94 protein-coding genes, 3 pseudogenes and 1 riboswitch (1 of these 98 running past the window's edge) are annotated in these 115,343 nt (G+C 71.9%); of the genes and pseudogenes, 66 read left to right on the top strand and 31 right to left on the bottom strand.

Features of this window, described 5'->3' with window-relative positions; translation table 11 throughout:
- On the bottom strand, positions 1-389 hold the 5' portion of the coding sequence (locus tag CUT44_RS19325; protein WP_100203149.1) for a response regulator transcription factor. Its footprint begins 304 nt before the window's first position; only the first 389 of its 693 coding nucleotides appear in the window; its start codon is at positions 387-389; its stop codon lies off the left edge, out of view.
- A gap of 289 nt (positions 390-678) precedes the next feature.
- Between CUT44_RS19325 and CUT44_RS19320 the strand changes: the two genes are divergently transcribed.
- Positions 679-1,155: a DUF6220 domain-containing protein gene (locus CUT44_RS19320; RefSeq protein ID WP_100203148.1), complete on the top strand. Its 477-nt coding sequence runs from the start codon at positions 679-681 to the stop codon at positions 1,153-1,155.
- Positions 1,152-3,134 carry a multicopper oxidase family protein gene (locus CUT44_RS19315; protein WP_100203147.1) on the top strand — a complete coding sequence of 661 codons (1,983 nt, stop codon included), beginning with the start codon at positions 1,152-1,154 and terminating at the stop codon, positions 3,132-3,134. The genes CUT44_RS19320 and CUT44_RS19315 overlap by 4 nt, the downstream gene beginning before the upstream one ends.
- A gap of 200 nt (positions 3,135-3,334) precedes the next feature.
- Here the strand turns inward: CUT44_RS19315 and CUT44_RS19310 are convergent, their stop codons facing one another.
- Together CUT44_RS19310 and CUT44_RS19305 are read right to left on the bottom strand one after the other, a co-directional pair.
- On the bottom strand, positions 3,335-3,733 hold the full coding sequence (locus tag CUT44_RS19310) for a DoxX family protein (protein ID WP_100203146.1): 399 nt from the start codon (positions 3,731-3,733) through the stop codon (positions 3,335-3,337).
- On the bottom strand, positions 3,730-5,736 hold the full coding sequence (locus CUT44_RS19305; protein ID WP_100203145.1) for an anthranilate synthase family protein: 2,007 nt from the start codon (positions 5,734-5,736) through the stop codon (positions 3,730-3,732). Before CUT44_RS19305 ends, CUT44_RS19310 begins: the two co-directional genes overlap by 4 nt.
- A 219-nt stretch (positions 5,737-5,955) precedes the next feature.
- On the opposite strand from CUT44_RS19305, the gene CUT44_RS19300 reads away from it, so the two are divergent.
- The 9 genes from CUT44_RS19300 to CUT44_RS19260 all read left to right on the top strand — a co-directional run bounded on the left by CUT44_RS19300 (position 5,956) and on the right by CUT44_RS19260 (position 14,761).
- Positions 5,956-7,245, top strand: coding sequence for an aspartate kinase (locus CUT44_RS19300; RefSeq protein WP_233221498.1), 1,290 nt, complete (start codon positions 5,956-5,958; stop codon positions 7,243-7,245).
- A 15-nt stretch (positions 7,246-7,260) separates the two neighbouring features.
- Positions 7,261-8,085, top strand: coding sequence for a 2-amino-3,7-dideoxy-D-threo-hept-6-ulosonate synthase (locus tag CUT44_RS19295; RefSeq protein WP_100203144.1), 825 nt, complete (start codon positions 7,261-7,263; stop codon positions 8,083-8,085).
- Positions 8,086-8,115: 30 nt separating this feature from the next.
- A complete protein-coding gene (locus CUT44_RS19290; protein ID WP_100203143.1) occupies positions 8,116-9,219 on the top strand; it encodes a 3-dehydroquinate synthase II in 1,104 nt (367 codons plus the stop codon).
- A gap of 26 nt (positions 9,220-9,245) precedes the next feature.
- Positions 9,246-10,016: an amidohydrolase family protein gene (locus CUT44_RS19285; protein ID WP_100203142.1), complete on the top strand. Its 771-nt coding sequence runs from the start codon at positions 9,246-9,248 to the stop codon at positions 10,014-10,016.
- Entirely contained in the window at positions 10,013-11,329 is a 1,317-nt protein-coding gene (locus CUT44_RS19280) for a phenylacetate--CoA ligase family protein (protein WP_100203141.1), read from the top strand. Before CUT44_RS19285 ends, CUT44_RS19280 begins: the two co-directional genes overlap by 4 nt.
- Before the next feature lie 10 nt (positions 11,330-11,339).
- Positions 11,340-12,527 (top strand): FAD-dependent monooxygenase, encoded by a 1,188-nt coding sequence (locus CUT44_RS19275; RefSeq protein ID WP_100203415.1) that lies wholly within the window; start codon positions 11,340-11,342, stop codon positions 12,525-12,527.
- A gap of 2 nt (positions 12,528-12,529) precedes the next feature.
- The gene (locus tag CUT44_RS19270; protein ID WP_100203140.1) at positions 12,530-13,315 is read left to right on the top strand and encodes a 2,3-dihydro-2,3-dihydroxybenzoate dehydrogenase; all 786 of its coding nucleotides are present in this window, start codon (positions 12,530-12,532) and stop codon (positions 13,313-13,315) included.
- Positions 13,316-13,345: 30 nt separating this feature from the next.
- Positions 13,346-13,984: an isochorismatase family protein gene (locus CUT44_RS19265; RefSeq protein ID WP_100203139.1), complete on the top strand. Its 639-nt coding sequence runs from the start codon at positions 13,346-13,348 to the stop codon at positions 13,982-13,984.
- A gap of 75 nt (positions 13,985-14,059) precedes the next feature.
- Complete coding sequence (locus CUT44_RS19260; protein ID WP_100203138.1) at positions 14,060-14,761, top strand: SDR family NAD(P)-dependent oxidoreductase; 702 nt, start codon at positions 14,060-14,062, stop codon at positions 14,759-14,761.
- Here the strand turns inward: CUT44_RS19260 and CUT44_RS19255 are convergent.
- Entirely contained in the window at positions 14,754-15,494 is a 741-nt protein-coding gene (locus tag CUT44_RS19255) for a DUF6081 family protein (RefSeq protein ID WP_100203414.1), read from the bottom strand. The genes CUT44_RS19260 and CUT44_RS19255 overlap by 8 nt on opposite strands.
- A 367-nt stretch (positions 15,495-15,861) precedes the next feature.
- Between CUT44_RS19255 and CUT44_RS19250 the strand changes: the two genes are divergently transcribed.
- The 3 genes from CUT44_RS19250 to CUT44_RS19240 all read left to right on the top strand — a co-directional run bounded on the left by CUT44_RS19250 (position 15,862) and on the right by CUT44_RS19240 (position 20,690).
- The gene (locus CUT44_RS19250) at positions 15,862-17,460 is read left to right on the top strand and encodes an FAD-dependent monooxygenase (protein ID WP_233221497.1); all 1,599 of its coding nucleotides are present in this window, start codon (positions 15,862-15,864) and stop codon (positions 17,458-17,460) included.
- Positions 17,461-17,815: 355 nt separating this feature from the next.
- Positions 17,816-19,042, top strand: a complete 1,227-nt coding sequence (locus CUT44_RS19245; protein WP_100203136.1) for a 3-deoxy-7-phosphoheptulonate synthase — start codon at positions 17,816-17,818, stop codon at positions 19,040-19,042.
- Between the two features lie 643 nt (positions 19,043-19,685).
- Entirely contained in the window at positions 19,686-20,690 is a 1,005-nt protein-coding gene (locus CUT44_RS19240; RefSeq protein WP_408646760.1) for a beta-ketoacyl-ACP synthase III, read from the top strand.
- A 30-nt stretch (positions 20,691-20,720) separates the two neighbouring features.
- Here CUT44_RS19240 and CUT44_RS19235 read toward each other — a convergent pair whose 3' ends face one another.
- From CUT44_RS19235 to gcvT, 6 genes are all read right to left on the bottom strand, one after another.
- On the bottom strand, positions 20,721-21,551 hold the full coding sequence (locus CUT44_RS19235; protein ID WP_408646759.1) for a response regulator transcription factor: 831 nt from the start codon (positions 21,549-21,551) through the stop codon (positions 20,721-20,723).
- A gap of 65 nt (positions 21,552-21,616) precedes the next feature.
- Positions 21,617-22,570, bottom strand: coding sequence for a ParB/RepB/Spo0J family partition protein (locus CUT44_RS19230; RefSeq protein WP_233221496.1), 954 nt, complete (start codon positions 22,568-22,570; stop codon positions 21,617-21,619).
- A 581-nt stretch (positions 22,571-23,151) separates the two neighbouring features.
- Positions 23,152-24,582 carry an L-serine ammonia-lyase gene (locus CUT44_RS19225; protein WP_100203133.1) on the bottom strand — a complete coding sequence of 477 codons (1,431 nt, stop codon included), beginning with the start codon at positions 24,580-24,582 and terminating at the stop codon, positions 23,152-23,154.
- Between the two features lie 178 nt (positions 24,583-24,760).
- Entirely contained in the window at positions 24,761-26,029 is a 1,269-nt protein-coding gene (locus CUT44_RS19220; protein WP_100203132.1) for a serine hydroxymethyltransferase, read from the bottom strand.
- Positions 26,030-26,072: 43 nt separating this feature from the next.
- Positions 26,073-26,450 (bottom strand): glycine cleavage system protein GcvH, encoded by a 378-nt coding sequence (gene gcvH / locus CUT44_RS19215; RefSeq protein ID WP_100203131.1) that lies wholly within the window; start codon positions 26,448-26,450, stop codon positions 26,073-26,075.
- Between the two features lie 93 nt (positions 26,451-26,543).
- Entirely contained in the window at positions 26,544-27,689 is a 1,146-nt protein-coding gene (gene gcvT, locus CUT44_RS19210) for a glycine cleavage system aminomethyltransferase GcvT (RefSeq protein WP_100203130.1), read from the bottom strand.
- Positions 27,690-27,925: 236 nt separating this feature from the next.
- Positions 27,926-28,037: riboswitch (glycine riboswitch) on the bottom strand.
- A gap of 192 nt (positions 28,038-28,229) precedes the next feature.
- Between gcvT and CUT44_RS19205 the strand changes: the two genes are divergently transcribed.
- The 13 genes from CUT44_RS19205 (at position 28,230) to CUT44_RS19145 (ending at position 43,649) form a co-directional block, all read left to right on the top strand.
- The gene (locus CUT44_RS19205) at positions 28,230-28,877 is read left to right on the top strand and encodes an AAA family ATPase (RefSeq protein ID WP_199185765.1); all 648 of its coding nucleotides are present in this window, start codon (positions 28,230-28,232) and stop codon (positions 28,875-28,877) included.
- 107 nt (positions 28,878-28,984) lie between these two features.
- Positions 28,985-29,764, top strand: a complete 780-nt coding sequence (locus CUT44_RS19200) for an enhanced serine sensitivity protein SseB (RefSeq protein ID WP_100203129.1) — start codon at positions 28,985-28,987, stop codon at positions 29,762-29,764.
- A 221-nt stretch (positions 29,765-29,985) separates the two neighbouring features.
- Positions 29,986-30,756 (top strand): enhanced serine sensitivity protein SseB C-terminal domain-containing protein, encoded by a 771-nt coding sequence (locus CUT44_RS19195; protein ID WP_100203128.1) that lies wholly within the window; start codon positions 29,986-29,988, stop codon positions 30,754-30,756.
- A gap of 304 nt (positions 30,757-31,060) precedes the next feature.
- Complete coding sequence (locus tag CUT44_RS19190; RefSeq protein WP_100203127.1) at positions 31,061-32,725, top strand: ABC transporter substrate-binding protein; 1,665 nt, start codon at positions 31,061-31,063, stop codon at positions 32,723-32,725.
- Positions 32,726-32,865: 140 nt separating this feature from the next.
- Positions 32,866-33,870, top strand: coding sequence for an ABC transporter permease (locus CUT44_RS19185; RefSeq protein WP_100203126.1), 1,005 nt, complete (start codon positions 32,866-32,868; stop codon positions 33,868-33,870).
- A complete protein-coding gene (locus CUT44_RS19180; RefSeq protein WP_100203125.1) occupies positions 33,870-34,823 on the top strand; it encodes an ABC transporter permease in 954 nt (317 codons plus the stop codon). Before CUT44_RS19185 ends, CUT44_RS19180 begins: the two co-directional genes overlap by 1 nt.
- Before the next feature lie 4 nt (positions 34,824-34,827).
- Positions 34,828-36,003 (top strand): ABC transporter ATP-binding protein, encoded by a 1,176-nt coding sequence (locus tag CUT44_RS19175; RefSeq protein WP_100203124.1) that lies wholly within the window; start codon positions 34,828-34,830, stop codon positions 36,001-36,003.
- Positions 36,000-37,067, top strand: a complete 1,068-nt coding sequence (locus tag CUT44_RS19170; protein ID WP_100203123.1) for an ABC transporter ATP-binding protein — start codon at positions 36,000-36,002, stop codon at positions 37,065-37,067. The genes CUT44_RS19175 and CUT44_RS19170 overlap by 4 nt, the downstream gene beginning before the upstream one ends.
- A 110-nt stretch (positions 37,068-37,177) precedes the next feature.
- Positions 37,178-37,846: a trimeric intracellular cation channel family protein gene (locus CUT44_RS19165; RefSeq protein WP_100203122.1), complete on the top strand. Its 669-nt coding sequence runs from the start codon at positions 37,178-37,180 to the stop codon at positions 37,844-37,846.
- Positions 37,847-37,903: 57 nt separating this feature from the next.
- Positions 37,904-38,737, top strand: a complete 834-nt coding sequence (locus tag CUT44_RS19160) for a thioesterase family protein (RefSeq protein ID WP_100203121.1) — start codon at positions 37,904-37,906, stop codon at positions 38,735-38,737.
- A gap of 587 nt (positions 38,738-39,324) precedes the next feature.
- Complete coding sequence (locus CUT44_RS19155; protein ID WP_100203120.1) at positions 39,325-39,813, top strand: Dps family protein; 489 nt, start codon at positions 39,325-39,327, stop codon at positions 39,811-39,813.
- Between the two features lie 174 nt (positions 39,814-39,987).
- Positions 39,988-41,157, top strand: coding sequence for a cysteine desulfurase family protein (locus CUT44_RS19150; protein ID WP_100203119.1), 1,170 nt, complete (start codon positions 39,988-39,990; stop codon positions 41,155-41,157).
- A gap of 191 nt (positions 41,158-41,348) precedes the next feature.
- On the top strand, positions 41,349-43,649 hold the full coding sequence (locus CUT44_RS19145) for an ATP-binding cassette domain-containing protein (protein WP_100203118.1): 2,301 nt from the start codon (positions 41,349-41,351) through the stop codon (positions 43,647-43,649).
- Between the two features lie 36 nt (positions 43,650-43,685).
- Here CUT44_RS19145 and CUT44_RS19140 read toward each other — a convergent pair whose 3' ends face one another.
- Positions 43,686-44,114, bottom strand: coding sequence for a hypothetical protein (locus CUT44_RS19140; RefSeq protein WP_146252263.1), 429 nt, complete (start codon positions 44,112-44,114; stop codon positions 43,686-43,688).
- A gap of 101 nt (positions 44,115-44,215) precedes the next feature.
- Positions 44,216-44,977, bottom strand: coding sequence for an N-acetylmuramoyl-L-alanine amidase (locus CUT44_RS19135; RefSeq protein WP_100203116.1), 762 nt, complete (start codon positions 44,975-44,977; stop codon positions 44,216-44,218).
- 125 nt (positions 44,978-45,102) lie between these two features.
- On the opposite strand from CUT44_RS19135, the gene mnmA reads away from it, so the two are divergent.
- On the top strand, positions 45,103-46,263 hold the full coding sequence (gene mnmA / locus CUT44_RS19130) for a tRNA 2-thiouridine(34) synthase MnmA (protein ID WP_100203115.1): 1,161 nt from the start codon (positions 45,103-45,105) through the stop codon (positions 46,261-46,263).
- A gap of 63 nt (positions 46,264-46,326) precedes the next feature.
- On the opposite strand, the gene CUT44_RS19125 is transcribed toward mnmA, so the two are convergent.
- From CUT44_RS19125 to CUT44_RS19115, 4 genes are read right to left on the bottom strand one after another with little or no spacing between them, the layout of a single operon-like run.
- Positions 46,327-46,524: a DUF397 domain-containing protein gene (locus CUT44_RS19125; protein ID WP_100203114.1), complete on the bottom strand. Its 198-nt coding sequence runs from the start codon at positions 46,522-46,524 to the stop codon at positions 46,327-46,329.
- 11 nt (positions 46,525-46,535) lie between these two features.
- Positions 46,536-46,685, bottom strand: coding sequence for a hypothetical protein (locus CUT44_RS33180; protein ID WP_158239635.1), 150 nt, complete (start codon positions 46,683-46,685; stop codon positions 46,536-46,538).
- A gap of 30 nt (positions 46,686-46,715) precedes the next feature.
- Positions 46,716-46,943 (bottom strand): DUF397 domain-containing protein, encoded by a 228-nt coding sequence (locus tag CUT44_RS19120; protein ID WP_100203411.1) that lies wholly within the window; start codon positions 46,941-46,943, stop codon positions 46,716-46,718.
- Between the two features lie 14 nt (positions 46,944-46,957).
- Positions 46,958-47,809: a helix-turn-helix domain-containing protein gene (locus CUT44_RS19115; RefSeq protein WP_100203113.1), complete on the bottom strand. Its 852-nt coding sequence runs from the start codon at positions 47,807-47,809 to the stop codon at positions 46,958-46,960.
- 337 nt (positions 47,810-48,146) lie between these two features.
- Between CUT44_RS19115 and CUT44_RS19110 the strand changes: the two genes are divergently transcribed.
- Complete coding sequence (locus CUT44_RS19110) at positions 48,147-48,635, top strand: ATP-binding protein (protein WP_100203112.1); 489 nt, start codon at positions 48,147-48,149, stop codon at positions 48,633-48,635.
- Between the two features lie 406 nt (positions 48,636-49,041).
- On the top strand, positions 49,042-50,316 hold the full coding sequence (locus CUT44_RS19105; protein WP_199185763.1) for an ATP-binding protein: 1,275 nt from the start codon (positions 49,042-49,044) through the stop codon (positions 50,314-50,316).
- A 118-nt stretch (positions 50,317-50,434) separates the two neighbouring features.
- Here CUT44_RS19105 and CUT44_RS19100 read toward each other — a convergent pair whose 3' ends face one another.
- On the bottom strand, positions 50,435-51,301 hold the full coding sequence (locus CUT44_RS19100; protein WP_100203111.1) for an SDR family oxidoreductase: 867 nt from the start codon (positions 51,299-51,301) through the stop codon (positions 50,435-50,437).
- A gap of 301 nt (positions 51,302-51,602) precedes the next feature.
- On the opposite strand from CUT44_RS19100, the pseudogene CUT44_RS34895 reads away from it, so the two are divergent.
- A pseudogene (locus CUT44_RS34895) lies at positions 51,603-51,916 on the top strand (hypothetical protein); the annotation flags it as partial.
- Positions 51,917-52,248: 332 nt separating this feature from the next.
- Here CUT44_RS34895 and CUT44_RS34105 read toward each other — a convergent pair.
- Both CUT44_RS34105 and CUT44_RS19075 read right to left on the bottom strand, forming a co-directional pair.
- Positions 52,249-52,834: pseudogene (locus CUT44_RS34105) on the bottom strand (IS3 family transposase); the annotation flags it as partial.
- A 106-nt stretch (positions 52,835-52,940) separates the two neighbouring features.
- A complete protein-coding gene (locus tag CUT44_RS19075) occupies positions 52,941-53,960 on the bottom strand; it encodes a hypothetical protein (protein WP_100203107.1) in 1,020 nt (339 codons plus the stop codon).
- A gap of 158 nt (positions 53,961-54,118) precedes the next feature.
- Here CUT44_RS19075 and CUT44_RS19070 point away from each other — a divergent pair, with 158 nt between their 5' ends.
- Positions 54,119-54,544, top strand: coding sequence for a hypothetical protein (locus tag CUT44_RS19070; protein ID WP_100203106.1), 426 nt, complete (start codon positions 54,119-54,121; stop codon positions 54,542-54,544).
- Between the two features lie 193 nt (positions 54,545-54,737).
- Here CUT44_RS19070 and CUT44_RS19065 read toward each other — a convergent pair whose 3' ends face one another.
- On the bottom strand, positions 54,738-55,001 hold the full coding sequence (locus CUT44_RS19065; RefSeq protein WP_100203105.1) for a hypothetical protein: 264 nt from the start codon (positions 54,999-55,001) through the stop codon (positions 54,738-54,740).
- 452 nt (positions 55,002-55,453) lie between these two features.
- Here CUT44_RS19065 and CUT44_RS19060 point away from each other — a divergent pair, with 452 nt between their 5' ends.
- The 5 genes and pseudogenes from CUT44_RS19060 to CUT44_RS35060 all read left to right on the top strand — a co-directional run.
- A complete protein-coding gene (locus CUT44_RS19060) occupies positions 55,454-60,064 on the top strand; it encodes an RHS repeat-associated core domain-containing protein (protein ID WP_233221495.1) in 4,611 nt (1,536 codons plus the stop codon).
- Positions 60,065-60,122: 58 nt separating this feature from the next.
- A complete protein-coding gene (locus CUT44_RS32820) occupies positions 60,123-60,674 on the top strand; it encodes a hypothetical protein (RefSeq protein WP_146252262.1) in 552 nt (183 codons plus the stop codon).
- Between the two features lie 840 nt (positions 60,675-61,514).
- A complete protein-coding gene (locus CUT44_RS32815) occupies positions 61,515-61,967 on the top strand; it encodes a hypothetical protein (protein WP_146252261.1) in 453 nt (150 codons plus the stop codon).
- Positions 61,968-62,792: 825 nt separating this feature from the next.
- A complete protein-coding gene (locus CUT44_RS19055) occupies positions 62,793-63,032 on the top strand; it encodes a hypothetical protein (protein ID WP_146252260.1) in 240 nt (79 codons plus the stop codon).
- A gap of 145 nt (positions 63,033-63,177) precedes the next feature.
- Positions 63,178-63,339, top strand: a pseudogene (locus CUT44_RS35060) (IS701 family transposase); the annotation flags it as partial.
- Positions 63,340-63,359: 20 nt separating this feature from the next.
- On the opposite strand, the gene CUT44_RS19050 reads toward CUT44_RS35060, so the two are convergent.
- Positions 63,360-64,124 carry an SDR family oxidoreductase gene (locus CUT44_RS19050; protein ID WP_100203102.1) on the bottom strand — a complete coding sequence of 255 codons (765 nt, stop codon included), beginning with the start codon at positions 64,122-64,124 and terminating at the stop codon, positions 63,360-63,362.
- A gap of 101 nt (positions 64,125-64,225) precedes the next feature.
- On the opposite strand from CUT44_RS19050, the gene CUT44_RS19045 reads away from it, so the two are divergent.
- On the top strand, positions 64,226-65,104 hold the full coding sequence (locus CUT44_RS19045; protein WP_199185761.1) for a helix-turn-helix transcriptional regulator: 879 nt from the start codon (positions 64,226-64,228) through the stop codon (positions 65,102-65,104).
- Between the two features lie 225 nt (positions 65,105-65,329).
- Here CUT44_RS19045 and CUT44_RS19040 read toward each other — a convergent pair whose 3' ends face one another.
- Positions 65,330-65,872: an MOSC domain-containing protein gene (locus tag CUT44_RS19040; RefSeq protein WP_100203101.1), complete on the bottom strand. Its 543-nt coding sequence runs from the start codon at positions 65,870-65,872 to the stop codon at positions 65,330-65,332.
- 227 nt (positions 65,873-66,099) lie between these two features.
- On the opposite strand from CUT44_RS19040, the gene CUT44_RS19035 reads away from it, so the two are divergent.
- A complete protein-coding gene (locus tag CUT44_RS19035; protein WP_100203100.1) occupies positions 66,100-67,236 on the top strand; it encodes an epoxide hydrolase family protein in 1,137 nt (378 codons plus the stop codon).
- A gap of 45 nt (positions 67,237-67,281) precedes the next feature.
- Here the strand turns inward: CUT44_RS19035 and CUT44_RS19030 are convergent, their stop codons facing one another.
- Together CUT44_RS19030 and CUT44_RS19025 are read right to left on the bottom strand one after the other, a co-directional pair.
- Positions 67,282-67,545: a hypothetical protein gene (locus CUT44_RS19030; protein WP_100203099.1), complete on the bottom strand. Its 264-nt coding sequence runs from the start codon at positions 67,543-67,545 to the stop codon at positions 67,282-67,284.
- 72 nt (positions 67,546-67,617) lie between these two features.
- Entirely contained in the window at positions 67,618-68,418 is an 801-nt protein-coding gene (locus tag CUT44_RS19025) for an SDR family NAD(P)-dependent oxidoreductase (protein ID WP_100203098.1), read from the bottom strand.
- A 248-nt stretch (positions 68,419-68,666) separates the two neighbouring features.
- On the opposite strand from CUT44_RS19025, the gene CUT44_RS19020 reads away from it, so the two are divergent.
- Positions 68,667-69,521 carry a class I SAM-dependent methyltransferase gene (locus tag CUT44_RS19020; RefSeq protein WP_100203097.1) on the top strand — a complete coding sequence of 285 codons (855 nt, stop codon included), beginning with the start codon at positions 68,667-68,669 and terminating at the stop codon, positions 69,519-69,521.
- Between the two features lie 19 nt (positions 69,522-69,540).
- On the opposite strand, the gene CUT44_RS19015 is transcribed toward CUT44_RS19020, so the two are convergent.
- Positions 69,541-71,445 carry an NAD-binding protein gene (locus CUT44_RS19015; RefSeq protein WP_100203408.1) on the bottom strand — a complete coding sequence of 635 codons (1,905 nt, stop codon included), beginning with the start codon at positions 71,443-71,445 and terminating at the stop codon, positions 69,541-69,543.
- A gap of 218 nt (positions 71,446-71,663) precedes the next feature.
- Here CUT44_RS19015 and CUT44_RS19010 point away from each other — a divergent pair, with 218 nt between their 5' ends.
- The 10 genes from CUT44_RS19010 (at position 71,664) to CUT44_RS18965 (ending at position 85,610) form a co-directional block, all read left to right on the top strand.
- Positions 71,664-72,353 (top strand): SDR family oxidoreductase, encoded by a 690-nt coding sequence (locus CUT44_RS19010; RefSeq protein WP_100203096.1) that lies wholly within the window; start codon positions 71,664-71,666, stop codon positions 72,351-72,353.
- Between the two features lie 44 nt (positions 72,354-72,397).
- The gene (locus tag CUT44_RS19005; protein WP_100203407.1) at positions 72,398-73,402 is read left to right on the top strand and encodes a methionine synthase; all 1,005 of its coding nucleotides are present in this window, start codon (positions 72,398-72,400) and stop codon (positions 73,400-73,402) included.
- A 15-nt stretch (positions 73,403-73,417) separates the two neighbouring features.
- Entirely contained in the window at positions 73,418-75,652 is a 2,235-nt protein-coding gene (ligA, locus tag CUT44_RS19000; RefSeq protein WP_100203095.1) for an NAD-dependent DNA ligase LigA, read from the top strand.
- A gap of 159 nt (positions 75,653-75,811) precedes the next feature.
- Complete coding sequence (locus tag CUT44_RS18995) at positions 75,812-78,004, top strand: putative bifunctional diguanylate cyclase/phosphodiesterase (protein ID WP_100203094.1); 2,193 nt, start codon at positions 75,812-75,814, stop codon at positions 78,002-78,004.
- Positions 78,005-78,291: 287 nt separating this feature from the next.
- Positions 78,292-78,588, top strand: coding sequence for an Asp-tRNA(Asn)/Glu-tRNA(Gln) amidotransferase subunit GatC (gatC, locus tag CUT44_RS18990; protein WP_100203093.1), 297 nt, complete (start codon positions 78,292-78,294; stop codon positions 78,586-78,588).
- A 3-nt stretch (positions 78,589-78,591) separates the two neighbouring features.
- Entirely contained in the window at positions 78,592-80,094 is a 1,503-nt protein-coding gene (gatA, locus tag CUT44_RS18985; protein WP_100203092.1) for an Asp-tRNA(Asn)/Glu-tRNA(Gln) amidotransferase subunit GatA, read from the top strand.
- Positions 80,091-80,333, top strand: a complete 243-nt coding sequence (locus CUT44_RS18980; RefSeq protein WP_100203091.1) for a hypothetical protein — start codon at positions 80,091-80,093, stop codon at positions 80,331-80,333. The genes gatA and CUT44_RS18980 overlap by 4 nt, the downstream gene beginning before the upstream one ends.
- Before the next feature lie 28 nt (positions 80,334-80,361).
- A complete protein-coding gene (gatB, locus tag CUT44_RS18975) occupies positions 80,362-81,870 on the top strand; it encodes an Asp-tRNA(Asn)/Glu-tRNA(Gln) amidotransferase subunit GatB (protein WP_100203090.1) in 1,509 nt (502 codons plus the stop codon).
- Between the two features lie 375 nt (positions 81,871-82,245).
- Positions 82,246-82,437, top strand: coding sequence for a hypothetical protein (locus CUT44_RS18970; protein WP_100203089.1), 192 nt, complete (start codon positions 82,246-82,248; stop codon positions 82,435-82,437).
- Positions 82,438-82,535: 98 nt separating this feature from the next.
- Positions 82,536-85,610 carry a helix-turn-helix transcriptional regulator gene (locus tag CUT44_RS18965; protein WP_100203406.1) on the top strand — a complete coding sequence of 1,025 codons (3,075 nt, stop codon included), beginning with the start codon at positions 82,536-82,538 and terminating at the stop codon, positions 85,608-85,610.
- A gap of 39 nt (positions 85,611-85,649) precedes the next feature.
- On the opposite strand, the gene CUT44_RS18960 is transcribed toward CUT44_RS18965, so the two are convergent.
- The 3 genes from CUT44_RS18960 to CUT44_RS18950 all read right to left on the bottom strand — a co-directional run bounded on the left by CUT44_RS18960 (position 85,650) and on the right by CUT44_RS18950 (position 88,298).
- The gene (locus CUT44_RS18960; protein WP_100203088.1) at positions 85,650-85,874 is read right to left on the bottom strand and encodes a DUF6191 domain-containing protein; all 225 of its coding nucleotides are present in this window, start codon (positions 85,872-85,874) and stop codon (positions 85,650-85,652) included.
- Positions 85,874-87,079, bottom strand: coding sequence for a PQQ-dependent sugar dehydrogenase (locus CUT44_RS18955; protein WP_100203087.1), 1,206 nt, complete (start codon positions 87,077-87,079; stop codon positions 85,874-85,876). Before CUT44_RS18955 ends, CUT44_RS18960 begins: the two co-directional genes overlap by 1 nt.
- Positions 87,080-87,299: 220 nt before the next feature.
- On the bottom strand, positions 87,300-88,298 hold the full coding sequence (locus CUT44_RS18950) for an aldo/keto reductase (protein ID WP_100203086.1): 999 nt from the start codon (positions 88,296-88,298) through the stop codon (positions 87,300-87,302).
- A 192-nt stretch (positions 88,299-88,490) separates the two neighbouring features.
- Between CUT44_RS18950 and CUT44_RS18945 the strand changes: the two genes are divergently transcribed.
- The 6 genes from CUT44_RS18945 to serA all read left to right on the top strand — a co-directional run bounded on the left by CUT44_RS18945 (position 88,491) and on the right by serA (position 98,406).
- Positions 88,491-89,441, top strand: coding sequence for a 2-hydroxyacid dehydrogenase (locus tag CUT44_RS18945; protein ID WP_100203085.1), 951 nt, complete (start codon positions 88,491-88,493; stop codon positions 89,439-89,441).
- A 390-nt stretch (positions 89,442-89,831) separates the two neighbouring features.
- The gene (locus CUT44_RS18940) at positions 89,832-92,750 is read left to right on the top strand and encodes a putative bifunctional diguanylate cyclase/phosphodiesterase (RefSeq protein ID WP_100203405.1); all 2,919 of its coding nucleotides are present in this window, start codon (positions 89,832-89,834) and stop codon (positions 92,748-92,750) included.
- Positions 92,751-93,034: 284 nt separating this feature from the next.
- Complete coding sequence (locus CUT44_RS18935; RefSeq protein WP_100203084.1) at positions 93,035-94,918, top strand: acetolactate synthase large subunit; 1,884 nt, start codon at positions 93,035-93,037, stop codon at positions 94,916-94,918.
- 32 nt (positions 94,919-94,950) lie between these two features.
- Complete coding sequence (ilvN, locus tag CUT44_RS18930; RefSeq protein ID WP_100203083.1) at positions 94,951-95,475, top strand: acetolactate synthase small subunit; 525 nt, start codon at positions 94,951-94,953, stop codon at positions 95,473-95,475.
- A gap of 129 nt (positions 95,476-95,604) precedes the next feature.
- Positions 95,605-96,603, top strand: coding sequence for a ketol-acid reductoisomerase (gene ilvC / locus CUT44_RS18925; protein ID WP_100203082.1), 999 nt, complete (start codon positions 95,605-95,607; stop codon positions 96,601-96,603).
- Positions 96,604-96,816: 213 nt separating this feature from the next.
- Positions 96,817-98,406, top strand: a complete 1,590-nt coding sequence (gene serA, locus CUT44_RS18920) for a phosphoglycerate dehydrogenase (RefSeq protein ID WP_100203081.1) — start codon at positions 96,817-96,819, stop codon at positions 98,404-98,406.
- A gap of 90 nt (positions 98,407-98,496) precedes the next feature.
- Here the strand turns inward: serA and CUT44_RS18915 are convergent, their stop codons facing one another.
- Complete coding sequence (locus tag CUT44_RS18915) at positions 98,497-99,831, bottom strand: PucR family transcriptional regulator (RefSeq protein ID WP_100203080.1); 1,335 nt, start codon at positions 99,829-99,831, stop codon at positions 98,497-98,499.
- A 218-nt stretch (positions 99,832-100,049) separates the two neighbouring features.
- Between CUT44_RS18915 and CUT44_RS18910 the strand changes: the two genes are divergently transcribed.
- Entirely contained in the window at positions 100,050-100,976 is a 927-nt protein-coding gene (locus CUT44_RS18910) for a proline dehydrogenase family protein (RefSeq protein WP_100203079.1), read from the top strand.
- Positions 100,977-101,027: 51 nt separating this feature from the next.
- Positions 101,028-102,659, top strand: coding sequence for an L-glutamate gamma-semialdehyde dehydrogenase (gene pruA / locus CUT44_RS18905; RefSeq protein ID WP_100203078.1), 1,632 nt, complete (start codon positions 101,028-101,030; stop codon positions 102,657-102,659).
- Positions 102,660-102,733: 74 nt separating this feature from the next.
- On the opposite strand, the gene CUT44_RS18900 is transcribed toward pruA, so the two are convergent.
- Complete coding sequence (locus CUT44_RS18900; RefSeq protein ID WP_100203077.1) at positions 102,734-103,417, bottom strand: Uma2 family endonuclease; 684 nt, start codon at positions 103,415-103,417, stop codon at positions 102,734-102,736.
- Between the two features lie 404 nt (positions 103,418-103,821).
- Between CUT44_RS18900 and CUT44_RS34565 the strand changes: the two genes are divergently transcribed.
- The 6 genes from CUT44_RS34565 to CUT44_RS18870 all read left to right on the top strand — a co-directional run bounded on the left by CUT44_RS34565 (position 103,822) and on the right by CUT44_RS18870 (position 110,585).
- Complete coding sequence (locus tag CUT44_RS34565; RefSeq protein ID WP_100203076.1) at positions 103,822-103,953, top strand: hypothetical protein; 132 nt, start codon at positions 103,822-103,824, stop codon at positions 103,951-103,953.
- Between the two features lie 96 nt (positions 103,954-104,049).
- A complete protein-coding gene (locus tag CUT44_RS18890; protein WP_100203075.1) occupies positions 104,050-105,087 on the top strand; it encodes a 3-isopropylmalate dehydrogenase in 1,038 nt (345 codons plus the stop codon).
- Positions 105,088-105,347: 260 nt separating this feature from the next.
- Positions 105,348-106,451 (top strand): branched-chain amino acid aminotransferase, encoded by a 1,104-nt coding sequence (locus CUT44_RS18885; protein ID WP_100203404.1) that lies wholly within the window; start codon positions 105,348-105,350, stop codon positions 106,449-106,451.
- Between the two features lie 378 nt (positions 106,452-106,829).
- Complete coding sequence (cimA, locus tag CUT44_RS18880; RefSeq protein ID WP_100203074.1) at positions 106,830-108,476, top strand: citramalate synthase; 1,647 nt, start codon at positions 106,830-106,832, stop codon at positions 108,474-108,476.
- 209 nt (positions 108,477-108,685) lie between these two features.
- On the top strand, positions 108,686-110,269 hold the full coding sequence (locus tag CUT44_RS18875) for an acyl-CoA carboxylase subunit beta (protein ID WP_100203073.1): 1,584 nt from the start codon (positions 108,686-108,688) through the stop codon (positions 110,267-110,269).
- 103 nt (positions 110,270-110,372) lie between these two features.
- Positions 110,373-110,585, top strand: coding sequence for an acyl-CoA carboxylase epsilon subunit (locus tag CUT44_RS18870; RefSeq protein ID WP_100203072.1), 213 nt, complete (start codon positions 110,373-110,375; stop codon positions 110,583-110,585).
- 76 nt (positions 110,586-110,661) lie between these two features.
- Here the strand turns inward: CUT44_RS18870 and CUT44_RS18865 are convergent, their stop codons facing one another.
- Complete coding sequence (locus tag CUT44_RS18865; RefSeq protein WP_100203403.1) at positions 110,662-110,853, bottom strand: hypothetical protein; 192 nt, start codon at positions 110,851-110,853, stop codon at positions 110,662-110,664.
- Between the two features lie 555 nt (positions 110,854-111,408).
- Between CUT44_RS18865 and CUT44_RS18860 the strand changes: the two genes are divergently transcribed.
- Both CUT44_RS18860 and CUT44_RS18855 read left to right on the top strand, forming a co-directional pair.
- Positions 111,409-114,924, top strand: a complete 3,516-nt coding sequence (locus CUT44_RS18860) for a sensor histidine kinase (RefSeq protein ID WP_100203071.1) — start codon at positions 111,409-111,411, stop codon at positions 114,922-114,924.
- 9 nt (positions 114,925-114,933) lie between these two features.
- A partial coding sequence (locus CUT44_RS18855) for a roadblock/LC7 domain-containing protein (RefSeq protein WP_100201590.1) occupies positions 114,934-115,343 on the top strand: 410 nt, incomplete at its 3' end.

Below are 115,343 nucleotides of genomic sequence, written 5' to 3'. Positions count from 1 at the left end.
CGGATGGCGTGGAGGAGTTCGGCCGGCCCCGCGTCCTTGAGCATGAAACCGCTGGCGCCGGCCTGCAGCGCCTCGAAGACGTACGCGTCGGTCTCGTAGGTGGTGAGGATCAGGACCCGGACATGCTGGAGCCCGCGCGTCCTGACGATCTGGCCGGTCGCCTGGATCCCGTCGAGCTTCGGCATCCGGATGTCCATGAGCACGACGTCGGGGCGGGTCGCACGGGCCCGCTCGACGGCCTCGACACCGTCGGTGGCCTCTCCCACCACCTCGATGTCGTCCTCGACGTCGATCAGTACCTTGAACCCGGATCGCACAAGGCGCTCGTCATCGGCGAGCAGGACTTTGATCGGAGCGTTGCCGGACGGGTACGCGGCTGCCGCGCTCATGGGCGCGCCGTTCCGGTCGGTGCCGGGGATCGCATGCTTGCCGGCGGCGCGGCTCTGCGTTGCATGTCCGGGATCATACTGCCGGCGCGGACGGCGCCGAATGCACGTCCGCCCGTGATCACCTACGGCGAAGAGCGCGACCGGGTGCCGATCGCGTACGCAGACCTGCGTACGCACAGCCGTCCGCCGTCGGAGGACGTCCCGGGCCGTCGGCGCGACGATCGCTTCCGTGAATCCGCCGACGGGACGAACACGTCCGTGACCACACCAACCCGAGGGGCGTTCTCCGATGCGTAGAACCATCGCCGGACTGGCGGCAGTGCTCATGCTCATGGTCGTAGTGCAGTTCTTCCTGGCCGGCAGCGGAGCGTTCGACACCGCCCCCAACGACGAGGCCTTCCGGCCGCACCGGACGCTGGGCTTCCTGACCGTCCTCCTCGCGCTCCTGACGACGCTGGTCACCGCGCTGGCCCGGATGCCCGGCCGGCTCGTCGGCATGGCCGGTCTGTTCACCGGGCTGGGGATCGCCCAGCCCGTGATCGCGACCGTCGCCGGGGCGTTCGGCGACACGGGGGGCACCACGACCGCGGGTCAGATCGTCTTCGGTCTGCACGCGGTCAACGGGCTGGTCATGATGGGCGTGGCCGGCCGGATCCTCCGCCGGGCGCGGGAACTGCCGAACTCCCCGGCACCCACCGCGCGGGCCGCCGATGACAGTGCCCGGACCTCCAAGCCCGCCTCGGGATCCGCCCAGCCGGCGTCATGACCACGGCCCGGCTGATTCTCCTGGACCATGCCGTCGCCCTGCTGAGCGTCGTGTCGTGGTTCGGGGCCGGCATCGCGGCGGCCGTCCGGCGACACCGGCTCGGGTTCGGACTGCTCATCGCGGCCGCCCTGGTCACGCTCACCCGGATCGCCACCGTGTCGGTCCTGGCCGGCCGGGGCCGGTGGTTCGTGACGGAGAAGGTGCTGCTGGGTCTTCCGCTGCTCGGCGTCGCCGGGGCGGCCGCGGTGCTCATCGCGGGACCCCGGCTGCGGACGGCGGGTGAGGCGGCCGGCGGACGCCTGCCGGTGAACTGCGTCGTCTCGCTGTTCACCGCCGCTTACGCGGCGGTGGCCGGCCTCGTGGTGACCTTCCTCGCCGGACACCCCCTCACCTGGTCGACCGCGCTGACAACGGTCTCGCTCGTGTCGGCCGGCGCCCTGCTGACCGCCCGTGTCGCGGCGCGGGAGGCAGACGACGAAGAGGGGCGCGGAGAGCCGGGCCGCCGTTCCGCTCCCACCCGCCGGCGATTCGTCGGCACCGCCGCCGGAGCCGCTGTCGTGGGTGCTGGGGGCACGGGCGTCGGCCTACTGTTCGAACCCGTCGGCTCCGAGGTGACCGGGGGCGGCGCGGCACGCTCCTCCGGCTCCCGTCCGGCACGCTCGGTGGCCGAGCTGCGCGGCTCCGGGAGTCCGTCTTCCGGCGGTACCACGCGCCGGCACGTGCTCACCGCGAAGACGGCCGCCGTACGGCTGGCGTCCGGACGCGAGATCGACGCGTGGACGTACAACGGCCGGGTGCCGGGCCCGGAGATCACCGCCACCGAGGGCGACGTGATCGAGGTGACCCTGCGCAACAGCGACATCGAGGACGGGGTCACACTGCACTGGCACGGCTACGACGTGCCGTGCGGTGAGGACGGTGTGCCGGGCGTGACACAGCGGCCGGTGGCACCCGGCGAGGAGTTCGTCTACCGGTTCCGCGCCGACCAAGTGGGCACCTACTGGTACCACACCCACGAGGCGTCGGACCCCGGCGTGCGCAAGGGCCTGTACGGGACGCTCGTGGTCGCACCGCGGGAAGGGCGGCGGCCGGACGAGGGCTCCGGCCGGCAGCAGGTGGACGCCACGCTGCCCGTGCACACCTTCGACGGCACCGTGGTCGTGGGTGACCAGGACGGGCGCACCGTACGGACCGCGGCACCCGGTACGGAGGTACGGCTGCGGCTGGTCAACACCGATTCGGGCGCGCACCGGCTCGCGCTGGCCGGGACCTCGTTCCGGGTCGCGGCCGTCGACGGCCGCGGTCTCCACCACCCCGAGCAGGTTCGTGACGTGAGCCTGCGGCTGCCCGCCGGCGGGCGCTACGACCTGGTGTTCGTCATGCCGGACGCGGACGTCGCGCTGGTGATCGACAACGACCGCGACACCGGGGTGTGGCTGCGCCCGGACGACGGCGCCGAACGCGGGCCGCGGATCGAGGACACCTCGCAATGGCCGGAGCTCGACCTCCTGCGGTACGGAACGCCCGCGCGCCCCCCGTTCGACCCGGACGCCGCCGACCGGCACTTCACCCTCGTCCTGGACCGTGCCGTCGCAATGGTCGACGGGCGGCCGGCCTACGCGCAGGCGGTCAACGGGCGGGGGCACCCGTCGGTCCCGGACCTGCTGGTCGCCGAGGGCGACATCGTCCGGTTCACGGTCGTCAACCGGAGCCTGGAGTCCCACCCCTGGCACCTGCACGGCCATCCCGTGCTGGTCCTGTCCAGGGACGGGACGCGTTCATCCGGCGGCCCACTGTGGATGGACACGTTCGAGGTGCGGGCGGGGGAGGTCTGGGAGGTGGCCTTCAAGGCCGCCAACCCCGGGATCTGGATGAACCACTGCCACGACCTGCCCCACGCCGAGCAGGGGATGATGCTGCTCGTCTCCTACGACGGGGTCACCACGCACTTCGGAGACGGGCACGCCGCCCACGGGTAGGGGGCGGCGCGCGGTCGCGCGGCACGTACGCGCGGTCAGGGCGTCCACCGCCGGCCGGACCACCGCACCGCCGCCCTGGCCGGCCGTGCGGGTCCGCCCCCGCATCCGCGCGTGGGAGAACCCGGCCCGCCCGCCGCGGAGCCGGACCGCCCCGCCGGCGCGCGGCGGGCGGGCCCATGGGCACGGTGCCGCCGGTGGCGTCACCGCGAGCGGAGCAGCGCAGTGGTGCGGTCCCGCCGCCCCCACGCGAGCACGGCGACGAGCGGGAGGAGGGCGAACGCCAGGAGCGAGGGCGTGCCGGTGATGAGGTTCGTGATCACCGCGCCGGTCATCAGGCCCGTCAGCCCGAGCGCGGCGAGACCCGTCAGACGCGGCACGAGCAGGCCGAGGGCGCCGATGACCTCGACGGTGCCGGTGAGGTACCTGAGCCAGTGGCCGGCCCCGATCTGGTCGAAGAACTCGATCATCTTCTCCGCGCCGGCGAGCTTCGCGGAACCGGCGGCCAGATAGAACGGCACCAGGAGCACCTGGATCACCAGCAGGGCGGCGTTCGCGGCTCGGCGCGGCCTCTCGTCCGGCGGCGTCGCGGGCCCGCTCACTGTGCCCCGCCGTGGTGCCGGGCGACGACGCGCGCCACGCCGGTGTCCCCCGCGTCGCTGAGCAGCGAGACGAGCAGGTCGCGGAGGATGCGCGGGCCGTGCTGGGTGAGGATGGACTCGAGGTGGAACTGCACGGACCGGAACCCCGCGCCGCGCAGGGCGTGCACCTCGCCGGTGTCGGGGTTCCGGCTGACCTCGACGGGCTTGTGCTGCCCCGTACCCGGGACGAAGTCGTGCTCCGAGCGGGCGGCGTAGGTGTTGTAGAAGCCCACGAGTTCGGGCCGGCCGAACAGGCTGATCCGCTTCTGGAGGCCCTGGTTGGGCACCGCGCGCCGGACGAGGTCGAAGCCGAGCTCCAGGGCGAGTATCTGGTGGCCCAGGCAGATGGACAGGAACGGGACGGAGCCGGCGAGCAGGTCGCGGGTGAGCGCGCGGAGCGTGCGCATCCGGGGGGCGGCGTCACGCGGATCGCCCGGGCCGGGGCCGACGACGACGAGGTCGTACCCTTCCGGCGGCAGCGGACGGTCGAAGCGCGTGATCGTGGTCCTCAGGCCGAGGGCGCGCAGCTGGTGGCCGAGCATCCCCATGAAGGCGTCCTCGTTGTCGACGATCAGCACGCGCCGCCCGTCCAGCGCCGGGTCCGGTCCGCCGCGGTGCGCACCGGCGAGCCAGAACCGCGACAGCGTGGCGTTGCGGCTCCGCAGCGCCCGGTGCACCCGGGGGTCGGCGGCCGGTGACACGGGCGCTCCCACGGGGGCGGGCCGGCCGCCGGCGCGGCTGCCGGGCGGTGCGAGGCCGAGCGCTTCGAGCACGCCGGCGGCCTTGGCCCGGGTCTCGGCCACCTCGGAGTCGGGGTCGGAGTCGCGGACCAGGGTGGCGCCGACGCCCATGCGGAGGCGGCCGTCGTCACCGATCTCGGCGGTCCGGATCATGATCGCCGAGTCGAGGGTACGGCTGCCCGCCGCATCGCGGCCGATGAGGGCGAGGACACCGCCGTAGTGGCCGCGGCCAGTGGTCTCGTGGCGGGCGATGACCCGGAAAGCGTTCTCGACGGGACTGCCGGTGACGGTCGGCGCGAGCAGGGTCTCCCGCAGCACGTTGCGCACATCGAGTTCGCTGTGGCCGGTCAGGACGTATTCGGAGTGGGTCAGGCGCGCCATTTTCTTGAGAAAGGGACCGTGCACCCGGCCGCCGGTGGTGCACATACGCGCCATCATCTTCAGCTCCTCGTCCACGACCATATAGAGCTCATTGGACTCTTTCGGGTCGTTCAGGAACTCCAGCAGTCCGGACACGTCGGGGCCGGCCGGGGGATGACGATAGGTCCCGCTGACGGGGTTCATGGAGACGGTGCCGTCGGCCATGCCGACGTGCCGCTCCGGCGACGCTCCGATGAACGTCCCCGCGCCGGTGTGGAACAGGAACGTCCAGTGCGACCCGAGCTCACCGGTCAGCAGCCGCCGGAAGACGGCGAGTTCCGTGCGTACCGAGCAGTCCTCCAGCCGTGCGGTGAAGGAGCGCCTGATGACGAAGTTGGAGCCGGCGCCCTGTCCGATCTCTTCGCTCAGCACCCGTCCGACGGTCGCCGCGTACTCCTCGTCGCTGATGTCGAAGCCGGCCTCGGACACGTGTACGTCCTGCTCGGGCAGGCAGGCCAGCGCCCGGTCGCGGCTGAGCGCGGTCTGCCGGGCGATCCGCATGGCGAGCAGGGGCGCGTGATCGTCGCGGCAGGTGAAACCCCGCTCGGTGATCTGCCGGTACGGAACCGCCACGAGCAGGTCGTGCCGCGCGTCCTTTGCCGACCGGCCGGGCAGGGGCAGCTCGGCGAGGCCGCCCACCTCGCCGACCTCGCCGGTGAGGACCTCCACGCGCGCGTCCGGCACCGAGCCGGGCCGGTAGAGCAGGGCGAAGGCGCGCCCGTCCGCACCGAGGCCGGCCAGCGCGTCGCGGGGGTCGGCCGGAGCGTCCGGGGAGTTGGCCGTACTGGAATCCGTCCCGTGCATATTGCTCCCCTTCGCGTGAGTCAGAGCACCTTTCTGGATATTGCGGTGGCGAAAGGCGCCGGACATGACGTGAAGCCGCCATCGCGTGATTCCGGCTGCGCCCGGCGGTATGGCGTGAACTGCTGAATGCGGCGCCACTACTCGGGCGAGTAGTGGGCTCCGGCGCGACGGCCCGCCTACTGTCGGTGCGGTGCCGATCCGGCGCGACGTTCTACGAGGGTGGTGAAATCGACCGTGGATGTGCTGGTCCAGAAATTCGGCGGTACTTCCCTGCGGACGCTCGACTGCGTCCGCCGCGCCGCCCTGCGCGTCTCGGCGGCGCGGCGGCGCGGAACGGCGGTGGCCGTGGTCGTCTCGGCGCGCGGCGGCAGGACCGATGACCTGCTACGGCTGGCGGCCGACGTCGGTGCCGCCGAACCGTCCCGGGAGCTGGATCAGCTGCTGGCCGTGGGCGAGTCCGAGTCGGCGGCGCTGACGGCCCTCGCCCTGAACGGGATGGGGGTGCCGGCGATCTCGCTGACCGGGCACCAGGCCGGAATCCGGACCACCGACCGGCACGGCGACGCGCTCATCACGACGATCGGGGCCGCCCGGCTGCGGTCGGCCCTGGACGGCGGCAAGGTCGCCGTGATCACGGGATTCCAGGGGGTGTCCCGTACCGGGGACATCGCCACGCTCGGCCGCGGCGGTTCCGACACGACCGCGGTGGCGCTGGCGGCGCGGCTGCGCGCGTCGGTGTGCGAGATCTACACCGATGTGGACGGCGTCTTCAGCGCCGATCCCCGCATCCTGCCGGCGGCTCGCCGCCTGCCATGGGTCCCGCCCGGCGTGATGGCGGAGATGGCGTTCGCGGGCGCGAGGGTGCTGCACACCCGTTGCATCGAACTGGCCGCCATGGAAGGGGTCGAAGTGCACGTCCGCAACGCGTCGACGCAGGAGCCGGGAACGACCGTCGCCGACCGGCAGGACGCCGGGCCGCTGGAGACCAGGCGGGCCGTCGTGGCGGTGACCCACGACACCGACGTCGCCCGTGTGCTGGTGCACTGCCGGGACGTCCACCGGGACCTGGCTCCGGCCGTGTTCGAGGTGCTGGCCGCCCAGGGGACGGTGGTGGACCTGGTGGCCAGGTCCGGACCCTACGAGAACGAGTTCCGCATGGGGTTCACGATCCGCCGCAGCCAGGCCGTGTCCGTGCGGGCCGGACTGCACAAGCTGATGGCCGCCTTCGGCGGGGGTGTGCACTTCGACGAGAACGTCGGCAAGGTGTCGGTGGCCGGCATGGGCCTGCTCAGCCGTCCCGAGTACACCGCCAGGCTGATGTCGGCCCTGGCCGGTGCCGGGATCCCCACGAGCTGGATCGCCACCTCCCAGATGCGGATCTCCGTGGTCGTGCCGCGGGAACGCGTCGTCGACGCCGTCGAGGCCCTGCACCGCGAGTTCCACCTCGACCAGCCCGAGCCGGCGGACATCGCGCCCGCGACGACCTCCGGCCGTTCCGCGACCGCTTGAGAGAGGCAGGGAACAGTGGCTGTACACAACGCGCCGTTCGCCCGGAATCTGCGCTTGCGGCGCCTCTTCCGCCATGGCGACGGGCGGCTGCTCGTCGTACCGCTCGACCACTCCGTCACGGACGGGCCGCTGCGCCGTGGCGACCTGGACTCCCTGCTCGGTGAGCTCACCGGCACCGGTGTCGACGCCGTGGTGCTGCACAAGGGCAGCCTCCGCCACGTCGACCACGGCTGGTTCCGCGACATGTCACTCATCGTGCATCTGAGCGTGAGCACGAGGCACGCTCCCGATCCGAACGCGAAGTACCTGGTCGCCCATGTGGACGAGGCGCTGCGGCTGGGCGCCGACGCGGTCAGCGTGCACGTCAACCTGGGGTCGCCCCAGGAGGCCCGGCAGATCGCCGATCTGGCGGCCGTGGCCGGGGAGTGCGACCGCTGGAACGTCCCGCTGCTGGCCATGGTGTACGCCCGCGGTCCGCAGATCACCGACTCCCGGGCGCCGGAGCTGGTGGCGCACGCCGCCACGCTCGCCACGGACCTCGGCGCGGACATCGTCAAGACCGACTACGCGGGAACGCCCGAGCACATGGCCGACGTGGTCCGGAGCTGCCCGATCCCGGTCATCGTGGCCGGCGGCCCGCGCTCGGGCGACACCGACACGGTGCTGGCCCAGGTGTCCGACGCGCTGCGCGGCGGCGCGGCCGGCGTCGCCGTGGGACGCAACGTCTTCCAGGCCGACCAGCCCGGCTGGATGGCGGCCACGATCGCGCGGCTGGTGCACGAGAAGACGCACGTCCCGGGCCGGGACGGCGTCGACGAACGGCTCGCCCTCACGTCCTGACACTCCCGACCTTCCGCTGAGGAGACACCTGTGAAGCTGTGCTGGCTGGACATCCGCAACGTCAACGGGGCCAAGGAGGCCATAGTCGAGGAGGCCGTCCACCAGCGGGTGGACGCCGTCGTGGCGGCCGATCCGGCCGATCTGGAGACGCTGCCCCCGACGGTGCGGAAGGTCCTGTTCCCGCAGGACCGGCCGCTGCCTGAGAAGCTGACGCCCGCCGACCTCGTCATCGTCGAGCCGGCCAGGCACGGGGAGCCCGCCGAACTGGCCCGGCAGCACCCCGACGTGGAGTTCGGCCGGTTCGTGGAGATCACGGACGCCGACAGCCTCGAGGACGCCTGCCGCGCCGCGCGCCACGACCGGTGGAGCCTGCTGTACTTCCGCGACCCCACCAAGATCCCGCTGGAGATCGTGCTGGCCGCCGCGGCCGGAGCGGACGGCAGCATCATCACGCAGGTGGCCGACGTCGAGGAGGCGGAGATCGTCTTCGGTGTCCTCGAGCACGGCTCCGACGGCGTGATGCTCGCCCCGCGCACCGTGGGGGAGGCCACCGAGCTGAGGGCCGCCGCGGTCGGCAAGGGCGCGGACGTGGAGCTGGTGGAGCTGGAGGTCACCGGAATCCGCCGGGTGGGGATGGGGGAGCGGGCCTGCGTCGACACCTGCACGAACTTCCGGCTCGACGAGGGCATCCTCGTCGGCTCCCACTCCACCGGCATGATCCTGTGCTGCAGCGAGACCCATCCGCTCCCGTACATGCCGACCCGGCCGTTCCGGGTCAACGCCGGCGCGCTGCACTCGTACACCCTGTCGGCCGACGGGCGCACCAACTACCTCAGCGAGCTCGTCTCCGGCGGCCGCGTGCTGGCCGTCGACTCGCAGGGCAGGTCGCGGGTCGTCACTGTGGGCCGGGTCAAGATCGAGACGCGGCCGCTGCTCGCGATCGACGCGGTCGCGCCCTCGGGCGTGAAGGTCAACCTCATCGTCCAGGACGACTGGCACGTGCGGGTACTCGGGCCGGGCGGCACGGTGCTGAACGTCACCGAGCTGACGGAGGGCACGAAGCTGCTCGGCTGCCTGCCGGTCGAGCAGCGGCATGTCGGCTACCCGATCAACGAGTTCTGCATCGAGAAGTGAGCGACGGCCGCGAGAGGGAGCGAGCGGTGACCGCGGCGGACGCACAGCCCGTGCTGGACTTCCACGTACGTCTGGCTCCCCGGCCCGGGGCCGCGGAGCGGCTGCTGGCGACGCTGGACGAGTGCGGGCTGACGCGGGCGGTGGTGTGCGCGGGCGGCACCATCGATCTGGACCGGCTCTCCCGCCAGCTCGTCGAGGGCGGGCACGTCGGGACCGACGCCGACAACGACGCGGTGCTGGACGCCTGCGCGGGCACCGACGGGCGCCTGGTGCCGTTCTTCTTCGCCAATCCGCACCGCTCGCCCGAGGCGTACCGGGCCAGGGCCGCCGAGTTCCGCGGGCTGGAGATCTCACCCGCGGTGCACGGCGTCGGCCTGACCGATCCCCGCGTGGCCGGGCTCGTCGGTGTGGCGGCGGAGTACGGCCACCCGGTGTACGTGGTCTGCCTGGCCCGGCACGGCGCGGGAGTGGCCGACCTGGTCACCCTGGCCCGCCGGTTTCCGCGGGTGAGCTTCGTGCTCGGGCACAGCGGCATCGGCAACATCGACTTCCACGCGCTCACCCTGATCCGGGACGAGCCCAACATCCTGCTGGAGACCTCGGGCGGCTACACCTGCGTGGCCGAGGCGGCGGTGAGCCGCCTCGGCGCCGGGCGGCTGGTGTTCGGCTCCGAGTACCCGCTCCAGCACCCGGCCGTGGAGCTGGCCAAGTTCCGGGTGCTGTCGCTGCCGCCCGGGCAGTGGCGGCAGATCGCCTGGGACAACGCGCACCGACTGCTAAGGGAGGAGAAGCGGTGAACGACCCACGCTCGAACCTGCCTCGACTCGGCCAGTGGCACGGGCCGGAGGAGCTGCAGCGCATCCAGGAGAAACAGCTGCCGCAGACCGTCGGCTGGGCGGCCCGCTCGCCGTTCTACCGCCGGCGGCTGGACGCGGCGGCCCTGCCCGCCGCCGCCGCGGATCTCGCGAGCCTGCCGCTGACGACGAAGCAGGACCTGCGGGACAACTACCCCTTCGGGATGCTCGCCGTCCCGAAGGAGCGGCTGGCCACCTACCACGAGTCGAGCGGGACCGCCGGCCGGCCCACGCCCTCGTACTACACGGCCGAGGACTGGACCGACCTGGCCGAGCGCTTCGCCCGCAAGTGGATCGGGATGTCGGGCGAGGACGTCTTCCTGGTGCGCACCCCCTACGCGCTGCTGTTGACGGGACACCTCGCGCACGCCGCCGGCCGGCTGTGCGGGGCCACGGTGGTGCCGGGCGACAACCGGTCGCTGGCCATGCCGTACGCCCGTGTGGTCCGGACCATGCACGACCTGGGGGTCACGCTCACCTGGTCGGTGCCGACCGAGTGCCTCATCTGGGCCGCCGCGGCGACCGCGGCCGGACACCGGCCGGACGCCGACTTCCCCGCGCTGCGCGCGCTGTTCGTCGGCGGCGAGCCGCTCACCTCCGCCCGCCGCCGCCGCATCAGCGGGCTGTGGGGGGTGCCGGTGATCGAGGAGTACGGCTCCACGGAGACCGGCAGCCTCGCCGGTGAGTGCCCGCACGGCCGGATGCACCTGTGGGCCGACCGGGCGCTGTTCGAGGTGTACGACCCGCAGACCGGCAGGGTCGGCGCGGAGGGCGAGGGGCAGCTCGTGGTCACGCCGCTGTTCCGGGAGGCGATGCCCCTGCTGCGCTACAACCTCGAGGACAACGTGGCGGTCTCCTACGACGACTGCGACTGCGGCTGGAACCTGCCCACGGTCCGGGTGCTCGGCAGGGCGGCGTTCGGCTACCGGGTCGGCGGCGCGACGATCACCCAGCACCGGCTGGAGGAGCTCGTCTTCTCCCTCCCGGAGCCCTACGGGGTGCTGTTCTGGCGGGCGCGGGCGGAAGCGGCGGTCCTGCGCGTCGAGATCGAGGTGGCCGAGGAGCACCGGACCGCCGCCCTGGCGGAGCTGACGGCATCGGTGCGGTCCGCCTTCGGCGTGGACTGCGAGGCCGCCGGACTGCCCCCGGGCACGCTGATCCCCCGCGACGCGCTGACGGCCATGCCCGATGTGGTCAAACCGCGCAGCCTGTTCGGGCCCGACGAGGACTGGGGCAAAGCGCTCCTCTACTACTGAGGTGGACAGCATGCCGCAGATGCGGGTGGCCGTGGCCGGGGCCGGAATCGCCGGCCTCACTCTCGCCGTCGCCCTTCGCCGGGCCGGCATCGACTGCCACCTCTACGAGCAGGCGGAGCGGCTGACCGAGGTGGGGGCGGGCGTGCAGGTGACGCCCAACGCCACCCGGCTGCTGCACCGGCTGGGGCTGCACGAGCGCCTGCAGGCCGTCGCGGTGGCGCCGCGGGCGATCGAGATGCGCCGCTGGGACGACGGCAGACTGCTGCAGCGCACGGAGCTGGGCGACCTGTGCCGCCGCCGCTTCGGGGCGCCGTACTACACCGTGCACCGCGCCCATCTGCACGGGGTCCTGCTCTCCCTCGTCCCGCCTGACCGGGTGCACCTCGGCGCCCGCCTCACGGCGGTGACGCAGAGCGCCGACGAGGCGCGGCTGCACCTGTCCGGCGGCACGACGGTGACGGCGGAACTGGTCGTGGGGGCGGACGGCATCCGCTCGGTGGTCCGCGAGCAGATCGCGGCCGACCGGCCGCGGTACTCCGGGCAGACGATCTACCGGGGGCTGGTCCCGGCGCACCGGGTGCCCCTCCTCGCCGAGGATCCCCGGGTGCGGCTGTGGCTCGGGCCGGACCGGCACTGCGTGTGCTATCCGGTCTCCTCCGGCCGGCAGGTGAGCTTCGGCGCGACCGTCTCCGCCTCCGACTGGCGGGAGGAGTCCTGGACGGCGCGGGGCGACGGCACCGAGCTCGCGGCCGCGTACGCGGCCTGGCACCCGGACGTCACCCGGCTGATCGGCGCGGCGGACACGGTCAGCCGGTGGGCACTGCACGACCGCGAGAGCCTGGACCGGCTGAGCGCCGGACGGGTGGCCGTCATCGGGGACGCCGCGCATCCGATGCTGCCCTTCCAGGCGCAGGGCGCCAACCAGGCGATCGAGGACGCCGTCGTGCTCGCGGCCTGCCTGGCCGACGCGGGCCCGGACGACCTCGGCGCGGCCCTGCGCCGCTACGAGCGGATCCGGCTGCCCCGCACCACGCGGATCCAGCAGCGGTCCCGCGCCAACGCGGCGGTCTTCCACCTGGCGGACGGAGACGCACAACGCCGTCGCGACGCCTCCGTACAGGCCTCGTCGGGCCTGGAACGGCACGAGTGGCTGTTCGGGTACGACCCCGAGCAGGCCACCACGACCAGCAGGAGTTGATGATGGAACTGACCGGAATCGAATCCACGGTCGCCCTGGTCACCGGTGCGGCGCGGGGTATCGGTGCCGCCGTGGTGGAGACCCTGGCGGGCGCGGGGGCGCATGTCGCGGCGGTGGACCGCGACTTCGAGGCGCTCGCCACCGTCGTGACCAAGTTCGGGGCCGAGGGCTTCCACGTCCGCGGCTACCCCGCGGACGTGTGCGACAGCGAGCCGGTGGACGCGCTCGCCGGGCGCGTCGAGGACGAGCTGGGCCCCATCGGCATCCTCGTCAACGCGGCCGGCGTGCTGCACACCGGCCGGGTGGTCGAGCTGTCGGACCGGCAGTGGGACGAGGTCTTCTCGGTCAACGCCGGCGGGGTGTTCCACGTGTCCCGCGCGGTGGCCCGGCGGATGATCCCCCGGCGCCGCGGAGCGATCGTGACCGTGGCGTCCAACGCCGCCGGCGTGCCGCGTACGGAGATGTCCGCGTACGCCGCGTCCAAGGCGGCGTCGGCCCAGTTCACCCGGTGCCTGGGGCTGGAGCTCGCCGACTACGGCATCCGGTGCAACATCGTCTCGCCCGGTTCGACGGACACGCCCATGCTGCGCTCGATGCTCGGCGAGGGCGCCGATACGAGGCAGGTGGTCGAGGGCTCGCCGGCCGCGTACCGCGTCGGCATCCCGCTGCGGAAGCTGGCCCGGCCGCAGGACGTGGCCGAGGCCGTCGCGTACCTCGTGTCCGACCAGGCCGGTCACGTGACGATGCACGACCTCTACGTGGACGGTGGCGCCGCACTGCACGTGTGACGCTGCCGGACGGACTTCAGGAGGCGAACCATGGCCATGACCCCGATCGCGCCGTACCGCATGCCCGGCCGGAGCGATCTGCCCACCGCCGCGGTGCCCTGGCGCCCGGCGCCGGACCGCGCCGTCGTACTGGTGCACGACATGCAGCGGTACTTCCTGCGCCCGTTCCCGGCCGGGCAGTCGCCGCTGACCGAACTCGTCGGCAACGTCGCCAAGCTGCTCGCGGCGGCGCGCACGGCCCGGGTACCGGTGGTGTACACGGCGCAGCCGGGCGGGATGAGCCGGAAGGACCGCGGGCTGCTGCACGACTTCTGGGGTCCCGGCATGGGGACCGAGGAGGCCGACCGCGGCATCGCCGACGAGATCGCCCCCGAGCAGGGCGACACGGTGCTGACCAAGTGGCGCTACAGCGCGTTCTTCCGGAGCGGTCTGGAGGAGCGGCTGCGGCGGTCCGGCCGGGACCAGCTCGTCGTCTGCGGTGTCTACGCGCACATGGGCTGCCTCATCACCGCCTGCGACGCCTTCAGCCGTGACATCCAGCCGTTCCTCGTGGCGGACGCCCTGGCCGACCTCTCACTGGACGACCACCTCATGGCGCTCCGCTACGCCGCGGACCGCTGCGCGGTGCCGCTGACCGCGGCCGACGCGCTGGCCGGGCTGGGCGCCTGAGCCGGACCGCCGCGTCCTCCGCCCAGCCACCACCCACCCACCCATCCGCTCAGCTATCCACGGAGGTACACATCCATGTCCGAACGCACTCATGTCGTCGTCATCGGCGGAACATCGGGGATCGGGCGGCACTTCGCCCGGTCGTGCGCCGAACGGGGCGACGACGTGGTCATCACCGGCCGCTCGGAGGAGCGGACCAAGAACGTCGCCGATGAGATCGGCGGGCGGACCCGCGGGCTCGCCCTGGAGCTGGCCGACCCGGAGCGGATCGGGGCCGCGCTGGCCGACGTGCGGCGCGTCGACCAGCTGGTGCTCGCGGCGCTCGACCGGGACCACAACACGGTGCGCGAGTACCGGCCGGCCGACGCGGTCCGGCTGCTGACGGTGAAGCTCGTCGGCTACACGGCGGTGCTGCACGCCCTCGCCCCGCGGATGACCGACGACAGCGCGGTCGTCCTGCTCGGCGGCCTGGCCAGCCACCGGCCCTACCCCGGCTCCACGTCCGTGACGACCGCCAACGGCGGCATCGGTGCGCTGGTGCGGACGCTGGCGGTGGAGCTCTCGCCGGTCCGGGTCAGCGCCCTGCACCCGAGCATCGTCTCGGACACGCCGTTCTGGAGCGACAAGCCCGCCGCACGGGAGGGGGCCGGGGCACGCGCGCTCACCAGGCGACCGGTGACGATGGAGGACTGCGCCCACGCGATCAGGTTCCTGCTGGAGAACCGTGCGATCAACGGCGTCAACCTGAACATCGACGGAGGGGAGGTGCTCATCTGACGCCGGTCGTGACGCGCCACGGTCCCCACCAGCCGGTCGCGCCCTGTCCGTGCTCCCGCTCCGCGCGCGTGTAGCGCGAGAGATCGCGGGCCGAGAACAGGGCCATACCGGCGTTGAAGCCCGCCACCGCCACCGGAAGCCGTGTCCAGTAGGCGAGCCGGCCGTCGACGTGGAACTCCGCCTCCGACGTGTCGGCCCGGTAGCCGACGGCGTACCGGTGCTCCTGCCCCGGCTCCGTCGGCACGTCCAGCACCACCCGGTGGACGTAGTGCTCGTGAGGCTGGGTCACACCCGGCAGCGCCAGCCGCTCGACCACCGCGTACACGGTGTCGTTCGTCGCGGCGGCGTTGAGCACGACACCGGTCTCCAGGTCGAAGACGTTCACGGTGCCGTAGGCGTCGAGCAGGTCGTAGGGGATCTGGCCGCGGGTCCGCACCCCCATCGCGACCTCGAACGTCAGCCGGCCCTCCGGCGGCACGGCGAAGCGCCGCACCGACCGGTACATCTGCTTGGCGTTGTTCTGCCGCGGGTCGGTGTCGTGGAAGCGGGTGAACGGGTCGACGGTCAGCTCCAGCCGCCCGTCTCCCGTGCGCACCCGGGCGTTGCGGTCCCGGTACTGGTGCCGCCGGCCGTCGGCCCCCGTGATCGACATGATCGTCCAGTGGGCGGGGTCGAGCTCCGCGCTCGTGAAATCGTCGTACGTCCACGCATCGGTCTGAAGCAACGACGTCATGCCGCCACCATCGGCCCCGCCGCCGTCCCCGGCCATCACACGTTCACGCCGTTCGGCCGGGGCGCACGCCATGTCCCCGCCGGCCGCCGGAAATCCCGTGAATGGGTCATGCCCGTGCGGGGGCACCGGTCCGAGACTGCCGTACTGACCGTCACATCACGGCGTCGCCGGCACAGCGTCCGCACGGAGGGACGCCACACGCGCCGGACTCGGCGGGGTCGGTGACCCCGCGCGGAAGGGCCCGCCCGCGGTGAGCGTGAGCGCGGGCGGAAACAGCCGGAGGAGCAGGGCACCCGGCGAAGCACACTGACCGACTGCGGACCGTGTGGGGCGGCCGGACCACCCCACCGCTCTTTGGAGGGCAATCGTGGATCCGGTACCGGTACTGGTCGTGGGCGCGGGCCCAGTCGGGATGGTCGCCGCTCTGGCGCTCGCCCGCCAGGGGGTTCCCTGCGTCCTCGTCGACCAGGGCACCGAGACTTCCGTCCATCCCAAACTGGACTACGTCAACTGCCGCAGCATGGAGTTCTTCCGCCAGCTCGGCATCGCCGACGACATCCGCTCCGCCGGCGTCGCCCCCGAGCACCGGGCCGACGTGATCTGGTCGACCGGCCTCGCCGGTGAGCCGATCACCACCTGGAGACTTCCCTCGGTGGCCGAGGAGTGGCGGCGCATCGCGGAGCAGAACGACGGCACCCAGCCGGCCGAGCCCGGCCAGCGCATCTCCCAGATCGAGCTGGAGCCGGTGCTGCGCGCGCACTGCCGGCGCAACCCGCTGGTCGAGCTGCGCCGCGGTCTGCGGTTCGACACGCTCACCCAGGACGACGAGGGGGTGACCAGCCGTCTGGTCGACGTGATGACCGACGAGGAGGTCGTGCTGCGATCCCGGTACGTGATCGGGTGCGACGGCGCGTCGAGCCGGGTCCGCGAGGTCACGGGCATCGGCGAGGAGGGCTTCGAGGTTCCAGGGCTGCCCGGCGCCTTCATGGTGCACTTCAAGAGCCGGGACCTGGCCACCCTGCACCGGCACGGCCGGTTCTGGCACTACTTCGCCTTCCGGTACGTCATCATCGCCCAGGACGAGGTGGACACCTGGACCGTCCATGTCAACGGCCTGGAGCCGACCGAGTTCGACACACCGCCTGCCGATCCGGCGGCCTTCGTGCTGGACACGGTGCGGACCGAGCTGAAGATCGACAAGGTGCTGCTGACCTCGCGCTGGCGACCCGGCTTCATGATCGCGGAAAGTTACCGCGCCGGACGGGTCCTCCTCGCCGGCGACTCCGCCCACCGCATGTTCCCGACCGGTGCCTACGGGATGAACACCGGCATCGGCGACGCGATCGACGCGGCCTGGAAGACCGCCGCGCTGGCCAAGGGCTTCGGCGGCCCGGCTCTGCTGGACAGCTACCAGGCCGAACGCCACCCGGTGGGCCTGCGCAACATGCACACCTCGCACCGGCACCTCGGCGTGCACCTGAAGGCGGGGGCGCTCCTGCGCGAAGGCGCTCCGGCGGCCGCCGTGGCCTCCCACCTCGACGCCGAGCGGGGCGAGAACGAGTACCGGGGGATCGAGCTCGGCTACCGCTACCGCGACTCGCCCGTCATCTGCCACGAGGACGCCCCCGAACCCCGGTGGGTCCCCCGGGAGTACACGCCGACGACCTGGCCCGGAGGCCGCCCGCCCGGCCTTCTCCTCGACGACCGCACGCCGGTCCTCGACCGCTTCGCGCCGTCCTTCACCCTGGTCGACTTCGTCGGCGACGGCCGCGCGGAACCGCTCCTCGAAGCGGCGGCCGCCCAGGGGCTCCCGGTCGGCCATGCCGTGGTCACCGACAGGGGCGCCCGGGAGACATGGGAGCGGGACCTCGTGCTTCTCCGCCCCGACCACCACGTGGCCTGGCGCGGGAACAGGCCGCCCCCGGACCCGGCCGCCGTGGTCCGGCGGATACGGGGTGCCGGGTGAGGCGTCCGGCCGGCGCCGGCTCCCGCGTTCGCGCCGCGCACCGCTCGCCGCCATGGTGACGCGAACGCGCCCACCGGCATCCGGGCGCCCCAGGTCTCCGGACGGCGGCGGCTCACCACGCCCCGTCACCACGCCCCGTCACCACGCCCCGTCACCACGCCCCGTCACCACGCCCCGTCACCACGCCCCGTCACCACGCCCCGTCACCACGCCCCACCCGGCCCCGCCGCACGGTACGGACGCCGGGGAAAGGGGCGCACACGCAGCGCGAAGACGTGATGTGCGGGCGGCGGCCGCTGGGACACGCTATCCGTACTCCTCCACCGGGCGGTGCTGATCCTCGACGGGAGCACACATGCAGCCACCAGGCATTACGGCGGACATCACCCACCGCAGGCCGTGGGAGGGCAGGCCGGCGGCACAGCAGCCGGAGTGGCAGGACCACGCCGTCCACCACGAGGCGTGCCGGACGCTGGAGTCGGCTCCGCCCCTGGTGCCGGCCGCGGAGATCCGGCAGTTGCGGTGGTCGCTGGCGGACCTGCTGGCGACCGACGCGCTCCTGCTCCAGCTGGGCGACTGCGCGGAGAGCCTCTACGAGTGCACGCCCCGCCACACGGCCCAGAAGCTTCAGGTCATCGACCGGCTGGGGAACCGGCTCAGCGAGCTCGCCGGCCGGCGCGTCATACGCGTCGGCCGCATGGGAGGACAGTTCGCCAAACCCAGGTCGCAGCCGACCGAGAACCACGGCGCACTGGTGATTCCCTCGTTCCGGGGGCACATGATCAATTCCGAGCTCGCCGGGCCGCGGACGCGGCAGCCCGACCCGCGGCGCATGGTGTGGGCCTACGAGGCCAGCACCGTCGTGCAGCGGGCGATGCGGGCGCACCGCCGGGGAGGCGGGCGGCGGCCGACCGCGGACGGGCCGTGGTCGAGCCACGAGGCCCTGGTCGTCGACTACGAGTCCCGGCTGGTCCGCCGCGACCCGGACACGGACGAGCCGTACCTGGGGTCGACCCACCTGCCGTGGGTGGGGGAGCGGACCCGTCAGCCGGGCCAGGCACATGTCGCCATGCTCTCCGCCGTGGTCAATCCGGTGGGATGCAAGATCGGGCCGACCGCGAGCGCCGACGACGTCCTGCGCGTGTGCGAGGCGCTCGATCCGCGACGCGAGCCCGGCCGCCTCGTCCTGATACCGAGGATGGGCCACCACCGGATCCAGCAGGCCCTGCCGCCCATCGTCCGCGCGGTGGCGAACGCGGGACACCCGGTGGTGTGGCTGGGCGACCCCATGCACGGCAACACGGTGAAGTCCGGCCTGGGCCTCAAGACACGCCATCTCACCGACGTGATCGCCGAGGCGCTGCACTTCCGCGACATCCTCGAGGGGCTGCGGCAGCACGCCGCCGGACTCCACATAGAGGTCGCGGCCGACGACGTGACGGAGTGCATCGGCGGGCCGGTGGAGAACGAGGAAGGACTGCAGCGGCACTACACCACGCTGTGCGATCCGAGACTCAACGCCGACCAGGCCACCGAGCTCATTGAGGCATGGGCCAGGGGAACGAGGACGAGCCGCGCCTGACCCGGCCCGGCCGCCCGCCGCAGGCCCACCGGATCCCGGGTGGCCGCCGCGCCGGCCACCACCCGCACGGGCCGGGCCGAACGGGCCGCGGACGCCCGGAGGGACGGCGCCGCGGGGCCACAGGCGTACGCACACGGGCCGGACGCGAAGCCCGGCCCACGGCCGGCACCCGCTGTCCGGCGCGGGCGGGGACCCCGGAGGGGGTCCCCGCCTCGTGGTGTCCGAGGCCGGACCGGCCTCCGGAGCGCCGTCCAGCGCTGTCCCCGGGGGGACCGCGCCCGCCACCGGGCCGCCCCGGCATCCTCGTACGCGGCCGTGCCCGCCGGGTGGTGCGCCCGGCGGTGCGCGGGGCCCCCGCGAACCGTCCGGGCCGCGGCAGGGCGGCGTCGCCCGTGCACCGACACGCGGAGCGGATTCTCCGTCCGCCGCATATCCGCCCAGGGCGTTCTGAACACGACTTGCCCCGGAGTTGACGGTCCTCTGACATTTCCCGGCGATCCGTTCGGCGCGGCACGCGGAAATAGCATTCCCTGACCTCGACCTGAATGCGTGGCCCTTGTCTGCCCTGGAATTCCGGAAGAGAATTACCGGACATATCGGCCCGTGAAAAAGAATTCCGGAGAACCGTTCGTGGAGGAGCACGGTGAAACGAGAACTGATCATGCCCGAAGGAGTCCCCTGCGCACGGATCATGGGGGTGGGCTCGTATCGCCCGCGTCGGATCGTCGACAACGAGGAGGCATGCCGGCTCCTCGATTCCTCGGACGAATGGGTGCGTTCGCGCACCGGGATCGTCACACGGCGGTGGGCGGATCCGGACGAGACCCTGGGAGTGATGGCGGAACAGGCCGCTCTCAAGGCCGTCGCGGCCGCGGGACTCAGTCCGGCGGACATCACCTGCGTCATCGCCGCCACTTTCACCCACCTCAAGCAGACGCCGGCGATCGCGACGGAGATAGCCCACCGGATCGACGCCGTGGGCGCGGCCGCCTTCGACGTGTCGGCGGGCTGCGCCGGTTTCGTCCACGGGGTCGTGCTCGCGGCCGACTCCGTCCGCAGTCGCGGCGGACACGTCCTGGTCGTCGGCGTGGAGCGGATGACCGACCTGCTGAACCTGCGCGACCGGTCCACCGCCTGCATCTTCGGGGACGGTGCCGGTGCCGTGGTGATCGGGCCCTCCCGGACCCCCGGGTTCGGTCCGGCGGTATGGGGCGCGGACGGGTCCCAGGCGGACGCGATCGAGCAGAGCATGCCGTGGGACGCGCTCAGGAACGGCATCGGCGAGCACGACTTCCCGCATCTGCGGCAGGAGGGCCAGCGGGTCTTCCGCTGGGCCTCCTACGAGATGGCGGAGGTCTCGAAGCGGGCGCTGGAGGCCGCGGGAGTACCGGTGTCCGACCTCGGCGTCTTCCTTCCGCACCAGGCGAACGTCCGCATCATCGACATGATCGCGAGGCGCATCGGGCTGCCGGAAACCACCGTCGTCGCCAAGGACATCGTGACGGCCGGCAACACCTCGGGCGCCTCCATCCCGCTGGCCATGGACGCGGTGCTGTCATCGGGGCAGGCCCGGAGCGGGGACCTCGCCCTGCTCGTGGGCTACGGAGCGGGGCTGTGCTACGCGGCCACCGTCGCCGTCCTTCCGTAGCCGGTCCGCCGCCCGGCGGGAGAGGAGGCGTCAGCCCTCCGAGGCGGCGCCGGACTCCGGGCCGCCGTACGCGGCCACGTGTCGGCCCAGTTGGAAGCCGACCCCGCGCACGGTCGTTATCCAGCCGGGGGAACCGAGTTTGCTGCGGATGCTGCTGACGTGCGTGTCGATGGTCCGGCGCGACCACGCGTCGCCCCACACCTCCTGCATGATCCGCTTCCGTGGAACGACGGTGCCGGGGTGGGAGGCGAGGAGGCGCACCAGGTCGAACTCCTTGCGGGTCAGGTCGATGAGGCGGCCGTCCAGCCTGACCTGGCGTGCGGACACGTCGATGAGCAGGGGCCCGTGCGAGATCACCGACGGATCCGCCGGTGCCGTGTGGCCCCGGCTGCGGCGCATCACGGCCTCGATGCGCGCCATGAGCTCGCGGAACCCGTAGGGCTTGACGAGATAGTCGTCGGCTCCGGCCTGCAGGCCGAGGACCCGGTCCAGTTCGCTGCCGCGTCCGGTGACGGCGATGACGGGGACGGCGCTGCCGGCGCGGATGCGGCGGCAGATCTCGAGACCGTCGAGATCGGGCAGGTCGAGATCCATGAGGACCATATGGGCACGTTCGTACGAGTCCAGGGCGGCCATGCCCGTAACGACCCACTCCGCCTCATGACCCTGCCGCAGCAGGCTCTTCACCAGCGAATCCGCACACGCCGTGTCGCTGTCCACCACGAGGATGCGCCATGCGACGGCCGACCGCGCGACACGCTCCGCGGCGGAGGCCCGCCGGTGTTCCGGGTGCTCCGGCCGATGGCGGTCGTGCCTGCCGCGGGTGAGTGTCAGGTGCGGACGGCTGCCGGCAGTGCTCACGCTTCCCCCTTATCGAGCTTGTCGGGCTTGTCGGGCTTGCCGCGCGGGAATCCGGCGGACCCCGCTCACGCCACTCCCGGCTCGGGTTTCGTCCGAGCCCTCTCCTCGAGCTCCTGCGCGAGCTCCAGCCACGCCCCGGCACACGACCGGGCCAGCTCGGCGACGGGACTCCGCCAGTGCGGCGGCACGGCATCGATCAGCTCGCCCCATTCGACCGGTTCGATCACATGGCCGTCGACCCATCGGACGAAGGCGCGGCCGTTCTCCGCGTACCGCACCGCGGGATCCTTGCTCAGACCGCCCAGCACCGAGCGCCGGTCCGTGCGCGGGCGGGTACCGCCCGCGCCGGGCCGCCGCGCCTTCGCCGGGTCGCCGGACGGACCCGGCTCCCGGGCGGTGCCGCGTTGCGAACCCAGGACCGGGTCCCGGCCCGCTCGCAGGCGGTCACGCACGTCCCGTGCCGTCCCCACCGAGACGCCGGCCTCCCGGGCGATGGCCCGCAGCGGTGCGTCGGGCTTCATGGCGATGACCTCGCCCGCCCGCCGCCTGCCCGCCGCGCCGTCCACGGGGCGGACCCGCCCGTCTCTCCCCACCCGGCTGCCCTGCCGCGCGGCCGGGACACCGGAGCGGCGCCGGATCGCCCCCACCGTCGTGTGGGACAGCCCGGTGGCGGCCGCCACGGTCCGGTCCGACCAGTGCGGGTGGTTCACGAGGACCCGGCGGGTCGCGGCCTCGCGATCCGCCGGCGAGAGCGGCAGGCCGTGTTTGATGTTGGCGTCGACGGCGCGGAGGAACGCCTCGTCGTCGTCCCCTTCGAAGAACGTGACGGAGATGGTCTCCTCGCCCCGGAGCAGCGCGGCCCGCACCCGGTGCATGCCGTCGATCACCCGCATCGTGCTCCGCTGGACGAGAATGGGCGGAAGGTCCCGGGCCGCGGCCAGCAACTCCACGTGCTCGGGGTTCTCCCCGGCCAGCCGGGGAGAGTCGGAGGGCTGCAGCGAGGAGATCGGTACCGGCACGGGAGCCGTCCCGCCGGGCGCGGCGGCACCCTCCGCCCGCGCCTTTCGCTCCGGAAGTTCATTGCCGACGGATTTTTTTTCTGCTTTTAGCGCCTCTACATTACTCCACATACAACCACTCGTCTGTCGGAAGGTAGGGGTTGGACGCGTGCGGCAACGGTTCCGCGGCGGCCGGCCCTGGTCCGGGGCCGGTACCGCATGAATTCTCCAGCACCGGGAAGCTGTGCGTCCTGCATCCGCATCATCGCCATCCGGCCAGGGAGCGAGCAACACCACCAGCGCTCCAAGGTGGGTAGTGTCCACTGCTCGATCGAGTAGTGGACGGGCCGGAAGCCGGCCCACTAACGTTGTCACCGAATCCGCCGGAACAAACGGCCGCGCTCCCGGCCGGCCCCTCCCCAAGGATTTCCCAGGGACTCTCCGTCATATGGACGAGAAAGGGAAACCGCGTGTGGCGTCCTCCCGGCCACACGCCCGGGACATGCCCCCTCCCGGCCGGGACCCCGGGGGACCCCACCGGCGGGACGGGCGAGGACCCGGCGCCCGGGGACGGAGGGAGACCCCGGCTCGCAGCGGCCCGCTCAGCACTCCACCACGTTGACCGCGAGCCCGCCGCGGGCGGTCTCCTTGTACTTGACCTTCATGTCGGCGCCCGTCTCCTTCATCGTCTTGATGGCCTTGTCCAGGGAGACGTGGTGGCGGCCGTCGCCGCGCAGGGACATCCGGGCGGCGGTGATCGCCTTGACCGCCGCCATGCCGTTCCGCTCGATGCAGGGGATCTGGACCAGGCCGCCCACCGGGTCGCAGGTCAGGCCCAGGTTGTGCTCTATGCCGATCTCGGCGGCGTTCTCCACCTGCTCCGGGGAGCCGCCCAGGATCTCGGCCAGGCCGCCGGCGGCCATGGAGCAGGCCGAGCCGACCTCGCCCTGGCAGCCGACCTCGGCGCCGGAGATCGAGGCGTTCTCCTTGAACAGCAGCCCGATCGCGCCCGCCGTGAGCAGGAAGCGGACGGCGGTGTCCTCGGACCAGCCGGGGACGAACTCCATCGCGTAGTGCAGCACGGCCGGGATGATGCCCGCCGCGCCGTTGGTGGGGGCGGTGACGACCCGGCCGCCCGCCGCGTTCTCCTCGTTGACGGCCATCGCGTAGAGCGTCACCCACTCCATCGCCAGCGCCGCCGCGTCGCCCTCCGCGCGGAGCTTGCGGGCCGAGGCGGCGGCCCGGCGGCGGACCTTCAGACCGCCGGGCAGGACGCCCTCCCGGGACAGGCCGCGGGCGACGCACTCGCGCATCACCCGCCAGATCTCCAGCAGCTCCGCGCGGATCTCCGCCTCGCTCCGCCAGGCCTTCTCGTTCTCCAGCATCAGCGCCGGGATCGACAGGCCCGTCTCGCGGGCGGTGCGCAGCAGCTCGTCACCGGTGCGGAAGGGGTACGGCAGCGCGGTGCCGTCCGGCTTGATCCGGCCGGCGCCGGCCGCGTCCTCGTCCACCACGAAGCCGCCGCCCACCGAGTAGTACGTCTTCTCCAGCAGCGCCGAGCCGGAGGCGTCGTACGCGGCCAGCGTCATGCCGTTGGCGTGGTACGGCAGGGAGCGGCGGCGGTGCAGCACCAGATCGGAGGAGAGGTCGAAGGGGATCTCGTGGCCGCCGTCGCCGTCGCCGTCGCCGCCGCCGCCGTCCGGCCCGTCCCCGGCGTCCCCGCCGGCTGCCGCCGCCAGGCGCAGGCGGCCCGAGTCGCGTACGGCCGCCACCCGCTCGTCCGCCGTGTCCACGTCCACCGTGCGCGGCGAGTGGCCCGCGAGCCCCAGCACCACCGCCTTCGGCGTGCCGTGGCCGTGGCCGGTGGCGCCCAGCGAGCCGTACAGCTCGGCGCGGAGCGCGGCGGTACGGGGCAGGACGCCCTCCCGGGCCAGCCGCCGTACGAACATCCGTGCCGCCCGCATCGGTCCCACGGTGTGGGAGCTGGACGGGCCGATGCCGACGGAGAACAGGTCGAAGACGGAAATGGCCACGGTGGCGGACTCCTTCGTCTGCGCGTGGTGCGGTACCCGCCGGGTGGGCGGGTGAGGGGTCCCGCGGGGTGTGCGGGGAACGCGGACTTCACCGCATTGACGGTGAACCGCTGCATGTGGGGTGCGGGTGCGCCGCCGGCCGGGCGGCGCACCCGCGACAGGTGCCCGGAAACGGGGCCTACAGCTCCGGGTAGAGCGGGTGCTTCTCGGCCAGCGCCGAGACGCGGACGGCCAGCTTCTTCGCGGTGTCCTCGTCGAACGACGGCTTGAGCGCCTCGGCGATGACGTCCGCGACCTCCCGGAAGTCCTCCGTCCCGAAACCGCGGGTGGCCAGCGCCGGGGTGCCGATCCGCAGGCCGGAGGTGACCATCGGCGGGCGCGGGTCGTTCGGGATGGCGTTGCGGTTGACGGTGATGCCGACGGAGTGCAGCCGGTCCTCGGCCTGCCGCCCGTCCAGCTCGCTGTCCCGCAGGTCCACCAGGACCAGGTGCACGTCGGTGCCGCCGGAGAGCACGGACACGCCCGCCTCGGTGGCGTCCGGCCGCGTCAGCCGCTCGGCCAGCAGCTTCGCGCCCTCCAGCGTACGGCGCTGGCGGTCCTTGAACTCCTCCGAGGCCGCGATCTTGAAGGCGACGGCCTTCGCCGCGATGACATGCTCCAGCGGACCGCCCTGCTGACCGGGGAAGACCGCCGAGTTGATCTTCTTGGCGTGCTCCTGCTTCGACAGGATCACCCCGCCGCGCGGGCCGCCCAGCGTCTTGTGGGTCGTGGTGGTGACCACGTCCGCGTACGGCACCGGGTTCGGGTGGAGCCCGGCGGCGACCAGCCCGGCGAAGTGCGCCATGTCCACCATCAGCAGCGCGCCCACCTCGTCGGCGATCCGCCGGAACGCCGCGAAGTCGAGCTGCCTGGGGTACGCCGACCAGCCCGCGACGATCAGCTTCGGCCGGTGCTCGCGCGCCAGCCGCTCCACCTCCGCCATGTCCACCAGGCCGCTGTCGCCGTCCACGTGGTAGGGGACGACGTTGTAGAGCTTGCCGGAGAAGTTGATCCGCATCCCGTGGGTGAGGTGCCCGCCGTGGGCCAGGTCCAGGCCCATGATGGTGTCGCCCGGCTCCAGCAGGGCGAACATCGCCGCGGCGTTGGCCTGGGCGCCCGAGTGCGGCTGGACGTTCGCCGCCTCGGCGCCGAAGAGGGCCTTCACCCGGTCGCGGGCGATGTCCTCGATGACGTCGACGTGCTCGCAGCCGCCGTAGTAGCGGCGGCCGGGGTAGCCCTCGGCGTACTTGTTGGTGAGGACCGAACCCTGGGCCTGGAGGGCGGCGACCGGAGCGAAGTTCTCCGACGCGATCATCTCCAGGGTGGACTGCTGGCGGCGCAGCTCGGCGTCGACGGCGGCGGCGACGTCGGGATCGACCTCGTGCAGGGAACTGTTCAGAAGCGACATCGGATCTTTCCGCTCGTGGTGTGCTGGACGGCGTGGGTGGGGGTCACTCGCTGGTGAAGGCGGTGTACTCGTCGGCCGTGAGCAGGTCCTCCGGCTCCTGCGAGATCCTCACCCTGAACAGCCAGCCGCCCTCGTAGGGGGCGGAGTTCACCAGCGCCGGATCGTCCACCACGTCCTGGTTGACCTCGGTGATCTCTCCGGTGACCGGCGCGTACAGGTCGCTGACCGACTTGGTCGACTCCAGCTCGCCGCAGGGTTCGCCCGCGGTGACCGTGGCGCCCACCTCGGGGAGCTGGACGTAGACGACGTCGCCGAGCGCTTCTGCCGCGTGCCCGGTGATACCGACCGTGGCGACGCCGTCCTCGACGGCGGACAGCCACTCGTGCTCCTTGCTGTAGCGCAGCTGCTGGGGGTTGCTCATGGCGTGATTCTCCTGATGGGGGATGGCGGACGGGGAACGGTCTCGCCGGCTGGGACGGCGGGCGGGGTGACGGGGCCGCGGAAGCGGGGCCGGTCAGCGCTCGCGCCGGTAGAAGGGCAGCGCGACGACCTCGTACGGTTCATGCGTACCGCGGATGTCCACGTGCACACCCGGCGTGCCGGGCGCGGCGTGGCCGGCGTCCACGTAGGCCATCGCGATCGGCCTGCCCAGGGTGGGGGAGGGGGCGCCGGAGGTGACCTCGCCGATCACCGTCCCGGCGGCGTCCACCACCGGGTATCCGGCGCGGGGCACCCGCCGGCCGGCGGCGACGAGGCCGACCAGCTTCCGCGGCGGGTCCTGCTCGGCGCGGCGCGCGGCGGCCTCCAGCGCGGCGCGGCCGGTGAAGTCGCCGGGCTTGTCGAGCTTCACCACCCGGCCCAGGCCCGCGTCGAAGGGGGTGGTCTCCCCGGTCAGCTCGTGGCCGTACAGCGGCATGCCCGCCTCCAGCCGGAGCGTGTCGCGGCAGGACAGCCCGCACGGCACCAGGCCCGCCGGCGTCCCGGCCCCGGTCAGCGCCCGCCACAGCGGCTCGGCGTCCCGGGGGGAGACGAACAGCTCGAAGCCGTCCTCGCCGGTGTAGCCGGTGCGGGCGATCAGGGCGTCGGCGCCCGCGACGGTGCCGCGCAGCCCGGCGTAGTACTTCAGGCCGGCCAGGTCGGCGTCGGTGAGCTCGGCCAGGATGTCCTGGGAGGCGGGGCCCTGCACGGCGATCAGGGCGTAGGCGTCGCGGTCGTCGCGGACGGCCGCCTCCGGGAGGCCGAGCTCGTCGTGCCGCTCGGCCAGGGCGTCCAGGACGGTCTGCGCGTTGGCGGCGTTGGCCACGACCAGGTACTCGTCCTCCGCCAGGCGGTAGACGATCAGGTCGTCGAGGATGCCGCCGCCCGCGTCGCAGATCATGGTGTAGCGGGCCCGGCCGACGGGGACGGCGGACAGCCGGCCGACCAGGGCGCCGTCCAGCAGCTCGCCGGCCTGCGGGCCGGTGACGGCGATCTCACCCATGTGGCTGAGGTCGAACAGTCCGGCGCGGGTGCGCACCGCGGTGTGCTCGTCGCGCTCGCTGCCGTAGCGCAGCGGCATCTCCCAGCCCGCGAAGTCCGTCATGGTGGCGCCCAGGGCGCGGTGGACGGCGTCGAGGGGGACACGGCGGGGCGGCTGGGGGGAACGGGGGGAATCGCTCATGGTTCGGCTCCCGGGCGAGGTGGCGGGGTCGGCTCCGTACACGGGTCCGGTACGGGCTCCTTCGGACAGGTCCCGCGCGCGGGCGGGGATCTGCCCTCCCCATCTGTCATCGGAACCTGAGAGGTTCGCCACGAGCCCGCACCGGCGGACCGCGGCTTGCACCGTGGGTGGGACGCCCGGGAGCGGGACCGGCAAGCGATGCCGGGGGCAAGGGGGCGCCCGCTTTTCAGATCTGCCTCGCCCGCGCGGTATCGGGGCCTGAGAGATTCAAGGGAGGACTTGCTCCTTCGGCGCCCCGTGGGACCGCTGTGACCAGCGGGTCCACGGGAACTCTCCCGCGCGTGCTCGAACGGCCGGTATGCAGTTGGCGCGCTCATCATCGCACGCCTCCCGGGTGCCCCGGCCGGGGCGGACCCGAACCCCTCCGGAAGGTGTCGGGCGCGTCCACGGTGGGTAACGACCTTGTCCGCCGTCGTCCTTCTTGACACGCTCTGGGGGGAGCCGCGGGCACGTGGCCGGATCGGGGAGGGCGTACCACGAGTGAGCAGTCCGGAAAGTGCCCGCACGGCACACAGCGGGGCGGAGCCCCGGCACACCACCGCGCCTGTGCCGCCGAGCGGGCGGGACCTGCGGGGGACGGCGGCGGTACGGGTGCTGCGCTTCCCCGCCGGGGACCGGGTGGTCGTCTCCGGACTGCCCGGCAGCGGCAAGTCCACCCTGATCCGTCGGGTGGTGGCCGCCAACGAGACGGTGGTCCGGATCGACTCCCAGGACATGCGGGAGCGCTGGGAGCGGCGGCTGCCCGGCCGGCTGCCGTACGGCGTCTACCGGCCCCTGGTCCGTGCCGCGCACTATCTGGCGCTGTGGCGGGCGCTGGCCTCCGGCGGCAGCGTCGTGGTGCACGACTGCGGCACCCAGGGCTGGGTGCGCCACTGGCTGGCGGCGGACGCGCGGCGGCGCGGGCGGGCCCTGCACCTGGTGCTGCTGGACGTCTCGCCGGACGAGGCGCTGGCCGGTCAGGCACAGCGGGGGCGCGGGGTGTCGGCGTACGCCTTCGCCCGGCACCGGCGGGCGGTGCGGCGGCTGGTGGCGGACGCGTCGGCGGGACGGCTGCCGCGGGGCTGTGTGTCGTCGGTGCTGCTGGACCGGGGCGCGGCGGGGGCGCTGCGCGGCATGGCCTTCGAGTAGGCGCCCCGGGCCGGGAGCCCGCAGCGGGCGGCACGGGGGCGGGGGAGACGGCCTGAGGAGAAGCGGGCCGGGGGCCGCGCCGGGCGGGTTGCCGATAGGGTTTTCGCATGACCATCCCGCAGCACTACGGACCGGGACACGGCGGCGGCTGGCCCGGCAACGAGCTGGAGGAGACCCTCGCCGCCTCGGTCGGCGTCCCCGGCGCCGGCGCCCGGCTGCTGGAGGTGCTCGGACGCAGCAGCGTGTGGGTGCCGCTGCCCGAGGGCGGCGGACCGGACAGCCCGAACCTCGACCTGCCGACGATCCAGTTCGACGGGGCGCCGTACGTCCCCGTCTTCAGCTCCGAGCAGCAGTTCCTGCAGGGCGCCGGCGCCCATCTGTCCTTCGCCGTCGCGCCGGCGAGGGAGTTCGCCCGCGGACTGCCGCCGCAGGTCGGCATCGTGATCAACCCCGAGGGCACCGTCGGCGCGCCCCTGCCGCCGCCGGCCGTGGCCCAGCTGTGCCGCGAGGGCGGCGCCGCGGGGGTGCCCGGAGTGGTGAGCGGGGCCCGGGTGCGGCTCTTCGAGCCCGACTGGCAGGAGGAGCCGGTGGACTTCCTGGCCGCGGCGGCCGGGGAGTTCGCGGTGCTGCCGCGGGTGCGCACCGCGCGCCGCGGCCTGGCCAGCGTCGAGGGCGACCCGCCCGCGCTGTTCGTCGGGGTGGAGCTGGACCCGCCGGACCCGGAGGCCCGGGCGGCGGCGCACGACGCGCTGGGCCGCGCGCTGGGCCGGGAACCGGTGCGCTGGCCGGTGCAGATGGTGCTGCTGGACGCCGCCCGGGACCCGGTCGTGGACTGGCTGCGCCAGTGCGTACGGCCCTTCTACTCGCGCGACGGGCAGGTGTACTGAGTCCGTGGCGGGCCCGTGGCGGGTCCGCGCCGGGCCCGCCACGGGGCGGGTTTCCCGCCCGGGTACCCGCCGGGTATCCGCACCCGGGCGCGGCCGAGTGGCCCCGCCCCTGTCCGGCATGGACCGTAAGCTGGTTGGATGTCGGGACGGGGCGCGTGCGCGGCCCGGCGCGCAAGGCACGGCACGGAGTGCGAGAAGATGCGACAAAAGGGGCGGCCCACGTGAGCGCGGGTGGAAGCGTTGAGCAGCTGCTGCGGCAGGTGGCGCCCGGGCGGTACGACACCTACGAAGCGCTGCTGCACGCCCTCGCGGAAGGCCGGGTGTGGATGCTGCTCTGGCACGGCCGGGCCGGCTCGCCCGACGCCCAGTACGGGAACATGGAGGTCGCCGGGCACGGCTACGCGCCCTGCGTGACCTCCGAACGGGAGCTGGCCGCCTCCGGCTGGACCAGGGCGTACGAGGTCGTCGAAGGACGTGAGGTCGCCGCCGCCCTCTTCCCGGACCGCTGGGGGCTGTGGCTCGACCCGCACGCGCCCGGCGGCGGCCTCGGTGTCCCCTGGCTGGATCTGCGGCGGATCGCGGGCGGGCTGGACCGGCTGCCCGCCGGGCCGCTGCGCGTCAGCGAACCGACCGTGGACGTCCCGCACTTCTACGCCCAGCTCGTCCAGAACGCCCACCGCACCCCCGCCGTGCGCACCCTGCGCCGGGCCTGGGTGCAGCCCGCGCTGGGCGCACCGTACCTGGTGATCGGACTCGACCTGTACGACGGCGGTCCGCAGGCCGTGGAGTCGGTGCGGTCGATGATGCAGCAGTCGGTGGCCGCGGTGCCGGACGGGCTGGCGGTCTCCACGGTGGCGATGTCGGACGAGTACGACCCGGTCGCCATGTGGCTGCGGGCCAACTCCCGGCCGTTCTTCGACCGTGACGCACACGGGGGTACCGCACCCGCGGGGGCCCCGGGGTACGGTTACGGCTACCCGCGGCCCCGCTGAGACCGCCGGGATCCGCCGTGCCCCCCGGGGTCCGGCGGGCACGGCACCGGGGCGTCCCGCACGTCCCGGCCGTCCCCGGACGGCCCGCGCGGCGTGTCCGGTGTATTCGGCGAGGCCCGGGCGGCACCCCGAACGACCCGGAAGTTTCCCCGGTGTTGCCCTTGCCGACCTGGGCTGTTGCCCTTTCGGGGCGGCAGGTCTCGGCTCGGTATCACCGACATGCGGACAGTTCACACCGGAGGTTTAACGCGGGTACTGTTCGGGCCGACCTGCAGTCTGACCGTCACCGACCCCGAGGTGGAACATGCGCATACCCAGTTCCCGGGTCGTCCAGACGATCGCGGCCGCCCTCGCGGTTGGTGTGATCGCCACTGGATGCTCCAGCGAACGAAGCAAGGACGACGGCGGAGGCGGAGACACCTTCGTCTTCGGCGCCGCCGGCGATCCGAGCTCCCTGGACCCGGCACTGGCGAGTGACGGCGAGACGTTCCGGGTGACCCGCCAGGCGTTCGAGGCGCTCATCGAGCACGAGCCGGGCGGCAGCGAACTGGTCGGCGGTCTCGCCAAGTCGTGGGAGAGCGACCCGACGGGCACCAAGTGGACCTTCAAGCTCCGCGAGGGCGTGAAGTTCCACGACGGCGAGAAGCTCACCGCCGAGGCCGTGTGCAAGAACTATGACCACTGGTTCAACTGGACCGGTACGTACCAGAACAGCGCGGTCTCGTACTACTGGCAGACCATCATGGGCGGCTTCGCCAAGAACGAGGCCGAGGACGCGCCCAAGGCCAACTACAAGAGCTGCACCGCCCAGGACGAGCTCACCGCCGTCATCGAGGTGAACGAGGCCACCGCCAACCTGCCGGGCGGCTTCTCCCTCCAGGCGCTCGCCATCCACTCGCCGAAGGCCATCGACGCCTACCAGAAGCAGCAGGCGACCGGCGAGGACGACGCCATCAGCTATCCCAAGTACAGCCAGGAGGCCGGCACCGTCGCCGGCACCGGGCCGTTCCGGATCACCGACTGGGACAAGGGCAACAAGGAAGTCACCCTGGAGCGCTTCGACGACTACTGGGGCGACAAGGCCGGGGTCGAGAAGCTGGTCTTCCGTACCATCGCCGAGGAGTCCGCGCGCCGGCAGGCCCTGCAGGCGGGCAACATCGACGGCTACGACCTGGTGGCGCCCTCGGACGTGGCGACCCTGGAGAAGGAGGGCTACCAGGTCCCGGTCCGCGGCGTGTTCAACATCTTCTACGTGGGCTTCTCGCAGGAGGCGAACAAGTCCCTGCAGAAGAAGGAGGTCCGTCAGGCCATCGCGCACGCGATCGACCGGGACAACATCGTCAAGACCCAGCTGCCCGAGGGCGGCGTGACGGCCACGCAGTTCATGCCGGACACCGTCGACGGCCACTCGGACAAGGTCACCACGTACCCGTTCGACACCGCCAAGGCCAAGAGCCTGCTGGAGCAGGCCAAGGAGCAGAACCTCGCGGTCGACTTCTGCTACCCGACCGAGGTGACCCGCCCCTACATGCCCGCCCCGGCGGACCTGTTCGAGCTGATGAAGACCGACCTGGAGAAGGCCGGCATCAAGGTCACCCCCAAGCCGATGAAGTGGGCCCCGACCTACCTGGACGCCACCGAGAACGGCTCCTGCGACCTGCACATGCTGGGCTGGACCGGTGACTTCAACGACGCCTACAACTTCATCGGCACCTGGTTCGGCGGCTACGACAAGCAGTGGGGCTTCCGCGACGCCAAGGTCTTCGACGCGCTGAAGGCCGCCTCGTCCGAGCCGGACCAGGCCAAGCGGGTCGAGCTGTACAAGAAGGCCAACGAGGTCATCATGGACTACCTGCCGGGCGTCCCGGTCTCCTCGTCCCCGCCCGCCATCGCGTTCGCCAAGAACGTCAACCCGCCGAAGGTCTCCCCGCTGACGCAGGAGAACTTCGCCGAGGTCTCCTTCAAGTAACCGCAAGATCGCGCAGGTCCGCCCGGCCACCCGCACCCGAAGTGGCCGGGCGGACCTGACTGCGAGTACGAGGAACACCCGGGACACCGGAAACACCGGGAACACCGGGGAAACAAGAAAGTGGAAAGGGGCATCGCGGGGTGTTGCGTCTCGTCGTACGAAGACTGCTGCAACTCATTCCCACCCTGCTGGGCCTGTCGGTTCTGCTGTTCGTCTGGCTGAACCAACTGCCCGGCGGACCCGCCGCCGCCATGCTCGGCGAACGGGCCACCGCGGCCGACAAGGCACGCATCGAGGAGGCACTCGGCCTGGACCAGCCGGTGTGGGTCCAGTACGGCCGCTTCCTCAAGCGGCTGTTCGAACTGGACCTGGGCACCTCGACCCAGACCGGGCAGCCGGTGTGGGACGAGTTCACCCGGGCGTTCCCCGCCACCGTGGAGCTGGGCATCGCCGCCATGCTCATCGCCGTCGCCGTCGGAGTGCCGCTGGGCTACTTCGCCGCCCGCCGGCGCGGCAGCTGGCTGGACGTGACCGCGGTCTCCGGCTCCCTGCTGGGCATCTGCATCCCGGTCTTCTTCCTGGCGTTCATCCTCAAGGCGCTCTTCGCCGTCCAGCTCGGCTGGTTCCCCAGCTTCGGACGGCAGACCACCGGGATCAACGCCACCGAGGTCACCGGCTTCTACGTGCTGGACGGCATCCTCACCGGCGAGTTCGACGCCGCCTGGGACGCGGTCATGCACCTGGTGCTGCCGGCGCTCGCGCTCTCCTCGATCCCGCTGGCCATCATCACCCGCATGACCCGGGCCAGCGTCCTGGAGGTGCTCAGTGAGGACTACGTCCGCACCGCCGAGTCCAAGGGCCTGCGCCCGTCGGTGGTGCGCGGCCGCCATGTGATGCGCAACGCGCTGCTTCCGGTGATCACCGCCGTCGGCCTGCTCACCGGCGGTCTGCTGTCGGGGGCGGTGCTCACCGAGTCGGTCTTCGCCTTCGGCGGCATCGGCTCCTTCATCAAGACCGCCATCGACGAGCGCGACTACCCCGTGCTGGTGGGCTTCATCATGTTCATCGCGGCTGCCTACGTGGTCATCAACCTGCTGGTCGACCTCGCCTACAGCCTCATCGACCCGAGAGTGCGGGTGCACTGATGAGCGTCAGGACCGAAAAGATCGACCGGCTCGCGGAGCTCACCGCGGCCACCGAGACCTCCACGGGCGCCGGCCTGTGGACCGAGGCCTGGCGCCGGCTGCGGGCCAGCAAGATGGCCGTCATCGGCGCGGTGATCATCGGCTTGTTCGTGGTGGTGGCGGTCGTGGGCCCGTGGGTCGCCCCGTACGACCCCACCGCGCAGCTGTGGCGCGGCGAGGTCTTCCCCAACAGGAACGTCTTCGTGGGCCCGCGCGGCGAGAACTGGCTGGGCCTGGACCACCTGGCGCGCGACGAGTTCTCCCGGCTGCTGGTCGGGGCCCGCCAGACCCTGCTGGTCGGCGTCGTCGCCACCCTGCTGGGCTTCACCGTCGGTGCCCTGATCGGCGGCGTCTCCGGTGCCGCCCTGGTGCTCGGCGGCCAGGTGGGGCGCCGGATCGACACCGTCGTGATGCGCGTCATCGACATCATGCTGGCGCTGCCCTCGCTGCTGCTGGCGGTCTCCGTCGCGGCGATGCTGGGCCAGTCCCTGACCACCGTGATGATCGCGGTGGGCGTGGTGCAGATCCCCGTCTTCGCCCGGCTGCTGCGCGGCGCGATGCTCGCCCAGGGCAGCGCGGACTACGTACTGGCCGCCCGGGCGCTGGGTGTGCGCAAGCGGCGCATCGCGCTCGGCCACGTCGTGCCCAACTCGCTGAGCCCGGTGATCGTCCAGGGCACCCTCAGCCTGGCCACCGCCATCATCGAGGCCGCGGCGCTGTCCTACCTCGGGCTGGGCAACCCGGACGCCGCCATCCCGGAGTGGGGCGTCATGCTCGCCCAGGCGCAGGACTACTTCGACAGCGCGCCGATGCTCGCGGTCTACCCGGCGCTGGGCATCATCATCACCGCCCTCGGCTTCACCCTGCTGGGCGAGGCGATGCGTGAGGCCCTCGACCCGAAACTGCGGAGTTGATCACATGGCCCTGCTTTCCGTGGACGAACTGACCGTCACCTTCACCGGCCGCGACCGGCGTGACGTGCGGGCAGTGTCGGGAGTGTCCTTCGACGTCGACCAGGGTCAGGTGGTGGGCCTGGTCGGGGAGTCGGGCTGCGGCAAGTCCGTCACCTCGCTGGCCCTGATGGGCCTGCTGCCCCGGCGGGGGGTGCGGATCGGCGGCCGGGCCGACTTCGAGGGCACCGACCTGCTGACCCTGAGCGACGCGCGGCTGCGCGACCTGCGCGGCTCCCAGCTGGCGATGATCTTCCAGGACCCGCTGTCCTCGCTGAACCCGGTGGTGCCCATCGGCGTCCAGGTCACCGAGATCCTGGCCCGCCACCGGGGCATGAAGGGCGAGGCCGCCCGCAAGGAGGCCGCCGACCTGCTGGACCGGGTCGGCATCCCCGACCCCACCCGGCGGCTGAAGGAGTACCCGCACCAGCTCTCCGGCGGCATGCGGCAGCGCGCGCTCATCGCCATGGCGGTGGCCTGCGCACCGCGGCTGCTGATCGCCGACGAGCCGACCACCGCCCTGGACGTGACGATCCAGGCGCAGATCCTGGAACTGCTGGGGGAGCTGGTCCACCAGCAGGGCACCGCCCTGCTGATGATCACCCACGACCTGGGCGTGGTCGCCGGACTGTGCGACCAGGTCAACGTGCTGTACGCGGGCAAGACGGTGGAGGCCGCCCCGCGCCGGGAGCTGTTCGAGGCGCCCACCCACCCGTACACCAACGGGCTGCTGGGCTCCATCCCCCGGCTGGACGCGCCGCGCGGCGAGCCGCTGCGGCCGATCCGCGGCTCCATCAACGACATGATCGCCTGGACGGACGGCTGCGCCTTCGCGCCCCGGTGCGACCACTACACCCTGGAGTGCCTGGCCGGCACCCCGGCGCTGGGCGAGCCGCGCAAGCCCGGCCACCTGGTGCGGTGTGTCAACCCGGTGCTCTCCCGGGGCGCCGCCGAGCTCCGTGAGCACGCGGTGGCGGACACCCCGGCCGACGAGGCCGAGGTGACCGGGCCGGCCGGGACGGCCGAAGCGGCCGGGCAGAGCGCCGAGAAGGCGGCTGGGACGGCCGACGAGACGACCGACGAGACGGCCGCCGGGAAAACCGCCGAGAAGACCGGGACGACCGGGAAGGGAGCCAGGGCATGAGCCTGCTCGAACTGAACGGTGTGAAGGTCCACTTCCCGGTGAAGAAGGGCGTCCTCTTCGACCGCACCGTCGGGCACGTCTACGCGGTCGACGGCGTGTCGCTGTCCGTCGAGCCCGGCCGGACGTACGGCCTGGTGGGCGAGTCCGGCTGCGGCAAGACCACCCTGGGCCGGGCGATCCTGCGGCTGGTGGACATCACCGACGGCGAGGTCGTCTTCGACGGCACCGACCTGGCGAAGCTGCCCGACGAGGAGATGCGCCGCTACCGGCGCCGGCTGCAGATGGTCTTCCAGGACCCCCTCGGCAGCCTCAACCCCCGGCAGAACATCGAGTCGATCCTGACCGAGGGCATGGTCGCGCACGGCATCGGCGCCGGCCAGGAGGAACGCCGGGAGAAGATCCGGCAGATCCTGGCCAGGGTCGGCCTGCCGGCCAACGCACTGTCCCGCTACCCGCACGAGTTCTCCGGCGGGCAGCGGCAGCGCATCGGGATCGCCCGGGCGCTGGTGCTCGAACCGGACGTGATCATCTGCGACGAGCCGGTCTCCGCGCTGGACGTCTCCATCCAGGCCCAGGTGATCAACCTGCTGGAGGAGCTCCAGGAGTCCATGGGCCTGACCTACGTGGTCATCGCCCACGACCTCGCCGTGGTCCGCCACATCTCCGACGTCGTCGGGGTGATGTACCTGGGGGCGCTGGTGGAGGAGGCGCCCAGCGACCTGCTCTACACCGAGCCCCGGCACCCGTACACCAGGGCCCTGATGTCGGCCGTGCCGGTGCCCGACCCCGTGGTGGAGGACGGCCGCGAACGCATCCTGCTCACCGGCGACCTGCCCTCCCCGGCGAACCCGCCCACGGGCTGCCGTTTCCACACCCGCTGCCCGTGGAAGCAGGACCGGCTCTGCGACACCGACCGCCCCGAACTGCGGGACCTGGGCGGCGGGCACCGGGTGGCCTGCCACTGGGCCGAGGAGATCGCCGAGGGGAAGATCCAGCCCACGGCGAACGCCGCCCACCTCGTGCCGGCGCCGCGCAAGGAGCACCCGGCCGAGACGGCGGACTGACCGGCACCGCGCCGCGCAGCGCCGCATCGCACCGGACCGCACCGCCTCTCCCCCGGCCGACGGGGGAGGGGCGGTGCGGCCTTGTGCCCCGCCCCTGTTACAACCGGGGGGTGAACCTGTTCGACCCCTCCTCCGTCCAGCACTGGCTGGACCTGGCCGGAATCTTCGTCTTCGCGGTCTCCGGCGCGCTGCTGGCCGTCCGCAAGGACCTGGACATCGTCGGCATGGCGGTGCTCGCCGAGGCCACCGGACTGGGCGGCGGACTGCTCCGGGACCTGGTGATCGGCGCCGTGCCCCCGGCGGCCGTCACCGACCTGGGCTATCTGCTGACCCCGCTGGCCGCCACGGTGCTGGTGTTCTTCCTCCACCCGCAGGTGGAGCGGATCAACCGGGCGGTGATGGTCTTCGACGCGGCGGGTCTGGGCCTGTTCTGCGTCACCGGCACCGTCAAGGCGCACGCCCACGGGCTCGGCCCGGCGGCCGCGGTGGCGATGGGCCTGGCCACCGCGGCCGGCGGCGGGGTGCTGCGGGACATGCTGGCCAACGAGGTGCCCTCGCTGCTGCGCCGGGACCGCGAGGTCTACGCCGTCCCGGCGCTCGTCGGCGCGACGGCGGTGGCACTGCTGATCCACACCGGGCAGCTCACCCCGGTGACCAGCGGGCTGTCGGCCACCCTCGCCTTCGTGCTGCGGCTGCTGGCGCTGCGGTACAACTGGCGTGCTCCCAGGGCGTGGCAGCCGCGCGGCCGGAACGCCGGGCCGGACGTACCCGGGGTGTGACGCGGTGGCCACCCCCTGGCTACCGGCCAGTAACAACAGCCTGTACGGTGTACTCCCATGACCGAGGCAACCACCGGCATCAGCGCGTTCGACCGCGACACGGCCATCACCCCGCGCGGGGAGGGCGTCTACGACGCCGACCTCTCCGCCGACTGGACCATCGGACACGCCGTCAACGGCGGCTACCTCCTCGCCCTGCTCGGCCGGGCCCTCGGCGACGCGCTGCCGCACCCCGACCCCTTCACCATCACCGCGCACTACCTCACCGCCTCCCTGCCCGGCCCGGCCGCCGTGCGCACCAGCGCCGTGCGCACCGGCCGCACCCTGTCCACCGGCACCGCCTCCCTCGTCCAGACCGGCGAGGACGGGCGGGAGGTCGAGCGCATCCGCGTCCTGGCGAGCTACGGCGACCTGGCCGCGCTCCCCGGCGACGTGCGCACCAGCGCCGAGCCGCCGCCGATCCCGCCGTACGAGCGCTGCCTCGGGGCGCGGGACGGCATGGACCCGGCGGCGATCCCGCCGATCACCCACCAGGTGGACCTGCGGCTGGACCCGGCCACCGTCGGCTGGGCGGTGGGCGCGCCCAGCGGGCGCGGCGAGATGCGCGGCTGGTTCGGGCTGGCCGACGGCCGCGACCACGACCCGCTCTCCCTGCTGCTGGCCGTGGACGCCCTGCCGCCCACCGCCTTCGAGCTGGGCCTGTCGGGCTGGGTGCCCACCGTGGAGCTGACCGTCCACGTCCGCCACCGCCCGGCCCCCGGCCCGGTGCGGGTGTCGATCACCACCCGCAACCTGTCCGGCGGCTTCCTGGAGGAGGACGCCGAGGTCTGGGACAGCCGGGACCGCCTGGTCGCCCAGTCCCGCCAGCTCGCCCGCGCCGCCCTGGCCTGAGGGCCTGGATTCACGCCGCCCGCCCCGGTGCCGGGGCGGGCGGCGCCTCGCTATCCGCCGCCGGGTGCGCCGACCGTTCGGCGGTCGGAGGCCGACCGCCGCGCCGCCACCTCGCGCCCGCGGACGGGAGCGGCACGGTTCTGCGGGAGGCGAGGAAGCGCCGCCGTACCGTGCTCCCCGGGAACCGGGCTCGGGCTCTGCCGGACCGGCGGCGTCCCACTGCGGCGCCGGTAGCCCCACCCCACCCGTACCGGGTCGCCCGCCGCCGGCGACCCGGCACGGGTTCACCGGGCGGACCGGACCGGCGCCGGGGTCGTTGCCGCATGCACCGGGCGTGGGCGGGCACGCGTACGACGTCGCCGGCGACGTCCCCGCCAGTGCCGTCGGGCCGTACCGGCCGCGGCGGCCCGGTGCCGTCCGCAGCTCCGGCTCCTCCTCGGGCGCCATCCGGGACGCGGGTGCGCCGTGAGCTCGGAACCACCCGGACGCGGGCGCGCGTGACCGGGCACCCCACGGGTAGCCTGGAAAGGGACCAAAGCCAACCAAACACCGTGAAAACCCCGCAAGGAAGCGAAGGTGGTCAACGGATGTACACCGTGAAGAGCACACTGCCCGAACAGGACCTCAAGATCGTCGGCGAGGCACTGCAGGGTGCGCTGGTCGACCTGGTGGACCTGTCGCTGGTGGCCAAGCAGGTGCACTGGACGGTGATCGGGCCGCGGTTCCGCTCCATTCACCTCCAGCTCGACGAGGTCGTGGCGACCGCCCGCAGCTACACCGACACCATCGCCGAGCGCGCCGCGGCCCTGGGCATGGCACCCGACGGACGCGCCGCCACGGTGGCCTCGGGCACCGGCATCACCGGGGTGGACAGCGGCTGGCACAAGGACGACAAGGCCGTCGACGTCATGGTCGGCGCCCTGGCCGCGGTGGTGAACCGCATGCGCGAGCGCATGGTGGTCACCGAGGAGCCGGACCCGGTCACCCAGGACATCTTCATCGAGATGATCGCCGAACTCGAGAAGCACCACTGGATGTTCCAGGCCGAGAACAAGGTCGACGGTCACCGCGGCTGATCCGGACGGGTCCCGGACGAGATCCGGACAGGATCCGGAAGCGCGGCCGGGGTGCTGTCCGCCCGGTACCGGGCGGACAGCACCCCGGCCCGGTTCTCCGGGGGGCGAGGACCGGCCCACCTGGCCGGTCCTCGCTCTCGTGCGCTCCCGGGTGGCTCGTAGAATCAGGGAACCATGGCCTACCTCGACCACGCCGCCACCACTCCCATGCTCCCGGAGGCGGTGCAGGCGATGACCGCCCAGCTCGGCCTCACCGGCAACGCCTCCTCACTCCACGCGGCGGGGCGGCGGGCCCGGCGCACCGTCGAGGAGGCCCGCGAGACGCTCGCCGCCGCGCTGGGGGCCCGGCCGAGCGAGGTCGTCCTCACCTCCGGCGGCACCGAGGCCGACAACCTCGCCGTCAAGGGCCTGTACTGGGCTCGGCGCGCCGCCGATCCGGCGCGCACGCGCGTACTGGCCAGCCCCGTCGAGCACCACGCGGTGCTGGACGCCGTCCACTGGCTCGCCGACCACGAGGGCGCCACCGTGGAGTGGCTGCCGGTCGACGGACACGGGCGGGTGCATCCCGAGGCGCTGCGCGAGGCGGTCGCGCGGCGCCCCGGGGACGTGGCGCTGGCCACCGTGATGTGGGCCAACAACGAGATCGGCACCGTCCAGCCGGTCGCCGAACTCGCCGCCGCGGCGGCTGAGTTCGGCGTCCCGCTGCACGCGGACGCGGTCCAGGCCGTCGGCCAGCTCTCGGTGGACTTCGCCGCTTCCGGGCTGGCCGCGATGACGGTCAGCGGCCACAAGATCGGCGGCCCGTACGGCATCGGGGCGCTGCTGCTGGGCCGTCAGTGGTCGCCCGTGCCGCTGCTGCACGGCGGCGGCCAGGAGCGCGACGTGCGCTCCGGCACCCTGGACGTCCCCGCCACCGCCGCCTTCGCGGTCGCCGCGCGGCTGGCGGCCGAGCGGCGCGAGGAGTTCGCGCGGGAGATCGGCGCCCTGCGGGACGTCCTGGTCGCGGCCGTGACCGAGGCCGTGCCGGACGCCGTCCTGGGCGGCGACCCGGATCCGGCCGGACGGCTGCCCGCCAACGCGCACTTCGCCTTCCCCGGCTGCGAGGGCGACTCGCTGCTGCTCCTGCTGGACGCCCGGGGCATCGAGTGCTCCACGGGCTCGGCCTGCACCGCAGGCATCGCCCAGCCCAGCCATGTCCTGCTGGCCACCGGCACCGACCCGGACCTGGCCCGCGGGACCCTGCGCTTCTCGCTGGGCCACACCTCCACCAAGGCGGACGTGGACGCGCTGGCGACGGCCATAGGCCCGGCGGTGGAGCGGGCCCGCGGCGCCGGGCTGAGCTGACCCGGCCCCGGGCCGGCCCGGCCACCGCGAGTCCCGCCCCCGTACGCGCGGGGCCGCCCGTCCCGTGCCCCGCCGTACCCCCACTTGCCGTGGCCGAAAACCAATCCCCTCATCCCCCGATCGCGAGTACGTTGTACGCAGTTCTTTGGCGCGGAGCCGACCGCGCCGTGACCCACCGCAGGGGGAGCCGTATGACCACCGAACCCGCCGTCCCCGCACCGGCGCACGCCGCCGACCGCCACGACACCATCCAGGTCCGCGGCGCCCGGGAGAACAACCTCAAGAACGTCTCCCTCGACATCCCCAAGCGCCGTCTGACGGTCTTCACCGGCGTCTCCGGATCGGGCAAGTCCTCACTCGTCTTCGGCACCGTCGCCGCCGAGTCCCAGCGCCTGATCAACGAGACGTACACCGCCTTCATCCAGTCCTTCATGGCCAGCCCCGCCCGCCCCGACGTCGATGGCCTGCACAACCTGAGCGCCGCCATCGTCGTCGACCAGGAACGGATGGGCGCCAACTCCCGCTCCACGGTCGGCACCGCCACCGACGCCCACACGATGCTGCGGATCGTCTTCAGCCGGCTCGGCACCCCGCACATCGGTCCCTCCACCGCCTTCAGCTTCAACAGCGCCGAGGGCATGTGCCCCGAGTGCGAGGGGCTGGGCCAGGTCTCCGACATGGACCTCGACCAGCTCCTGGACCGGAACCTCTCCCTGAACGACGGGGCGATCACCGCGCCCGGATACGGGGTGGGCGCCTGGTACTGGCAGGTCATCACCGGCTCCGGCCTCTTCGATCCCGACATCCCGCTGCGGGACTTCACCCCCGCCCAGTGGGAGGACCTCCTCCACAAGCCCGCCACCAAGATCAAGGTGGACAAGAGCACCCTCACCTACGAGGGGCTGATCCCCAAGATCCGGCGCACCTATCTCGCCAAGGACCGGGACTCGATGCAGTCCCACATCCGGGCCTTCGTGGACCGGGCCGTGGTCTTCGCCGACTGCCGCGCCTGCGGCGGCACCCGGCTCAACCCCGCCGCGCTCTCCTCGCGGATCGGCGGGCGCAACATCGCCGAGTGCTCGGCGATGCAGATCAGCGATCTGGCCGAGTTCGTCCACGGCATCGAGGACCCCTCCGTGGCGCCCCTGCTGGCGGGCCTGCGGCAGCTGCTGGACTCCATGGTCGAGACGGGCCTGGGCTACCTCAGCCTGGACCGCACCTCCGCCAGCCTGTCGGGCGGCGAGGCCCAGCGGGTGAAGATGGTCCGGCACCTGGGCTCCAGCCTGACCGACGTCACCTACGTCTTCGACGAGCCCACCACCGGGCTCCACCCGCACGACATCCGCCGGATGAACGACCTGCTGCTGCGGCTGCGCGACAAGGGCAACACCGTCCTGGTGGTCGAGCACAAGCCCGAGGTCGTCGAGATCGCCGACCACGTCGTCGACCTCGGGCCGGGCGCCGGCGAGGCCGGGGGAGAGGTCTGCTACAGCGGCGACGTGCCCGGACTGCGCGCCTCCGGCACCCTGACCGGCCGCTACCTGGAACACCGGGTGGGCCTGCGGGAGAGCGTGCGCGCCCCGCGCGGACACCTGACGGTCAAGGACGCCGACACGCACAACCTCAAGAACGTCTCCGTGGACGTCCCGCTGGGCGTGCTGACGGTGGTCACCGGCGTCGCCGGCTCCGGCAAGAGCTCGCTGATCCACGGCTCGCTGCCCGGCCGGGAGGGTGTCGTCGTCGCCGACCAGTCCCCGATCCGCGGCTCGCGCCGCAGCAACCCGGCCACCTACACCGGGCTGCTGAACCCGATCCGTACCGCCTTCGCCAAGGCCAACGGGGTGCGGGCCGCGCTGTTCAGCGCCAACTCCGAGGGCGCCTGCCCGGGCTGCAACGGCATCGGGCTGGTCTACACCGACCTCGCCATGATGGCCGGGGTGGCCTCGGTGTGCGAGCAGTGCGAGGGCCGCCGCTTCACCGACGAGGTGCTCTCCTACACCCTGCGCGGGAAGAACATCGGCGAGGTGCTGGGGATGTCGGTGGCCGAGGCCCACACGTTCTTCCCCACCGGCCAGGCGCACACCATCCTCGGGCGGCTCGTGGACGTCGGCCTGGAGTACCTGCGCCTGGGCCAGCCGCTGAATACCCTCTCCGGCGGCGAGCGGCAGCGGCTGAAACTGGCCGTCCACATGGCCGGGAAGGGCACCACCTACGTGCTGGACGAGCCGACCACCGGACTGCACCTGGCCGACGTCGACCAGTTGCTGGCCCTGCTGGACCGGCTGGTGGACGACGGCAACACGGTGATCGTCATCGAGCACCACCAGGCCGTGATGGCGCACGCCGACTGGCTGATCGACCTCGGCCCGGGCGCCGGCCACGACGGCGGGCGGATCGTCTTCACCGGCACCCCGGCGGAGCTGGTCGACCGGGGCGACACCCTGACCGCGCGGCATCTGCGCGAGTACGTCGGACACGCCGGGCGCGGCTGAGGCACGGCTGGAGGCGGGGCGCGGGGGGCGGGCGGCTCAGTCCCGGGACGGGTCCGGTGCCCGGTCCCGCGCCGCCTCCGGGGCGGGCTTCACCGGACAGCCCGACTCGGGCAGCGGCTCACCGGTCAGCTTCGACAGCACCCACACCACCCCTCCCTGGGAGGAGCCGAGCGAGAACGCGAAGCGCATGTGGCTCAGCGGGCGGGTCAGAGGCATGCGCCGGTGGCGGCGCCCCGCCTTCTGCGCCGAGGCCAGCGCCCTGTCGGTCAGGAGCAGCCGGTCCAGGACGTCCTTCAGCTCCGGGTCCCCGGACAGCCGCGCGGCGCACAACCGCAGCTCCTCCCGGACGGCGTCGAGCTCCCCGGCCCGTCTGATGGCGCCGGCGCCCTCGGCGTCGAAGCCGGCCAGGGTGTCGCGCGCCGCCCGCAGGACGGCGATCTCCTCGTCGTACCCGTCATCCGCCATGCGGGCCAGTATGGCCGCCGCCCGCTCCCCGGCCGGGCGCACCGCGACCGCCCCTGCCCGGCGCCCTGCCTCTTCGGGCAGGGCCCGGACGCAGGCCGCGCTCAGTGCTCCGGCTTCACCGGCGGCACGGCCCGGACCAGCTCCAGGTAGCGGTCCCAGTCCCAGTGCGGGCCGGGGTCGGTGTGGTCGGTGCCGGGCACCTCGACGTGGCCGACGATGTGCTCGCGGTCCCGGGGGAAGCCGTACCGGTCGCATATCCCGGCGGTCAGCGCGGCCGACGCCCGGTAGGTGGCGTCGGTGACGGAGCCGGGGTTCTCCACCCGGCCCTCGTGCTCGATGCCGATGCTGCGCTCGTTGTACGCCCGGTTGCCCGCGTGGTACGCCACGTCCAGCTCCCGCACCATCTGCGCCACGTGCCCGTCGGAGGTCCGCACCACGTAGTGGGTGGCGGCGCGGTGCGCCGGATCCCGGAAGACCTTCACGGCGGTGGCGTAGTCGCCCTGGATGAGATGGATCACCACCCGGTCGACGGTGAAGTCGTAGGGCCGGTCGGCCATCCGCCAGTTCGCCCCGGAGGCCGCTATCCACTCCGCGCCCGGGTGGTCCACCTCACCCTCGGTGCGCGGCCGGTTCACCCCCGGCACCTGCCACCACATCCGGGCCAGCCGCTCACGGCCGGCCAGCCCGGCCGCGCCCAGCCCGGCCGCCGTACCGCCGATCAGCAGGGCGCGGCGGCTGACGGCGGGACGGCGCCCCCGGCCGGCCCGGTGGCCGTTCGGGCGCGGAGCCTCCGGCTGCCGGTCGCCCGCCTGCTGACCGTCCCCGCCGCCCGCCCGGGGCCCGGGAACCTGGTTCTCGTACATGGCTCGAACAACGCCCGGACCCGCCCCCGTGGTTCCGGACGGCGCCCCGGACCGCACCCGGACCCGTGCCCACCCGGTATCCGGCCCCGCCCCGGCGCCGGCGGCGCCGTACCCTGGGGAGCGCTATGACCGACACGCCGCACGCGCCGCAGCCCGCCGCACCCCGCCGCCTCCGCGTCCTCGCCGCCATGTCCGGCGGCGTCGACTCCGCCGTCGCCGCCGCCCGCGCGGTCGAGGCGGGGCACGACGTCACCGGCGTCCACCTCGCCCTGTCCGCCAACCCGCAGTCCTTCCGCACCGGCGCCCGGGGCTGCTGCACCGTCGAGGACTCCCGCGACGCCCGCCGCGCCGCCGACGTCATCGGCATCCCCTTCTACGTGTGGGACCTGGCCGAGCGCTTCCGCCGCGACGTGGTGGACGACTTCGTCGCCGAGTACGAGGCCGGCCGCACCCCCAACCCCTGCCTGCGCTGCAACGAGAAGATCAAGTTCGCGGCGCTGCTGGACAAGGCGCTGGCGCTGGGCTTCGACGCGGTGTGCACCGGCCACTACGCCACCGTCGTCGCCCGCGAGGACGGCACCCGCGAGCTGCACCGCGCCGCCGACGCGGCCAAGGACCAGAGCTACGTGCTCGGCGTGCTGGACGAGCGGCAGCTCGCCCACGCCCTGTTCCCGCTGGGCGACACCCGCACCACCAAGGAGGAGATCCGCGCCGAGGCCGAGCGCCGCGGCCTGGCGGTGGCGAAGAAGCCCGACAGCCACGACATCTGCTTCATCGCCGACGGCGACACCCAGGGCTTTCTCGCGAAGCACCTGGGCACCGCCGAGGGCGACATCGTCGACGAGGACGGCAACCGGCTCGGCACCCACTCCGGCGCCTACGGCTTCACCGTCGGCCAGCGCAAGGGCCTGCGCATCGGCCACCCCGCCCCCGACGGGAAGCCCCGCTACGTGCTGGACATCTCCCCGGTGGACAACACCGTCACGGTCGGTCCCGCCGCCGCCCTGGACGTGGTCGCCCTGACGGCGATCAGCCCCCGCTGGTGCGGCACCCCGCCCACCGGGCCGGGCACGTACACCGCCCAGCTCCGTGCCCACGGCGCCGAGACACCGGTGACGGCGGAGCTGGTGGACGGCCCGGACGGCGCCGAGCTGCGGGTGTCCTTCACCGAGCCGGTGCGCGGCGTGGCCCCGGGCCAGGCGGTCGTCCTCTACGACGGCACCCGCGTGGTCGGCTCGGCGACGATCGCCGCCACCGAGCGCCGCGGCGCGGCGGCCGTCGGCTGAGACCGCGGCCTCCTCTCGCAGGAGAGCGGGGCCGGGGACGGGCGCTTTCCCCAGGGAACGCCGTCAGTCCGGCAGGCGGTCGGGGTCTCCGGCTTTCATGAACGTCATGAAGGAGCCGAAAGCCGCGCGACCGACGGTGATGCGTACCCCCGGCGCGGTGCTGTCCCGGATCGCTGTGTTCTCGCCGTCGACGGCTGTCTCGACGCAGTTGTTGCCACCGTTTCCGCAGTACGAGGACTTCTGCCAGGCAAGCTCGGGCACGTCCGTTCCTCTCACATCTCACGCGCGATGGACCACATGAAGTCGCGGGACTTCTCCGGAGGAAGCACGAACCCCTCCATCATGCCCAGCACGGTCCGGTAGTTGGCGGGCGGTGTCGGGGAGTCGACGAAGGCCGGGCCGTGCACCGTGTCGATGTGCACGGTGTCCAGTTGGGGAACCAGGCCTTCCGCTTACAGGGGCAACTGACCGGCACTCGGGAAGCCACCCGCACTGTGTGCGCCGGTCCGGGTTTTCACCTCGGAGACGAAGGTGCGGAAGGCGGTGCTGCTGGTGGTGACGACCTGCTCCGGTGCGGTGCTGTCCCGGATCGCTGTGTTCTCGCCGTCGACGGCTATCTCGACGCAGTTGTTGCCACCGGCTTCGGAGAAGGAAGACTTGACCCATACGAGCTCTGACATGGAGATCGCCTCTCTCACAGGTCTTTGGTGATCGACTTGATGAAGTCCCTCGATGTCTCGGGATCCAGCGCCGTCTTCTCGACCATGTCCAACCGCTTGCGGAAGTTGGCCAGTTGAGTCGGCGAGTCGATGAACACCGCGCCGGTGTGCGAGTCCATGTGCACGGTATCAAGTTGTGAGCTCGGTGCTTCGGCGTAGAGGACGGAGTCACCGGCCATCGTGAACCCGCCGGCGTCGAACGGGATCACGAGGAAGGTGACGTTGTCCCGTTCACCGTCCTCCAGCAGGCGGTTGAGCTGCGCGCGGGCCACCTTCCTGCCACCGAACTGCATCCTCAGCGCAGCCTCGTGGATGACGCCCGTGTACGGGATCGCCCTGTCGCCGGTGACCACGGTCTGCCGCGCGAGGCGATGTGCCACACGCAGTTCCACTTCAAGGCGCGGCAGAGGCGGTACGAAGAGATCGATGATCGCCCTCGCGTGCTCCTCCGTGTGGAACAGGCCGGGCAGGTGTGTGGTCTGCACCGTGCGCAGTCGTACCGCGTAATGCTCGATCTCCGACACGTCGAGGAAGTCCGGCGGGATCTTTCCCCGGTACTCCTCCCACCAGTGGACTTTCCGGCCTCCGGTCATCTCGGCCAGGGCGTCCACGAGTGCGCTGTCGGTGCACTCGTAGATGCTGGCCAGACGGCGCAGGCGCTGCTCGCTGATCCCGAAGCGTCCGGCTTCGATATTGGAGATCACCGTCCGGTTCGTACCCAGCAGGCCGGCCGCCGAAGGCGCGGACATGCCGACCGCTTCACGCATGCGCCTCAACTCGGTGCCGAACCTGCGCTGACGGACGGTCGGTGACTTCTGCGGTGCCATGGCTCGTCCCCTTGCTTCTCGTGCCTCGCGCAGTCTGTCGGTGTTCGGAGACGATGGCCCAGCAAATCCTGATTAATTAACTCGTACCGGTGACTTTGGTAGTACGGGTTATGTCGGCGGTCCTATGGTGATTCCCGCGCAGCCGCGCCATGCCGCCGAGCGCGCAGCGGAAGCGCACCGTTCGCCCACACCCGGGAGGGCGAAACGGCAGGCCACCGCCGACAGCGCGGCATCGACGGGCCGCAGTCGAACCGCGTGCCCACCTTCCACGTGCGGCTGCCCGTCACACATCACCGCCCGCACAGGGCGCGCCCGTACTCACACACCCGGAGGAGCCGTGACCGCACTGCCGATTCCCGCCCCCGCACCCATCCCGTTCGACCACCCCTGGGAGTACGAGCTCCGCTTCCCCCGCGACCCGCGCGGCCCGGGGATCGCCAGAGTCACCCTACGCACCGTCCTGGCCGCGCACGGGCTGCGCGACCTCACGCCCCGAGCTGAGCTGCTGACCTCCGAGCTGGCCACCAACTCCGTCCGCCACACCGGGCACACCGCCGCCGTGCGGCTCCAGTGGCTCCACCCCGTCCTGCGGGTCAGCGTGTGGGACGCCGACCCGAAGATCCCCTCACCCGTCTCGCCGCCACCGCCGCCCGACGGGGAGGGCGGACGCGGCCTGTTGATCCTGGACGTACTCGCCGACCGGTGGGGCGGCGGCCCGGTCCCCGGCGGTCCCCGGGGGACCTGCGGACTGCGGGGCAAGGCCGTCTGGTTCGAGCTGAACTGGGACGTTCCCCCGCCCGTCCCCGTCCCCGCAGTCACCTGCTGAGGGAGGCGGCCCCATCCGCCACTCACCGGAGACAAGGCGCTCCGTACCCGTCTCCGGCGCGCGGCGTGCCGCCGGACCGGCGGCACCCACGTGGCCGGCCCGGCGGCGACCGCCGTGGCGGACCGCCGCTGTAAAGCTGCCGCCGATTGCTGACAACTCGCGCCGTCGAGTCCCTCTGGTATCACTCGCGTGAGTGGCCCAGAGCACCCTTGATTGACACGTACCGCAAGGGGATCTGCGTGGATCCCTGCAGGTCACGGTGGATGTGTCGCTATAGCACCGGCCTCGGCGCGCTACCTGTCATGGCCTCGAAGTGCAGCAAAATAATCCCTCGAAGTGTAGTAAAAAGTACCCTCGAAGTGTAGTAAAAACATGCCTCGAAACGTAGCTCGACAGGAGGGGGAGCGTGGCTGTGGGACAGAAAGAAGGAGGAGAGCATGCCGTTGCGCGAAGGCTGGAGGGCGCCCTGCAGACGTTGCTCGGGGAGGAACCCGTCCTCGTGCTCAACGGAGCCAGGACCGTGGGCAAGTCGACTCTCCTCGCCGGGATCGCGGCGCGTGCGGACCGTACGGTGCTCGACCTCGACGATCTGGCTACTCGCGAAGCGGTAGCTGCTGATCCGGCACTCTTTGCGGGTGGCCCCGCGCCGGTACTCGTGGACGAGTTCCAGAAGGTTCCCGAGCTCCTCGACGCGGTGAAGGCGGAGCTCAACAGAGATCTGCGTACGGGCCGGTTCGTCCTCACCGGCTCGACGCGGTACACCGCTCTTCCGAGGGTGGCCCAGTCGCTCACCGGACGCGTTCACGTGGTTGACGTGTGGCCTCTTTCCCAGGGAGAACTGGAGGGGACGCGGGAGACCTTCTGCGAGCACCTGCTTGACGACCCTGCGGCTCTCATCGGCAAAGTCCGGACTCCGGAGACCCGTGAAGGCTATGAGCAACGGGTGCTGGCGGGGGGATTCCCGCTCGCGGTGCGGCGTTCCGCCACTGCTCGCTCCCGCTGGTTCCGGGACTACGTGTCCTTGGTGATCAACCGCGACGTGCTGGAGATCCGTCAGGTGCGGCAGCGTGACGCCCTCCCCAGGCTGCTGCGTGTGCTGGCTGCACAGACAGGTCAGGTGCTCAACAACAGGAAAGCCGCTGAGCAGGCTCTTCTGGAGCCGTCCGTGACCGGTGACTACCTCGCCCTCCTCGAGGCTGTCTTTCTCGTGCACCGACTGCCCGCATGGGGTCGGACTCTTGGCAGCAGGGTTGCCGGTATGCCCAAGGTCCATCTGGTCGACTCCGGTCTGGCGAGTCATCTCCTCGGACTCACCACACGGCGACTCGCCGGCCGGCAGCCCGCTGTACTCACCGAGTTCGGGCACGTGCTGGAGACTTTTGCAGTCAACGAGGTGCTACGGCAGGTGAGTTGGCTCGAAGAGCCGGTCATCACCGGACATTTCCGCACCCACGACCAGATAGAGGTCGATCTGGTCGTGGAGTCCTACGACGGCCGGACGGCCGGTGTCGAGGTGAAGGCGTCGTCGCGGGTGACGCAACAGGACTTGCGCGGGTTGCGGATGTTGCGTGACAAGCTCGGCGATGCCTACACCGGTGGAGTCCTGCTGAACCTCGGAAATCGCGCGTACACGATCGATGAACGAATCCACGTGCTTCCCCTCAGCACGCTCTGGACATGAGCGGCATTCGTGCCTTGCACGCCGAGGGAGTCCGGGAGCGGGCAGGACCGAGAGGGTCCTGCCCGGCCTGCCTCCCGGAAAGCGGTAGCTGTCAAGTGACCGTTTCCCGGTGGGCAGGTCAGCTCCTGACCACGGGAGCCAGGACGTCGCGCAGCGGGGTGGTGGGGCGGCCGATGAGACGGGAGAGGTCGCCGGGGGTGTCGGCCAGGTGCCCGGTGGCGATGGAGGCGTCGGTGTCGGCGAGGAAGTGGGCCGTCCCCTCGGGCAGCCCGGCGCCGGTGAGCGCCTTGACGTACCCGTCGGCGGACAGGTCGCGGTAGACGACCTCGGTGCCGGTGAGGTCGGTGAGCGTGGCGGCGAAGTCGGCCATCGTCCAGGCGGTGTCACCGGACAGCTCGTACACGGCACCCGCGTGGGCGGAGGCGTCCTCGGCGGCCAGGACGGCGGCGGCCGCCTCGGCGTAGTCGGCGCGGGAGGCCGACGCGATCCGGCCGTCCCCGGCGGCCCCGGCGATCACCCCGGCCTCCAGGCCCTGGCGGGCCGCCTGCTCGTAGTTCTCGGTGTACCAGCCGTTGCGCAGCAGGCAGTGGGGCAGGCCGGAACCGCGCAGGTACTCCTCGGTCTCCCGGTGCTCGGGCGCGACCGGGACGGTGGTGGTGTCGGCGTGCAGGACGCTGGTGTACGCCAGCAGCTCCGCCCCGGCGGCCTTCGCGGCGTCGACGACGGCCCGGTGCTGCGGGACGCGGCGGCCGACCTCGCTGCCGGAGACCAGCAGTACCCGCCGCGCGCCCTCGAACGCGGCGGCCAGCGTCCCGGGCCGGTCGTAGTCGGCCTCCCGGACCTGCACGCCCCTCCCGGCGAGGTCGGCGGCCTTCTCGGGCGAGCGGACGGCGGCGACGACTTCGGACGCGGGCACCCCGAGCTCCAGAAGGGCCTCGACGGTGAGACGGCCGAGCTGTCCGGCGGCTCCGGTGACGACGATCATGGTGTGCTTCCTTGCCGGGGGAGAGTGCTTGCGGCGGCCGGGTACCACGCCACCCGGCCGACCATGTCCTCCCCCGGCAACAGGTCTCTCCCCCGGAACATTTCCTTCCCGGGAGCAGGCGGCGGCACAGACGTCTTCCCTCGCCTGTGCCGCCGTCTCGTCCATGCGGAGACCGCGTCCGGCCGAAGAATCGGATTGGGACGAGGAACCGTGAGGCTCGGCAGGAGGGCAAAGCCGCACCGACTGCCCACAGTGCTTCGAACTGCCGACAGCCCTGGCCGAGATCTTCGGGGCCCTTCAAGACGAGGCGCTGGACCTGTTCGCAGGTGCTGATGGCCACCCGGCTGATCAGCACAGCGAAGCGGGCCACGGACAAGGAACGACTAAGGAACGACTCTCGACGTTGCCGCAGCTGGAGAAGGCGTCGCGCACGCTCGTGCGGGCGGCGAAGGTGCTGTTCGAGGAGCTGGAGCTGGTCGAGACCCACGGTGCCGACCTGGACACGGCGGCGCTGTGGCGGGCGGTGGAGGAGGTCGCGCCATGAGCGCGGCGGCGCTGGTGGTCTCGCTCGTGCCGGAGGACGAGGACTCCGCGGAGGTCGCCATGCGGGCCGCGAAGGAGTTCGGCATCAGCCGCGAAACTGTCTACAGCCCTGCGGACCACATGCGCCACAGGCGTCACGGGCTGAGCCGATCGCGCAGCCGTCTGCATGCAGACGGCTTCCTGGAAGTACTCACCGACCCGCCCGGTGGCCCGTCCGACCGTTCAGACATTGACAGACAGGAACACCGTGTACTGCCGAGTAACTACGTCAGAAGCCGTTGAAAGTCACAGGTCTGTGTCACCCCGACGCTGGCCCTGGACCCGTTCCCGGACAAGGGTGGGATCAGGAGGGAGTAGCTAGGGACTGAGCTGCCCCGAGTTTCGTAGAGTCCGCGATCGTGTGATCAAGCGGTCTGTGGGACTTCGTCCAGTTGCGCCCGGTGCGCCTGTCCGTACTCGTCGGGTGGTACGTAGCCGAGGGCGGAGTGGAGGCGTTCACTGTTGTACCACGCGACCCACTGGAAGACGGCCCGCTCGACCTGGTCGAAGTCCCGCCATGGCCCCTGATGCTCGATCAGTTCGGCTTTGAACGTGCCGTTCAGGGCCTCGGCCATCGCGTTGTCATAACTGTCCGCGACGGAACCCACCGACGCGGAAGCCCCGACCTCCGCGAGACGTTCCGTATAGCGAATGGACACGTACTGCGACCCTCTGTCGCTGTGGTGGATGAGCCCGGCGTCCTTCTTGATCCTCTGCCGCCACAGCGCTATCTCCAGCGCGTCCAGCGGCAGGTCCGTGCGGTAGGTGCGTGGCGGCCTGCCAGCCCACGATCCGGCGTGAGTACGCGTCCAGGACGAACGCCACGTAGACCCACCCCGACCAGGTGCGGATGTAGGTCAGATCCGCCAGCCACAGCTGGTTGGGCCGCTCGGCGGTGAAGCGGCGGTTGACCAGGTCCGGCGAGCGCGGCGACCGCGTTGTGGGCGTAGTGGGCGCCCGGGAAGGAGGGCGCGGACACCTCGCCGAGCAGATCGCGCACCGCCTCACGCACCAAGGCCGCCTCGTCGGACCGCGGGCCGGACTGACCGCCCGCCTCTCACTCCTCCCGTGCGCCACGGGCCACTTCGGCCATGACCTCCGTAGCGATGCCGAGGAGGGGGCGGAAGTCCCCGTAGGCGGCTTTCCACCACGCCGAGGTGCGCGGGTCGAGGATCTGGCACGTGATGAGCGCGTCCCAGTCGGCCGCCACCCGACACCGTTGCATGTGGTGGTCCTCGTGCGGGAAGTGCCCCGTGCGTCGTGCCTGCCCTACCCGCAACACGCTGCCCCGTAAGACAACGTCGCTGCTTTCATCGAGCAGCCGCAACGCGCGGTCAGTGTCGGTGAGGTTGGCCGTGCTGACCATGTCGATCAGGCTGACCATGCCGTCGCCGCGCGTGGGTCCCGGCCTGTAGCCCTGCTCCTCCATCAGCTCGCACAGGCGTCTCGCCCGAGGGTTGGCGGAGAGGAATGCCTCTTCCAGGGCCTTCTGGCTCAGCGCGCTGAGGGGCTGCCCCATCTCGGCACACATGACCCCAAACGCCTCGCGCAGACCGGTTCTCCAGGCGCGCTTCCCCCCGGTGGCTTTCGGCACGTCCTCCAGGAAGACGTTGATCTGATCCTGGCTGATCCCGCGAATCTGGGCGAGGCGGACGATCATCCCCAGCACCGGCTTGGGTGAAAGCGGAAGCAGCGCCTCGATGGCCTTCTGGGAGTAGACGTTGATTCTAGGAGGCGGCGGTCCGATCTCAGGTCGCTTCAGGAGGTTCTCGACTCCCTTCCGCAGTGCGGTGCGGAGGTTGCGAGTGGCGCCGGGATCCGGGTTCATCGCCAGCAGCCTCCCTTTCACCCCCGGGCACAGCTGGCCGACAGTACGGGCCCCAGCGCAGAGTTCGGCGGCCAGCACTGCGTTATCGATCTCTTCAGCCGTGGCGTCCGCGGTCAGCTTCGGAATGAAGCCGACTTCGTAGTCCCGACGAAACGTCCTGTCCTTGTAGACGTCCGGACCGTAGCCAGCAGCGTCCAGGGCCTGCCGTACGGGCCGGAACGCGAGGGGTGGCTTGTTGTTACGGCTCACGCCCCGAGGCTAGGCGTCCTCACGGGGCGGGGGTCCACTTTTCTGCCTACCCGCCATCCGGCGCTTGCGGTCCGATGGGCTCTCCACGAGGACGAGGACTTGCGGGGCTAACCCCCGCGCCCTCCATCGTGACGATCCCAACTCACCGGAGGTCCCTCATGTTCGGCATCGACGGCGTCACCTCGGCGGCCGCCTCCCAGGACACGGCGCCCATGCCCGCTGTGACGTTCGACCTGTTCACCGCATTCGTCGTCGCCGTCGCGCTGGTGCTCGCCTGGCTCGTCTACCGGTGGACGGCCCCGGCGCCGGGGTCCCCCGTCCAGGCGTCCAAGGGCGAACGGCTCGCATACGCTATCGGCGCTGCGGCGTCGGTCATCGTGATCGGCGGCTACCTCGGCGGCGGGTTCAGGGGGTTCGGGTACCCGGAGACAGACGCCCGTCCGGTGTCCCGTGACAGCCGTTCGGCGGCGCTCGTGCAGGGACCCGTGGCCGGACCAGGTCCCTCGTGGTCAGGTCGCGGGAACGCGGCACGGACGCCTGCCGGCTGCGGATGGTCACCAGCTGCACCATGCCGTCGTCGGTGATGCCACGCCGCCGGTCGGCACGGACCTTGACCGGCTTGTCGCTTCTCCTCGGCGACGTCGACCACCGCCTTGCCCACCCGCTCCTGGGTGATCAGGTCCCAGCACGCGACGACCGCGCGGGCAGCGAATTCGGCGTTAGCGCCGGTTTCCGTTCCGATGCCGCCGCTGGGTAGCTGTTCGCTCACTGCAGGAGTCAGTCCGTACGGGAGCTATCGGCAGGTTGCCCGCTCCGGGTGTCGCCAGCGGGCGGAGTTTCCGTTGTAGCGTCGGACGCCGTTTCGGCAGTGGCAGCGGTGCGGCGTTTGCTCCACTTGTCGTAGGCGACGGTCCCCGCGATGGAGGCGCTGGTGATGGCGCCGCCGATGATGATGCCCCGCCTGGTGTAGAAGGCGCGCAGCGCGGTGGGACCGCCGCGCTTGGCTGCTTCCTTGGCCAGTTCCGCGTAGGCCCACGCCATGGTGCTCCTCAATTCGTGTCGCTCACTCAAAGATGGATCAATGATCGCAGGGCGACACGTCGTGGGTGGGGCGTTCACGGACGTACGTCACCGGGTGCGGGAGCCTCCGCCGCCGATGGTGCGGCCGTAGGGTGGGGCGCTGCGGGCACCCTGTCCGCTGCTCGACGGTCCTGGCAGTGGTCGGTGAAGGAGACCAACCGGCTCTGAAACCGGACGCCGTTCGCGATCACGCGTCGTCACGAGCCGGTTGGAGTCCCCGGCGAACTCGCGACAGTTGAATACGAGAGCCCACCAGTACCAGGGCCGAATACGGACTGCGCTCGGACGCGATCTTCACCGGCAAGGCCGCGGCCAAGGTCGACTTCACCGTCTCCGAGCGCTGCCTGAAGACCGATGCCTTCGACTGCGCCGCCGACAAGTTCACCCAGGCCAACGCCGGCAAGTGGCCGGACGTGCCGTTCGACCAGTACTGCAAGTCCGGCGCCACCTGCGAAGGCAACGCCTCGCCCTCGTACTGGACACGCAAGCGCCTGACCGGGGTCACCACCTCCGCGCTGGTGGACGGTGCCTACCAAAAGGTCGACTCCTGGAAGCTGGAGCACTCCTTCCCCTCCACCGGAGACGGCAACGCCCCGCCGCTGTGGCTGAAGTCGATAACCCGCACCGAGCACACCGGTGACACGCCGGTCACCCTTCCCCCGGTGACCTTCCGGGGTGTGCAGATGCCCAACCGCGTCTCGGGAGCCGTCGACGCGATCCCGGCGTACAACCGTTACCGCGTCCACGCCATCGACACCGAGACCGGCGGCACCATCGGCATCACCTACTCGGACCCCGGCTGCACGGCCGGGTCCCTGCCGAAGCCCGAGTCCAACACCGGACGCTGCTACCCGGTGATCTGGTCCCCGCCGGACGTCCCCGCCCCGGACTACGAGCCGTACGAGGACTGGTTCCACTCCTATGTGGTCACCCAGATGCATGAGGTCGACAACACCGGTGGAGCACCGGCCGTGCAGACCGCCTACAAGTACCTCGGCGGTCTGGGCTGGACCAAGAGCGAGGACGAGTTCACCAAGCCCGAGCACCGCACCTACGACGACCGCAGGGGATACGGCCGGGTACAGGTGATCGGCGGTACGACCGACGACAGCCGGACACTGACCGAGACCCGCTACTTCCGCGGCATCGACGGCGCCCAGGTCGCCGACTCCGAGGGCACCGAGGTCACCGACCGCAGGGCGTTCGCCGGCATGACCCGGGAGACGGCCACCTACAACGGTGTCGGCGGCGCACTGGTGTCGGCCACCAGCCACACCCCCTGGCGCTCGGCGGCGACGGCCTCCCAGTCCCGCAGCGGCCTGCCCGCCCTGGAAGCACGGCACACCGGCGTGCGGAAGGAGGCGACCCGCACGGCCGTCAGCGGCGGAACGATGCGCCGCACCGAGGTCACCCGCACCTTCGACTCCCTGGGCATGGTCGCTTCCGCCTCCGACAGCGGCGACACCGCGAAGAGCGGCGACGAGCAGTGCGTCACCACCTCCTACGCCCGGAACACCGGGAAGAACATCCTCACTCCCGTGGCAGAGGCCAGGACCGTGGCGGTCTCCTGCACCGCCACCCCCGACCTGCCCGGGGACCTGGTCTCCACCGAGCGCCACTACTACGACGGCGCAACAGGGCTGGGCGCCGCCCCGACCAAGGGCGACCTCACCCGCACGGACGAGAACGACGGCGCCGGCACCGGCCACGTCACCGTGAACAAGGCGACCTACGACCAGTACGGGCGCCAGGTCACCTCCATCGACGCCGCCGGGGAGACGACCCGCGTCGCCTACACCCCGGCCACCGGCCAGGCACCGAGCAAGACGGCGGCCACCAACGCGCTGGGCCACACCGAGACCACCCACACCGACCCGCGGCGGGGAGTGACCACCGCGGTCGTCGACGCCAACGGCAAACGCACCGATCTGGCCTACGACGCCCTGGGCCGGCTGACCAGGGCATGGGAGCCGGGCTGGTCCAAGGCCGATCACGAGAACATGCCGGTCGCGGAGTTCACCTACCGTGTCAGCAGGACCGAGGCGGCCGTCGTCACCACCAGGACCCTGCGCGGCGACGGCTCGTACGCCACCTCCTACGCCTTCTACGACGGACTGCTGCGTGAGCGGGAGACGCAGTCCCCGGCCGCCGGCGTCAAAAACGGCAGAGTCGTCACCGAGCAGTTGTACGACACCCTCGGCCGGGTGGGGAAGGCGTACAGCCCCTACCACGCCAAGGGCGCGCCGTCCACCACCCTGGTGACCGGGGACGAGAGCCAGGTCCCGGCCGCCACCGAGAACCGCTTCGACGGCGCCGGACGCCCAACCGCCGTGCTCTCGCTGGAGTTCGGGAACGAGACCAAACGGACCACCACGGCCTACACCGGTGACCGCACCACCATGGTCCCGCCCGAGGGCGGCACCGCCCGGACCACGGTGACCAACGCACTCGGCCAGGTGACGGAACGGCTGTCCTACACCGACAAGGACCGCACCCGGTACATCAAGGCCACCTACGCCTACGACAAGCACGGCAACCTGGCGAAACTGACCGACGCGGGCGGCAACACCTGGACCTGGGCCTTCGACGCGCGCGGCCGCGAGGTCCGGGCCGACGACCCCGACAAGGGCCTGACCACCACGGCCTACGACGACCTGGACCGGCCGGTGCGGACCACCGACGCCCGTGGGACGACACTCACCACCGTCTACGACGCGCTCGGCCGCAGGAAAGAGCTCAAGCAGGGCGACGAGCTGCGCGCGGAGTGGACGTACGACACCCTCGCCAAGGGGCACCCCACCGCTGACACCCGCTATATCGACGGACAGGCGTACACCACGGAGATCGGCGGCTACAACAACCGCTACCAGCCGACCTCCTCCACCACCACCCTGCCCGCCGCCACCGGTGCGCTGGCCGGCTCCTACCGGTGGTCCTACACGTACAACCAGTACACCGGCACGCAGCAGTCGACCAGCCACCCAGCGATCGGCGGCCTGCCGAGTGAACGCGTCACCACCGTCTACGACGCGGACGACCTCCCCACCCGCACCGTCGCCGGACGCCAGACCCTGGTCAACAACGTCAGCTACGACGTGCTCTCCCGGCCGATCCGCACCGAGTACGGCATCTTCGGGCAAAGGGTCTACCAGACCCAGGACTGGGACGCGCACACCGGTGCCCTGACCCGGCACACCCTCGACGGTGACGTGGCGCTGCGGATCGAGGAAACCCGCTACACCTACGACGACGCGGGCAACATCACCCGCGTCTCCGCCACCTCGGGGCAGGACGCCCAGAAATCCACCGACAACCAGTGCTTCACCACGGACGCCCTGCGGCGCCTCACCGACGCCTGGACCACCGGCAAGGGCGATGACGACTGCTCGGCAGGACCGTCGGCCTCCACCGTGGGCGGCCCCGACGCCTACTGGCACACTTACAGCCACGATGTGACGGGCAACCGCACCGAGGAGGTCCGCCACGCGGTCACCTCCGGAGGTGAGGACATCACCCGTACCTACACCTACGGCGAGCCGGGCCAGGACGCCCCGCACGCCCTGCGGTCGGTGACCACCACCGGTGGTCCCGCCGACGGACAGCGGGAGACCTTCTCCTACGACGAGGCGGGCAATACCAGCAGCCGCACCGGCGGCGCCCGCGACCAGGCATTGGACTGGGACGCGGAGGGCCGGCTGGCCACCGTCACCGAGGACGGGAAGACCACCTCGTACCTGTACGACTCCGACGGGGAGCGGCTGATGGCCCGCGACGCCGACGGCTCGATCACCGCGTACCTGCCGGGCGGCAACGAACTCAAGGCCACGGGCGACAAGGTCACCGGCACCCGCTACTACAGCCACGCCGGGCAGAACGTGGCGGTGCGCACCGGTGACGGCGCCATCACCTTCCTCTTCCCCGACCACCAGGGCACCGCGCTCATCGCCGTCGCCTGGGGCGCCGGCCAGGCGGTCACCCGCCGCAAGCAACTGCCGTTCGGCGGCCCGCGTGCCTCCTCCGGCGCCTGGCCCGGTGACCGCGGCTTCCTGTCCGGCACGACCGACCCGACGGGCACCACCCACCTCGGTGCTCGCGAGTACGACCCGCAGCTGGGACGCTTCCTGTCGGTCGACCCCCTCCTGCTTCCGGAGGACCTGTCCCAGCACAATCCCTACATCTACGGCAACAACAACCCCGTCACCTTCGCCGACCCCACCGGCGAGGCGTACGAGGAGTGCGTCAGCGGCCAGTACAGCTGCACCAACGGCCGCGGCGGCACCGGCGACCTCCAGAAGGTCGAGTTCGGCAAGAACTACGAGCGGGAGACCAGAGCCCGCGGCGGCACCATCTCACCGAACTACACCATCCAGAAGAACACGAGCTACCGCCACACCTACACCAAGGGCAGCGGCGTCACCACCCCCAGCCTTGAGCAGGCAGCCCGGTCCGCCTACATAGAGCAGCAGAACCGGATCAAACGCGAACGCAAGGCCGCAGAAGCGCAGCGCAAAAAGAACGAGCGGGACGAAGGCTTCTGGGACAAACTCAAGCGCGGCGACATGAAAGGCGCTGCCGGCAACGCCTGGGAAAATACTAAGGAAACCTTCGGTACATGGGAAGGCTGGAAAAATAGAGTCCTACCCGGAGTGGGTTTCGGTGTTTGTTTGGTGGCCTCGGCAGGGGTGTGCACAGTAGCGGGTGCGGCCGTTGTAGCAACGACTTTTTTCGGCGACGGATTGACAACAGGAAGCTGGAATTGGTCCGCATCTGGCAAGAGCCTGGCCTGGACTCTCGGTGGAGGGTACGTCGCAAAGACTTTGGTAGGGGGATGGCGAGGAGCGGCTATTGTGAGACGCACACGTGTGAAGACCGTGTACCAAGCCGATAACGTCACCATCTACGGATACCGCAAGGTGGTCGATGTTGGCGCTACCTATGCCAATGTAAGCCTCAACACCGGTCTCTCCATGACCTTCTGTGGCGTAGGTGCTGCGAGCCCAGGGAGCACGGCAGGTGCGTGCTAAGTGCGAATGTAGGGTAGGCGAGTTGGTTCCTTTGGTTTCTGAGGGAAAGGGAGGCGAGATGGACCCGATTGTATTGAGGAGAAAATCATGGCTGATTTTTTCTGGACTTGTTATCCTGGGATCCGGGGTCGGGATGCTCGCGGCCGTGGTTAACGTCACCTCAGTGAACGGGTTCCAAACCGGATGGCAGGGAGTGCCGGTATTCTTTGCGTTTGTGGGAGTTGTCAGTCGAGTCGCAAATTGCAAAGTAATACTGCTCGGTAGTAAGCTCATTGTGGTCAATCCTCTGCGTACCACTATCGTTCCGATGACGATAATTCGGGGCGCCTCAGTCAGCGATGACGGAACACTGCAAGTGCAGATAGGTGACGACCAAAACATCCCTGTCTTTGCGTTTGGAGGATCCCTCGTTGACCGCTTTAAAGATACAAGCAGTGAAGCAGCTCAAAGAATCGATAGTTGGCTTCGTTCAGATAACCCGGTGAGTGATGGCCGTGCCGCTTTGCAGGTCCGTTGGACACGGTGTACAAGCGCTGACTTGTGTCTCATCCTGTGTGCCGTCATCTCAGGCGCAGGCGCGCTCTGGATGGCTCTCGGAAGTAATAATTGAAATTGCTGGGAGGTGTTGAGTGTGGCGTGAGGCGAGCGACTGTTGTCACCCTATTCCGCCCTGCGCCGCAAGGCGGAATAGGGTGACTGCGTCACCACGCGCTGAGTCCGCAAATACCTCCGCCCTCTCAGCTTTGAAGTCCCAGAAAGTCTGACTGTGTTGAAACTTGGAAAGTGAACCCTTATGGGCGGTCTAGAAATAGTTGTTTTTTTGATGACTGGCCTTGTGGCGGGTGCGGTGGCTCGAAAGGTAGTGAATCGACGCGCCCTAGGTCGAAGTCTGGAGATCGTCCAGTCGGGGCATGTGAAGGCACCTTGCAGGATCTCCTGGGAAAAGGGCGTGGGAAAGTCTCGCTTCGTCTACGGGAAGTTTCTCCTCGGGCAAGACGGAAGCATCTCCTTCTCGAGCGTCAAAAGCGGTGTACTGGAAATACCCCAAGCTGAAAGTCTTCACTGTGACCCGAGTTGGCGTACTGGTCTCGTAACGCTGGTATGGAACTTGGAGTCGGGGGATCAGATCCGGTTCCTTCTCGGAGAGGCTGATGCCGACCTGGTGATACGCACGATCAAGATGCCACCGAGCGCTGGTCGGAGATGAGGAGCGAGGACGGGAGTGGAAGGTGATTCCGCAGGGCTGAGTTATGGGGCGATGGCCCGGGCCGCGGTACAGCAGGCTGAAGGGCGGGGAATCACAGAGGGGACGATGCAGCCGGAGGCGGACGTCCGCAAGGTCGTGTGGTGGCGTGTACGTGGTCTTCGGCGTGCAGGGCACCTCCCGGTCCTCACAGGAGTGCTCGCCTTGAACGGAGCGGCTTTACTCACAAGAGTGCAGCATCCCCAGGTGGACGTTCCCATCTGGATCTTCCTCTTGCCTCTGCTGACGTTTTCTGCTGCGGTCTTCGCCGCGAATGGTTCTCGGCGCGCCTTCCGCTTGGCAAGAGCCGCCAGGCGGAAATCCGGGGTGCGCGTCCGGTATGTGCTGTTGCACAGTCATACGTCATCTTCCCCATGGCTTGTTTTCTTTCCGGGCGAAGATGAAGAGGGAGAAGACGCGGGCCCGATGGGTTGTCTGAGGCTTTCTTATGGACCGGTGCGCCAGTACTTCCGTGACCTCCCGAGACCTGTCGGTGAGTCTCTGCTGATGGGAAATCTACGCGATGGAGAAGTCGTCGTGCCATGGATCGGCGCCAACGTAGTGTGGCCCGCCGGCTCCTTCAGGGAGGCGAACTCAAGCGATCAAGATCAGGTGAGTTTTTTCTCTGAGCTTACAGCGTCCAAGCCCTTTTCGCCTTGAGGGTGAGGAGGCTTTGATCAGGTCGGTGGCGCGGACAGCGCAGCCTGCGCAGCAGCCGCCACGACTTCGAGGGGGTGGAGAGTTGACTGGTGAGTCACTTTACCTATTTTTATTTCCTTTTGTGTTGGCGATTCTTGGCCTGGTCCTTGCGGTTGACTTTAGAGGGGTGTCAGGCTTTCTGTACTTCAGGCTGGAGGAAAGTGCGAAAAGTTTGACTGGTGGTCCTCGCTCCCCGGACGATTCGAATATTCGGCTTTCTCATGTTCGTCTTCGGCTCCACTGGCACCCTTGTTGAATTTCTGAACTTTTTGCAAGAGTGAGCATTTCGATTTTCTTGCCCGTGCTTCCTGATTTTGGTGGGTCGTTCCGAAATGTTCACCTGGTGGGCATGGTTGAATGGTCGTGAGTTCTCTGCGTGAGGGGCCGTGAGCTCTCTGCTCTATGTCAGAGTGCCGGTCATTTTTTATGGGCCTGGGGGCTTGAATGATTGGTGCAGGTGAGTCGCTGGAAGGAGTTGTGTTGCGTCGCAGGTCGTATCCAGTGATCCATTGGGGGGAGGAATTTTTTGAGCTTTTGGGATGAGGGTGGCCGTGATCGCCCTTACCTTTGGCAAGGGGCAAGGGGCAAGGGGCAAGGGGCAAGGGGCAAGGGGGTGGTCCTGTCCTGGCGGTTGCTCTCTGCGCGGGGCTCATCGTGTTGTTCCGGAGGATTATGGGATCCCGGATTGTTCTCGGGGTTTCCGCGCTTTCAGTGATAGATCCACTGAGGGTGTGGCATGTGCCCTACGGGGCCGTGCGTGCGGTGGACAGTGAGGGCGGGGCTCTGGTGATTGAACTGACGGACGGCGAGGAGTTGCGGCCGACGGCTTTCGGCGCGTCTGTCGTCGATCACTTTGTGCGGAGTTCCGAGCGGGCGGCGCGGGAGGTCAGGAGCCGTCTGAGGGAGTTGCCGGAGGGCGAGGACACAGGCGAGGTGTGTACGGAGTTCCGACGGGACTGGGCCTCTGAGGCCGCAGCGGTGGTGGCGCTGGTCCTGGGCGTGATCGCGTTGCTCATGGGGATTTGAGGCTGGAGATGCGCCCGATGGGTCAGGCACGGCAGCTGTATTTCCGGTGTTCGCGCTGGTCAGCTACCTATGGGGCCGGGTGGGGGCACAGGTGTGGCCACCGTGATCATGAATGTTTGTGACGACGTTTCAAGAAGCAGTGGCCATGGAGGTCGCGATAGCCCAGGCCGTCTGAGGACGGAGGTCCGGGCCGGCGATGGAGATGATCGCCGGGTTGCCGAGGGAGGTGGACACCCGGAACTGCTGGACCCTGGTCCAGACATTGGGACCTCGCGGTCCGCACTGGCTGCAGCACCTGCTGTTGAGGTGGTGCTGCAGCCAGTGCGGTCAATTTCCTTGTGCAGCGTGGCCGTTGATCGCCTCGACGACCTGGTCGTAGTCGCCGCGGGCCTCGCCGTAGCGCAGGAACTTCACGCGCTCGACCTGGATCTCCTTGGCGTCGGGTTCTGCTTCGAGCAGGCCGACGACCTCCGTGATGAACTCGTCGAGCGGCATGGCGCTCTCGTTCTCCTCGAGTCCGGGCAGCAGCGTGGTGCGCACGGCCGGCGGTTCGAGTTCCACGATGCGCACCGAGGTGTCGGCGAGTTGCAGCCGGATCGACTCGCTGAGCATGTGGATCGCGGCCTTCGACGCGTTGTAGCTCGGCGTGGGCTTGAAGGGTGTGAACGCCAGACCCGAGGAGACGGTCATGATCGTGGCGTCCGGCTGCGCCCGCAGATGCTCGACGAAAGCGGCGATGAGCCGGATCGGACCGAGCAGGTTCGTCGTCACTGTCGTCTCGGCGGAGGTGAGGAAGGCGGCCGGGTCGCGCCAGTCCTCGACCTGCATGACACCGGCCATCGTCACGAGGACGTTGAGGCCGGGGTGGCCGGCCAGTACCTGCTTCGCGGCGGAGGCGATGCTCGCCGGGTCCGCCGTGTCGATCTGCACGGTGTCGATGCCGGGGTACTCGGCGGCGATCCGGGCCAGCGACTCGGCGCGCCGACCGCCGACGATGACGGTGTTGCCCCTGGCCTGCAGCTCCAGGGCGAGGGCGAGACCGATGCCGCTCGTGGAGCCGGGGATGAAGACGGTGTTTCCGGAGAGGTTCATGTCCCGATCGTCACCGGACCGCAGCCGCGGGTGCAGAGAGCGGTTATCGGGGGACCGGTGATCCCTGGCTTGCCCACCGGCAGCGGACGACAATCGGCACCATGGACCGTGCAGCACTGGCAGATTTCCTGCGCCGCCGCCGCGAGGCACTGCGCCCGGAGGACGTCGCCCTTCCCCCGGGCGCGCGCCGGCGGACGCAGGGCCTGCGGCGTGAGGAGGTCGCCTCCCTCGCCGTGATGTCGACCGACTACTACACGCGGCTGGAGCAGCGGCGCGGTCCGCAACCCAGCGTGCAGATGCTGGCCTCGCTCACCCGTGCCCTGCGGCTGACCGCCGACGAGCGCGACTACCTGTACCGGATCGCCGGACACCACGCACCGGCGTCCCTGTCGGCCGCGCCGCACGTCGCCCCCGCACTGCTGCGCGTGTTGGACCGCCTCGACGACTCTCCGGCGCTGATCCTGGGTGACCTGGCCGAGACACTGGTGCAGAACACCATGGCCACCGCCTTGTTCGGGGACGCGTCGAGGTACACGGGTCTCGCCCGGAGCGGGGTCTACCGCTGGTTCACCGATCCCGCTGAGCGGGCGCACTATCCCGAGGCCGACTGGGACCGGCAGAGCCGCGCCCAGGTCGCCAGCCTGCGTGCCTCGTACGGCCTGCGCGGCCCGCGGTCGCGGGCCGACGTGCTCGTCCGGACGTTGCGGAGGACGAGCACGGAGTTCGCCGAGCTGTGGGACTGGCACGAGGTGGCGCAGCGGTTCGCGGACCGCAAGACGCTGATCCACCCCGAGCTCGGCGCGATCGAGGTGGACTGCCAGGCGCTGTTCACCGAGGACCAGTCCCAGACGCTCCTCGTTCTCACCGCGGCACCGGGCACCGAAGGCCACGAGAAGCTGCGCATGCTCGCCGCGCTCGGTCTGAACCGCTTCACGCGGGCGGCGGAGCGCCAGGGCCTGCCGGACGGCTCGACCGCCTGATGCCGGAGCACTTCCTGCCGTGAGGTGCCGCGGCGGGGGCGACGTGGGGTGGACCACGGCCGGGTTGCCGGTGGCGCGGGAGGCGAGGGCGACGGAGTGGCCGGGGCCCCTGGAGGACGCCTTCGCGTCGGCCGCCGACGCGAAGGCGTCCTCCAGGGGCCGGCGCGGATGCGGTCGCCGGACACCGGGCAGGGAGCGTCAGCGACGTCCCCGTTTTCCGGCGACTCAGACCGGGGCGAGGGGGCGGTGCGGTTCGGCGGGGAGTTCCACGCTGATCGCGTCGCCGGGGCGGACCACCCCGCCGGTGCGGACGACGCCCATGATCCCGGCCTTGCGGACGAGGCCGCCGTCCGCGTCGCGACCCACGACCCGCTTCAGCAGGCCCTTCTGGAAGTTGTCGATCTGGTAGCACGGGTTGCGCAGCCCGGTGATCTCCACGACCGCCTCGTCCCCGAGGTGCAGCAGGGTGCCGGTGGGCAGGCCGAGCAGGTCGATGCCGCGGGTGGTGATGTTCTCGCCCAGTTCGCCGGGCCGCACCGTGAAGCCCGCCGCGCCGACCTCGTCGAACAGCTCCTCGTGGATGAGGTGCACCTGCCGCAGGTTCGGCACAGTGGGGTCCTTGGCGATACGCGAGCGGTGCTTGACCGTCTGTCCCGCGTGCACGTCCCCCTCGACGCCGAGCCCGGCGAGCAGCGTGATGCTCTCCCGGTTCGGCTTGGTGAACGAGTAGACCTCGTTGCTGCTGACCGCCGTGACCGTTCCGCTCATCGAGCGCCCCCTTGCTCCTGCCGTCGTCCGTGGACGGAGTCCTGCCGAGGGTGTGACCGTACCCGCTTTTGTGTTGCTGTTAAACAAATATGGGGGGCGACTTCGGCCAAGCCGGGCCCGGTGTCCGGCGGGCTCCGTGAACGAGGACAGGAGCTGACCGGTACGCCTTCTAGCGTCGGCAAGGACGGCGGGCACCGCCCGACGGACCGATCGACGAGGAGCCGGCCATGGGCCACGAGATCCGCCCCTTCCGCATCGACATCCCCCAGCCGGACCTGGACGAGCTGCACGACCGGCTGTCCCGCGCCCGCCTGCCCCGGCAGCTGCCCGGCGAGGGCTGGGAGCGGGGGGTGCCCGTGGCCTGGCTGGCGGAGACGGCCCGGTACTGGCGCGAGGGCTACGACTGGCGCCGCGCCGAGGCGCGGCTCAACGGCTTCCCGCAGTTCACCACCGAGATCGACGGACAGGAACTCCATTTCCTGCATGTGCGCTCCGCCGAGCCCGGCGCCCTGCCGGTCCTGCTCACGCACGGCTGGCCGAACTCCTTCGTGGAGTTCGCCGAGCTGATCGGCCGGCTCACCGACCCCCGCGCGCACGGCGGCGACCCGGCTGCGGCGTGCCACGTCGTGGTGCCCTCGGTACCCGGCTTCGCCTTCTCCGCGCCGCCGCGCGGGACCGGCTGGACCACCGCCCGGGTGGGACGGATGTGGGCCGGGCTGATGGACCGGCTCGGCTACGACCGCTACGGCGTCCAGGGCGGGGACCTCGGTGCGTACATCGCGCCCGAGGTGGCGGCGGCCGCCCCGGGGCACGTGGCCGGGGTCTACGTCCTCGGCGGGCTCGGCTTCCCGACGGAGGAGGACGTGCCGGAGATGACCGGGGAGGAGCGGGCGGCCTACGAGTGGCTCCAGGGGCAGGACTGGATGAACGGCGTGGACCACCACGCGCTTCTGCGCGCGGCGCCGCAGACCTTCGCGTACGGCTGGCAGGACTCGCCGGTGGCCGCACTGGCCTGGATGGCGCAGAAGTTCCACGAGTTCAACGCCTCCGGCAAGCCGCTGGACGAGGTGATCGACCGCGACCTGTTCCTGACGAACGTGAGCCTGTACTGGTTCACCGGGACATGGGCGTCCTCGTCCTGGCCGATGTACGACACCCCCGGCGGACTCGGCTGGCCCAGGGGCCAGAAGGCGGTGCCGACCGGGGTCTACAGCGGCATGCCCGCGTTCCGCCGGCTCGCCGAGCGGCACAACACGATCGTGCACTGGCCGGCGGACAACCCGGAGGGGCACCACTTCGTCGCGATGGACCGGCCGGACGCCCTGGCGGCCGACATGCGCGCGTTCTTCGCCAAGGTCCGCTGACGGCCGGGCAGCACCGGGGCCGGGGTCAGGGGTAGGACCGGGCGCTCAGGGTATGTCGCCGCGCCAGTCCCAGCGCTGCGGATCCGTCTCCCGCGGCCCGTACTGCGCCCGGCCGCCGGCCCCGAAGGAGTTGAGCTCGGTGGGCAGCGTCGCCCCCCGGGCCAGCTCCTCGCCCGTCCAGTCGGTCACGTCCAGCAGCAGGCCGTCCAGCGGGCCGCCGACCAGCTCCCGGTACACGTGCCCCGGCCGCGGGCCGGGGTCGTCGTGCTCCGCCCCGTACACCCGGCCCCGCATGATCTGCTCGTCCATGCCTCGCAGCATCCCAGCCGCCACTGACACCGGGAGGCGGCCGGGCCGCCGGAACCATGCCCCGCCGCGTGTTCAGTGCAGGCGCTGCCCGCCGTCCACCGGCAGGACCGCCCCGGTGATGTAGGCCGCGCGCGGACTGGCCAGGAAGGCGACGAGGTCGGCGCACTCGCGCGGGTGCCCCAGCCGGCCGACGTCGTTGGAGCCGGAGGCGGCCACGGCCCTCGGTTCGATCTCCTCCAGGGTCTCCCCCCAGCCGAGTTGCCTGCCCGTCTCGACCAGCAGGGTCGTGACCGGGGGAGTTCTGAAGCCGCCCGCCGCGACCGCGTTCGACGTCACCCCGGATCCCCGCAACTCGTGCGCCAGGGAGACGGCGAGGTTGTTCCGGGCGGCGCTGGCCGCGCAGTAGTGCGGGTAGCCCGCCGGGGGCTGCGCGCCGACGACGCTGCCGATCTGGATCACCCGTCCCCAGCCGCGCTCCCGCATGCCGGGCACGAAGCGCCGGATCATGCGCACGGCGCCGATGACGTTGACGTTGTACGACTCGGCCCATGTCCCGGGCGGAGTCGTCTCCCAGGTAAGTGTGGTGTCGTAGGAGCCGGCGTTGTTGACCAGGATGTCCACGGGCGGCCCGCTCGCGGCGACCGCGTCCCGCACGGCGTCCGCGCCGTCCTGCGTGGCCAGGTCGCCGAGGGCGACGGCGGCGTCGCCCCCGCCGCCGGCGATGGACGCGGCCACCGCCGCCGTTCTCGCCCCGTCCCGCCCGTGCACGACGACCGAGGCGCCCTCGGCGGCCAGTACCCGGGCGATCTCCGCACCGAGTCCGCTGCTCGCCCCGGTCACCAGCGCGCGTCTGCCCTCCAGCCGCAGATCCATCCGGCTCCTCCCCCCTGCGGATCACGGCGGCGCGCCGCCGTGCCGCGCCACCGTGAATCCTCGACGGCGGCCCGGCCGGACCGCCGCGTCCGATCGTCGGCGGACCGGGCCGGGGTGCCAAGAGCGGGAACCGGACAGGACACGGCGCAGGGAAGCGCTCCGCTCGGCGCGTTGCGGGGGAGCGCCGCGGGTGGTGCGCGGAATACTGGCGCCACCTGTCCGTCACCCGAATGATACGGAGGCAATACATGGCATCCAGGTCCTCCTCCCGGCTCCGCCGCAACCGGGCGGCACTCGCCCACAAGGTGCGGTACGCGCTCGACCACCCGAAGAGGATCCCCACCTATCTGCGCCGGGCTGCCCGGGACGCCTGGCTGTGGGCCAGGCACCGCGACCACATCGCGTACTACCGGGCCGTGATGGCCTCCGACGCCGCCCGCAGTCCGGAGGCGGCCGTCGGTGGCAGGCCGTCGATCGAGCGCTGGGTGACGCTCGGGCGCATGCAGTTCGACTACCTCCGCAAGCACGGGCTGAAGCCGGAGGACCGGATGCTGGAGATCGGCTGCGGCAACCTGCGGGCGGGACGGCTGTTCATCGACCACCTGGAGCCGGGCCACTACTACGGCATCGACATCTCGCCCGACATCCTCATCCAGGCCAAGCAGAACGTCGTGCGGTACCGCCTCCAGGACAAGCTGCCCCACCTGACGATCGCCGACGACCTGACCTTCGACTTCCTGCCCGAGCGGTACTTCACCGTGGTCCACGCGCACAGTGTCTTCTCGCACTCGCCGCTGCACGTCATCGACCAGTGCCTGGCCAACGTGGGGCGGGTGATGGCGCCGGACGGGTTCTTCGACTTCACCTTCGACCGCACCGAGGGCCGCGAACACCACGTGCTGCGCGAGGACTTCTACTACCGCACCGAGACGCTGGTCGCGCTGGCGGAGAAGCACGGGCTCCGGGCGCGCTTCATGGACGACTGGGAGAAGCTCCCGCACCGCCAGTCCAAGATCCGTGTCACCCACCCGGTGCCGGAACCGGCACCGGACGGAGCGGTGGACCGGACGAAGGACGCAGCGGTGGACGCCGGTTCCGCGTAGGTCTCGTGCGGTACGTGCCTCAGCCCGCCGGGGTGCCCGCTCCCGCGTCCGCGCCGCGCTCCTCGGTGCCCGCCAGCAGGATGCCCAGGCCCTCCCGGGTGGCGGCGACCACCACCCGGTCGCCGGCCGTCATCAGATAGCCGTCGTGCAGCCGCCAGGACAGGTCGCCGGTGAGGGTGTACGTCAGCTGCCCGGCGTGCCCGGCGTGCCCGGCGTGCCCGGCGTGCCCGGCACGGTCGCCGGGGAAGGCGCCCAGGTCGGCGCGGCGGCGGTCGGGCGGCGCGGTGTCCAGGGCCAGGATCCGCCAGGCGCCGGGCCGGAACGCCTCGCCAACGGTGCGGCCCTCCAGCAGCCGGTTGCCCGCCACCGGCACCGCGGCGAAGACCAGGACCCGCCGCCCGACCGGGATGGCGCCCAGCACCTGGCGGCCCATCATGGCGCCGGCGAAGGCGGGGGCCGCCAGTGCGGAGACGCTGCGGCTGCGGGTCTGGGCGCCGGGGTAGGTGTCGCGCAGCGTGCGGTAGACCGAGGCGGCGAACTCGTCGTCGAACAGCCGCATCACCACCCGCAGACCGGGGTTGACCTGCCGGGCGTAGAGCACGGCCTCCAGGTTGGTGCCGCTGTCGCTGGTGAGGGCCAGCAGGGCGCGGCTGCGCGCGATGCCCGCCTCCTCGAGCACACCGTCCTCGGTGACGTCCGCGATCAGGGTCGGCACCCGGCGGGCGCGGGCCATGGCGACGCCCCGGCCCTCGGGGTCGCGCTCGATGCAGACCACCGGGACCCCCAGCTCCAGCAGCCGGTCCAGGACGCGGGTGCCGACCTTGCCCAGGCCCAGCAGCACCACGTGCCGCTCGATGCCGCGCGGCGGGGGCGGCAGGGCGGCCGCCTGGCGGAAGGTGCCGTAGCTCTCCAGCACCACGGCGAACAGCAGCGGCAGCAGCGCCGTCCCGGCCAGGGCGCCCAGCAGTTGCAGCAACTGCTCCCAGGTGGTGCCCTCCAGCGCCGGGTCGTTGATCGACATGACGTCGAGCAGGGTGACGTAGGCGGCGTGCAGCGGGGTCTCGCGGGTGACGTACCAGTTGGCGGCGGCCAGCAGCACCACCACGGCGGTGAGGGAGAGCAGGGCGGCCCGCAGCCGTCCGGAGAAGAAGGTGCCCACCGGCAGCCGGGGCACCCGGGCGGGGGCGCCCGGCTGGTCGGAGCGGCGGGTGATGGCCTCCAGCACCACGGTGCCGCGGTCGTCCGGCAGTCCCTCCAGATCGCGCGGATCGGGCAGCAGCACGGGGCCGTCGCGGTCGCCGGGGGCGGTGTAGACGTCGCCCTCGTCGGAGTCCGGGGTGTCGGGCTGGAGCGCGAGGGTGCACAGCGGGTTGCGGCGGTCGGCGGTGCCGATGGTGCGGTCCTTGGCCCGCAGCAGCAGCCCGTCCGCCTGGATTATCTTGTCGCTGCCGACCACCGCCGCCGCCACCAGGGAGGGCGCGGCGGTGTCGGCGTCGGAGAGCACGGTGGTGGAGGCGTCCACGGCGCTCTGGTCCAGGCCGGGGACGCGGGCGGCGATCGTGCGGTCGAGCAGGTCCTCCAGATAGCGGCCGAGGGTGCGGTTGAACATCCGGATGACCAGCCGGATCCCGGGGTTGATCCGGCGGGCGCGCAGTGCGGCGTGGATGTTGAGCTGGTCGTCGCCGGAGGTCAGGGCCAGCGCGGCGGCCCGTTCGATGCCCGCCTCGCGCAGCGCGGCCTCGTCCGGCACCCGTGCCTGAACCGCTGTCACCTCCAGCCGCGGTTCGGCGGTCAGGGCGGCGATCTGCGGGCCCTGGTCGCCGCCGCGCAGCGAGGGCAGGACGACGGTCACCCGCTGGCCGTAGACGGTGGCGAGCTCCCGGGCCAGCCGCTGGGCCAGGGAGTTGTCACCGCAGACGATCATGTGGCCGGACCGGCCGTCCGGGCCGCCGTCGCCGTCCGGACCGCCGGGACTCCCCGGCCCGGACCGGCGCCCGCCCTGCTGCGGCACGGCCGGTACGGGGCCGGAGGGGGGCGGCGGGAACTGCGGCGTGGAGGGGGCCATGTGCCGCATTGGATCATGCGGGCGAGGCGGACGACACCAGTCCGCCGCGACGCGGGGCGGATGGGACGATAGTGCCCATGGGAACGCATGTGATCACCGGGGCGGGCTCCGGCATCGGGGCCGCGACCGCCGCGCGGCTGGCCGGCCGCGGCGAGGAGCTGTGGCTGCTGGCACGGAACGCCGGACGAGCCCGGGAGCTGGCCGAGCGCTTCCCCGGCGCCCGCACCCTCGTCGGCGACCTGGCCGAGCCCGAGCGCCTGTCGTGGGCGCTGTCCCACCAGGAGCTGCCCGAACGGGCGGACTCCCTGGTGCACGCCGCCGGGGTGGTGGACCTGGGCGCGGTGGGGGAGCTGACCCCCAAGGTCTGGCAGGCCACCCTGGCGGTCAACCTCGTCGGCCCGGCCGAACTGACCCGGCTGCTGCTGCCCCAGCTCCGCGCGGCGCGCGGCCAGGTGGTCTTCGTCAACTCCGGCGCGGGCCTGAGCGCGAACGCCGACTGGAGCGCGTACGCCGCCAGCAAGCACGGCCTCAAGGCGCTGGCGGACTCGCTGCGCCAGGAGGAGAAGGACAGCGGGCTGCGGGTCACCTCCGTCTACCCGGGGCGCACCGCCACCCCGATGCAGGAGAAGGTGCACCGGCAGGAGGGCAGGGAGTACGACCCGGGCCGCTGGATCGATCCGGAGTCGGTGGCCACCGCGCTGCTCACGGCCCTCGACCTGCCCGCGGACGCGGAGCTCACCGACCTGAGGGTGAGGCCGTCGGCGTGAGCGGGCACGTGTGGGGGCCGGGCGCCGCCACGGGCGTCGGGTCGATGCCGGGCACGGACGTCCGGGAGACGGTGAAGGCCGTCACCGAGACGCTGGAGAAGCTGCCGTTCCTGCCGGAGCTGCCCGCGCGCGGGCCGGGTGCGGACATGGTCGGGCGGACGGCGGGCGCTCTGCTGGCGGAGCTGTACGTACGGCTGGAGCCCAGCGGCTGGCGGGTCGGCGACGCGCCCGGCCGCGACACCCGGCGGGCCCGCGCCTGGCTGCGCGAGGACCTGGACACGCTGGAGGAGTTCACCCAGGGGTACACCGGGGCGCTGAAGGTCTCCGCCGTCGGACCGTGGACGCTGGCAGCCTCGCTGGAGCGGCGTAGCGGGGAGGCGATGCTCGGCGACGCCGGGGCGTGCCGGTATCTGGCCGAGTCGCTGGCCGAGGGGGTGCGCGGGCATCTCGCCGAGGTGCGGCGGCGGGTGCCGGGCGCCACGGTCGTCCTCCAGCTCGACGAGCCCTCGCTGACCGCGGTGCTGACCGGGCGGGTGCCCACCGCCAGCGGCTACCGCACCCACCGGGCCGTGGACCGGGCCGTCGTCGAGCAGGCCCTGCGGCAGGTGGTGGCGGCGGCCCGGTCCACGGCAGGGGAGGCGGCCGGGGCGGCGGCCGGGGACAGCCCGGTGATCGTGCACTCCTGCGCGCCCGGGGTGCCGTTCGCGCTGCTGCGGCGCGCGGGCGCCGCCGGGATCTCCTTCGATCTCTCGCTGTTGACGGAGCGTGACGACGAGGCGATCGGGGAAGCGGTCGAGGGCGGTACGGCGCTGTTCGCCGGAGTCGTCCCGGGCACTGATCCACCGGCGGGCGGGCTGTCAGACCCGGCGGGTAGCGTCATGGGGGTCAGGACGCTGTGGCGCAGGCTGGGGCTGTCTCCCGGGCTGCTGGCGGAGTCGGTGGCGGTCACCTCCGCCTGCGGTCTGGCGGGCGCCTCGCCGGCGTACGCCCGGGCCGCGCTCGCGCACTGCGTCCGGGCGGCACGCTCACTCGAGGACGACCCTGAGTAACGGGAGGCTGGTTTCGTGGAGTCGAAGAGCCCGGACGGCGCGGCGCGAGAGAGGCACGCGAAGCTGGCCCAGGAGATCGAGGAGCACCGCTTCCGGTACTACGTGACCACACCCGTCGTCAGCGACGCCGAGTTCGACGCCCTGCTGCGGGAGTTGCAGGCGCTGGAGGCCGAGTACCCGGAGCTGGCCACGCCCGACTCGCCGACGCAGAAGGTCGCGGGGGCCTACGAGACGGAGTTCACCGCCGTACGGCACCGCGAGCGGATGCTGTCGCTGGACAACGCCTTCGACGACGCCGAGCTGGACGCCTGGGCCGACCGCGTCGCGCGCGAGCTGAGCGGGGTGCCGTACCACTTCCTGTGCGAGCTGAAGGTGGACGGGCTCGCGGTCAACCTGACCTATGAGCACGGCAGGCTGACCAGGGCGGCGACCAGGGGCGACGGCCGTATCGGCGAGGACATCACACCCAACGTCCGCACCATCGCGCAGATCCCCGAGCGGCTGGCCGGCGAGCGGGTTCCGGAGCTGGTGGAGATCCGCGGCGAGGTCTTCATCCCCATGGAGCGCTTCGAGGAGCTGAACGCGCGGCTGGTGGCGGCGGGCAAGCCGGCCTTCGCCAACCCGCGCAACGCTGCGGCCGGTTCGCTGCGGCAGAAGGACCCGAAGGTCACCGCGGAGCGCCCGCTGCACATGGTGGTGCACGGCATCGGCGCCCGGGAGGGCTTCGAGATCGACCGGCTGTCGCAGGCGTACGGGCTGCTGCGCGAGTGGGGGCTGCCGACGGCCCGGCACAACAGGGTGGTCGACTCGGTCGAGGGCGTGCGGGAGTTCATCGCGCACTTCGGGGAGCGCCGGCACTCGGTGGAGCACGAGATCGACGGGGTCGTCGTCAAGCTGGACGAGATCCCCCTGCAGGGGCGGCTGGGCTCCACCTCGCGGGCGCCGCGCTGGGCGATCGCCTGGAAGTACCCGCCGGAGGAGGTCAACACCAGGCTTCTGGACATCAAGGTGAGCATCGGCCGCACCGGGCGGGCCACGCCGTTCGCGGTGGTGGAGCCGGTGACGGTGGCGGGCTCGGAGGTGGAGTTCGCCACCCTCCACAACCAGGACGTGGTGCGGGCCAAGGGCGTGCTCATCGGGGACACCGTGGCGCTGCGCAAGGCGGGCGACGTCATCCCCGAGATCCTGGGCCCGGTGGTGGATCTGCGGGACGGTACCGAGCGGGAGTTCGTGATGCCCGCCGAGTGCCCCGAGTGCGGCACCGGGCTGAGGCCCGCCAAGGAGGGCGACGTCGATCTGCGCTGCCCCAATGCCCGCTCCTGCCCGGGGCAGCTGCGCGAGCGGCTGTTCTACCTGGCGGGCCGCAAGTGCCTGGACATCGAGCACTTCGGGTACGTGGTGGCCACGGCACTGACCCGGCCGCTGGAGCCGGCCACCCCGCCGCTGCGGGACGAGGGCGACCTGTTCGACCTCACCCTGGAGCGGTTGCTGCCCATCAAGACCCATGTCCTGGATCCGGACAGCGGCCTGCCCAAGCGGGATCCGAAGACGGGCGAGGAGAAGGTCGTCACCCTCTTCGCCAACCTCAAGGGCGAGCCGCGGAAGAACACCCTGGCCATGCTGGAGAACATCCGGGCGGCCAAGGAGCGTCCCCTGGCCAGGATCATCGCCGGACTGTCGATCCGTCATGTCGGCCCGGTGGCGGCCGAGGCGCTGGCCCGGGAGTTCCGTTCACTGGACCGGATCGCCGGGGCGTCCGAGGAGGAGCTGGCGGCCACCGAGGGGGTCGGCCCGACCATCGCCGCCTCGCTCAAGGACTGGTTCGCCGAGGACTGGCACCGGGAGATCGTCGAGAAGTGGCGGGCCGCCGGTGTCCGGATGGAGGAGGAGGGCGGCGGGTCACAGGGGCCGCGTCCGCTGGAGGGCGTCACCGTCGTCGTCACCGGCACCCTCCGGTCGTACACGCGGGACGCGGCGAAAGAGGCCCTGCAGAGCCGCGGCGCAAAAGTGACCGGTTCTGTTTCCAAGAAGACCGGTTTTGTTGTGGCGGGTGATAGTCCTGGGTCGAAATATGACAAGGCCGTGCAGCTGAAGGTGCCGATTCTGGACGACGACGGCCTCGCCGTCCTGCTCGGACAGGGCCCGGACGCCGCCCGGGAGGCCGCCGTCGTCCCCGACGGACCCACCGGAGAGGAGGACGGTGGATCACCGCCGTCAAATTCATTGCGGGAGAGTGCCGTTGATGAGTGATGAGACGGGTCCCCGGGGCGCTTATCAATCGGACGCGATCGACCGGTCGGCATTCGGGCAACCCCGATCGATCACTGCCCCCGGCGGCCGTCCGCCCCCTACTGTTGGTGGGGTGCGCCTGCCGTGACGTGGGCACCGACGGCTGTGAGAGGGACGCGCATGCAGCAGACACCCCGGGACCGGGGACAGCAGTGGCTCGGCCACGGGAGCCACGGGCACCACCCGCAGGCCCTGCCGGGTGACGGATCCGACGGCCTGTCCTGGCTGCAGCGCGCCATCGGCCTGGAGGTGCCCGGCCTCGACCGCGGCATCGTCGCGGTCGCCGGGATGGCACTGGCCGCCGGCGTCCTCCGGGTGGTCTCCGAGGGGCAGGCGCTCTTCCCGGGCGGCGTGGCGGGCTGGTCCTTCGCCACCCTCACCGGCCTGATCGTCGGGCATCTGGTGGCGCTCGGCCGGGACCGCTGGTGGGGCGGCACCGGGTCCGGCGCCGCCCTGACCCTGGCCATCCTGCTGCTGTACGGGTGGATGCCCGCCACCCTGGTCAGCCTCGCCGTCGTGGTGCTGGTCGGCGCGGCCCGGCGGCACCGCTGGCGGCAGGCGCTGCGGCACGGCGCGGTGGACATCCTCGGCATCGGCTCCGCCGCCCTCTGCCTGGCCGCCCTCGGGATCCAGCCATCGGTGGAGAGCCCTTGGGGGCCGCCGGAGTGGGGGCTGCGCGCGCTCCCGGGAGTCCTGCTCGCCGCCTGCGCCTACCTGGTGGTGACCAGGGTGCTGCTCTGGTACAGCCTGGCCCCGCGGCAGGGCGGCCTGCCGACGGTCGCCCGCACCGCCCTGCAGCGGCAGGGCATGGTCGCCGTCGCCCTGCTCGGCATCTCCCCGCTGATCGTCGTGGTCGCGTCCCACACCCCGCTGCTGCTGCCGCTCTTCGCCGTGCCGCTGATCTCGCTCGACTCCGCCCTGTGGATCGCCCGGGCCCGCGCCGAGGAGCAGCTCCGCGACCCGCTCACCGGACTCGCCAACCGTCAGTGGCTGCTGGAGCGCACCTGGTCCGCCCTCGACGAGGCCGAGCGGCTGGGCGCGCGCTCCGCCCTCGTCCTGATCGACCTCGACCGTTTCCGGTCGGTCAACGACACGCTCGGGCATCTGGCGGGCGACCGGCTGCTCCTCCAGATCGCGGACCGGCTGCGGACCGCCCTGCCCCGCGGCGCCGAGGTGGCCCGGCTCGGCGGCGACGAGTTCGCCGTCCTGCTGCCGCTCGCCGACTCGCCCACCAGCGCCCAGCGCATCGCCCGCGCCCTCGTCGCCGCCCTCGGCTCGCCGCTGGACCTGGACGGGCTGACCCTGGAACTGGAGGCCAGCGCGGGGGTCGCGGTCTTCCCGGACCACGCCGGAGAGGCCGAGGGCCTGCTGCGCCGCGCCGACGTCGCGATGTACCAGGCCAAGCGCGACCGCAGCGGCGTCGAGGTGTACGAGGCGACCCGCGACGGCAACACCCCCGACCGGCTGGGCCTCCTGGGTGATCTGCGCCGCGCCCTGGACGCCGGCGACATAGAGCTCCACTACCAGCCCAAGGTGAACTTCGACGGCACCGTCGCAGGCCTGGAGGCACTGGTCCGCTGGGTGCATCCGGAACGGGGCAAGGTCTCCCCGGACGAGTTCATCGCCATCGCCGAGAGCTCCGGGCTGATGCCGCGCCTGACCGACTACGTGCTGGAGACGGCCCTCGGCCAGGTCGCCCGCTGGCGGGCCCGGGGCCTGACGGTGCCGGTCGCCGTCAACGTCTCGCCCCGGGACGTCCACAGCCCCGGCTTCGCCGGATCGGTCGCCGCCCGGCTGGCCCGGCACGGCGTTCCCGCCGGGGCGCTCCAGTTGGAGATCACCGAGCACGTCCTGCTGGAGGATCCGCACCAGGCCGCCAGTACCCTCGCCGCGCTCACCGGCCACGGCGTGCGGATGTCGCTGGACGACTTCGGCACCGGCTACTCCTCGCTGGTCCATCTGCGGCGGCTGCCGGTGAGCGAGCTGAAGATCGACCGCTCCTTCGTCGCCAGACTGGCCGTGGACACCGAGGACGCCGAGATCGTGCGCTGCACGGTCGATCTCGCGCACTCCCTCGGCCTGCGCGTCGTCGCCGAGGGCGTGGAGGACGACGAGACCTGGGAGCGGCTGCGCGACCTGGGCTGCGACGCGGTGCAGGGCTGGCTGGTGTCCGCCGCGATGCCCCCGGCCGAGGCCACCTCCTGGCTGCTGGCCCGCAACGGGGCACCGCCGCCGGTGGAAGGGGCGCCCCCGGCCCTGCCGGGGCCCGGGACCGCCGGAGCCCGGCGCTCCCACGGCCAGCCCGCCCGCTGACCCCGCTCCGGGCGGCCCGGTCCCGGAGATCCCCGGACCCGCCGGGCCGGTGCGGACCGGCGTCCCGGTGCGGACCGGGCGCCGGAAGGACACGGCACCCGCCGCCGCCGTCGGGGAGCACGGGCCGGAGCCCGGCGCGCCCGGCCCATTCCGCCCGGTCCGCACAGCGCGTCCGCGGCGCCGTGCGCCCACCGCCGCGGACGCCGTAGGCCATAGGATTGGGGCGGACCGAAGGAAGAGTCCGCCAAACCCCGAAGGATCCACCACTCACCCCGAGGAATCGCTGCATGCCTGGCATCACGCGCGAGGAGGTCGCCCACCTCGCCCGGCTGGCGCGTCTGGAGCTGAAGGACGAAGAGCTCGACCACTTCGCCGGACAGCTCGACCAGATCATCGGCGCGGTCGCCCGCGTCTCCGATGTCGCCGACGAGGACGTACCGCCGACCTCCCACCCGCTGCCGCTGACCAACGTCATGCGCCCGGACGAGATCCGTCCGTCGCTGGCCCCCGACCAGGCGCTCTCCGGCGCCCCGGCCCAGGAGCAGCAGCGTTTCAAGGTGCCGCAGATCCTGGGGGAGGACTGAACCATGACCCAGACGAGTGATCCGACCAGGCTCACCGCAGCCGAGACCGCCGCGCGGATCGCCTCCGGCGAGACCAGCGCCGTGGAGGTGACCGAGGCCCACCTCGCCCGGATCGAGGCCGTGGACGAGAAGGTGCACGCCTTCCTCCACGTGGACCGCGAAGGCGCGCTGGCCCGCGCCCGCGCCGTGGACGCCAAGCGCGCCCGGGGCGAGAAACTCGGCCCGCTGGCCGGCGTCCCGCTCGCGCTGAAGGACATCTTCACCACCGAGGGCGTCCCGACCACCTGCGGCTCGAGGATCCTGGAAGGCTGGATCCCGCCGTACGACGCCACGGTCACCCGGCGGCTGCGGGACGCGGACGTGGTGGTGCTGGGCAAGACCAACATGGACGAGTTCGCCATGGGCTCCTCCACGGAGAACAGCGCCTACGGCCCGACCGGCAACCCCTGGGACCTCACCCGCATCCCCGGCGGCTCCGGCGGCGGCTCCTCCGCGGCGCTGGCCTCGTACCAGGCGCCGCTGGCCATCGGCACCGACACCGGCGGCTCCATCCGCCAGCCCGCCGCCGTCACCGGCACCGTCGGCGTCAAGCCGACCTACGGCGGGGTCTCCCGCTACGGCATGATCGCCTTCTCCTCCTCCCTCGACCAGGGCGGGCCCTGCGCCCGCACCGTGCTGGACGCCGCCCTGCTGCACGAGGTGATCGCCGGGCACGACCCGCTGGACTCCACCTCCGTCGACGCGCCGGTCCCGGCGGTCGTCGAGGCCGCCCGCAACGGGAACGTGGCGGGCCTGCGCGTCGGTGTGGTGAAGGAGTTCGGCGGCGAGGGCTACCAGGCGGGCGTGATGCGGCGCTTCACCGAGTCGGTGGAGCTGCTGCGCGAACTGGGCGCCGAGATCGTGGAGCTCTCCTGCCCCTCCTTCGACAAGGCGCTCGCGGCGTACTACCTGATCGCGCCGTCGGAGTGCTCCTCCAACCTGGCCCGGTTCGACGCCATGCGCTACGGCCTGCGGGTCGGCGACGACGGTTCCCGCTCCGCCGAGGAGGTCACCTCCCTCACCCGGGAGGCGGGCTTCGGCCCCGAGGTCAAGCGCCGCATCATGCTCGGCACGTACGCGCTGTCCTCCGGTTACTACGACGCCTACTACGGCTCCGCCCAGAAGGTGCGCACCCTCATCAAGCGCGACTTCGAGGCTGCCTTCGGGCAGGTGGACGTGCTCGTCTCGCCGACCACCCCCACCACCGCCTTCCCCATCGGGGAGCGGGCGGACGACCCGATGGCCATGTACCTGGCCGACCTGTGCACCATCCCGGCCAACCTGGCGGGGAACTCCGCCATGTCGCTGCCGTGCGGTCTGGCGCCCGAGGACGGGCTCCCCGTCGGCCTGCAGATCATCGCCCCCGCCATGGCCGACGACCGGCTCTACCGCGTCGGAGCCGCGGTCGAGGCCGCGTTCCACGCCCGGTGGGGCCACCCGCTGCTCGAGGAGGCACCCGCGCTGTGAGCACCCTCAACAAGTACAAGGGATTCCGCAAGAGCAGGCCCGGCCTCTACCTGGCCATCGGCAGCTCGCTCTTCGGCGTCGTCGGCATCGTCAAGCAGGTCCAGCTCGCCCGGCGCGAGACCGACCGGCTCAAGCTCCTGGACGCGGTCGTGTCCGGTGCCGCGGTCCTTACCAACGCCGCCATCCTCGTCCGTGAACTGCGCCGCCTGGACATCGACGACGTCCTCGCCGACGACTGACCGCAGCGCCCGAAAGGTCTGACTCTCCGTGACTGTCACTGAACTGGTGTCGTACGAGGACGCGCTGGCCTCCTACGACCCCGTCATGGGCCTGGAGGTCCATGTCGAACTGGGCACCAGGACCAAAATGTTCTGCGGTTGCTCCACAGCGCTGGGCGCCGAGCCCAACACCCAGACGTGCCCCGTCTGCCTGGGCATGCCCGGCTCGCTGCCGGTCGTCAACGCGACCGCGGTGGAGTCCACCGTCCGGATCGGCCTCGCGCTGAACTGCGAGATCGCCGAGTGGTGCCGGTTCGCCCGGAAGAACTACTTCTATCCGGACATGCCGAAGAACTTCCAGATCTCCCAGTACGACGAGCCGATCGCCTTCGACGGGTACCTCGACGTGCAGCTGGAGGACGGCGAGGTCTTCCGGGTGGAGATCGAGCGCGCCCACATGGAGGAGGACACCGGCAAGTCCACGCACATCGGCGGCGCCACGGGCCGCATCCACGGCGCCTCGCACTCGCTGCTGGACTACAACCGGGCCGGCATCCCCCTGGTCGAGATCGTCACCAGGCCCATCACGGGCGCCGGGGAGCGCGCCCCGGAGGTGGCCCGGGCGTACGTCGCCGAGCTGCGCGAACTGATCCGCGCCCTGGGCGTCTCCGAGGCCCGGATGGAGATGGGGCAGCTGCGCTGCGACGTCAACCTGTCGCTGCGCCCGCACGGGAGGGAGACGTTCGGCACCCGCAGCGAGACCAAGAACGTCAACTCGCTGCGCAGCGTCGAGCGGGCCACCCGTTTCGAGATCCAGCGGCACGCCGCCGTGCTGGACGCGGGCGGGACGATCGTGCAGGAGACCCGCCACTTCCACGAGGACACCGGCTCCACCACCTCCGGCCGCGTCAAGGAGGAGGCGGAGGACTACCGCTACTTCCCCGAGCCGGACCTGGTGCCCGTCGCGCCCGCCCGGGAGTGGGTGGCGGAGCTGCGGACCGGGCTGCCCGAGCTGCCGCGGCTGCGCCGCAACCGGCTGCGCGAGGAGTGGGGCGTCTCGCAGCACGAGATGCAGTCCGTCCTCAACGCGGGCGCCATCGACCTGATCACCGCCACCATGGACGCGGGCGCCCCGGCCGACCAGGCCCGCAAGTGGTGGATGGGTGAGCTGGCCCGCCGGGCGAACGAGCAGGGCACCGAGCTGTCCGCACTGCCCATCACCCCCGCCGAGGTCGCCCGGGTGTGCGCGCTGGTCGCCGAGGGCTCCCTCAACGACAAGCTGGCCCGCCAGGTGATCGAGGGCGTCCTCGCGGGCGAGGGCGGACCGGACGAGGTCGTGGACAAGCGCGGGCTGAAGGTCGTCTCGGACACCGGCGCGCTGAGCGCGGCCGTGGACGAGGCGATCGCCGCCAACGCCGCCGTCGCGGACAAGATCCGCGGCGGCAAGGTGCAGGCGGCCGGCGCGCTCGTCGGTGCCGTGATGAAGGCCACCCGGGGGCAGGCGGACGCCGCCCGGGTGCGGGAACTCATCCTGGAGAAGCTGGGCGGCCAGGGCTGACCCGCGGCACGGGGCGGCGCACTGTTCAAGACCTGCCCACGGCCTGTCCACGGCCCGTCCACGGCTTGTCCCCACGGCCCCCGCGTCCCGTCCGGGCGCGGGGGCCGTGCCGTGCCGCCCCGCGGGGCGGCACGGCGGGTCCGGCGGCATCCCGGGTGCGGAACCCCAGGCGTCCTGAGGGGGCCTCAGGCCCTTTCCGGGCTTTCTGAGGAGGGGCCGGCGGGCTCACCGGTGTCCCGGCCCCGGGGACTAAGGCGGTCGGCGCCGTGAACATCGGGCAGGCTCCCGATGCGCCGGACCCGACTGGGAGACGACGGTGGAGAGCAGCCGCCGGGAACGGAAGGCGGCGACCGTCGACAACCGGGGGGACCGAAGATGCTGGAGTACCGGATACAGCAGGAGCGCGCCGAGGAACTGCGCCGCGAGGCCGACCGGGAACGGCTGGTGCGCGAGGCCACCGCCGCCCGCCGCCGGAGCCGGGCGGAACGGACCGGGGAGCGGCACGGCGGGGAGCGGCACGAGGGGGAGGGACGGCGGAGTCCCAGGCGGTGGATCCGGGCGGCCTGATGCCCCTGGCGACTCCCGCGGCGGCGACCGCCGCCGCGGCCCCGGGGGCGGTCACGCCCGCGGCGAAAACCGTTGCCGGGCTGTCGGACCCCTGTGCGATGCTCGGCCTCGTGGACATGACGAGGGTCAGCCCGGTGTTCGTCGGGCGCGGGGACGAACTGACCGCTCTCACCGGCGCGCTCGCCCGCACCGCCACGGGCGAGCCGCAGGCGGTCGTGGTGGCGGGGGAGGCCGGAGTCGGCAAGACCCGGCTGCTGGAGGAGTTCCTGGCCGCGGCCCGTGCCGCCGGCGCGGTCACGGCCGTCGGCGGCTGTGTCGAGATCGGCGCGGAGGGCCTGCCCTTCGCGCCCGTCTCCACCGTGCTGCGCTCCCTGCACCGCGGGCTCGGCGCGGAACTGACGGCCGCCGCCGCGGGCCAGGAGGGCGAACTGGCCCGGCTGCTGCCCGAGCTGGGCGAGCCCACCCGTGAGTGGCACGAGGAGGACGGCCGGGCCCGGCTGTTCGAGCTGACCGCCCGGCTGCTGGAGTCGCTCTCCAGGGACCGCACCCTCGTCCTCGCCGTCGAGGACCTGCACTGGGCCGACCGCTCCACCCGCGAGCTGCTGGCGTACCTGTTCCGCTCACTGGGCCGGGCCCGGCTGGTCGTCGTCGCCACCTACCGCTCCGACGACATCCACCGCCGCCACCCCCTGCGTCCCTTCCTCGCCGAACTGGACCGGCTGCGCACCGTCCGCCGCATCGAGCTGCCCAGGTTCGGCCGGGAGGAGGTGCGGGCGCAGATGGCCGGCATCCAGGGCGTCGAGGAGCCCGAGCACGAGCTGGTCGAGCAGATCTTCGAACGTTCCGAGGGCATCCCCTTCTTTGTGGAGGAGCTGACGGTCGCCGGCTCCTCCTGCGGCATCAGCGACTCGCTGCGCGATCTGCTGCTGGTCCGGGTCGAGGCGCTGCCGGAGACGGCCGAGCAGGTGGTGCGGACCGCCGCCGAGGGCGGTTCCGCGGTGGAGCACACCCTGCTCGCGGCGGTGGCGCGACTGCCCGAGAACGAACTGATCGAGGCGCTGCGCGCCGCGGTGGGCGCCAACGTCCTCACCCCCACCCAGGACGGCGACGGCTACCGCTTCCGGCACGCGCTGGTGCGCGAGGCCGTCTCGGAGGACCTGCTCCCCGGCGAACGCGTCACCCTCAACCGCCGTTACGCCCAGGCGCTGGAGAACGACCCGGGCCTGGTCCGCACCGACGAGCGGGCCGCCCGTCTGGCCAGCCACTGGTACGCCGCCCGCGACGTGGCCAAGGCGCTGCCCGCCGTGCTGGCGGCCGCGGTCGCGGCCCGGCGGCGCTACGCCTACGCCGAGCAGCTGCGGCTGCTGGACCGGGCGCTGGAGCTGTGGGAGGACGCCTCCTCCGAGACCAGACTCGCCCTGCCGGTCCTCGAACACGCCGAGGTGTACCCGGCCTGCGAGTGCGGGGACGAGGAACTGCGCTATCTGGACCTGCTGGCCGAGACGGTGACCGCCGCCCGGCTGTCGGGCGAGCGCAAGCGGGCGCAGGTGGTCGTCAAGCAGGCCCTGCGGCTGCTGGACGAGGAGAAGGAGCCGCTGCGGGCGGCCTGGTTCTGGACGTGGCGCTCCAAGGTCGCCGAGACCAGCTCCCAGGGCGACGGCTGGGCGGAGCTGGCCCGGGCCCAGGAGCTGGTGCGCGGACTGCCGCCCTCCCCGGTCCACGCCGAGGTGCTGGCCTTCGCCGCGGCCTGGGGCGCCGTCCACGAGCCCGGCCCCGAGGCACTCACCACCGCACGGCGCGCCGTGGAACTGGCCGCCCTGGTGGGGGCCGGGAGCACCGAACTGCACGCCCGGCTCACCCTGGGCCGGCTGCGGGTCTCCGCGGGGGACGTGACGGGCGGGCTCGCCGAGATGGCGTCGGCCGTCCGGCGGGTCGTCGAGCAGGGCGAGGTCTCCGTGATGGGGCGCTGCCACGTCAACCTGTCGGACACCCTGGAGGAGGTGGGCCGTTCGGCACAGGCCCTGGAGGTGGTGGCGGAGGGCCTGCGGGTCGCCCACCGCTTCGGCCTGCGGGACACCCGGGCCTGGCTGCACGGCAACCAGGCCGAGTCGCTGACCGCGCTGGGCCGCTGGACGGAGGCCGACGCGGCGCTGGCCGCCACCGGCAGACTGGCGTACGGCGCCAAGCCGCGCGGCGCCGCCGCCCTGGGCGCCGCCCATCTCGCCCTCCGCCGGGGCGATGTGGACCTGGCCGCCCGGAAACTGGCCGAGGCATGGTCGCACTACGGCACCCACGACCCGCAGCCGCAGTACGTCATTCCGCTCGCCCGGGTGGGGCTGGAGATCGAGGCGGCCCGCGGCCGGCCGCTGGAGGCCCGGCGGATCCTGGCGGAGGCACTGGAGCGGGGCTTCCCCCTCTCCACCGAGCGCTACGCCTGGCAGCTGCTGTACGCCGGGCTGTCGGTCGAGGCGGACACCCGCGGGCTGCCCGCCGCCGAGGAGGGCCGGGCCCGTGTCATGGCGCGGATCCGCCGGGCGGCCCGGCGGCTGCCGCGGCTGGTGCCGGTGTGGGCGGCGTACGGGCTGCTGGTGGACGCCGAACTGCTGCGGGCCGAGGGCCGGGACGACCCGGACCGCTGGGCCGAGGCGGTGGCCGCCTTCGAGCGGGTGGAGCGGCCCTACCGGCTGGCCCAGGCGCGGTACCGCTGGGCGGAGGCACTGCTGGACCAGGGGCGGGAGCGGGAGAGGGCCGCGGAGCTGCTGGCCCTGGCGTACGGTACGGCGCTGCGGCTGGGCGCCGTACCGCTGGGCGAGCGGATCGGGCAGCTGGCCGGGCGGGCCCGCGTCCCGCTGAAGGCACCCGGCACCGGCGGATGCGGCAGCGGCGGGAACGGCCGCGGCGGCGGGACGGCGCCGCCGGAACCTCCGGCGGATCCGGTGGAGTCCTTCGGCCTGACCCGGCGTGAGCGGGACGTGCTGCGCCTGGTGGCGGCGGGGCGCAGCAACCGGCAGATAGCCGAGGAACTGTTCATCTCGCCGAAGACGGCCAGTGTGCACGTCTCCAACATCCTGGCGAAGCTGGAGGTCTCCGGGCGCGGTGAGGCGGCGGCGATGGCGCACCGGCTGCGGCTGGTGGAGCCGGTGGGCGAGGCCGGGCGCGCGGCGGTGGGATGAGGCGGACCGGACCGGCGCGGAGGGCGGGCCGGGCCTCCGCTACGGAGCCGGGTCCGGTCCCGGGCCCGGCTCCGGGGCGGGGTCCGTCTCCTCCGCCGGCACCGGGCGCGGCGGCCTTATCAGGACGCAGCCGGAGCTGAGGTCGATCGGGCCGCAGCCCGGCTCGTGGGCACCCTCGTCGAACCGGGTGCTCTCCAGCCGCTGACGTTCGTCCTCGGCATGGCGCTGCCCGGGGTTGAACAGCTCGTCGACCAGATTGAACATCAGCTGACCTCCAGCTTCAGAATGCGGTCGTCGTCCTCTCCGGGCGTACCGCGCGAGTCGGTCTCGCTGGTGACCAGCCACAGCCCGCCGTCCCCGTCGGGGACCACCGTTCGCAACCGCCCGTACTCACTTTCCAGGAACGCCTGGGGATCCGCCACTGTTTCCTCCCCCTTCAGGGGGACCCGCCAGAGCCGTTCGCCGCGCAGGGCCGCCAGCCACACCGAGCCGTTCGCGACGGCGATGCCGCTGGGGGAGGCCTCGGCGGGCTCCCACTGCGCCACGGGGTCGATGAAACCCTCCTCGCCGGCCCTGCCCTCCGCCTCGGGCCAGCCGTAGTTCCCGCCGGGCCGGATCAGGTTCAGCTCGTCCCAGGTGTTCTGGCCGAACTCCGAGGCCCACAGCCGCTTGTCGGCGTCCCAGTCCAGCCCCTGGACGTTACGGTGGCCCCAGGAGTAGACCACCGAGTCGGCCTCGGGGTTGCCGTGGCCGGGAGGTTCGCCGTCCGGCGTCATGCGCAGGATCTTGCCGCCGAGGGACTCCCGGTCCTGGGACAGGCTCCGGTCCCCGGAGTCGCCCGTCCCCGCGTAGAGCATCCGGTCCGGGCCGAAGGCGATCCGCCCGCCGTTGTGGATCATCCCCTTGGGGATGCCGCGCAGGACCGTGCTGGGCGCGTCCAGTTGCCGGCCCGCCTCCCGGTCCGCGTCGTAGCGCATGCGTACGATCCGGTTGTCGGAGGCGCTGGTGAAGTACGCGTAGACATAGCGGTCCTCGGCGAAGTCCGGGGAGAGGGCGATGCCCAGCAGGCCGCCCTCGCCGTCCGGGTCGACCCCGGGCACCGAGCCCAGCTCGGTGGTCCTACCGGTCCCGGCGTCCACCCGGGAGACGGTGCCCTCGTCCCGGGAGGAGACCAGCAGGTCGCCGTCCGGCAGCGGGGCGAGCCCCCAGGGCGACTTCAGACCCGTCGCGACGGTCTCCACGACCTTCACCGACCCCTCGGCGGGCGCGGCGGAGGCGCCGGGGGAGCGGGAGGTCTCCCCGGAGGGCCCCGGGGTGGCGGAACCCGTCGCGTTCCCGCGGTCCGCGGAATCCCCGCCGCCGCCGGTGCAGCCCGCCGCCAGCAGCGCGAGCCCGGCGAGACAGGCGGCCGCCCCGCGCGGGCGCGGCCGCGCGAGCGGTCGGAGGGACAGGGAGCGGCTTCGCACCATCAGCGCGCCTTTCGACAGCTTCAGTCGGGTCCGGTCGACTGGTTCGTCCGGCTTCGGTCTGCGTTCTGCGTTCTGTGCTCTGTGGTTCGTGTTTCGTGTTTCGTGCTCTGCGTGCTCCGGAGCCGCGGCACACGGCGCGCGCCGCGGGACCCGTACACCCGACCGTACGCCGGGAGGGCGCCCGGTGTTCCCGGTCCGGCCCGGTGAGTGTCCGGCGGGTTCAGTCCCACGACCCCTGGGCGGCGGGCAGGGCGGCGATCTCCGCCAGGTCCCCGGCGGTGAGCCGCAGTCCGGCCGCCGCGGCGTTCTCCACCGCCCAGCGCTCCTTCTTGGCGCCCGGCACCGGCACCACATGCCGCCCCTGCGCCAGCAGCCAGGCCAGCGCCACCTGCGCCGAAGTGGCACCGTCGTGCCGTGCCGCGACCCGCCGCAGCCCGGCGACGATCGGCTGGTTGGCGGCCATCATCTCGGCGGTGAACCGCGGGTGCCGGGCCCGTACGTCGTCGGGCTCGAAGCCGCCGCCCACGGTCAGGGTGCCGGTCAGGAAGCCGCTGCCCAGCGGCATCGCGGCCAGGAAACCGATGCCGCGCGCCTCGCACCACGGCAGCAGCGACCCCAGCGCCTCCCGGGACCACACCGACAGTTCGGCCTCCACACAGCTCACCGGGAAGACCTGCTGGATCCGCTCCAGCTGCCGGATCGTCTCCTGGTACGGCGGCGTGGACGCCGCCCGCCGCCGGGCCCGCACACCCACCGCGCACAGCCCCAGCGAGCGCACCTTGCCCGCCGCGACCAGCTCGGCCATCGCGCCCCAGGTCTCCTCGACCGGCACCTCGGGATCGGCGCGGTGGAGCTGGTAGAGGTCGATCACATCGGTCTGCAGCCGCCGCAGCGAGGCGTCACAGGCCCGCTTCACGTAGCCGGGGCGCCCGTTGGCCACCAGATGCTGCTCGCCGACCAGCAGCCCGCACTTGGTCGAGACGAACGCCTCCGCGCGGCGCTTGGCGAGCACCCGGCCGAGCAGCAGCTCGTTGGTGAACGGCCCGTACATGTCGGCGGTGTCGAGCAGTGTCACCCCGCGGTCGAGCGCGGCGTGCACCGTGCGCAGTGAGGACTCGCCGTCCTGTTCCGACGTGGTGTAGGCCCAGCTCATCGGCATGCAGCCGAGTCCGACGGCACCCACCTCCAGCGCCGCCGCCCCGATCGTCCTGCGCTCCACCTGGACGTGCTCCCTCCCTCGCCCCACCGGGGCGCGTCCCAACCTAACGGGTGACCCGCGGACGCCTCCCAAGGGCCCGGCACAGCCTCCCGGGCGGGATCGCCGGGGACTCCCGCACGGTCCGCAGCCCGCGCACGGCCCCCCGGGGCAGCCTCGGAACGGCTCGAAGAGCCTCCGGGATAGCCTTCGGCCATGGCTTCCGCAGATGTCTGGCTGCCCGTCCCGCCCGCCGAGATCGGCGGTCTGCCGGACTCCCTCCACTACGTCCGGTGGGATGGCGAGGAGGAGTTCCCGGCGGATCCCGCGCGCTGCGTCTTCTACGCCGTCCCCTATCTGAAGGGTTCGGAGGTCGCGGTGCGGCCACTGGCGCACATGCCGGACGTACGGGTGGTGCAGACGCTCACCGCGGGCATCGACCATGTGGCGTCCGCCGTGCCGGGACTGCCCCGGGGCGCGGTACTGTGCAACGCCCGCGGTGTGCACGACGCCGGCACCGCCGAGCTCGCGCTCACCCTCGCCCTCGCCTCGCTGCGCGGCGTTCCCGGCTTCGTCCGCGCCCAGGACGAGGGCCGGTGGACACCGGGCTTCCGGCCGGCCCTCGCCGACCGGACCGCGCTGATCGTCGGCTACGGCGCCATCGGCGCCGCCGTCGAGGAACGGCTCGTCCCCTTCGAGGTGGAAGCCGTCCACCGGGTCGCCCGTACCGCCCGTGAGGCCCGGCGCGGCCCGGTGCACGCCCTCGCCGAACTGCCCCGGCTGCTGCCCGGGGCCGACGTGGTGTTCCTGACCGTCCCGCTGACCGAGGCCACCCGCGACCTGGTGGACGCGGACTTCCTGGCCCGGATGAAGGACGGCGCGCTGCTGGTGAACGTCGCCCGCGGTGCCGTCGTGGACACCGGGGCGCTCCTGGCCGAGCTGGAGTCCGGGCGGCTGCGGGCCGCGCTGGACGTCACCGACCCCGAGCCGCTGCCCGCGGAGCATCCGCTGTGGCGGGCACCGGGTGTGCTGATCACCCCTCATGTCGGGGGCCCGACCTCCGCCTTCCTGCCGCGGGCCAAGCGACTGCTCCGCTCCCAGCTGCGGCTTTTCGCGGCGGGTGAACCCCTGGAGCATGTCGTCGCGGTGGCGGGGGAAGCCGGGTAGGAGTAACCGGGCGGGAAACCGGTCAGGGGGAAGACCACCCCAACGGGTGCCGTACGCTCCGGATACGGGCAACTGCGCATTGTATCTGCGATGCTGTTGTTCGTCACGCTGTGTAGAGGTGCTATGTCCCTGAGTGACTGACCTGGTGTATCGTCCGGTCCGGGGGCGTACCAGACCACGAGGGGGGACGGGCGACATGCACGGCCACCAGGCGAACTGCCGGACACATGACCAGTGTCGGACGGGGCGTCGGCCCGCGGGGCGACCCGCGACGCCGCGCACAGAGCCGCACACGGCACCACACACGACACCGCACGCGACGCCGCGGACGGTGCTCCGGACGGTGCTCCGGACACGAACGCGCCGCGCGCCGTATCCGGGAGCGCCGCGATGAGCGCCCGCGGAGCGGGGGACCGGGTCGGCGGGCTCTCCCGGTTCGCCCTGGCCGCCGTGTGCGGGGTGTACGCGACGGGCGCGGCGCTCGGCTGGGGATCGGAGAGCGTGGCACTGGTCATGGGTGACTTCGGGCTGAGCCTCGCGGCCTTCACCGCGGCGGGCTCCTGTCTGCACTACGCCCGCACCCACCCCGGCAACCCGTTCCGGCCCGCCTGGGCGATGTTCGCGCTCTCCTCGGCGATGGCCGGACTGGGCAACGGGGTGTGGGGCTGGTACGAGGTGGTGCTGGACACCTCCGTGCCCAGCCCCTCGGCCGCGGACTTCTGCTTCCTGCTCTTCGCGCCGCCGGCCATCGTCGGACTGCTGGTACTGGCCAAGCGCCCGGTCAGCCGGGCGGGCTGGACGTGCCTGGCCCTGGACGCCTGGCTGATCGGCGGATCGCTGCTGACCCTGTCCTGGAGTCTGGCGCTCGACCACCCCTCGTACTGGCAGGGCGAGTCGCTCGCGCTGGTCGCCCTCTCCCTCGCCTATCCCCTGATGGACATCGTGCTGATCAGCATGGTCCTCGTCCTGCACTTCCGCCGCTCCGCCGCCCACCGCTCGGCGGTCAACACCGTCATCGGGGCCCTCGCCCTCACCGTCCTGTGCGACGCCCTGTTCACCTCGCCCCTGCTGCGGGAGAACTACTCCTCGGGCCAGCTCCTCGACGCGGGCTGGTTCGCCGGCTCCCTGCTGCTGGCGTACGCGCCCTGGGTCGGCGGCCGGGAGGGCGGCGGGTGGCTGCGCGGCGCGGACCGTCCGGCCGCCCGCGCCGGCTCCCGGCCGGACTTCCGGCGGGCGGTCCGGCCAACCGCCCCGGCGGGCGCCGCCACGGCGGGTTCACTGGCAGCCCTCACGCCGTACCTCGCCGCCGCCGTGTGCACCCTGGGCATCCTCTACAACGTCCGTGACGGCGGGGCCCTGGACAAGGTGGTGCTGCTGACCGGCTGCACCGTCGTGCTGGCCCTGGTGGTGCGACAGGGCATCATGCTGGTGGACAACATCCACCTCACCCAGGAACTGGCCCAGAAGGAGAACCACTTCCGGTCCCTGGTGCAGGGGTCCAGCGATGTCATCATGATCGCCTCTCCGGCCGGGATGCTGCGCTACGTCTCCCCGGCCGCCGCGGGCGTCTACGGCCGTGAGCCGGACAGGCTGGTCGGCTCCGAACTCGCCTCCCTGATCCACCCCGAGGACCTCGGCCGGGTCCTGCACGAGATCCGCCGCTTCCTCGCCACCCCACCCGAGGAGGAGCCCTCGGCCCGTATCGAGTGCCGCATCCGGCACGCCTCGGGGCGGTGGCTCAACGTGGAGTCGACGGTCAACCGCCACCAGGGCGGCCTGATCTTCAACAGCCGCGACGTGACCGAGCGGGTGCGGCTCCAGGCACAGCTCCAGCACAACGCCTCCCACGACCCGCTGACCGATCTGCCCAACCGGGCGCTGTTCACCGAGCGGGTGCGCCAGGCGCTCGGCGGCCGACGCCGCGGCGACGCCGAGGCGGGCCACACGGCGGTGCTCTACATCGACCTCGACGGCTTCAAGGCCGTCAACGACACCATCGGCCACCAGGCGGGCGACGAGCTGCTGATCCACGCGGCCCGCCGGCTGCGGGAGGCGGTGCGGGCCGGGGACACCGCCGCCCGGCTCGGCGGTGACGAGTTCGCCGCCCTCGTCGTCGGGGACGGCGAGTGCGACCGGGCCGAGCGCGAGTACCGCGTCCTGGAGATCGCCGAGCGGCTGCGCACGGCCCTCTCACGGCCCTACCGCATCGAGAGCGGCGAGGTACGGGTCGCCGCCTCCATCGGGGTGGCCTTCGCCGAGCCCGGGGTGACCCCGGCCGTCCTGATGCGCCATGCCGATCTGGCGATGTACCGCGCCAAGCAGGCCGGCAAGAACCGCGTCGAGCTGTACGCGCCCCAGCCGCAGGCCGAGGCCGTCCGCCGCGCCGAGCTGACCACCGACCGGCTGCGCGGGGCGCTGGCCGAGAGCGAGTTCGCGCTGCTCCACCAGCCCGTGGTCGAGCTCGCCGGCGGCCGGATCACCTCGGTCGCCGCCCAGCCCCGCAGGCGTTCCGCCCGGGGCATCCTCTTCCCACCCGCCGGCGCCCCGCACGCCCCGCACCCCGTCGGCGGGGGCGGGACGGCCGAGCCGGTGCCCTGGCTGCTGCGCAGGGCCGTCGAACAGGCCGCGGAGCGGCACCGCGAGGGCTTCCCCGTGCCGGTGTCCGTACGGCTGGACACCCGCCGGCTCACCGACCGCTCGACCACCCCGGCGATCGTCGAGTCCCTGCTGTCCCACCACGGGCTGCCGCCCGATGCCCTCCTCATCGAGCTGTCCGACAGCGATCCGCGGGTCTCCCTGGACGAGCTGGAGCTGTGGGTCACGGCGCTGCGGAGGCTCGGTGTCGGCATCGTCCTGGACGGTTTCGGCGGTGGTCACGGCGCCCTGGCCGCGCTGCGCAGGCTGCCGGCCGACGCCCTGCGCCTGGACCGCGCCCTGGTGGACGGGATCACGGAGTCCGCCAGAGTGCGCAAAATCACCTCCGGGCTGCTGCGGATCGCCGAGGACCTCGGCATGACCTCCGTGGCCGACGGAGTGGACCACTCCGAGCAGGCCGCCGCACTGCGGGCCCTGGGCTGCACCCACGCCCAGGGAGCGGCCTTCGCCAAGCCGCTGGACGAACACCGGCTGCGCCGGGCCCTGGTCCGGGGCCGCTATCCGGTCGGTGCGGAACAGCACCCGCAGGGCGCCGCCCGCTCGGTGGTGGTCGCCGGTTCCCTGCCCGTACGCAGGGGCGGAGCCGCCGGACCGGACCCGGTGGCGCATCCTCCGCTGCGCTCGAATAGTGAGACTTCCGTCCCACCGACTTGACACCCCAGGCGTCACCGGAGGAAGGTCAATGACATGCGCACCCGAATTCTCGTACTTGGCCGGCGCGTCGACTGACCCCGGGGCCGACCGCCCCGTGGACGACAGCGACGCGCTCCCCTCGCCTGCCTGACGGCACGAGGGGTTTTTTGTTGCACCAGCAGTCGAGCGGAAGCCGGTACAACGGTACGAACCGGTGCACGACCGGCTCCGGGCCGACAGGCGACCGACCCACCAGCCATCCCACCACGAGTCTTCAGACCCTCACTCCCCGAGAAGAGACAGCGATGACCGAGCAGGCCACCGGGGCCCCCCGCCCGCAGCCGCGGGCCCGTACCGGAGGGGCGCAGCCCCAGACCGTCACCGTCGAGCACGTCACGGGCGCCCAGGCCCTCATCCGCTCTCTCGAGGAAGTCGGCGCCGACACGGTATTCGGTATCCCCGGTGGCTGCATCCTGCCCGCATACGACCCGCTGATGGACTCCACCAGGGTGCGCCACGTGCTCGTCCGCCACGAGCAGGGTGCCGGACACGCCGCCACCGGCTACGCCCAGGCCACCGGCCGGGTCGGGGTCTGCATGGCCACCTCCGGTCCCGGCGCCACCAATCTGGTCACCCCCATCGCCGACGCCCACATGGACTCCGTCCCGCTGGTCGCGATCACCGGGCAGGTGGTCTCCAAGTCGATCGGCACCGACGCCTTCCAGGAAGCCGACATCTGCGGCATCACCATGCCGATCACCAAGCACAACTACCTGGTGACCGACCCGGCCGACATCCCGCGGGTGATCGCGGAGGCCTTCCACATCGCCGCGACCGGCCGCCCCGGCCCGGTTCTGGTGGACATCGCCAAGGACGCCCTGCAGGCCCGGACGACCTTTTCCTGGCCGCCGGCCGCCGACCTGCCCGGCTACCGTCCGGTGACCAAGCCGCACGCCAAGCAGATCCGCGAGGCCGCCCGGCTGGTCGCCGAGGCCCGCCGTCCGGTGCTGTACGTCGGCGGCGGCGTGCTGAAGGCGGGGGCCACCACCGAGCTGAAGGTGCTCGCCGAGCTGACCGGTGCCCCCGTCACCACCACCCTGATGGCGCTCGGCGCGTTCCCCGACAGCCACCCGCAGCATCTGGGCATGCCCGGCATGCACGGCACCGTCGCCGCCGTCACCGCCCTGCAGAAGGCCGACCTGATCGTCGCGCTCGGCGCCCGCTTCGACGACCGCGTCACCGGCAAACTGGACTCCTTCGCGCCGTACGCGAAGATCGTGCACGCCGACATCGACCCGGCCGAGATCGGCAAGAACCGCACCGCCGACGTCCCGATCGTCGGCGACGCCCGCGAGGTCATCGCCGACCTGGTGGTGGCCGTCCGCGCCGAGCACGAGGCGGGCCGCACCGGCGACTACACCGAGTGGTGGCAGCAGCTGAACCGCTGGCGCGAGACCTACCCGCTCGGCTACGACCTGCCCGAGGACGGCTCCCTGTCCCCGCAGCAGGTCATCGAGCGCATCGGCGCGCTGGCCCCGGAGAGCACGATCTTCACCGCCGGCGTCGGCCAGCACCAGATGTGGGCCGCCCACTTCGTCAAGTACGAGAAGCCCGGCACCTGGCTCAACTCCGGCGGCCTGGGCACCATGGGCTACGCCGTCCCGGCCGCGCTCGGCGCCAAGGCCGGCGCCCCGGAGCGCACCGTCTGGGCGATCGACGGCGACGGCTGCTTCCAGATGACCAACCAGGAACTGGTCACCGCCGCGCTCAACGGCATCCCGATCAAGGTCGCGATCATCAACAACGGGGCCCTCGGGATGGTCCGCCAGTGGCAGACCCTCTTCTACAACCAGCGCTACTCCAACACCGTGCTGCACAGCGGCCCGGGTGAGCAGGGGGAGCAGGGCGAGCCGGGGGAGGGCGCCGCCCAGCAGCCCAGGGGCACCCGCGTCCCCGACTTCGTGAAGCTGGCGGAGGCCATGGGCTGCGTCGGCATCCGCTGCGAGGACCCCGCCCAGCTGGACGCGGTGATCGAGAAGGCCAACGCCATCAACGACCGCCCCGTCGTCGTCGACTTCGTCGTCCACGAGGACGCGATGGTCTGGCCGATGGTCGCGGCGGGCACCTCCAACGACGAGGTCATGGCGGCGCGCGGCGTCCGTCCCGACTTCGGCGACAGCGACGACTGAAGCCCTCACAGAGGAACGGAGCACCACGCCCGATGTCCAAGCACACGCTCTCCGTCCTGGTGGAGAACACCCCCGGCATCCTCGCCCGGATCGCCGCGCTCTTCTCCCGGCGGGGCTTCAACATCGACTCGCTCGCCGTCGGCGTCACCGAGCACCCCGACATCTCCCGCATCACCATCGTGGTGAACGTCGAGGACCTCCCGCTGGAGCAGGTCACCAAGCAGCTCAACAAGCTCGTCAACGTGCTGAAGATCGTCGAGCTGGAGCCGTCCTCCGCCGTCCAGCGGGAACTCGTTCTGGTGAAGGTCCGCGCCGACAACGGGACCCGCTCGCAGATCGTCGAGATCGTCCAGCTCTTCCGCGCCAAGACCGTCGACGTCTCCCCTGAGGCCGTCACCATCGAGGCGACCGGCGGCGGGGACAAGCTGGAGGCCATGCTCAAGATGCTGGAGCCCTTCGGCATCAAGGAGCTGGTCCAGTCCGGCACCATCGCGATCGGCCGCGGCGCGCGCTCGATCACCGACCGCTCGCTGCGCGCCCTGGACCGGACCGCATAGCGAGACCGGCACCCGTCCCCGCCCGCCCCGGCATACGGTGGCCCTGACGGCGGTCCCGGGGACGGGCCGATCGCATCCCTGACTCGTACGGCAAGACCCCCGTACAGCAAGAACAAGGAGATATCCGAAGTGGCCGAGCTGTTCTACGACGACGACGCCGACCTGTCCATCATCCAGGGCCGCAAGGTCGCGGTCCTGGGGTACGGCAGCCAGGGCCACGCCCACGCCCTGTCGCTGCGCGACTCGGGCGTCGACGTCCGGGTCGGCCTCCCCGAGGGCTCCAAGTCCCGTGCCAAGGCCGAGGAGCAGGGGCTGCGCGTGGTCACCCCGGCCGAGGCCGCCGCCGAGGCCGACGTGATCATGGTCCTGGTGCCGGACCCGATCCAGGCGAAGGTCTACGAGGAGTCCATCGCCCCGAACCTCAAGGACGGCGACGCCCTCTTCTTCGGCCACGGCTTCAACATCCGCTTCGGCTTCATCAAGCCCCCGGCCGGGGTGGACGTGTGCATGGTGGCCCCCAAGGGCCCGGGCCACCTGGTCCGCCGCCAGTTCGAGGAGGGCCGCGGCGTGCCGTGCATCGCGGCCGTCGAGCAGGACGCCACCGGCAGCGCCTTCCCGCTGGCCCTGTCGTACGCCAAGGGCATCGGCGGCACCCGGGCCGGCGTCATCAAGACCACCTTCACCGAGGAGACCGAGACCGACCTGTTCGGCGAGCAGGCCGTGCTGTGCGGCGGTGCCTCGGCGCTGGTGAAGGCGGGCTTCGAGACCCTGGTCGAGGCCGGCTACCAGCCGGAGATCGCCTACTTCGAGTGCCTCCACGAGCTGAAGCTGATCGTGGACCTGATGTACGAGGGCGGCCTGGGCAAGATGCGCTGGTCGGTCTCCGAGACCGCCGAGTGGGGCGACTACGTCACCGGCCCGCGGATCATCAACGAGAACACCAAGGCCGAGATGAAGAAGGTCCTCACCGAGATCCAGGACGGCACCTTCGCGAAGAACTGGATGGCCGAGTACGGTGCCGGCCTGCCCAAGTACAACGAGTACAAGAAGGCCGACTCCGACCACCTGCTGGAGACCACCGGCCGTGAGCTGCGCAAGCTCATGAGCTGGGTCGGCGACGAGGACTGAGCCGGACCCGTCCGCAGGTGGGAGCGGCGTCCGGCCGCCCGGCGAGCGGCCCCGGTGACCGGTCACCGGGGCCGCCCCTCCGTGGCTAGACTGCACAGCACAACAAGCGCGTCCAGGCTCACAGCGTCGTGCGTCTCCACGCGGCTGCCCACCTCCACCGACCGGCCGTCGGGACGCGGCCGTACCACGGACCAGTGAGGACTGAAGAGCGAAGTGAGCAAACCCGTAGTACTCATCGCCGAAGAACTCTCCCCGGCCACGGTTGACGCCCTTGGCCCGGACTTCGAGATCCGGCACTGCAACGGAGCCGACCGCGCGGAACTGATCCCCGCCATCGCCGATGTCGACGCCATCCTGGTGCGCAGTGCCACCAAGGTGGACGCCGAGGCGATCGCCGCCGCCAGGCGGCTGAAGGTCATCGCCCGCGCGGGGGTCGGCCTGGACAACGTCGACGTCTCCGCCGCCACCAAGGCCGGCGTGATGGTCGTCAACGCGCCGACCTCCAACATCGTCACCGCCGCCGAACTGGCCTGCGGCCTGCTGATCTCCACCGCCCGCAACATCCCGCAGGCGAACACCGCCCTGAAGAACGGCGAGTGGAAGCGCAGCAAGTACACCGGCGTGGAGCTTTCCGAGAAGACCCTCGGTGTCGTCGGCCTCGGCCGTATCGGCGTCCTGGTCGCCCAGCGCATGTCGGCCTTCGGTATGAAGATCGTCGCGTACGACCCGTACGTGCAGCCCGCGCGCGCCGCCCAGATGGGCGTCAAGCTGCTCTCCCTGGACGAGCTGCTGGAGGTGTCGGACTTCATCACCGTCCACCTCCCCAAGACCCCCGAGACCCTCGGCCTGATCGGCGACGAGGCGCTGCACAAGGTCAAGCCCGAGGTGCGGATCGTCAACGCCGCGCGCGGCGGCATCGTCGACGAGGCGGCCCTGCTCTCGGCGCTGAAGGAGGGCCGGGTCGCCGGCGCCGGTCTGGACGTGTACACCTCCGAGCCGTGCACGGACTCCCCGCTGTTCGCCTTCGACAGCGTCGTGTGCACCCCCCACCTGGGCGCCTCCACCGGCGAGGCGCAGGAGAAGGCGGGTATCGCGGTCGCCAGGTCGGTGCGGCTGGCGCTGGCCGGCGAGCTGGTCCCGGACGCGGTCAACGTCCAGGGCGGCGTGATCGCCGAGGAGGTGCGGCCCGGACTGCCGCTGGCCGAGCGGCTGGGCCGGATCTTCACCGCGCTGGCCGGCGAGGTCGCCGTCCGCCTCGACGTCGAGGTCTACGGCGAGATCACCCAGCACGACGTCAAGGTGCTGGAGCTCTCCGCGCTCAAGGGCGTCTTCGAGGACGTGGTGGCCGAGACGGTCAGCTATGTCAACGCGCCGCTGTTCGCCCAGGAGCGAGGTGTGGAGATCCGGCTGACCACCAGCTCGGAGTCCCCGGAGCACCGCAACGTGGTGACCGTGCGCGGCACCCTGGGCAGCGGCGAGGAGGTCTCGGTCTCCGGCACCCTGTCCGGTCCCAAGCACCTGCAGAAGATCGTCGCGGTCGGCGAGTACGACGTCGACCTGGCGCTCGCCGAGTACATGGCGTTCCTGCGCTACACCGACCGCCCCGGTGTGGTCGGCACCATCGGCCGCATCCTGGGCGGGTCCGGCATCAACATCGCAGGCATGCAGGTCTCCCGCTCCGAGGAGGGCGGGGAGGCGCTGGTGGCCCTCACCGTCGACGGGCCCATCCCGGCCCCGGTGCTCACCGAGATCGCGGACGAGATCGGCGCCACCTCGGCCCGCTTCGTCAACCTGGAGGACTGACCACCGGACGGTCCGCCACGGCGGCCCCGGCACGGACATCCGTGCCGGGGCCGCCGCCTTGCCGCCGCCTCGGCCGACGCCCTTCCGCCGTCAGCTCTCCAGCAGCCGTACGGTCTTGAGCGCCATGTGCAGCAGCAGCCGGTCCTCGCCGTCGCCCAGGTCGAGGCCGGTGAGCCGTTCCACCCGCGACAGCCGGTAGTACAGCGTCTGCCGGTGAACGCCGAGCGCCGCCGCGGTGCGGCCCGCCTGCCCCGCGTGGTCGAGGAACACCTCCACGGTGCGGGCCAGCTCCCGGCGGCCGGGTTCCAGCAGGGCCCGGACCGCCGCGTCCGGCGGTCCGGCGGGCGTACCCGGGGAGGCCCCGGGCGGAGCGGCGAGTGCGGTCAGCATCCGGTAGGGCCCTATCCGGTCCCAGTGCGCGACCGGCCCGAGACGGCTCTCCGCCCGTGCGGCCCGGGCCGCGGCCAGCGCCTGCCGCCAGGCGCCGGGCACTCCGGCCAGCCCCGCGCAGGGCGCGCCGATCCCCGCCACCCTCCCGCTCCGGCCGGTGCCCCCGCTCCCGCCGTCCCGGCCGTCCCCGCCGCCACCTCCGCCACCTCCGCCGGTGTACGGCGTGCGCAGCAGCCGCTCGGCTGCCGCACCGGCCGGGTCGGGACCGCCGGGTGAGAGCAGCCGGACGAGAACGGCCAGCCCCTCGCCCGGCGGGTGCGGCCCCACTCCGGGCACCGCACAGGCCGCGACCGCGCCCGGCAGCGCGCCGGGGATCCCCCCGCCGGTACGGGCGTCCCGCTCCCGTCCGGCCCCGTCCCAGGGCAGCACGGCCACCACCGCCAGCGGCCCGGCCGCCACTTCGCCCAGTTCCCCGGCCAGTCCGGTCTCCGCCGCCGCCCGGTGCCCGCCGGCCGCGGTCAGCAGGGTGCGCAGCAGCCGGCCCAGCCGGGCGTCCACCCGTGACTCGGCGGCCAGGAGGGCGCCGACGCGATCGGCGGCGGCCCGTACGTCGGCCAGCCGGGGGTCGGTCAGCTCCAGCGCCCCGTCGTCCAGCAGCCAGATGTAGCCGAGAAGCACCCCGCCGTGCCGCACCGGCACACAGATCCGGCCCCGCAGCACACCGGCCGACGGATCGGGTGGAATCCGCACGGGCCCCACCGCGCGGGTGATGCCGAAGCTCTCGAACCAGGACCGTACCCGGGCGGTCGAGCGGCGCCGGAGGATCGAGCGGGCCCGGACCGGGTCCAGCAGCGGGTCCGCGCCCTCTCCGTCGCCGTCCTCCCCGCCCTTCCCGCCGTCGCTGTCGCCGCCGCCGTCCTCGCCACCGCCGTGGGCTCCGAAGGCGATCAGCGCGAAGTCGCGGTCCTCCAGGGTCGCGGGTGTGCCCAGGAGGGCGGTCACCTCGTCGACCAGTGTCTGGTAGTCCTCACGCATCCCCCGTGCCGCCTTCCGCTTCCCGGGCCGCCACGGCCGTGCTCCCCGTGGCCGCCGCGGACCCCACCATTGTCGTACAGATGTCTGAGATCCGGACCACGGATGCGTGACAGCTGTCGATGGCGGGCAACCGGAGCGTTCCCTAGGTTCGACGGTGACGGCGGGGAACCGCACCCGCCGGCCCGACAACCCCCGAGTACCGTCCGAGGAGGTGCCCCGTGCTGGGTCCCGTGCTCCTCGCGGCCGCCCGCAGCGACAGCATCCGCCGCGCCGTCTCGGCCGCGCCGGTCACCCGTCCCGTGGTGGACCGCTTCATCGCCGGAGAGCGCCTGGACCAGGCCATGGCGGCGGTCCGCTCACTCACCGCCCGGGGCCTGGAGGTGACCCTCGACCATCTGGGCGAGGACGTCACCGACCGCACCGAGGCCCTGCGCGCCCGTGACGCCTACCTGGCCCTGGCCGGGGCCCTGCGGGAGGCGGGGCTGGGGGCCCGGGTCGAGATGTCGGTGAAGCTCTCCGCCTTCGGCCAGGCCCTGCCGGGCGGCGACGACCTCGCCTACGCCAACGTCCTGCCGGTCGTCGAGGCCGCGGCGGAGGTCGGCACGACCGTCACCCTGGACATGGAGGACCACACCACGGCCGACTCCACCCTGGCGGTCCTGGCGCGGCTGCGCGAGCGCTTCCCCGCCACCGGCGCCGTGCTGCAGAGCTGCCTGCACCGCACCGAGGACGACTGCCGGGAACTGGCCGGCGAGGGCTCCCGGGTGCGCCTGGTGAAGGGCGCCTACCGCGAGCCCGCCGCCGTCGCCCGCCAGGACAAGCACGAGGTGGACCGGGCGTACGTCCGGTGCCTGCGGATCCTGATGGCGGGAAAGGGTTACCCGATGGTCGCCTCGCACGATCCGCGCATGGTGGCCGTCGCCCAGGAACTGGCCCGGCGAGCCGGCCGCAAGCCGGACGAGTACGAGTTCCAGATGCTGTACGGCATCCGCACCGCCGAACAGGAGCGGCTGGCCGCGGCCGGTCACCGGATGCGCGTGTACGTCCCCTACGGCACCGACTGGTACGGCTACTTCATGCGGCGGCTCGCCGAACGCCCCGCCAACCTGGCGTTCTTCCTGCGGTCGCTGGCCACCCGGAACTGAGCGCGACGGCCGAACGCACCACACGACCGACCCCGAAGGAGGAAACGGCCCATGGACGCCGTGACCCAGGTCCCCACGCCGGTGAACGAGCCGGTGCACACCTACGCACCCGGTTCGCCCGAACGAGCCCGCCTGGAGGCGAAGCTCAAGGAACTGTCCGCCGGCCCGGCCGACCTGCCGATGACCATCGGCGGGAAGCGGCGGATGGGCGGCGGCGAGCGCTTCGACGTCGTACAGCCCCACAACCACAAGGCGGTGCTCGGCACCGCCGCCCACGCCACCCGGCAGGACGCGCGGGAGGCGGTCGACGCCGCGCTCGCCGCGGCCCCGGTGTGGCGCTCGCTGTCCTTCGACGACCGGGCCGCGATCTTCCTGCGGGCCGCCGAACTGCTGGCCGGACCCTGGCGGGAGACGGTGGCCGCCGCCACCATGCTGGGCCAGTCCAAGACCGCGCAGCAGGCCGAGATCGACGCGCCCTGCGAACTGATCGACTTCTGGCGCTTCAACGTCCACTACGCCCGCCAGATCCTGGCCGAGCAGCCGGTCGCCAACTCCCCCGGAGTGTGGAACCGGCTGGACCACCGTCCGCTGGAGGGCTTCGTCTACGCGATCACGCCCTTCAACTTCACCGCCATCGCCGGCAACCTCCCCACCGCCCCGGCCCTGATGGGTAACGTGGTCCTGTGGAAGCCGTCCCCCACCCAGACGTTCGCCGCCGTGACGCTGATGCGGCTGCTGGAGGAGGCCGGCCTGCCGCCGGGGGTGATCAACCTGCTGACCGGCGACGGCCGGGAGGTCTCCGAGGTGGCGCTGGCCCACCCCGACCTGGCGGGCATCCACTTCACCGGTTCGACGAAGACCTTCCAGTACCTGTGGCGGACGGTCGGCGAGAACATCGCGACCTACAAGACCTATCCGCGGCTGGTCGGCGAGACCGGCGGCAAGGACTTCGTCGTCGCCCACCCCTCGGCCGACCCGGCGGTGCTGAAGACCGCGCTGACCCGCGGCGCCTTCGAGTACCAGGGCCAGAAGTGCTCGGCCGCCTCGCGCGCCTACGTGCCGCGCTCCCTCTGGGAGAGCGGCCTGCGCGACGAGTTCACCGCCGAGGTCGAGGGCCTGACCATGGGCGACGTCACCGATCTGGCGAACTTCATGGGCGCGGTCATCGACGAGCGGGCCTTCGCCAAGAACAAGGCGGCCATCGAACGGGCGAAGGCCGACCCGGCCTGCGAGATCGTGGCCGGCGGCAGCTGTGACGACAGTACCGGCTACTTCGTCCGCCCGACCGTGCTGACCTGCACCGACCCGGGCAGCGAGGTCTTCTGGCAGGAGTACTTCGGGCCGATCCTGGCGGTACACGTCTACGAGGACGGCGACTGGGCGGCGGTGCTGGAGCAGATGGAGTCGGTGGCCCCCTACGGCCTGACCGGCGCCGTCATCGCCCGGGACCGCGCCGCCGCGGCCCACGCCTGTGAGGCGCTGCGCTTCGCGGCGGGCAACTTCTACATCAACGACAAGCCCACCGGCGCCGTCGTCGGCCAGCAGCCCTTCGGCGGCGGCCGGGCCTCGGGCACCAACGACAAGGCGGGCTCCAAGCAGAACCTGACGCGCTGGACCTCCACCCGCGCCATCAAGGAGACCCTGGTCCCGCCGACCGACTACCGCTACCCGCACATGGGCTGAGTCACCACGGTACGGGTCCGGCCCCGGCGCGCAGGCGCCGGGGCCGGACGGGCATGCGGGCGCGCGGGTACCGCTCAGGAGCCGCGGAGCGGCCCGGTGATCGCCTCGCCGATCACGAAGCCCTTCGCCGCGCCCTCGGGGATCGCGACCTCGGTGCCGTACGGGACCCGGGTCTCGGCGGCGTAGACGGCCTCCTCGGGGGAGGGGGAGGTGAGCACGGTGACGGTGCCGTGGCCGTCGTGGTCGTCGATCAGGACGTAGACCGGCACCCCCGCCCGGGCGTACGCGCGACGCTTGTGCACCCGGTCGCGCTCGGCGGCGCGGTGACCGGGGGAGACCACCTCGACGGCCAGCCCGACGCAGGAGGCGTCCAGGCCGAGGCCGTCCTCGGTGACGTGCTCGGTGTCGTCCTCGGGGGCGACGAACAGGTCGGGGACGCAGACCGTCATCCCGTGGACGACGTTCATGTCCTGGTAGGCGACGTGGTCACCGTCGTCGAGGAACTTCTCCAGTGCCCGACGCAGGCGGTTGACGATCTGACCATGGCTGTGGCGGCCGGTGGGAGACACTTCGATGGACCCCTCGACGATCTCGGCGTGAAAGCCCTCGGGGAGTTCCATGCTCTTCCACGCCTGCCACAGTGCCTCGTCCAGGGTGTGGCCGGACAGGGCTTCCGAGTGCCCGGAGTCCTCGGGACGCTCCGGGTGCTCGTCGGCGGTCTCGACGGTCTCGGGCGCCTCGTGGGTGACAGCGGTCATGGTGCAGCACCTCCTCCTTGAAGTATGGGCGGGCTGGTGGTCGCCGTACAAGCGACGGCGACGACGCTGGGCGCCGGCCCGTCAAGCGGAACGTTTCGGCTGTTCCGGCCTCCTCCGAACGGGTGAAGTGGTCCGGGTCACAGTGGAGAAAGCGCAGCTCAGGGACGTCCCCGGAAGATCGCCGTCTCAGATAGTAGGAAGGCCAACTATTAGGTGGGACATCACAGCTTTCAGCCCTTACTTTGGTAGGAGCCGAACGTCTCGCTCCATCAGCGAATGGCGGATGAGCGCGGTGCCCCCTCGCAGGCGACCCCTGCCGCACCGGACGCCCCCGCCGCTTACGGCGCGCTGGACCTTTCCTCTTCCGGATCCTCCGGTGTCCCCGATCCCCCAGGGAGTCGACCATGGACGAGACCGCACGCCGCCGTGCCCGCCACCCCCGCGCCCACCGCAACGACACCGACCGCAAGAACGCCGCCGCCGCCCTCCAGCGGGCCCTGGACCGGCGCGACAACGGCGGTGCCCCCGGCCACTGACCGGAGGTGCGCCGCCCGTACGCCGGCCGGCCCCGACATGTTCCGCATCGTGGACGGTGCGTGTCATCTCCTGGGACGGCCGGTAGGGTCCCCCCCATGTCTCGCAGCATCAACCTCGCAGTGGTTCCCGGTGACGGCATCGGCCGGGAGGTCGTGGCCCAGGGGCTGAAAGTCCTCTCCGCCGTACTGCCGGGGGATGTGAAGCTGCGGACGGAGGAGTACGACCTCGGCGCGAAGCGCTGGCACGCGACGGGAGAGACCCTGCCGGACGCGGAGCTGGAGCGGCTGAGGACCCACGACGCGATCCTGCTCGGCGCGGTCGGCGACCCGTCGGTCCCCTCCGGGGTGCTGGAGCGCGGGCTGCTGCTCAAGCTGCGCTTCGCCTTCGACCACTACGTCAACCTGCGCCCCTCGAAGCTCTTCCCGAACACCGCGACCCCGCTCGCGGGCCGCCCCGAGATCGACTTCGTCGTCGTCCGGGAGGGCACCGAGGGCCCGTACACCGGCAACGGCGGCTCCCTGCGGACCGGTACCCCGGCCGAGGTGGCCACCGAGGTCAGCGTGAACACCGCCTACGGCGTCGAGCGCGTGGTGCGGGACGCCTACGAGCGCGCGAAGGCCCGGCCGCGGAAGAAGCTCACGCTGGTCCACAAGAACAACGTCCTAGTGTACGCCGGCCACCTGTGGAAGAACATCTTCGATCGGATCGGCCAGGAGTACCCGGAGGTCACCACCGACTACCTCCATGTGGACGCCGCGACGATCTTCCTCGTCACCCGGCCCGAGCGCTTCGACGTGATCGTCACCGACAACCTCTTCGGCGACATCATCACCGACCTCGCCGCCGCCGTCACCGGCGGCATCGGACTGGCCGCCTCCGGGAACATCAATCCCACCGGCGCCTTCCCGTCCATGTTCGAGCCGGTCCACGGCTCCGCGCCCGACATCGCCGGCACCGGCAAGGCCGACCCGACCGCGGCGGTCCTGTCCGTCGCGCTGATGCTGCGGCACCTCGGCCTCGACACCGAGGCCGCGCGGATCGAGGAAGCGGTCTCCGCCGACCTCGCGGAGCGCTCCGACCCCCGCACCACCGACGAGATCGGCGACGCTCTCGCCGTACGTGTAACCGGCTAGCGCCCCGCCGCACACCACCGGCCGGGCCCGCCAGTGCCCGGCCGCTGTGCTACTCGGCGGTTGGGTGCGACCATCTACCCCAGGGCCGCCCATCCGTGCCCGCCGCACGGCGCCTCGTTCCCCGACGTCTCCGGACACGGGTCCGCCGTCCGAGCGGAAACTCGGATGCCCTACTACCTGCGGAGCGCCGGACGTCCCGGCGCTGCGGGGGGCACGGGCGCGCGGTCCGCCAGGACACTTACGTGAAGGACGCGCTCACGATGACGACGCCCCGTATCGAATTCGACCTCAAGCCCTCCGCGCACCTGACGCCCGACGCGGAGCGCGAGGCGGTGCTCGCCGATCCCGGCTTCGGCCGGCACTTCACCGATCACATGATCACGATCCGCTGGACCGAGGGCCGCGGCTGGCACGACGCGCAGCTCCAGCCGTACGCCCCGCTCCAGATGGACCCGGCGAACATGACGCTGCACTACTCCCAGACGATCTTCGAAGGGCTGAAGGCGTACCGCCAGGCCGACGGCTCGGTCGCGCTCTTCCGCCCGGACTCCAACGCCGAGCGCTTCAGGCGGTCCGCGCGCCGCATGGCGATGCCCGAGCTGCCGGTGGAGGCCTTCATCGAGGCGTGCGACCTGCTGGTGCGGCAGGACCGGGCGTGGGTGCCCGGCGAGGGGGAGCAGTCGCTGTACCTGCGGCCCTTCATGTTCGCCACGGAGGTCGGACTCGGCGTCAGGCCCGCCGACGAGTACCTGTTCATGGTGATCGCCTCGCCCGCGGGCGCGTACTTCCCCAGTGGCGTCAAGCCGGTCTCGGTGTGGCTGTCGCAGGAGTACGTGCGTGCCGCTCCCGGCGGCACGGGGGAGGCGAAGACGGGCGGCAACTACGCCGCGTCCCTCCTCGCCCAGGCCGAGGCCGCCGAGCACGGCTGTGCCCAGGTGGTGTACCTGGACGCCGTGGAGCGCCGCTGGATCGAGGAGGTGGGCGGCATGAACCTGTACTTCGTGTCCGGCTCGGGCGGGGACGCCACCATCGTCACCCCCAAACTGACCGGCACCCTGCTGGCCGGCATCACCCGCGACTCGCTGCTGAGCATCGCCTCCGACCTGGGCTACCGCACCGAGGAGCGGCTCATCTCCGCCGAGGAGTGGCGCGAGGGCAACGCCGACGGCTCGATCAGCGAGGTGTTCGCCTGCGGCACCGCGGCCGTCATCACCCCCGTCGGTTCGGTGAAGTCCGCGCACGCGGAGTGGACCGTCGGCGACGGCGAGCCCGGTGAGATCACGATGCGGCTGCGGGAGGCGCTGCTCGCCGTCCAGACCGGCCGCGCGGCGGACCCGCACGGCTGGATGCACCGGCTGGGCTGAGCGCCGCCGCGCGCCGCCCGGGGTGTCCTGGCCCCGGGGGGGGCGGTCGGCGGCCCGGCCGCCGACCGCCCCCCCGGGTTCGGGTTTCCACATGGTGAGACCGCTTCCCGCCCGGCCCGCATCCGTGCCAGACTGCGTCCATGCCTTCGTCCGCCATGATTATTGGCAGCAGGCGCGCCGGTCCGCAGTGACCGCCTCCGTACTACCCAGTGCGGTCGCGGACACCGTGTCCCAGACCCGCGCGCAGACCTCTCGCACCCGCGAGGGGTTTTTTCGTTTTCCGGCCCCATCCGGCCGGGACGAGGGCGTGAGGGATGATGGGGACAAGTGGAGCCGAACCTTCCGGAACTTCACTCATCCGACAGGAGCCAGACCAGCATGACCGAGACCGCGGACGCCCAGCACTCCGGCGACGCGTCACACGTCAGTGACGCGTTCCACGTCTTCGACACCACGCTCCGCGACGGGGCGCAGCGGGAGGGGATCAACCTCTCCGTCACGGACAAGCTGACCATCGCCCGTCATCTGGAGGACTTCGGCGTCGGCTTCATCGAGGGCGGCTGGCCCGGTGCCAACCCCAGGGACACCGAGTTCTTCCGGCGCGCCCGGGAGGAGATCGACTTCCGGCACGCCCGGCTGGTGGCCTTCGGCGCCACCCGGCGGGCCGGGATCGCCGCCGCGGAGGACCCGCAGGTACAGGCCCTGCTGGAGTCGCAGGCGCCGGTGGTCACCCTGGTGGCCAAGTCGCACGACCGTCATGTGGAGCTGGCGCTGCGCACCACGCTGGAGGAGAACCTGGCGATGGTCCGCGACACCGTGGAGCACCTGCGCGCGGCCGGACGCCGGGTCTTCGTCGACTGCGAGCACTTCTTCGACGGCTACCTGGCCAATCCCGAGTACGCCACATGGGTGGTGCGCACCGCCCACGAAGCGGGCGCGGACGTGGTGGTGCTGTGCGACACCAACGGCGGCATGCTCCCCGCCCAGGTCCAGGCCGTGGTGCGGACCGTGCGCACCGACACCGGCGCCAGGCTGGGCATCCACGCGCAGGACGACACCGGCTGCGCGGTGGCCAACACCCTCGCCGCGGTGGACGCGGGCGCCACCCACGTGCAGTGCACCGCCAACGGCTACGGCGAGCGGGTGGGCAACGCCAACCTCTTCTCCGTGGTGGCCGCCCTCCAGCTCAAGTACGGCATGGCCGTCCTGCCCGAGGGCAGGCTGCGCGAGATGACCCGCGTCTCCCACGCCATCGCGGAGGTCGTCAACCTCACCCCCGACACCCACCAGCCGTACGTGGGCGTGTCCGCCTTCGCGCACAAGGCCGGGCTGCACGCCTCCGCCATCAAGGTGGACCCCGACCTCTACCAGCACATCGACCCCGAACTGGTCGGCAACCGGCTGCGGATGCTGGTCTCCGACATGGCCGGCCGCGCCTCCATCGAGCTCAAGGGCAAGGAGCTGGGGATCGACCTGAGCGGGGACCGCGAGCTGGTCGGCCGGATCGTGGCGCGGGTCAAGGAGCGCGAGCTGCGGGGCTACAGCTACGAGGCGGCCGACGCGTCCTTCGAGCTGTTGCTGCGCCAGGAACTGCTGCGGGAGGAGACGGAGGAACAGCCGCGGAGCTTCTTCACCACCGAGTCCTGGCGCGCCATCGTGGAGAACCGGCCCGACGGCTCCCACGCCAACGAGGCGACCGTGAAACTGTGGGCCAAGGGCGAGCGCACCGTCTCCACCGCCGAGGGCAACGGCCCCGTCAACGCCCTGGACCGGGCGCTGCGGCTGGCCCTGGAGCGGATCTACCCCGAACTCGCCCAGATGGAGCTGGTGGACTACAAGGTCCGCATCCTGGCGGGCACCCACGGCACCGAGTCCACCACCCGGGTGCTGGTCACCACCGGCGACGGCAGGGAGGAATGGTCCACCGTCGGGGTCGCCGACAACGTCATCGCCGCCTCCTGGCACGCCCTCGTCGACGCCTACACCTACGGGCTGCTGCGGGCCGGAGTGGAGCCCCTGGGCTGAGCGACCGTCACGGCAGCTCGGCCGCACGTTCGGAACGCACTCGTCGCGCACTGTGGGAACCTCACAGTGCGCGACGCCGAAACTCGGAGTCTTCCCTGGTGTACGTGGCATCCGAGGTGCAGTTCTGTCCAGCGTGGCCATGAATCCCGGGCGGAGACTGTACGAATCTGACGACGGTGAATGGCGGGGCTGTTTCGTAGGGTCTGTACATGACCGATCTGTCCCAGGAACCGACCGCGGCGGGTGACACCCGCGGCCGGGTGGCGGAGTTGCACGCGATCCGTGAGCAGGTACGGCGCGGCCCGAGCGAGCGGGCGACCGAGGCCCAGCACGCGAAGGGCAAACTGACGGCGCGTGAGCGGATCGGGCTGCTGCTGGATCCGGACTCGTTCCGGGAGGTGGAGCCGCTGCGGCGGCACCGGGCGACCGGGTTCGGCCTGGAGGGGAAGAAGCCGTACACCGACGGCGTGGTCACCGGCTGGGGGACGGTGGAGGGGCGGACGGTGTTCGTCTACGCCCATGACTTCCGGATCTTCGGCGGTGCGCTGGGGGAGGCGCACGCGGCGAAGATCCACAAAATCATGGACATGGCCATCGCGGCGGGCGCGCCCCTGGTGTCGCTGAACGACGGGGCCGGGGCGCGCATCCAGGAAGGCGTGGTGGCGCTGGCCGGCTACGGCGGCATCTTCCAGCGCAACACCAAGGCCAGTGGGGTGATTCCGCAGATCAGTGTGATGCTGGGGCCCTGCGCGGGCGGCGCCGCCTACTCCCCGGCGCTGACCGACTTCGTCTTCATGGTCCGCGAGACCGCGCAGATGTTCATCACCGGTCCGGACGTGGTCAAGGCGGTCACCGGGGAGGAGATCTCCCAGAACGGGCTGGGCGGCGCGGAGGTGCACGCCGCGACCTCGGGGGTGGCGCACTTCGCCTACGACGACGAGGCCACCTGCCTGGAGGAGGTGCGCTACCTGCTGTCGATGCTCCCGGCGAACAACCGGGAGAACCCGCCGGCCGCCCAGAGCGCCGATCCGGCCGGCCGGCGGTGCGAGGCGCTGCTGGACCTGGTGCCGGCGGACGGCAACCGCCCCTACGACATGCGGGCGGTGATCGAGGAGATCGTCGACGACGGCGAGGTGCTGGAGGTCCACGAGCGGTGGGCCACCAACATCCTGTGCGTGCTGGCGCGGCTGGACGGCCAGGTGGTGGGGATCGTGGCGAACCAGCCCAGCGTCCTGGCCGGGGTGCTGGACATCGAGGCCAGCGAGAAGGCCGCCCGGTTCGTGCAGATGTGCGACGCGTTCAACATCCCGATCGTCACGCTGCTGGACGTTCCCGGCTTCCTGCCGGGGGTGGACCAGGAGCACGGCGGCATCATCCGGCACGGGGCGAAACTGCTGTACGCCTACTGCAACGCCACCGTGCCGCGCGTCTCGGTGGTGCTGCGCAAGGCCTACGGCGGCGCCTACATCGTGATGGACTCCCAGTCCATCGGCGCGGACGTCACCTACGCCTGGCCGACGAACGAGATCGCGGTGATGGGCGCCGAGGGCGCGGCCAACGTGATCTTCCGCCGGCGGATCGCCGCGGCCGACGACCCCGACGAGACGCGGGCGGAGCTGGTCAAGGAGTACAAGGCCGAGCTGATGCACCCCTACTACGCGGCCGAGCGCGGTCTGGTCGACGACGTCATCGACCCGGCCGACACCCGCACCGTGCTCGTGGACACCCTGGCGATGCTGCGGAACAAGCACGCCGATCTGCCCGCCCGCAAGCACGGCAACCCGCCGCAGTAGAGCGCCGACCACCCCCGGGGCCGCCGATGACCCGCGGTTTCCCGAACGCCCCTTCCCGTCCCCGTTCAGAGGCCGTCGGGCCGATCGTGTTGGAGAGTGTGCTGTGAGTACTTCCGCTGCCGGAACCACCGGTGTGGTCCGTGTCGAGAAGGGACATGCCTCCGAGGAGGAACTCGCCGCGGTCACCGCGCTGCTGCTGGCCCGCGCCGCCGCGGCCGGTACCGGCCCCGCCGCCGGCCCGCGCCGCGCTCCGGCTCGCTGGCGCCGGCTGGAGCGCGGTCTCGGCTACCGCGCCCCCCACAGCTGGCAGGGCTGATCCGCCCCGGCCCCCGTACACGCCTCCGGCCCCGCCTCCCCGGAAAGGGAGACGGGGCCGGAGCGGTCCACCGCGTTCAGCCGGCGGGGGCGTCCACCAGAACGGTCCGCCGCGGGTTGGCGGTCTGGGGCGGCAGAGCTGCCTCCGCGTCCTGCGCGCCCGCCCGCTCGACCTGGGGCACCGGGGTGAGTTCGTCGGCGTTCTCCAGGTGGACCAGGGTGGTTCGCTGCGGGTTGGCAACATTGCGCATGATCATCGTCGTCTTCACGGACTCTGCCCCGTTCGCCTTCTTGTCGTTCACCGCTGCTGTGTAAAGCTGAGCGTAAGGGTCCCTGTTCCCCGCCAGGGATGACTCAGGTAACGATCCGTCTGTGATTTTACTCACGAATCACCGGGCAAAAGCCGCATATCACCCCGCCGTACCCGGGTTGGCCAATCGCCAAACAAGTGACTAATCGGGCATAACACCCTCTGATGGCGCTACCGGGGCAGCGGGTGCCCCCCGCGCTCCCCCGGGGGACTAGCTGCCAAAAGTCCGCAATGGGGGTGTCGTCCCGCACCCTCAGCAACGCCCCGCCTGCACAGAGTCACGCATGTCACAGCCTTATCCACGGCCCTTGTTGGAGATCCTGCACTGTGCTGGAATTCCACGGACCGCCGCAGACGAGCCGGCGCGCAGGGGGCGCAGAGGGAGCGCCGCGCGGTGGTGACTTGAGGGTGCGCCGGTCACTCACGACCGTCAGGGGGGTCCTTCCGGACCTTCCCGACTCGATACCGTTCCGCCGTTCGCGGGGGGACGCCTGGTCCAGAGGTTGCGACGCTAGTGCAGGGACGTTTCAAGAGGGATGACAGCGCTGTGGGGGACCCGGAGCTGCGTGGTGCGAGCGACCGCGGCTCCTCTCCCCAGCGCGCCCAGGAGAGCGGTGGCCGGGAGCAGGCCCTCGACACCGACGGAGGTATGCGTCCGAACGCGCAGCCGGACGGCCGGCCCGACGGGGGGAAGCCCAACGGGCCCGTTTCGACGGGCTCCCGTCTCGCCCTGCGCAACTGGAGCATCAACACCCGTCTGGTGTCGCTGCTGGCTCTCCCGGTCGTGGCGGCCACCTCGCTGGGCGCGCTGCGCATCAACAGTTCGCTGACCGAGGTCGAGCAGCTCGACAGCATGAAGCTGCTCACGGAGATGACCGAGCACGCCACCGAGCTGGCGGCGGCCCTCCAGGAGGAGCGGGACAACTCGGCAGGTCCGCTGACCGGCACCGGCAATCCCAAGGACGAGGCAGTCGTCGGGCCGCGCGAGGAGACCGACCAGGTCAAGGTGGCCTTCTTCGACGCCGCCGGCCAGATCGCCGACGCCGAGGACGACACGCTCTCCGGCGTCCGGGCGACGGTCACCGAGGTCAACCGGCAGCTCAACAGGCTCAAGACCATCCGGGACCGGGCGTACGAGAACCCGAACAACGTCTCCCAGACGGTCAACGACTACAACCAGCTGATCGATTCGCTGCTGAACCTGTCGCAGGACATGGCGCAGGCCACCAGCAACCCGGAGATGATCAAGAGCACCCGCGCGCTGGCCGCGTTCTCCTCCGCCAAGGAGTACGCCTCCATGCAGCGCGCGATCATCAGCGCCGGCCTGGCCCACGAGGACGGCCCGAAGCTCTCGGAGAACGACCACCTCTTCCTCCGGAGCGCCTGGGAGTCCGAGAGCGCTGCCCGTAAGCGCTTCACCGAGATCTACGGCGGCGGCGAGGCGGCCGAACTCACCAAGCCGCTCGACGAGGGCATCGTCAACATCACCTCGGCCGACCAGTACGCCGAGCGCGTGGTGAAGGACCGCGAGGGCATCTCACGCGAGAACCGCTCGTACCTGGACTGGTTCGACCAGGACCGGGTCAAGATCGAGCAGATGAGCAAGATCGAGGAATCCCTGCTCACCCAGATGGACGAGCAGGCACGCCGACTGCGGGCGGACGCCCAGCAGGCGGCCTTCGTCAACGGCGTCCTCGTCCTGCTCGTGCTCGGCATCTCGCTGGTCGGCGCGTTCGTCGTGGCCCGCTCCATGGTCCGCTCGCTCCGCCGACTGCAGGACACCGCGCAGGAAGTGGCCCACCGCAGGCTGCCCGAGCTGGTCAAGCAGCTCTCCGAGGCCGACCCGCAGGACGTGGACACCTCCGTGAAGTCCGTCGGTGTGCACAGCCGGGACGAGATCGGCCGGGTGGCCGCGGCGTTCGACGACGTCCACCGGGAGGCGGTCCGCCTCGCCGCCGAGCAGGCGCTGCTGCGGGGGAACGTCAACGCGATGTTCACCAACCTCTCGCGCCGCAGCCAGGGCCTGATCCAGCGCCAGCTGTCGCTGATCTCCGAACTGGAGTCCCGCGAGGCCGACCCGGACCAGCTCTCCTCGCTGTTCAAGCTGGACCACCTGGCGACCCGTATGCGCCGCAACGGCGAGAACCTGCTGGTTCTCGCCGGTGAGGAGCCCGGCCGCCGCTGGACGCGCCCGGTGCCGCTAGTGGACGTGCTGCGCGCCGCCGCGTCCGAGGTGGAGCAGTACGAGCGCATCGAGCTGAGCTCCGTGCCCACCACCGAGGTCGCCGGCCGGATCGTCAACGACCTGGTGCACCTGCTGGCCGAGCTGCTGGAGAACGCCACCTCGTTCTCCTCCCCGCAGACCAAGGTCAAGGTCACCGGCCACGCCCTGCCCGACGGCCGGGTACTGGTCGAGATCCACGACACCGGCATCGGGCTGTCGCCCGAGGACCTGGCGGCGATCAACGAGCGGCTGGCCAACCCGCCGACGGTCGACGTCTCGGTCTCCCGCCGCATGGGCCTGTTCGTGGTCGGCCGCCTCTCCCTGCGGCACGGCATCCGCATCCAGCTGCGCCCCTCCGACTCCGGCGGTACGACCGCGCTGGTCATGCTCCCGGTCGACGTCACCCAGCGCGACGGACAGCCGAAGAAGCCCGGAGCCGGTGCCGACAACGGCCAGGGCGCCGCTCCGTCCGCCACGCTCCGGCGCGAGCCGCAGAGCGGCGGCGGAACCCCGCCCGGCACCAGCAGGCTCGGTGGATTGCCCACCCGCAACCAGGTCCAGGGCGGCTCCTCGCGTGCGGCCCTGCCGGGTGGTGGCGCTCCGGCGGACGGCGGGTTCGGCGCTCCGCCCCGTCCCGCCGGCCCTCCCGGACAGCCCGGACAGCACGGACAGCCTCCCCGGCACAGGGCGGGCTCCCCGGCGGCGGGCGCGGGTGCCGTGAACGCCTTCGGTGCCGAGGCGCGCCCCGAGCCTTCCGCGAACCGCTTCCCGCAGCGTGACGGCGTCCCCGCGGGCGAGCTGCCCCCCGGATCGGACGGTCGACGCCCGAGCTGGGCCGACGGACCGCGTGACCGGATGCCCGGTCCGCACCAGGTCTCCGACACGCCGCGCGGTCATGAGGAGGCCGGGGCCACCGGGGAGTACGCCCGTCCCGACCGGGGTGATGCGTACCAGCAGTCCGCCGGTCTCGAGGAGACGGCGCAGTTCCCGCGGCTGGAACCGAACGCCGGTCCGCAGGACACGGGGCAGTTCCCGCGTCCGCAGGGTCCGCAGGACACGGGGCAGTTCCCGCGTCCGCAGGGTCCGCAGGACACGGGGCAGTTCCCGCGTCCGCAGGGTCCGCAGGACACGGGGCAGTTCCCGCGTCCGCAGGCGTCCGCACCCCAGCCGACGGGGCAGTACACCCAGCCGGGTTTCCCCGCCCCCCAGAACGGTGCCGGTTACGAGCTGCCCGGCAGCTCGGCGGCCGCCGTCGGCTCGAACGAGCGGACCCCGATCTTCGAGTCGGTCGAGAGCAACTGGTTCAATTCCAGGCGAGCCGCTCAGGAGGCCGCGTCCTCCGCGCCCCCCACGGGCGATTCCCGCTTCGCGGGAGCGCCTCGGCACCAGCCGGAGACCGGAGGTCCCGCCCCGGCCGCTCCCGCACCCTCCGCACCGGCTCCGCAGCCGCCGCGCAGGGAGCCCGCCACCGGTGGTGAGCGCAGCACCGGCGGTGCGGGTGCCGGCGGCTGGCAGGACAGCCCGAACGACGAGCGCTGGCGCCGCGCCGAGCAGCTCCGGCAGCCCGCCTCGGGCGGAGTCACCACTTCCGGGCTGCCGCGCCGTGTACCGCGTGCCAACCTGGTCGCGGGTACCGCACAGCAGCGGCAGACCGCGCCGGCCGGCCCGCAGGTCTCGCGGGCGCCCGCCGACGTCCGCGGCCGACTGACCAATCTCCGCCGGGGCATCCAGCAGGGTCGACAGGCCGGAAACGGCCAGGCCAGCGGCAGCCGCGGTACAGGCCCCACCTACCAGCAGGAGCGTTAGTTGAGTCCGATGAGCCAGGCGGCGCAGAACCTGAACTGGTTGATCACCAACTTCGTGGACAACACCCCGGGGGTGTCGCACACGGTGGTGGTCTCCGCCGACGGCCTCCTTCTGGCCATGTCCGAGGGGTTCCCGCGGGACCGTGCCGATCAGTTGGCGGCGGTCGCGTCGGGGCTGACCTCGCTGACCGCTGGTGCGTCGCGCATCTTCGAGGGGGGTGCGGTGAATCAGACGGTGGTGGAGATGGAGCGTGGGTTCCTTTTCATCATGTCGATCTCCGACGGTTCCTCGCTGGCGGTGCTGGCCCATCCGGACGCGGACATCGGTCTGGTGGGTTATGAGATGGCGCTGCTGGTGGATCGCGCGGGTACGGTGCTGACCCCGGACCTCCGTGCCGAACTGCAAGGCAGTCTTCTCAA

This window comes from Streptomyces carminius (assembly GCF_002794255.1).
In the GTDB taxonomy this organism is placed as follows: domain Bacteria; phylum Actinomycetota; class Actinomycetes; order Streptomycetales; family Streptomycetaceae; genus Streptomyces; species Streptomyces carminius.
The sequence above is the reverse complement of the archived record's forward strand: the minus strand, read 5'-3'. Positions and strand labels throughout refer to the sequence as shown.

Excerpts from the sequence above, each read along its gene's own strand:
- CUT44_RS19320 (WP_100203148.1), top strand. The coding sequence starts at position 679 with ATGCGTAGAACCATCGCCGGACTGGCGGCAGTGCTCATGCTCATGGTC.
- CUT44_RS19315 (WP_100203147.1), top strand. The coding sequence starts at position 1,152 with ATGACCACGGCCCGGCTGATTCTCCTGGACCATGCCGTCGCCCTGCTG.
- CUT44_RS19305 (WP_100203145.1), bottom strand. The coding sequence starts at position 5,736 with ATGCACGGGACGGATTCCAGTACGGCCAACTCCCCGGACGCTCCGGCC.
- CUT44_RS19275 (WP_100203415.1), top strand. The coding sequence starts at position 11,340 with ATGCCGCAGATGCGGGTGGCCGTGGCCGGGGCCGGAATCGCCGGCCTC.
- CUT44_RS19270 (WP_100203140.1), top strand. The coding sequence starts at position 12,530 with ATGGAACTGACCGGAATCGAATCCACGGTCGCCCTGGTCACCGGTGCG.
- CUT44_RS19265 (WP_100203139.1), top strand. The coding sequence starts at position 13,346 with ATGGCCATGACCCCGATCGCGCCGTACCGCATGCCCGGCCGGAGCGAT.
- CUT44_RS19260 (WP_100203138.1), top strand. The coding sequence starts at position 14,060 with ATGTCCGAACGCACTCATGTCGTCGTCATCGGCGGAACATCGGGGATC.
- CUT44_RS19255 (WP_100203414.1), bottom strand. The coding sequence starts at position 15,494 with ATGACGTCGTTGCTTCAGACCGATGCGTGGACGTACGACGATTTCACG.
- CUT44_RS19245 (WP_100203136.1), top strand. The coding sequence starts at position 17,816 with ATGCAGCCACCAGGCATTACGGCGGACATCACCCACCGCAGGCCGTGG.
- CUT44_RS19220 (WP_100203132.1), bottom strand. The coding sequence starts at position 26,029 with ATGTCGCTTCTGAACAGTTCCCTGCACGAGGTCGATCCCGACGTCGCC.
- gcvH (WP_100203131.1), bottom strand. The coding sequence starts at position 26,450 with ATGAGCAACCCCCAGCAGCTGCGCTACAGCAAGGAGCACGAGTGGCTG.
- gcvT (WP_100203130.1), bottom strand. The coding sequence starts at position 27,689 with ATGAGCGATTCCCCCCGTTCCCCCCAGCCGCCCCGCCGTGTCCCCCTC.
- CUT44_RS19200 (WP_100203129.1), top strand. The coding sequence starts at position 28,985 with ATGACCATCCCGCAGCACTACGGACCGGGACACGGCGGCGGCTGGCCC.
- CUT44_RS19190 (WP_100203127.1), top strand. The coding sequence starts at position 31,061 with ATGCGCATACCCAGTTCCCGGGTCGTCCAGACGATCGCGGCCGCCCTC.
- CUT44_RS19180 (WP_100203125.1), top strand. The coding sequence starts at position 33,870 with ATGAGCGTCAGGACCGAAAAGATCGACCGGCTCGCGGAGCTCACCGCG.
- CUT44_RS19175 (WP_100203124.1), top strand. The coding sequence starts at position 34,828 with ATGGCCCTGCTTTCCGTGGACGAACTGACCGTCACCTTCACCGGCCGC.
- CUT44_RS19170 (WP_100203123.1), top strand. The coding sequence starts at position 36,000 with ATGAGCCTGCTCGAACTGAACGGTGTGAAGGTCCACTTCCCGGTGAAG.
- CUT44_RS19160 (WP_100203121.1), top strand. The coding sequence starts at position 37,904 with ATGACCGAGGCAACCACCGGCATCAGCGCGTTCGACCGCGACACGGCC.
- CUT44_RS19155 (WP_100203120.1), top strand. The coding sequence starts at position 39,325 with ATGTACACCGTGAAGAGCACACTGCCCGAACAGGACCTCAAGATCGTC.
- CUT44_RS19150 (WP_100203119.1), top strand. The coding sequence starts at position 39,988 with ATGGCCTACCTCGACCACGCCGCCACCACTCCCATGCTCCCGGAGGCG.
- CUT44_RS19145 (WP_100203118.1), top strand. The coding sequence starts at position 41,349 with ATGACCACCGAACCCGCCGTCCCCGCACCGGCGCACGCCGCCGACCGC.
- CUT44_RS19140 (WP_146252263.1), bottom strand. The coding sequence starts at position 44,114 with ATGGCGGATGACGGGTACGACGAGGAGATCGCCGTCCTGCGGGCGGCG.
- CUT44_RS19135 (WP_100203116.1), bottom strand. The coding sequence starts at position 44,977 with ATGTACGAGAACCAGGTTCCCGGGCCCCGGGCGGGCGGCGGGGACGGT.
- mnmA (WP_100203115.1), top strand. The coding sequence starts at position 45,103 with ATGACCGACACGCCGCACGCGCCGCAGCCCGCCGCACCCCGCCGCCTC.
- CUT44_RS19120 (WP_100203411.1), bottom strand. The coding sequence starts at position 46,943 with ATGTCAGAGCTCGTATGGGTCAAGTCTTCCTTCTCCGAAGCCGGTGGC.
- CUT44_RS19115 (WP_100203113.1), bottom strand. The coding sequence starts at position 47,809 with ATGGCACCGCAGAAGTCACCGACCGTCCGTCAGCGCAGGTTCGGCACC.
- CUT44_RS19100 (WP_100203111.1), bottom strand. The coding sequence starts at position 51,301 with ATGATCGTCGTCACCGGAGCCGCCGGACAGCTCGGCCGTCTCACCGTC.
- CUT44_RS19070 (WP_100203106.1), top strand. The coding sequence starts at position 54,119 with ATGTTCGGCATCGACGGCGTCACCTCGGCGGCCGCCTCCCAGGACACG.
- CUT44_RS19065 (WP_100203105.1), bottom strand. The coding sequence starts at position 55,001 with ATGGCGTGGGCCTACGCGGAACTGGCCAAGGAAGCAGCCAAGCGCGGC.
- CUT44_RS32820 (WP_146252262.1), top strand. The coding sequence starts at position 60,123 with ATGGACCCGATTGTATTGAGGAGAAAATCATGGCTGATTTTTTCTGGA.
- CUT44_RS19050 (WP_100203102.1), bottom strand. The coding sequence starts at position 64,124 with ATGAACCTCTCCGGAAACACCGTCTTCATCCCCGGCTCCACGAGCGGC.
- CUT44_RS19045 (WP_199185761.1), top strand. The coding sequence starts at position 64,226 with ATGGACCGTGCAGCACTGGCAGATTTCCTGCGCCGCCGCCGCGAGGCA.
- CUT44_RS19040 (WP_100203101.1), bottom strand. The coding sequence starts at position 65,872 with ATGAGCGGAACGGTCACGGCGGTCAGCAGCAACGAGGTCTACTCGTTC.
- CUT44_RS19035 (WP_100203100.1), top strand. The coding sequence starts at position 66,100 with ATGGGCCACGAGATCCGCCCCTTCCGCATCGACATCCCCCAGCCGGAC.
- CUT44_RS19030 (WP_100203099.1), bottom strand. The coding sequence starts at position 67,545 with ATGGACGAGCAGATCATGCGGGGCCGGGTGTACGGGGCGGAGCACGAC.
- CUT44_RS19025 (WP_100203098.1), bottom strand. The coding sequence starts at position 68,418 with ATGGATCTGCGGCTGGAGGGCAGACGCGCGCTGGTGACCGGGGCGAGC.
- CUT44_RS19020 (WP_100203097.1), top strand. The coding sequence starts at position 68,667 with ATGGCATCCAGGTCCTCCTCCCGGCTCCGCCGCAACCGGGCGGCACTC.
- CUT44_RS19015 (WP_100203408.1), bottom strand. The coding sequence starts at position 71,445 with ATGATCGTCTGCGGTGACAACTCCCTGGCCCAGCGGCTGGCCCGGGAG.
- CUT44_RS19010 (WP_100203096.1), top strand. The coding sequence starts at position 71,664 with ATGGGAACGCATGTGATCACCGGGGCGGGCTCCGGCATCGGGGCCGCG.
- CUT44_RS19005 (WP_100203407.1), top strand. The coding sequence starts at position 72,398 with ATGCCGGGCACGGACGTCCGGGAGACGGTGAAGGCCGTCACCGAGACG.
- CUT44_RS18995 (WP_100203094.1), top strand. The coding sequence starts at position 75,812 with ATGCAGCAGACACCCCGGGACCGGGGACAGCAGTGGCTCGGCCACGGG.
- gatC (WP_100203093.1), top strand. The coding sequence starts at position 78,292 with ATGCCTGGCATCACGCGCGAGGAGGTCGCCCACCTCGCCCGGCTGGCG.
- gatA (WP_100203092.1), top strand. The coding sequence starts at position 78,592 with ATGACCCAGACGAGTGATCCGACCAGGCTCACCGCAGCCGAGACCGCC.
- CUT44_RS18970 (WP_100203089.1), top strand. The coding sequence starts at position 82,246 with ATGCTGGAGTACCGGATACAGCAGGAGCGCGCCGAGGAACTGCGCCGC.
- CUT44_RS18965 (WP_100203406.1), top strand. The coding sequence starts at position 82,536 with ATGCTCGGCCTCGTGGACATGACGAGGGTCAGCCCGGTGTTCGTCGGG.
- CUT44_RS18960 (WP_100203088.1), bottom strand. The coding sequence starts at position 85,874 with ATGTTCAATCTGGTCGACGAGCTGTTCAACCCCGGGCAGCGCCATGCC.
- CUT44_RS18955 (WP_100203087.1), bottom strand. The coding sequence starts at position 87,079 with ATGGTGCGAAGCCGCTCCCTGTCCCTCCGACCGCTCGCGCGGCCGCGC.
- CUT44_RS18945 (WP_100203085.1), top strand. The coding sequence starts at position 88,491 with ATGGCTTCCGCAGATGTCTGGCTGCCCGTCCCGCCCGCCGAGATCGGC.
- CUT44_RS18940 (WP_100203405.1), top strand. The coding sequence starts at position 89,832 with ATGAGCGCCCGCGGAGCGGGGGACCGGGTCGGCGGGCTCTCCCGGTTC.
- CUT44_RS18935 (WP_100203084.1), top strand. The coding sequence starts at position 93,035 with ATGACCGAGCAGGCCACCGGGGCCCCCCGCCCGCAGCCGCGGGCCCGT.
- ilvN (WP_100203083.1), top strand. The coding sequence starts at position 94,951 with ATGTCCAAGCACACGCTCTCCGTCCTGGTGGAGAACACCCCCGGCATC.
- CUT44_RS18915 (WP_100203080.1), bottom strand. The coding sequence starts at position 99,831 with ATGCGTGAGGACTACCAGACACTGGTCGACGAGGTGACCGCCCTCCTG.
- pruA (WP_100203078.1), top strand. The coding sequence starts at position 101,028 with ATGGACGCCGTGACCCAGGTCCCCACGCCGGTGAACGAGCCGGTGCAC.
- CUT44_RS18900 (WP_100203077.1), bottom strand. The coding sequence starts at position 103,417 with ATGACCGCTGTCACCCACGAGGCGCCCGAGACCGTCGAGACCGCCGAC.
- CUT44_RS34565 (WP_100203076.1), top strand. The coding sequence starts at position 103,822 with ATGGACGAGACCGCACGCCGCCGTGCCCGCCACCCCCGCGCCCACCGC.
- CUT44_RS18890 (WP_100203075.1), top strand. The coding sequence starts at position 104,050 with ATGTCTCGCAGCATCAACCTCGCAGTGGTTCCCGGTGACGGCATCGGC.
- CUT44_RS18885 (WP_100203404.1), top strand. The coding sequence starts at position 105,348 with ATGACGACGCCCCGTATCGAATTCGACCTCAAGCCCTCCGCGCACCTG.
- cimA (WP_100203074.1), top strand. The coding sequence starts at position 106,830 with ATGACCGAGACCGCGGACGCCCAGCACTCCGGCGACGCGTCACACGTC.
- CUT44_RS18875 (WP_100203073.1), top strand. The coding sequence starts at position 108,686 with ATGACCGATCTGTCCCAGGAACCGACCGCGGCGGGTGACACCCGCGGC.